Origin of the sequence: Citrobacter sp. KTE30 (assembly GCF_000398825.1) — a bacterium.
In the GTDB taxonomy this organism is placed as follows: domain Bacteria; phylum Pseudomonadota; class Gammaproteobacteria; order Enterobacterales; family Enterobacteriaceae; genus Citrobacter; species Citrobacter freundii.
This window is the reverse complement of sequence record NZ_KB976055.1, coordinates 4,023,359-4,138,701: the sequence shown is the minus strand read 5'-3', so window position 1 is coordinate 4,138,701 and position 115,343 is coordinate 4,023,359. Positions and strand designations below refer to the sequence as shown.

The following is a 115,343-nucleotide window of genomic DNA, read 5'->3' as shown; positions in this document are numbered from 1 at the left end:
TGAGCTTTGATGCGTTGCTGCGTAAACTGCGTTTTGATTTTAGCGATACTTTCAGCGAAGGTTTCTATTTCGACTCGATTCGCAGCACGGCCTGGATCAAAGATGGCGTGATGCATACCGATGACACGCTGGTGGACGGTCTGGAGGCAGACATTGCGATGAAAGGCTCGGTGAACCTGGTGCGCCGGGAGCTGGATATGGAAGCCATTGTCGCGCCGGAAATTTCTGCCACCGTAGGCGTTGCCGCTGCGTTTGCTGTCAATCCAATTGTCGGCGCGGCGGTGTTTGCTGCCAGTAAGGTTCTGGGACCATTGTGGAGCAAAGTGTCGATTCTGCGCTATCGCATCACCGGTCCGGTCGATAAGCCGCAGATTAACGAAGTTCTGCGTCAGCCGCGCAAAGAAAGCCAGCAATAATTTGACGGGGGCGAGTAATTGCCCCAATCTCAACATAGATCCTCTACCGCAGTCCGTAGGCCGGATAAGGCGTTCACGCCGCCATCCGGCATTGAAGTGCCTGATGGCGACGCTGGCGCGTTTTATCAGGCCTACAACAGTAACTAATGAGTAGCAAAACGATGAGTCTGAACCTGGTAAGTGAACAATTGCTAGCGGCAAATGGCCTGAAACATCAGGATCTGTTTGCCATCCTGGGCCAACTGGCCGAACGCCGTCTTGATTACGGCGATCTCTATTTTCAGTCGAGCTATCACGAATCCTGGGTTTTAGAAGACCGCATCATTAAAGATGGTTCTTACAATATCGATCAGGGCGTTGGCGTGCGCGCCATCAGCGGCGAAAAAACAGGGTTTGCCTATGCAGACCAGATTAGCCTGCTGGCGCTGGAGCAGAGTGCTCATGCTGCCCGTACTATCGTGCGTGACAGCGGTGACGGCAAAGTAAAAACGCTGGGAGCTGTGGAGCATCAGGCGCTTTACACCTCGGTTGATCCCCTGCAGAGCATGAGCCGCGAAGAGAAACTGGATATTCTGCGCCGCGTAGACAGCGTGGCGCGTGCCGCCGACAAGCGCGTCCAGGAAGTAACCGCCAGCCTGACCGGTGTTTATGAACTGATCCTGGTAGCAGCGACCGACGGTACGCTGGCCGCTGACGTTCGCCCGCTGGTACGCCTGTCCGTAAGCGTACAGGTGGAAGAGGACGGTAAGCGCGAGCGCGGCGCCAGCGGTGGCGGCGGTCGTTTTGGCTATGACTATTTCCTGGGCGACCTTGATGGTGAAGTTCGTGCTGACGCATGGGCGAAAGAAGCCGTACGCATGGCGTTGGTTAATCTCTCTGCGGTAGCTGCGCCTGCTGGTACGCTGCCAGTAGTACTCGGCGCTGGCTGGCCTGGCGTTCTGCTGCATGAAGCGGTCGGTCATGGTCTGGAAGGCGACTTTAACCGCCGTGGTACCTCGGTATTCAGCGGTCACATGGGGGAGCTGGTAGCGTCAGAACTGTGCACCGTGGTGGATGACGGCACAATGGCGGACCGTCGTGGCTCTGTGGCTATTGATGATGAAGGCACGCCGGGTCAGTACAACGTGCTGATCGAAAACGGTATTCTGAAAGGCTACATGCAGGACAAACTGAATGCGCGCCTGATGGGCGTTGCGCCAACGGGTAACGGTCGCCGCGAATCTTACGCGCACCTGCCGATGCCACGTATGACCAACACCTATATGCTGCCGGGGAAATCTACGCCGCAGGAAATCATCGAATCCGTTGAATACGGTATTTATGCGCCTAACTTCGGCGGCGGCCAGGTGGATATCACCTCCGGAAAATTTGTGTTCTCTACGTCTGAAGCATATCTGATTGAAAACGGTAAAGTCACCAAACCGGTGAAAGGCGCGACGTTGATTGGCTCTGGTATCGAAGCGATGCAGCAGATTTCGATGGTGGGTAACGACCTGAAACTGGATAACGGGGTGGGCGTGTGCGGTAAAGAAGGGCAGAGCCTGCCGGTGGGCGTGGGCCAGCCGACGCTGAAGGTGGATAACCTGACCGTGGGTGGCACCGCATAACATCATGATGTATGCCCGATAAGCACCAGTGCCGTCGGGCATCTTTCCGGATGCGGCGTCAATGCCTTATCCGGCCTACACTTTTTTTATTTCTCTTTTCCCCGACCGTACATTCCCTGAAACAGCTGCGCTACATCGACAAAATAGTCTGTCAGATAGTTAATCACCACCTGCACCTTGAGCGGCAATTTGTCTTTTTCGGTATACAGCGCATAGACCGGACGCGGATCCGACTGGTAGCGGGGAAGCAGAATCTCCACTTCGCCACGATTGATCTCATTGATCACCCACATCAGCGGTACATAGGCAATGCCTGCGCCTGCGGCCAGCCAGCGCACCAATGTCATCGGATCGTTAGTCACAAAACGACCCTCTGGGATCAGGCGGGTGGAAATTCCTTCCGGAGCGATGAGCTCGAATTCATTATCCGGGCGTACGCTGTATTCCAGCCACGAGTGGTTGCTGAGATCGGCAGGTTTCTCCGGGGTGCCAAACTGTGCGAGATAGCTTTTCGCCGCGCAGACCACCATCGGCATAGCCCCCAAACGGCGTGAAAACAGGCTGGAGTCCTGCAACGCGCCGACGCGGATAACCACGTCCAGACCATCAGCGATTAAATCCGGGGCCGGGATGCCGGTCACCAGATTTACCGTCAATCCCGGATACTCTTTCAGCATCGTGGCGGTTAATCCGGCGAGGACATTTTGTGCCATAGTTGAAGAACAGCCAATGCGCAGAGTGCCGATGGGCGTGTTGTTAAAGGCATAGAGTTGCTCGTGAACATCCTGCGCTTCGTGCAGCATTCTCCGGCAGCCCTGATAATATATTTTACCGGCTTCAGTTAGCCCAATGCTACGCGTGCTGCGGTTTAGCAGCTTGACTTGTAGCTCATCTTCCAGTTTTGAGACCGTCTGGCTTATCGATGAAACGCTCATTTGTAGCTGTCTTGCGGCGGCAGTGAAGGAGCCCATTTCGACAACTTTGGCGAACACCGACATACGTTTTAATCGTTCCATTGTTCACTCTGGCTTAAAAGTGATTTAGATCACATAATATAGATAACAGCATAACAGTTACGTTAATATATTATTATTCAAATAACGGCTATGTCGCTCTCGCCTGGCTCATCCTTGCCCTTCTCTGCGGTGACATACGCTAGAAAATCTATCATCTGCACTCTCTTACGTTACCAAGGTCAACATGAGTCTGTTTCCCGTTATCGTGGTGTTTGGTCTGTCCTTCCCACCGATTTTTTTCGAATTACTTTTGTCACTGGCGATTTTCTGGCTGGTGCGTCGGGTGCTTGTTCCGACTGGCATCTATGATTTTGTCTGGCATCCGGCTCTGTTTAACACCGCGCTGTATTGCTGTCTGTTCTATTTAATAACGCGCCTGTTCGTTTGAGGTTGAAGTGAAAACACTAACAAGAAAACTCTCCCGCACGGCCATTACCGTGATACTGGTCATTCTGGCCTTCATCGCTATTTTTCGCGCATGGGTGTTCTACACCGAGTCGCCGTGGACGCGTGATGCGCGTTTCAGCGCCGATGTCGTCGCGATTGCGCCGGATGTTGCGGGCCTTATTACCAACGTTAACATCCATGATAACCAACTGGTGAAAAAGGATCAGATCCTGTTCACTATCGACCAGCCACGCTATAAGAAAGCCCTCGAGCAGGCCGAAGCTGACGTGGCCTATTATCAGGTACTGGCGCAGGAAAAACGCCAGGAGGCCGGTCGTCGTAACCGACTGGGCGTGCAGGCTATGTCTCGTGAAGAGATTGACCAATCAAACAACGTCCTGCAAACCGTATTACACCAGCTTGCGAAGGCGCAAGCGACCCGCGATCTGGCGAAATTAGATCTGGAACGTACCGTTATTCGCGCGCCAGCAGACGGCTGGGTGACTAACCTGAACGTTTATAGCGGCGAATTTATCACGCGCGGTTCCACGGCGGTGGCATTGGTCAAACAGCATTCTTTCTATGTGCTGGCGTATATGGAAGAAACCAAACTGGAAGGCGTCCGCCCTGGGTATCGCGCTGAAATCACCCCGCTTGGCAGTAATAATGTGCTGAAGGGCACGGTTGATAGTGTGGCGGCTGGCGTAACGAATGCCAGCAGCACGCGGGACGCCAAGGGTATGGCGACCATTGATTCCAATCTTGAATGGGTGCGCCTGGCGCAGCGTGTGCCGGTGCGAATTCGTCTTGATGAGCAGCAGGGAACCTTGTGGCCTGCCGGGACGACTGCGACCGTCGTCATTACCGGCAAGCAGGATCGCGATGCCAGCCAGGAATCTTTCTTCCGTAAAATGGCGCACCGCCTGCGCGAGTTTGGTTAATCGCGATGGGTATTTTCTCCATTGCCAACCAGCATATCCGCTTTGCGGTAAAACTGGCCTGCGCGATTGTACTGGCGCTGTTCGTTGGCTTTCACTTCCAGCTTGAGACCCCGCGCTGGGCGGTGCTGACCGCGGCCATTGTGGCTGCAGGTCCGGCCTTTGCCGCTGGCGGAGAACCTTATTCAGGTGCTATCCGCTATCGAGGCATGTTGCGTATTGTCGGGACATTTATCGGCTGTATTGCCGCCCTGATCATTATCATCAGCATGATCCGCGCCCCGCTATTGATGATCCTGGTGTGTTGTATCTGGGCCGGTTTTTGTACCTGGATCTCGTCGTTAGTGAAGATTGAAAACTCTTATGCCTGGGGGCTTTCGGGCTATACGGCGCTGATCATCGTCATTACTATCCAGGCTGAACCGCTGCTGACGCCGCAATTTGCGCTCGAACGCTGTAGTGAAATTGTGATGGGTATTGTCTGTGCCATTGTTGCCGACCTGCTCTTTTCGCCCCGTTCGGTGAAACAGGAGATTGATGTCGAACTGGATAGCCTGCTGGTGGCGCAATATCAGCTTATGCAGCTGTGCATTAAGCATGGCGACAGTGAGGAAGTGGACAAAGCCTGGGGAGATTTAGTCCGGCGTACGGCGGCGCTGGAAGGCATGCGTAGTAACCTGAATATGGAGTCCTCGCGCTGGGTGCGGGCTAACCGCAGACTCAAGGCATTGAATACGCTGTCGCTTACGCTTATCACACAATCCTGCGAAACCTATCTTATTCAGAATACCCGACCAGAACTGATCACCGATACCTTCCGCGAGTTATTCGATACGCCGGTTGAAACGGTACAGGATGTCCATAAACAGCTGAAGCGGATGCGTCGGGTGATTGCATGGACCGGTGAACGTGACACACCTGTCACAATTTACACCTGGGCCGGGGCGGCAACGCGCTATCTGTTACTTAAACGTGGAGTTGTCAGCAACACCAAAATTAGCGCTATCGAAGAAGAGATCCTGCAAGGTGAACCGGTGGTGAAAGTGGAATCTGCCGAGCGTCACCATGCGATGGTTAACTTTTGGCGCACCACGCTTTCTTGTGTGCTGGGAACCTTATTCTGGCTGTGGACCGGCTGGACATCCGGCAGCGGCGCAATGGTGATGATTGCGGTCGTCACCTCGCTGGCAATGCGTTTGCCCAACCCGCGCATGGTGGCGATAGACTTTATCTACGGTACGTTGGCGGCGTTACCGCTCGGGGCACTCTATTTCCTGGTGATTATCCCTAATACGCAGCAAAGCATGTTGTTGCTGTGCCTGAGCCTGGCAGTGCTGGGATTCTTTCTGGGGATTGAAGTACAGAAACGACGGCTGGGTTCGATGGGGGCGCTGGCCAGCACCATTAATATCATCGTGCTGGATAACCCGATGACCTTCCACTTTAGCCAGTTCCTGGACAGTGCGCTGGGGCAGATTGTTGGCTGCATGTTGGCGTTTATCGTCATTCTGCTGGTGCGTGATAACTCTCGTGACAGAACGGGTCGTGTGTTGCTCAACCAGTTTGTCTCGGCGGCGGTTTCAGCGATGACCACCAACGTGGTACGTCGTAAAGAAAACCACCTCCCGGCGCTTTATCAGCAGCTGTTTTTGCTGATGAACAAATTTCCGGGCGACCTGGCGAAGTTTCGCCTGGCGCTGACCATGATCATCGCACACCAGCGCCTGCGCGATGCGCCGGTACCGGTGAACGAGGATTTATCCGCATTCCACCGCCAGCTTCGCCGCACTGCCGATCGCGTGATTTCCGCAGGAAATGACGACAAGCGCCGACGCTACTTTAGCCAGTTGCTGGAAGAGCTTGAGATCTATCAGGAGAAATTAATCATCTGGCAAGCACCACCACAGGTGACCGAGCCGGTAAAACGACTCAGTGGGATGTTGCACAAATACCAGCATGCGCTGGTCAGTAATTAAGAGTTGAAAACCGACGCTAAAAGCGTCGGTTTTTTTATGGCTATACTTACCTGAAAATGCGAGAGACCCCTACATATTGGCGGTCTGTAGAGTGGCTGGCGTCGGGATGGTGGCTATAGATGAATATCTATACATTTGATTTTGACGAGATAGAAGACCAGGGTGATTTCTATCGTGAGTTTACGCGCACGTTCGGTCTCGCCAGGGAGAAGGTGGTTGATTTAGATTCTCTGTGGGAGGTGGTTATCGGGGAAGTTTTACCGTTGCCGCTGGAGATTGAATTTGTCCATTTACCGGACAAGCTGCGCAGGCGATACGGCGCGCTGATTTTACTGTTCGATGAAGCGGAAGAAGAGCTGGAAGGGCAGTTGCGTTTTAACGTTCGTCACTCAATGTAAGACATAAAAAAGCCCCCGGCAGGCGGGGGCAAGTCGTCGGACTTAGACGACGAGGGTTTATTTGTAGAGTTCTGCAGTAGCGTGCCAGTGAGCACCTTCACGGAGTTCGGTGACGCGATAGCTGCTGGCGCCTGCTTTTTCAGCCTTAGCGGCGATGGCCTGACGCATGTCCATTGGTGAACTACCGATCTGAGATACGGAGATGCTACCCATAGATTGCAGATTCTGTGCTTCTTGTGAGTTCACCTGAGTAACCGCGGCGCTTGCACCGAAGGAGAGAACAGAAAGAAGGCTTAAGGTTGCAATAGTAGTTTTGATTTTCATGATATTTACCTCGTCGAATTCTTTTATAGGGGTCTGCGTTTCGTGACCCTCATCACAAAATCAAGTATACACTAATAACCTTATAAATTAATACCACGCTAATTGTTTCCGTGGGTATTAAGTGTTAAGAAAAATATTTTTTATAACCAAATGGAATTAAAAAGAGCGTTTCGAACATTTTAAAAGAAATAAATTAAATAAAATCAATTGGATATGGTTTTTTGCAAAATGTGCGTTTTTAAGCCATCACATTCACTATGTGAATGGTTTTTGACGGTTAAACGCACCATTTGTTAAATGCATAGCAGTTAAAAATAGACGGAAGGGGGTGGAAAGAGAGTGTTTTCCCCCGCCGCGAGACGACGGGGAGGCGGTATTACAGTTCTTGTTCGAACAGTTCCAGAATGGCTTCGTACAGATCTTTTACCGTAAAACCCTTAGCTGGGGTGGTGAAGATGGTATCGTCACCGGCAATCGTACCCAGGATACCTTCCGCTTTCCCCAATGAGTCCAGCAGACGTGCAATCAACTGAGCAGCGCCAGGACTGGTATGAATAACCACGACCGCATCGTTATAGTCGATATCCAGCACCAGATTTTTCAGCGGACTGGAGGTTGTAGGCACGCCCAGTTCCGCCGGAAGGCAGTACACCATTTCCATTTTCGCATTGCGGGTACGCACGGCGCCAAATTTGGTCAGCATGCGTGAAACCTTGGACTGATTGATATTATCAAAGCCCTGATCCTGCAATGCGAGGACGATTTCGCCTTGAGAGCTGAACTTTTCTTCTTTAAGCAGCGCTTTAAACGCCTTTACTAATTCTTCTTGTTTTGCCGAGCTTCGCATAAGTCACCCGTAATATGGCGGTAGAAACAACATTATTGTGCATACAGATGAATTTTTATGCAAACAGTCTGCCTTGTTCAAGGCTGAAATAATGTTATGAAAGAGCGGAATTTTATCAAATTTCGTTATCAAGAAACATGCCTGTGTCACGGCTCGCAAATAAGGTTAAAAGTAAATTAAATGTTATCAAATTGATGTTGTTTTGAGAGGTGGGTAGGGTATATTGTCAGCACCTGTTGGAAAGTTGCTCTACTGTGCGGGTGGTTTTGAATTACGTAACTTAGGTTTTATTTTACGTAAGTTAAATGCATAAAAGCCAAATTTGCGTGACTACGCATTCTTGACGCGTGGTTGTTGTATTCGTTGGATTTGTGAATTAAGGTCGCCGCCGCGGAGCAATAGACACTTTGCTTATCAATATAATAAGGAGTTTAGGATGAAAGTTGCAGTCCTCGGCGCTGCTGGTGGTATCGGTCAGGCGCTAGCATTACTGTTAAAAACCCAACTGCCTTCAGGTTCAGAACTCTCCCTGTACGACATCGCTCCAGTAACGCCTGGTGTGGCCGTTGATTTGAGCCATATCCCTACTGCTGTGAAAATCAAAGGCTTCAGTGGCGAAGACGCTACCCCTGCACTGGAAGGTGCTGATGTAGTACTGATCTCCGCGGGCGTCGCACGTAAACCGGGTATGGATCGTTCCGACCTGTTCAACGTTAACGCCGGTATCGTGAAGAATCTGGTGCAGCAGGTTGCTAAAACCTGTCCGAAAGCATGTATCGGTATCATCACCAACCCGGTGAACACGACCGTTGCTATCGCTGCAGAAGTCCTGAAAAAAGCAGGCGTATACGATAAGAACAAACTGTTTGGCGTGACCACGCTGGACATCATCCGCTCCAACACCTTTGTTGCGGAACTGAAAGGCAAGCAGCCTGGCGACGTTGAAGTCCCGGTTATTGGCGGCCACTCTGGCGTGACCATTCTGCCGCTGCTGTCACAAATTCCTGGCGTAAGCTTCACCGAGCAAGAAGCAGCTGACCTGACCAAACGGATCCAGAATGCGGGTACTGAAGTTGTGGAAGCTAAAGCCGGTGGCGGATCTGCAACCCTGTCTATGGGTCAGGCCGCAGCGCGTTTCGGACTGTCACTGGTTCGCGCACTGAGCGGCGAAAAAGGTGTGGTTGAATGTGCTTACGTTGAAGGCGATGGCCAGTATGCTCGCTTCTTCTCTCAGCCGCTGCTGCTGGGTAAAAACGGCGTAGAAGAGCGTCAGTCTATCGGCAAGCTGAGCGCGTTTGAACAAGCTGCGCTGGAAGGTATGCTGGATACGCTGAAGAAAGATATCACTCTGGGCGAAGAGTTCGTTAAGTAACGAACTGCCCAAAAGTAAAAAACCGGAGCACTTGCTCCGGTTTTTTTATATCCGTATTAGTTGGTCGCCGGATATTCCTGAATCGTGACCTGTAGCGTCAACTGCTTGTCATCTCGCATCACGACCACGGAGATAACTGAACCTGGTCGAATCTCTGCCACCTGGTCCATCGTTTCCAGTGCAGATACCGCCGGTTTGTTATTGACCGAGATAATCAGATCGTTAACCTGAATACCTGCCTGCGCTGCCGGACCGTCCGGGGCTACTTCGTTAACCACAATCCCCTGAATTTGATCCATCCCGCCGCCCTGGGCGTGCAGTGGCGCAATTTCTCGGCCGCTGATGCCGATATAGCCGCGAATCACGCGCCCGTCACGAATCAGCTTATCCATGATTTTGGTTGCCAGTTGAAAAGGAATAGCAAAGCCGATCCCTTCCGGGGTTTCGCCATCGTTGCTCTTATCAAATGACAGGGTGTTAATACCCATCAACTCACCCAGCGAGTTAACCAGCGCGCCGCCGGAGTTACCGTGGTTGATGGAGGCATCGGTTTGCAGGAAGTTTTGCCGCCCCGTCGGGTTCAGGCCAATACGACCGGTGGCACTGATAATCCCCTGGGTGATGGTTTGCCCGAGGTTGTACGGGTTACCGATGGCGAGTACCACGTCACCAATGTGCGGCACGCGTTTGTTATTAATTGGAATTGTCGGCAGTCCACCAGTGGCGTTGATTTTCAGCACCGCAAGGTCGGTTAACGTATCAGACCCCACAAGCAGCGCTTCAAATACGCGACCGTCCTGCAATGCGACGATGATTTGGTCGGCATCGTTAATGACGTGCTTATTGGTAATGATATAGCCGCGCTGATCCATGATAACGCCTGAGCCGAGCGTACGGATCTCAAGCTGGTTATGCGCTGTACTGTTCATACTGCGGTTATAAACGTTAACGACGGCAGGAGCTGCACGGCGAACCGCCGGGTTATAGCTGGCGGGCGTTTCATCTGCACTGTCGAACTGCGGTGCGGTAAGCGTATTAATTTTGCGCAGCGAGGGCATCGCGGCCAGCAGAATAGCGCCGACGATTAAACCAATCGCGACCGAACGTAAAAGCTTCACAAACATGATGGCGGCGTCATTAATAAAGGGAACGGCTGCAGCATATCACGAGTTTACCGGACATCACACGAGGGGCTGATGTCCGGTTGCATGCGTTAACGCAGGAGCAGGTAAATACTCTCGTTACCGCGCACCACCTGCAGGGCAATGATCGACGGTTTCGCTTCCAGCACTTTACGCATTTCAGCGATCGAGTTTACGCGATCGCGGTTAACGCCAATAATAACGTCATCTTTATGCAGTCCGGCCTGTGCGGCAGGGCTACTTTTTTCAACGTTATCAATTCTGATGCCTTTGGTACCGTCTTTTAACTGACCGTCGCTGAGCGTGGCCCCTTGCAACGCAGGCGCAATCATCTCTGCGCTGGCGGACGATGATGTGCTGGTATCGAGGGTGACTTCAACCTCCAGCGGTTTACCGTTACGTAGCAGGCCCAGTTTGACTTTGGTCCCTGGTTCGGTTGTCGCAATACGTGAACGAAGTTCGGCGAAGCTGTTAAGCGGTTTACCGTTGAGACTGGTAATGACGTCACCTGATTTCACCCCCGCTTTTGCGGAGCCGGAGTTAGGCAGAACCTCACTGACAAACGCGCCACGCTGTACGTCCAGTTTGAACGCTTTGGCGATATCGGAAGTCATCTCGGTGCCTTTGATGCCCAACAGACCGCGTTTGATTTCACCAAACTGCATCAACTGCTGTGCCAGCGTGCGCGCCATGTTGCTCGGGATTGCAAAACCAATACCGATGCTGCCGCCACCGGGGGCCAGAATCGCGGTGTTAATACCGATCAGCTCACCGTTGAGGTTAAGCAATGCGCCGCCGGAGTTACCGCGGTTGATAGAGGCGTCAGTCTGAATAAAGTTTTCCAGACCTTCCAGGTTCAACCCACTGCGACCCAAAGCCGATACAATCCCGGAGGTGGCTGTTTGACCCAAACCGAACGGGTTACCCACAGCCACCGCGAAATCACCCACGCGGAGTTTATCAGAGTCAGCAATGGCAATTTGCGTCAGGTTGCTGGGGTGTTGAATTTGTAGCAGTGCGATATCGCTCTGATCGTCGCTGCCAATAAGCTTTGCGTCGAACTCACGACCATCATTAAGCTGAACGCTGATTTTTTGCGCCTGATTAATAACGTGGTTATTGGTCAGGACGTAGCCTTTGGCGGCATCAATAATGACACCTGAACCCAGTCCTTCAAAAGGTTGGGAAGGTTGATCGGGAAGTTCATCACCAAAAAACTTTTTGAACTCTTCCGGGACTTTCTGCCCCTGAGTGGCGGTGCCTTCGACCCTTACACTCACCACGGCTGGCAACACTTTCTCCAGCATCGGGGCGAGGCTGGGGAGCGCAGCCTGACCGGGAACCTGGCCGGGAATCGACGCAACGGCCGGGAATGGCGCCGAGAGAGTTAACCCGACACTTAACGCTAATGCACTCAACAGCTGGGTTTGTTTTTTCATGGATCCTGCTCTCGTACCTTGAGTAAACGGAAGATGATTCAAAACAGTTTGATGTTATTGAATTTTCGGTTTGGTCACAATGAGGCTAACGACTAAATAATAGCTGGGACGGGAAGAGAAGCGGAGGGCGCAATTGCTGCGCCCAATAAATTTCTTAACGATGTGCGGTTAGTCGCGCTTTGCGCCACTACGCAGCAGGCCAGATGCCCCTTCAGAATAGTCACGTGGCATCTGAACCGGCGCCTGATCGTTGCCTGCTTCAGACTCTGCCAGACGATTACGGAACGGGTTGTTTTCCGGCGACATACCCGGCAGCAGGTTGCTGGAGCTTTTCGCCATGTGCTGGTAAATCTGACGATAATCGTCCGCCATGTTATCCAGCAATTCAGCGCTGCGGGCAAAGTGGCTCACCAGTTCTTCACGGTACTCTTCCAGCTCAGCTTTATTTTTTTCCAGTTCGTACTGCAATGCCTGCTGTTGGCGTAATTTCCGATTACCAAAACGCATGGCTACAGCACCAATAATGATACCGACGACTAACCCAATTAGCGCATATTCCCAGGTCATGAACATCTCCCGTTGTCTTGTGTTTCCGTAGGGTGTTGGCTTAAGGCTCCATGCCTGCGCCTGATTATGCCACTATAACCGCTAATCCCGTAGAAGTGGAATCCCGTGTTTATATCACGTAATGTAGAACGGCCTTTTTTTCGTCAACCGTGAGCGACGGCACATCGATTCTCAAGGAATAACAATAACATCATGCAAAGCCTTTCCCCGACATCGCGTTACCTGCAAGCCCTCAACGACGGCAGTCATCAGCCTGACAATGTACAACAAGAAGCCGTGAATCGACTGGAAACAATTTTCCAGGCACTTACGACGCCAGCGCGACCTGCGCCGCAGGAGAGCGGACTGATGGCGCGTTTTGGCAAATTGCTGGGCAAGCGTGAGTCGCCGATCAACACACCGGTGCGTGGTTTATATATGTGGGGCGGAGTTGGGCGCGGAAAAACCTGGCTGATGGATCTGTTCTACCATAGTCTGCCGGGCGAACGTAAACAGCGTTTGCACTTTCATCGTTTTATGCTGCGTGTGCATGAAGAGCTTACTGCCTTACAGGGGCAGAGCGATCCGCTGGAAATCATCGCCGATCGCTTTAAGGCCGAAACGGACGTGCTGTGCTTTGACGAATTTTTTGTTTCTGATATTACCGACGCCATGCTACTCGGCGGCCTGATGAAGGCTCTGTTTGCCCGTGGCATTACGCTGGTGGCGACCTCCAATATTCCGCCAGATGAGCTGTATCGCAACGGTTTACAACGCGCGCGTTTTCTTCCTGCCATTGATGCTATCAAACAGCATTGCGACATCATGAATGTTGATGCTGGCGTCGATTATCGTCTGCGCACCTTAACGCAGGCGCATTTGTGGCTGTCGCCACTGAATGAGGAAACCCGCCAACAGATGGATAAACTCTGGCTGGCATTAGCGGGAACCAAAGGTGAACATGCGCCGACGCTGGAGATCAATCATCGTCCGATGCAGACGCTGGCCGTCGAAAACCAAACGCTGGCGGTGTCATTTACCACGCTCTGTGTCGATGCGCGTAGCCAGCATGACTACATTGCGCTGTCGCGTTTGTTTCACACGGTACTGTTGTCTGATGTGCCGGTCATGACCCCGCTGATGGAGAGTGAAGCGCGGCGCTTTATCGCATTGGTGGATGAGTTTTACGAACGCCACGTCAAGCTGGTGGTCAGCGCGGCATCGCCACTCTATGAAATTTATCAGGGCGAGCGTCTGAAGTTTGAATTTCAGCGCTGTTTGTCGCGTTTGCAGGAGATGCAAAGCGAAGAGTATCTGAAGCGGGAACATTTAGCCGGTTAAACCTGCCGCAAATCACATAAAGGGGTCGATCTTTGACCCTGACTTCTCTATAATCTTGCGACCCCACGTTACGAGAGAGTTTTTTTCCCAAAACTTTCTATGCGCCGGCATAGGCTATTCGAAGGGGTAGGTTTGCTGGACAATGTCGTGTGAACCTCAACTGACAAAACGTTTGGGTGTTCACCAACGTGTAACTTATTTATTTGGGTAAGCTTTTAATGAAAACTTTTACAGCTAAACCAGAAACCGTAAAACGCGACTGGTATGTTGTTGACGCGACCGGTAAAACTCTGGGCCGTCTGGCTTCCGAACTGGCTCTGCGCCTGCGCGGTAAGCACAAAGCGGAATACACTCCGCACGTAGATACCGGTGATTACATCATCGTTCTGAACGCTGACAAAGTTGCTGTAACCGGCAACAAGCGTACTGACAAAGTGTACTATCACCACACCGGCCACATCGGTGGTATCAAACAAGCGACCTTTGAAGAGATGATTGCTCGCCGTCCTGAGCGTGTGCTTGAAATCGCGGTTAAAGGCATGCTGCCAAAAGGCCCGCTGGGTCGTGCTATGTTCCGTAAACTGAAAGTTTACGCTGGCAACGAGCACAACCACGCGGCACAGCAACCGCAAGTTCTTGACATCTAATCGGGATTATAGGCAATGGCTGAAAATCAATACTACGGCACTGGTCGCCGCAAAAGTTCCGCAGCTCGCGTTTTCATCAAACCGGGCAGTGGTAAAATCGTAATCAACCAACGTTCTCTGGAACAGTACTTCGGTCGTGAAACTGCCCGCATGGTAGTTCGTCAGCCGCTGGAACTGGTCGACATGGTTGAGAAACTGGATCTGTACATCACTGTTAAAGGTGGTGGTATCTCTGGTCAGGCTGGTGCGATCCGTCACGGTATCACCCGCGCTCTGATGGAGTACGACGAGTCCCTGCGTGGCGAACTGCGTAAAGCTGGCTTCGTTACCCGTGATGCTCGTCAGGTTGAACGTAAGAAAGTCGGTCTGCGTAAAGCACGTCGTCGTCCTCAGTTCTCCAAACGTTAATTGTACTCTGCTTCGGCAGACGACAATTTGCGAAAAAACCCGCTTTGGCGGGTTTTTTTATCGTTATTTTTCGCCTCAGATCCACGGTAATCCGCTGATTGCCACCTCTTTTTCCCCATTTCAAGAATCGACTCACCACAAAGGTCACAAAATCTGGTAAACTATCATCCAATTTTCTGCCCAAATGTCCGGTATCGTTCATTTTTTGTTTGTATTTTGAACAGCAATGACTTTCCCGAGTCTGGGTGACATCACTTCTGGCTGGCCACTGAGTGGCTGGTAGCAGTAAAAATTCTGAATATACCTGGAGGTTTTCATGGCTGTCGCTGCCAACAAACGTTCGGTAATGACGCTGTTTTCTGGTCCTACTGACATCTATAGCCATCAGGTCCGCATTGTGCTGGCTGAGAAAGGTGTTAGTTTCGAGATTGAGCACGTGGAAAAGGACAATCCACCTCAGGATCTGATCGACCTCAACCCGAATCAGAGCGTACCGACACTGGTGGATCGTGAGCTGACCCTGTGGGAATCTCGCATCATTATGGAATACCTGGATGAGCGCTTCCCGCATCCGCCGCTGATGCCGGTTTACCCGGTTGCGCGTGGTGAAAGCCGCCTGTACATGCAGCGTATTGAAAAAGACTGGTACACGCTGATGAATGTCATCGTGAACGGTTCTGCATCTGAAGCCGAAGTCGCGCGTAAGCGTCTGCGCGAAGAACTGCTGGCAATTGCGCCAGTATTTGGCCAGAAACCTTACTTCCTGAGCGATGAGTTCAGCCTGGTAGACTGCTACCTGGCGCCGCTGCTGTGGCGTTTACCGCAGCTGGGTATTGAATTCAACGGTGCAGGTTCGAAAGAACTGAAAGGGTACATGACTCGCGTCTTCGAACGTGACTCTTTCCTGGCTTCTCTGACTGAGCCTGAACGTGAAATGCGTCTGGGCCGGGGTTAACCTGTATGGATTTGCCACAGCTAACACCACGCCGTCCGTATCTGCTGCGCGCATTCTATGAGTGGTTGCTAGACAACCAGCTCACGCCGCATCTGGTGGTGGATGTGACGCTCCAGGACGTGCAGGTTCCAATGGAATATGCGCGTGACGGGCAAATTGTTCTGAATATTGCACCGCGTGCGGTGGGCAACCTGGAACTGGCTAACGATGAAGTGCGCTTTAACGCGCGCTTCGGTGGTGTGCCGCGTCAGGTGTCTGTGCCGTTGGCTGCTGTTCTGGCAATTTATGCACGTGAAAATGGCGCTGGTACGATGTTCGAACCGGAAGCCGCCTACGATGAAGATGTCGCCAGCTTAAATGATGACGACAACGACGCGTCTGGTTTTGAGAGTGAAACAGTCATGTCGGTCATTGATGGCGATAAGCCTGACAATGGCGACGACAACGATCCTGATGACACTCCGCCGCCACCTCGCGGTGGGCGTCCAGCGCTGCGCGTAGTGAAATAAATAGTGAAATAAAAAAACAGGCCCTTTCGGGCCTGTTCTGTTTTCTGGCTTCGGGATCAGTAAAACAGCGCGATGGTGGCTACCATATTCACCACAAATCCTACTGCCATCGGGATTGCTGTACGTTTTACCACTTCAAAGGGCGATACGCCGGCAATACCTGATGTCACGACAATTACAGCGGTTATGGGTGACACCGCGCGGGCAAGCGTAGTGGCAAAATGCATCGGCATAATCATCACTACTGCAGGAATATGCAGCCCGGCGGCAATATCCGGAATGAGGCTGGCAAAAGACATAAACGGTGCGTTGCCTGACCCCATGACAATCGCACAGGCGGCGATGACCATCGCCATGATGATCATCACGCCAATGCCGCCAAGACCGGAATGCTCTGCGCCTTTTATTACGGCGTCGACAGTCCCGATAGTCGTCAACCCTTTCGCAAAGATTTCACCGGCGACCACCAGCGTGACAACGTTGGCAAACTGCGTCCCCATGCCGTCAAAAAAAGCCTGCACATCATCCATCGTTTCGCGCAGATTATGTTTATGCAGGAATTCAACAAACATAGTCAGCGTCATGCTCATCAACATCACCACCACCAGATTCAACTCTGCTTTCATTAGCCCCATTTGCGCAAGGGCAAGCGAGCCCAGCATCAGGATCAGCGGCATGACGGGTAGAATGGCGTAATAGAGCGGAGGTACGTTTTCCAGCGTCTTTTGTTCAGCAAATCCGTTGCTTTCCGGTGCGGCTTTTTTATCAAACTGACGCTGAACGAAAAAATGCGCAATGGCGACGGCGACAATGACACACGACGCGACGGGCAACTGGTATTGAAAGAAATAAGTGGCGATTTTCATACCCGCGACCTGCGCGGCAAAAATAGAGTTGGTTTCCAGAATGCCCCATTCAATAGACATTGAGGTGGCAATGACCGCAACAGCGGATAAACGGCTCACGCCAAGACTGACCAGCGTTGGGAACAGCGTCACCATCAGCAACATACCTAACCCGGATGCGCTGGTAATGAACTGCGCCATGATCTGACCAATAACATAGGTGGCGGCAAGCACAACATAGGGTGAGCGGATTAGCTTGAGCGGGCGGCTTAACAGGCTAACCATCGCTCTGCTGGCTCCCATTCTGTCCATATAGCGGGCATAACCACCCACTGCCATGATTGATAACCCCAGCCCGGCCGCGCGGTTGGAGAGCATACGCAAAATTTCGTTGTAAATATCGACCAGTAGATAGCCACTGCTCTTATCGTCAGCGACCAACACGCCGTAGCCCAGCCAGACGCCGCAGATCATCAGGAAGATCCCGGCGGCGGCCAGCACGACCTGCGGTTTGTAGTTTTTGAGGATCAGGTAACCCATCGTTAATAAAACGATGCCAGAGATAATGATGCCGAACATTGTTTCACTCCATGCCAGAGAAGAAGATAAATCCGGTAATAACGCTGTTATCCCAACGGATGTTATATTTTTCTGGGCATTTTTTATGGAGTGAATATCTTATTTTTAATTCGAGGGTTTAATTATTTATCGTTATAAAATAGATGGTTATGATAAATTATCACGTTAATGTTCATAAATTTCATGAAGATGATATAACTCTATTAAATTAAAAATAGGCGGAAGATACTCGCTTAAAATAATATTGCTGTTACGTATGTTATCAATAAGCCAGCGGGGGCGGATCGACCATCATTTCACCCTGCTTTCGATCCTGTGTTAGGATAAACCCGCTGTTGTTTGTCACCACGACTTAGCTGAATGGACCCTATGAACGCATTTGATTCGCAAGCTGAAGACTCTCCATCCACCATTGGCCGTAGCTTACGCAATCGCCCGCTGGCGCGTAAAAAACTGTCTGAAATGGTTGAGGAAGAACTGGAGCAGATGATTCGTCGTCGGGAATTTGGCGAGGGCGAACAGTTGCCGTCTGAGCGGGAGCTGATGGCCTTCTTTAACGTGGGCCGTCCTTCTGTACGAGAAGCGCTGGCCGCGTTAAAACGCAAAGGTCTGGTACAAATCAACAACGGCGAGCGCGCCCGCGTTTCGCGTCCTTCAGCTGATACCATCATCAGTGAGCTGTCTGGTATGGCGAAAGATTTCCTCGCACATCCCGGCGGCATTGCCCACTTCGAGCAGTTGCGACTGTTCTTTGAATCAAGCCTGGTTCGATACGCCGCCGAACATGCGACAGATGAGCAAATCGACAGGCTGGCGAAAGCGCTGGAGATCAACAGCCAGTCGCTTGATGACAATACGTTGTTCATCCGTTCGGACGTTGATTTTCACCGCGTACTGGCGGAGATCCCGGGCAATCCCATCTTTATGGCGATCCATGTTGCGCTGTTAGACTGGTTAATTGCTGCCCGTCCGGCCGTTGCCGATCAAGAATTGTATGAGCACAATAACGTGAGTTATCAGCAGCATATCGCTATTGTCGATGCGATTCGTCAGCGCGATCCTGAAGAAGCAGACCGTGCACTGCAAGAACATCTCAATAGCGTTTCCGCAACCTGGCACGCCTTCAGCAAAAGTAAAAAATTGCGTAAGTAATCGCGATCCTGACGATCTTTTAAACCCAAAATCATTCAAGTTGCATCAAGGCGGCAAGAGAGCGAGTCCCCTGGAGCATAGATAACTATGTGACAGGGGTGAGCGAACGCAGCCAACGCAGAGGCGGCTCGAAGGATGAAGTGTTTAGTGAGGTAGATCGCACTATAAGCGTTCTCTATTGTATTGCTGCTTATTTGATCTGGTATAACAGGTATAAAGGTATGCAGTCAGATAACACTAATCATCGTCAGAGGTCGTTATGGCAAGAAATTTAAAAGGCGTAATGCCAGCGTTGTTAACTCCATTCGATAACCAACAGAAACTGGACATCGAGAGCCTGCGCCGTCTGGTGCGTTTCAACATTGGTCAGGGGATCGATGGGCTGTATGTCGGTGGCTCAACGGGTGAGGCCTTTGTCCAAAACCGCGCTGAAAGAGAGCAGGTGCTGGAAATCGTTGCTGAAGAAGCGAAAGGCAAAGTGACGTTAATTGCCCATGTTGGCACGGTCAGTACGGAAGAAAGCCAGCAACTGGCGAGCGCCGCGCATCGTTACGGCTTTGATGCTGTCTCCGCTGTCACGCCGTTTTACTATCCGTTCAGCTTTGAAGAGCACTGCGATCACTACCGCGCAATTATTGATTCAGCGAATGGATTGCCGATGGTGGTCTATAACATCCCGGCGCTGAGCGGCGTAAAACTGACGCTGGATCAGATCAACACGCTGGTGACGTTGCCGGGCGTTGGCGCACTGAAGCAAACTTCGGGCGATCTCTATCAGATGGAACAGATCCGCCGCGCTCATCCCGATCTGGTGCTTTATAACGGTTATGACGAGATCTTCGCTTCTGGACTGCTAGCAGGCGCAGATGGAGGTATCGGTAGCACTTACAACATCATGGGATGGCGTTATCAGGGAATTGTGAAAGCGCTCAAAGAAGGTGACATTCGCACGGCGCAAAAGCTGCAAACCGAGTGCAATAAGGTTATCGATCTGCTTATTAAGGTTGGCGTGTTCCGCGGCCTGAAAACAGTACTGCACTATATGGATGTGGTTTCTGTTCCACTGTGCCGTAAACCCTTTGCTCCGGTAGATGAACGCTATCTGCCGGAACTGAAAGCGCTGGCAAACCAACTGCTGGCGGAAAAGGCGTAATCGCGGGTCGCCGGGGGCGCTTCGCTTGCCCGGCCTGGATTTTTCGACCGTAAGCCGGGTAAGGCAAAGCCACCACCCGGCACAACAACAAAGATCGTCGGGAGAGTAAAATGAGTACTTCTACCCAGAGCATCCCGTGGTATCGCCATCTCAATCGGGCACAATGGCGGGCATTTTCCGCCGCCTGGCTGGGATATTTGCTTGATGGTTTCGATTTTGTGTTAATCGCCCTGGTGCTGACAGAAGTGCAGGGCGAATTCGGACTGACGACGGTGCAGGCCGCCAGCCTGATCTCGGCCGCCTTTATCTCCCGTTGGTTTGGCGGGTTAATGCTGGGGGCAATGGGCGATCGTTACGGACGCCGTCTGGCAATGGTCACCAGCATCATTCTGTTCTCCGTGGGGACGCTGGCCTGCGGCTTCGCGCCGGGCTACACCACCATGTTTATCGCCCGTCTGGTTATCGGTATGGGAATGGCGGGTGAGTACGGCTCCAGTGCAACCTATGTTATTGAAAGTTGGCCTAAACACCTGCGAAATAAAGCCAGTGGCTTCCTGATTTCCGGCTTTTCCGTTGGTGCCGTGATCGCCGCGCAGGTCTACAGCCTGGTGGTTCCGGTCTGGGGGTGGCGTGCGCTGTTCTTCATCGGCATCCTGCCAATTATCTTCGCCCTGTGGCTGCGTAAAAATATTCCGGAAGCGGAAGACTGGAAAGAGAAACACGAAGGCAAAGCGCCAGTGCGCACGATGGTGGATATTCTCTACCGGGGCGAGCATCGGGTAATTAATATTCTGATGACGATCGCCGCTGCAACCGCGCTGTGGTTCTGCTTTGCTGGTGACCTGCAAAATGCGGCTATCGTGGCGGTCCTCGGCCTGATATGTGCGTTTATTTTCATTAGCTTTATGGTGCAAAGCAGCGGGAAGCGCTGGCCGACGGGCGTCATGCTGATGGTGGTCGTACTATTCGCCTTCCTGTACTCGTGGCCGATTCAGGCACTGTTGCCAACCTATCTGAAAACCGAACTGCTGTACGATCCTTCCACGGTGGCCAGAGTGCTCTTCTTTAGCGGTTTTGGTGCGGCGGTCGGTTGTTGCGTCGGCGGTTTTCTTGGCGACTGGCTGGGCACGCGCAAGGCCTATGTCTGCAGTCTGCTGGCCTCGCAGTTGCTGATTATTCCGGTATTTGCGATTGGCGGCTCAAACGTCTGGGTGCTGGGTTTGCTGCTGTTTTTCCAGCAAATGCTCGGCCAGGGGATCTCCGGGATCTTACCAAAACTGATTGGCGGCTATTTCGATACCGACCAGCGTGCGGCGGGCCTGGGCTTCACCTATAACGTGGGCGCACTGGGTGGGGCTCTGGCACCGATCATCGGCGCGCTGATTGCCCAACGTCTGGATCTGGGCACCGCGCTGGGATCGCTCTCTTTCGGCCTGACATTTGTGGTGATCCTGCTGATTGGTCTCGATATGCCGTCCCGCGTACAGCGCTGGCTGCGTCCTGAAGCGTTACGTACGCATGATGCCATTGATGGTCGACCGTTTAGCGGGGCTGTACCGTTCGGCGGTGACAAAAGCACCATGGTGAAATCCAAAAGTTAATCCCATTGCCCGGTGTTGAACCGGGCAATTAGCGTAAGGGAAGAAGTATGTCGTTACTTGAGCAACGGGATAAAAAGCGTATCACCGCGATGCAGAAGGCGGTGTCATGACCACATTGGCAATTGATATCGGCGGTACCAAACTGGCTGCCGCGCTGTTAGACAGTAATCTGCAAATTCGCGAGCGGCGTGAATTGCTGACGCCCGCCAGCAAAACGCCGGAGGCGCTGCGCGCTGCGCTGCAAGCACTGGTTGCACCGCTACAGGGGCGTGCTAATCGGGTGGCGATCGCCTCGACGGGGATTATCCGTGAGGGGGCTTTACTGGCGCTGAATCCGCATAACCTTGGCGGGTTGATGCATTTTCCGCTAACACAAACGCTGGAACAAATCACCGGCCTGCCGACGCTGGCAGTCAATGACGCACAGGCAGCGGCCTGGGCGGAATACCACGCTATGGCGGATGAGATAAGCGACATGGTGTTTATCACCGTGTCGACAGGCGTCGGTGGCGGCGTGATCAGCAACGGCAAATTACTCACCGGGTCTGGTGGTCTGGCTGGACACTTAGGACATACGCTGGCGGATCTCAATGGACCGGCCTGCGGCTGCGGGCGTGTGGGCTGCGTCGAGGCGATTGCTTCCGGTCGAGGGATCGCGGCTGCAGCCGAAGGTACACTTGCTGGATGCGATGCCAAAACCATTTTTAGCCGCGCCGGGCAAGGAGATGAGCAGGCAAGCAGGTTGATCCATCGCTCGGCGCGTACTTTGGCAAGGCTTATCGGCGATGTGAAGGCCACGACCGATTGCCAGATTGTGGTGATTGGCGGCAGCGTTGGGCTGGCTGAAGGATATCTGGCGCTGGTGGAACATTATCTGGCACAAGAGCCCTTGGCCTATCACGTGGAATTACTGGCGGCGCATTACCGCCATGACGCTGGATTACTGGGGGCCGCGCTGTTGGCCCAGGGAGAATGATGATGATATCAGATGAGTTGCGTTCACTGCCTTCTGCCGGATTACATCCGGTCTTACAGCAGGCATTAACGCTTGCCATTGCGGCGAATCCGCAGGAGAAAACGCCAGGGCGCTACGCGTTGCAGGGCGATACTATTTTTATGAATGTCATGCAGTTTGCGACGCAGAGCCCAGAGCAAAAGAAAGCGGAACTGCATCAGCAGTACATTGATATTCAGGTGCTGTTGTCTGGCGAAGAACGCATTCTGTTCGGGATGACCGATTCTGCTCGCCAGTGCGATGAGATGCATGTTGAGGATGACTATCAGTTGTGCAGCGAGATTGCCGATGAGCAGGCGATCGTACTGAAGCCGGGAAGATTTGCGATTTTTATGCCGGGCGAGCCGCATAAACCGGGCTGTATGGTGGGGGGGCCGGGGGAAATCAAAAAGGTCGTGATCAAGGTGCGCGCCAGCTTATTACAAGCCTGACGATGAGAGACCGTGTCGGATGGCAAGGCTTGCGCCATCCGACACTGGATAGAACAACTTAGCGCTTAAACGTCACCGCTTCCGGCTGCGTCAGATGCAGCGTGGTCTGGCTTGGCACTGTCTCAGCAATGACTCGCCCGTGACGAATGGAATAACGGGCAGGCGTCTGGCGACGAACCGCGTCAAACCCATTTTCTGCCGCTAAAATCACCAGATTTCCGGAGTTTCCCACGTTCAGACCGTAATCCTGCAGGTGCAGGGTTTTCGCACTGTGGGTGGTAACCAGGTTCAGCCCATCGTTGATCTGTCCGTATCCCATCAGCTGACACACATGTAATCCCATATGCAGTACCTGCAGCATATTGGCGGTGCCCAGCGGATACCACGGGTCGAAGACGTCATCATGGCCGAAGCAGACGTTGATCTCCGCTTCCAGCATCTCTTTGACGCGCGTTACGCCGCGACGTTTAGGATACGTATCAAAGCGCCCTTGCAGGTGAATATTTACCAGTGGGTTCGCGACAAAGTTAATGCCGGACATTTTCAACAGGCGAAAGAGGCGGGAAGCATACGCGCCGTTATAGGAATGCATTGCCGTGGTATGGCTGGCGGTCACGCGTTCGCCCATATTGTCACGATGCGCCAGCGCCGCGACGGTTTCAACAAAGCGTGACTGCTCATCGTCAATTTCGTCGCAGTGCACATCGATAAGCCGATCGTATTTCTGCGCCAGAGCGAAAATTTTGTGCAGAGACTCAACGCCATATTCACGCGTAAATTCAAAGTGGGGGATCGCGCCAATGACGTCTGCGCCCAAACGCACGGCTTCCTCTAATAGCGCTTCACCGTTGGGGTAAGAAAGAATGCCCTCTTGCGGGAAGGCGACAATTTGCAGCTCTACCCACGGCGCGACTTCTTGCTTCACCTCCAGCATGGCTTTCAGTGCAGTCAGCGTTGGATCGGAAACGTCAACGTGCGTGCGGACATACTGGATGCCGTTGGCCATCTGCCACTTCAGCGTCTGCATGGCGCGCGCTTTGACGTCTTCGTGCGTGAGCATTGCCTTACGTTCGGCCCAACGCTCAATGCCTTCAAATAACGTTCCAGACTGGTTCCAGCTCGGCTCGCCTGCAGTTTGCGTGGTGTCCAGATGGATATGTGGCTCAACGAACGGTGGAATGGCCAGGCCGCCTTCGGCATCAAGCACTTCGCCCTGCGGTAACGTGGCGGTGTCCTGTGGCTCAATTCGGCTGAAGCGCCCGTTTTCAATCGTGAGCTGCCACAATCCTTCGCGTCCCTGTAAACGTGCCTGACGAAGGGTGATGTTATTATTCTGCATGGCTGACCTCTGGTGATTTAGCAAGGCTGCGATTGAAAAGTGGATTCAGCAGGATATAGCTGAATACGCCGCCAAGTACGGCGTTGACGGGCACAATACCGGGAATATAGTGACCTGCGGCAATGCCCAATGCAACGGACAGGATCGCTATCCAGTTTACTGAAATAAATTGCGCTTTGCTGAAGTCGGCATAGCGACGATGGTTCAGCAGATAGTCGGCGATGATCACCCCGCCAATCGGGGGAATTGCTGCCGACAGAAAAGTCAGCCAACCGACAAAGTTATTGTAAAGCCATAGCGCGCACAATGTGCCGATAATACCGTTAGCCACCGACAGTGTACGGCTGGAAAGGCCGGTAATATTGGCAAATCCCAGACCTGAGGCATACAGCGCATTGTCGTTAGTCGTCCAGATGTTCAGACCGAGCACTACAATCGCGGGCAGCAGCAGTCCCTGGGCAATCATCACATCAGAGATATCCGCCTGTCCAACCGCAGCCGCGCCCGCAGCGCCGAAGATGAACATCAAGGAGTTGCCAAGGAAAAACGCCACCATGGCAATCAGCACCGCGCCTTTGGCGTTGCGACCAAAGCGCACGAAGTCGGCGGTTAATGTTCCTGCGCTGACAAACGAACCGACCACCAGCGCCAGGGCGGTGGAGAAATTCAGCGGCGTCTGCGGCACTATCGCTTTTAAATGGTCTAAACCGCCGACATCACTCACCGCCAGCCAGACGGAGTAGCTGCCAAGAACGACGATGGCAGGCACGGCGATGATAGATAAAACGGTCAGCGCCGAGATGCCAAAAAAGATGGTCAGGGTCATCAACAGACCGGAAACCGCAATCAGGATATTGACGTCAATTCCCGTCGCTTTGCCCACCGGGATAGCAAACATAGCCACACCCACGCCAAACCAGCCTACCTGCGTACCGCCTAACAACAGTGAGGGAAGCCATGAGCCTTTCAAACCAAATGAGTAACGCGCCAGAAGGTGGGTTGAGAGCCCTGTTTTTGCGCCGATAAAACCGAGAAATGCAGTGTAAATACCGAGGAGAAGATTACCGAAGAGAACTGCCAGGAAGAAATCATTATAGGAAAGACCGGTACCGAGTGTGCCACCGGTCCACATACTGGCGGAAAAAAATGTAAGCCCCAACATGACAAATGTTAGTGGAACCACGCCTTTCCGCGCCGCCAGAGGGACGGGGCCCTGGCTATAATTGTTGTCCTGCGACACAACGCCTCCATGAATTTTGCCCAAAAAATCCGCCGCATAATATACAGTTCTCAGAATAAAGCAAACGATTACGTATAATCTTTACATGGTTATTATTTATGGTGTTGATGATTGCGTTGATTTTCGGGCATCGGCATTTTTAACCGACAAGAGGCGGACATACACCGACCAGGGTAGTGTGAAAGATTTAGCCAGTTGCGCCAAATGGTAAGATTCTGCAGACACTGTCTGCGGAATTTCAATGTACTGAATATACAGCTGTATTTGTGAGCGGTTTTCGAAAAATGATACCGCATGTATTTAGTGGAGGAATATTGGCTCCCCATCTATCAGCGTCAAGGGAGCCAGATGTATTACACTTCCAGGTAATTCAGAATCCCGTCTGCCGCTTTACGACCTTCGGCAATCGCGGTGACCACCAGATCCGAACCGCGCACGATGTCGCCACCGGCGAAGATTTTCGGGTTGCTGGTCTGGAAAGCGTTGTCGCTACGTTCCGGGGCAATAATGCGCCCCTGTGAATCCAGTTCGACGCTGTGCTCTTTCAACCATTCCATGCTATGTGGGCGGAAACCAAACGCCAGGACCACGGCATCAGCCGGAACAACGTGCTCGGAGCCAGCGACGATCTCCGCACGGCGACGTCCCTTCGCATCCGGTTCGCCCATTTCAGTGCGCGCCATTTTCACGCCGCACACTTTCCCGTTGGCATTCACTTCCACACCTAAAGGCTGGACGTTGAACTGGAACTCGACGCCTTCTTCGCGCGCGTTTTTCACTTCGCGTTTCGAACCCGGCATGTTCTCTTCATCGCGACGATAGGCGCAAATGACGTGTGCAGCATTCTGGCGAACCGAAGTGCGCACGCAGTCCATCGCGGTATCGCCACCGCCGAGCACGACGACGCGTTTGCCTTCCATGCTGATGTATGGCTCGTCGCTGCTTTCGCCAAAGCCCATCAATTGCTTGGTATTAGCAATCAGGAACGGCAGAGCATCAAACACGCCCTCAGCGTCTTCATTTTCCAGCCCGCCGCGCATCGACTGATAGGTTCCTACGCCAAGGAACACGGCGTCGTAATCCTTCAGCAAATCGTTGAGCTGTACGTCACGGCCCACTTCCACGTTGAGTTTGAACTCAATGCCCATGCCGGTGAAGATTTCACGGCGACGGGTCATGACCTCTTTTTCCAGCTTGAAGGCTGGGATACCGAAGGTCAGCAAGCCGCCGATTTCCGGGTGACGGTCAAATACCACCGCCTTTACGCCGTTGCGGGTCAGCACATCAGCACAGGCCAGGCCCGCTGGCCCCGCACCGATAATCGCCACGCGCTTGTCCGTCTGGCGAACGCCGGTCATATCCGGACGCCAGCCCATCTCGAACGCTTTATCGTTGATATAGCGCTCGATGTTGCCAATGGTTACCGCGCCAAACTCATCGTTCAGCGTACAGGATCCTTCACACAGTCGATCCTGCGGGCATACACGGCCACAGACTTCCGGCAAGGTGTTGGTCTGGTGCGAAAGCTCTGCCGCTTCAAAAATACGTCCCTCATTCGCCAACTTCAGCCAGTTCGGGATGTAGTTATGTACCGGGCACTTCCACTCGCAGTACGGGTTACCGCAGGACAGGCAGCGATCTGCCTGTGCTTTGGCCTGACCTTCAGAAAACGGCTCGTAAATCTCGATAAACTCGATCTTGCGGATCTTCAGCGGCTTCTTCGGCGGATCAACACGCTGCAGGTCGATAAATTGGTATACGTTCTGACTCATTGCTGCTACCCCTTACTGCGCCTGCACACGCAGCTCTGCTGCGCTACGACTACGGTGACCCAACAGTGCTTTCACATCACTGGATTTTGGTTTTACCAGCGCGAATTTCGCCGAGAATGCTGGCCAGTTCGCCAGGATCTCTTCGCCGTGAGAAGAACCGGTATGCTGTACGTGCTCGGTAATCAGGCCACGCAGGTGCTCTTCGTGGATCGCCAGCGAGTCCACGCTCAGCACTTCGACCAGTTCCGGGTTTACGCGTTTGCGGAATTCACCGTCTTCGTCGAGCACGTAGGCGAATCCGCCGGTCATGCCCGCGCCAAAGTTAACGCCGGTTTTGCCGAGAATACAGACGATGCCGCCGGTCATGTATTCACAGCCGTTGTCGCCAATACCTTCAACCACGGTGATTGCGCCAGAGTTACGCACTGCAAAGCGCTCACCCGCACGACCCGCAGCAAACAGGCGACCACCGGTGGCGCCATACAGGCAGGTGTTACCGATGATGCTCGCTTCATGGCTACGGAAAGCAGAGCCAACCGGAGGACGCACTGCCAGCAGACCACCCGCCATGCCTTTACCGACATAGTCGTTGGCATCGCCGGTCAGATACAGCTCCACGCCGCCCGCGTTCCACACGCCAAAGCTCTGGCCTGCAGTACCGCTGAAGTGCGCTTTGATCGGGTCAGACGCCAGCCCCTGATCGCCATGCGTCTGAGCGATATAGCCCGACAGCGATGCGCCGACGGAACGGTCGGTGTTGCGGATATCGAACCAGAAGGTTTTGCTCTGGCGCTCGTCGACGAACGGCTTCGCCTGCTGTAACAGCTGGGCGTTCAGCACGCCATTATCAAACGGCGGGTTGTTCTCGGTGCAATGCAGCGCTTTACCCGGATGCGGTTCGGCGGTTTCCAGCAGACGAGACAGCTCCAGCTTCTGCTGCTTGGCGGTGAAGCCATCCAGCTCTTTGAGCAGGTCGGTGCGACCAATCAGATCCACCAGGCGGGTAACGCCCAGCGAGGCCATCAGCTCGCGCACTTCACGGGCGATAAATTCAAAGTAGTTGGTCACTTTGAACGGCAGGCCGTGATAGTGGTTCTTACGCAGTTTCTCATCCTGAGTTGCAACACCGGTTGCGCAGTTGTTCAGGTGGCAAATACGCAGATATTTACAGCCCAGCGCCACCATCGGGCCGGTACCGAAGCCAAAGCTTTCTGCACCCAGAATTGCCGCTTTAATGATATCGACGCCGGTTTTCAGACCGCCATCGACCTGCAGACGAATCTTGTGACGCAGACCGTTAGCCACCAGCGCCTGCTGGGTTTCCACCAGGCCGAGTTCCCATGGGCAGCCCGCATATTTCACTGATGAGAGCGGGCTTGCGCCAGTGCCGCCATCGTAGCCAGCAATGGTGATCAGATCCGCATAGGCTTTCGCTACGCCAGTGGCGATGGTACCAACGCCTGGTTCGGAAACAAGCTTCACCGAGATCATCGCCTTCGGGTTGACCTGTTTCAGGTCGAAAATCAGCTGCGCTAAATCCTCGATAGAGTAGATATCGTGGTGCGGCGGCGGGGAGATCAGCGTCACGCCCGGTACGGAATAACGTAGTTTGGCGATGTACGGGGTGACTTTATCACCCGGTAACTGACCACCTTCGCCAGGTTTCGCGCCCTGAGCGACTTTAATCTGAATGACATCGGCATTGACCAGGTATGCCGGGGTTACGCCAAAGCGACCAGAAGCAACCTGCTTAATGCGTGACACTTTATTGGTGCCATAGCGCGCCGGGTCTTCGCCGCCTTCACCGGAGTTCGAGTTGCCGCCGATGCTGTTCATGGCTTCGGCCAGCGCTTCGTGTGCTTCCGGGCTTAATGCGCCGATAGACATGGCGGCGGTATCAAAGCGTTTAAACAGTTCGGTCGCGGGTTCTACTTCGCTAATGCTTACGGCTTCATCGCCAGGCGTAATCGCCAGCAGATCGCGCAGCGTGGCCGCCGGACGCTCATTAACCAGCTTGGCGTATTCCTGATAGTCGCTGTACTCGCCGCTTTGTACCGCCTGCTGCAGAGTGCGTACCACGTCCGGGTTGTAGGCGTGGTATTCGCCGCCATGGACGTACTTCAGCAAACCGCCCTGGCTGATAGGTTTACGCGCCAGCCATGCATGTTTGGAGAGGTTCAGCAGATCCTGCTGGAAGTCGGTAAACCCTGCACCGCTAATACGGCTGACCACGCCCTGGAAGCACAACGCAACCACATCATCGTGCAGACCAACGGCTTCAAACAGCTTCGAGCAGCGGTAGGAGGCAATGGTCGAGATGCCCATCTTGGACATGATTTTGTACAGACCTTTGTTGATGCCGTTACGGTAGTTCAGCATCACGGTTCGGTAATCTTTGGCAATCGCCTGAGTGTCGATCAGACGTCCCAATGTTTCATACGCGAGATACGGATAGATTGCCGTCGCGCCAAAACCGAGCAGGACGGCAAAATGGTGCGGATCGCGGGCACTGGCGGTTTCAACGATGATGTTGGCGTCGCAGCGCAGGCTTTGTTCTACCAGACGCGTTTGCACTGCGCCCACGGCCATCGGCGCCGGAACCGGCAGACGATTTTTAGCGATGTTGCGGTCAGAGAGTACCAGCAGTACCGTGCCGTTGCGCACCATCTGTTCCGCCTTATCGCACAATGCTTTGACGGTCTCTTCGAGCGTAGTTTCGGTCGCGTCGAAGGTGATATCCAGACGGTCAGCGCGATAATGCTCCTCTTTCATGGTGGTAAGCTGGGTGAAATCGGAGTACAGCAGGATCGGCGATTTAAAGCTCAGGCGGTGTGCCTGACCTTCGGCTTCGCAGAAGACGTTCATCTCACGACCGATGCTGGTGGCCAGCGACATAACGTGCGCTTCACGCAGCGGATCGATCGGCGGGTTAGTCACCTGCGCGAACTGCTGGCGGAAGTAGTCATAAATGATGCGCGGCTGGCTGGAGAGTACGGCAAACGGGGTATCGTCACCCATTGAACCGACCGCTTCCTGGCCATTTTCGCCGAGCACGCGGATCACGGAATCCAGCTCTTCAGCGCTGTAGTTAAACTGTTTCTGATAGCTGGCGAGGGTGTCATCGTCGAGTTCACGGCTGCCTACCTGATCGTCAGCCAGGTCTTCGAACGGCACCAGACGGCGGACGTTTTTCTCCATCCATTCTTTGTATGGGTGACGGCTTTTCAGGTCATCATCGGTTTCGGCGGAGTGGAGAATGCGCCCGCTGCGAGTATCGATAACCATCAGCTCGCCAGGGCCGACGCGGCCTTTCTCTACCACTTCATCCGGCTGATAATCCCAGATCCCGACTTCAGAGGCGCAGGTAATAAGCTTGTCTTTGGTGATGACGTAGCGTGCCGGACGCAAGCCGTTACGGTCAAGGTTACAGGCGGCAAAGCGGCCGTCGGACATGACGATGCCCGCCGGACCGTCCCACGGTTCCATGTGCATGGAGTTGAAGTCAAAGAACGCGCGCAGCTCCGGATCCATATCCGGGTTGTTCTGCCATGCCGGTGGAACCAGTAAGCGCATGGCGCGGATGATGTCCATCCCGCCTGCCAGCAGCAGTTCCAGCATGTTGTCCATCGAGCTGGAGTCAGAGCCGGTTTCGTTAACAAACGGCGCGGCGTCGTGCAGGTCAGGGATCAGTGGCGTCTGGAACTTATAAGTACGGGCGCGAGCCCACTGGCGGTTGCCGGTGATGGTGTTGATTTCACCGTTGTGCGCCAGATAGCGGAACGGCTGCGCCAGCGGCCAGCGCGGTACGGTGTTGGTGGAGAAGCGCTGATGGAACAGGCAGATGGCCGATTCCAGACGCAGGTCTGCCAGGTCCAGGTAGAAGCGCGGCAGATCCGCCGGCATACACAGACCTTTATAGATATTGACCAGATTCGACAAGCTACAGACGTAGAAATCTTTGTCTTGCAGGAGGCGTTTTTCGATACGACGACGCGCGATGAACAGGCGACGCTCCATATCACGCGGACGCCAGCCCGCAGGGGCGTTAACAAAAATTTGCTCGATACGAGGCAGGGAGGAGAGCGCAATTTCACCGAGAACACCTTCGTTGGTCGGCACGTCGCGCCAGCCGACAATCGACAGGGTTTCCTGCTGTAATTCTTCTTCAACAATGCGACGAGAAGCCGCAGCCAGCTCAGGGTCTTTATTTAAAAAGATCATGCCGACGGCGTAGTTTTTGGCTAAACGCCAACCGCGCTCTTGCGCCACGATGCGGAAAAAGCGGTCAGGTTTTTGTAACAGCAGGCCGCAACCATCGCCGGTTTTTCCATCGGCAAGAATTGCGCCACGGTGCTGCATACGGGCCAGTGCGTGTATGGCGGTACGCACTACCTTGTGGCTAGGTTCGCCTTCTATGTGGGCGATCAGGCCGAAACCACAGTTATCCCTCTCAAGGGATTTATCGTACAACATATCAGTGAACCTCCCCAGGCTCTGAGGGATTCCCATCTGGACCGTTGCGCACGGGCACACCAAGAGCATGGCGACGGGGTTTGCGTGTCATACGCTTACCTCGCATTCGCCCTCTTTATCCTTTTCGCACAGGTCAAACAAGTTTGAGGACTTGCTTCAGAGGGAATCTCAATTACTGCATAAATATGATGAGCAGACTGCTCATCCAGAAAGCTTCCAGCGGATTTCCAAGTTATCGGGAATCCACACACAGGTCAAATGGCAATCTTATTTATGCAAAAATGTGCTATAGGGCAATTAACTTTATGAAAATATTGAAATAAAAGGATTTTTTACATTGATTTAACCTAAGGGGAATCCCCCAGGAAGTGTGATCTGTCTCACTGTCAGAAAGGCTGGATATCCCTCGTCCTCCCTTTATTTATCGAGATAACTGGCATTTTATGCTGGTTTTTAGAGTTCAGGCGTCTTAAAGATACTGTTTTTACGCTGAGAGTATAAGAAGATAAAAAAAACCGCTGAATATAAGGAAAAGTAATTAGATTTTGAGTGAATGAAATTTCAATTATTTTGATTTGTTATGCAATAAATAAAGGCTCGCCAGGGCGATTGATCCAGGTCATCGCCGACTGGGACAAAAAATGGCAGGCTTTGGCCTCTTTTCAAGGCGCGGTCTACCAGATTATGCAGTTACAGAAATTAGTCAATATGTTTGGTGGGGATCTTTCTCGCCGTTATGGGCAAAAGGTTCATAAACTCACGCTGCACGGCGGCTTTAGCTGTCCAAATCGTGATGGCACCATCGGACGTGGCGGATGTACTTTCTGTAATGTCGCCTCGTTTGCCGATGAAACTCAGCAGCATCATTCCATTGCCGAGCAGCTTGAGCATCAGGCGCAGTTGGTCAATCGCGCCAGACGCTATCTGGCCTATTTTCAGGCCTATACCAGCACCTTTGCTGAAGTACAGGTGCTGCGGTCGATGTATCAGCAGGCGGTCAGCCAGGCCAGTATCGTCGGGTTATGCGTTGGGACGCGCCCCGACTGCGTGCCGGATGCGGTACTCGATCTGCTTTGCGAGTATAAAGACCTGGGTTATGAGGTATGGCTGGAACTTGGTCTGCAAACCGCACATGACAAAACCCTGCACCGTATTAATCGCGGTCATGATTTTGCCTGCTACCAGAACACCACGCGACTGGCGCGTGAACGCGGGCTGAAAGTCTGTTCGCACCTGATTGTCGGTCTGCCGGGAGAAGGGCAGGCAGAATGTCTACAAACCATGGAGCGTGTGGTGGAGACGGGTGTTGACGGTATTAAGCTGCATCCGCTGCATATTGTGAAAGGCAGTACGATGGCGAAAGCCTGGGAAGCCGGGCGGCTGAACGGAATTGAACTGGACGATTATACGGTTACCGCCGGGGAGATGATCCGCCATACGCCGCCAGAGGTGATTTATCATCGCATTTCCGCCAGCGCGCGTCGCCCAACGCTGTTAGCACCGCTATGGTGTGAAAATCGCTGGACTGGGATGGTTGAACTGGATAAGTACCTTAACGAGCACGGCGTGCAAGGCTCGGCGCTAGGTACGCCATGGGTGCAGCCGGGGATCTAACCCTCCGTAGGCCGTAGTCATGTAGGCCTGATAAGCGAAGCGCCATCAGGCGGCCCAGCGCACATTGCCGGATGGCGGCTATGCCTTATCCGGCCTACCGCCTACCCAGTCATTTCACTGATAACCTCCGCATTTCTTGCACATTCTCAAACGTCACGCCAAGAATTGAGTATTATTGTGCCAAGTTGTCGTGAAGGAACCCTCTATGAAGCAAATCCGTATGCTGGCGCAATATTACGTCGACCTAATGATGAAGTTGGGTCTGGTGCGCTTTTCGCTGCTGTTGGCGCTGGCTCTGGTCGTGTTGGCAATTGTGGTGCAGATGGCTGTCACCATGGTTCTGCATGGCCAGGTAGAAAGCATTGATGTTATCCGTTCTATCTTTTTTGGTCTGTTAATTACCCCTTGGGCTGTCTATTTCCTGTCAGTGGTGGTGGAACAACTGGAAGAGTCCCGGCAACGCCTGTCACGACTGGTACAAAAGCTGGAAGAGATGCGCGAGCGCGATCTCAAGCTCAATGTGCAATTGAAAGATAATATAGCCCAGCTCAATCAGGAAATTGTTGAGCGCGAAAAAGCCGAAGCGGAGCGCCAGGAAACGTTCGAGCAACTGAAGGTTGAAATCAAAGAGCGCGAAGAAGCGCAGATCCAGCTCGAGCAACAGTCTTCCTTTTTACGCTCTTTCCTTGATGCCTCGCCGGATCTGGTTTTTTATCGCAATGAAGATAAAGAATTTTCCGGCTGTAACCGTGCCATGGAGCTGCTGACTGGCAAAAGCGAAAAGCAGCTGGTGAACTTAAAACCGGCTGACGTTTACTCTCCTGAAGCGGCTGAAAAGGTAATTGAAACCGACGAGAAGGTATTCCGTCATAACGTCTCACTCACCTACGAACAGTGGCTGGACTACCCGGACGGGCGCAAAGCCTGCTTTGAAATTCGTAAAGTGCCGTACTATGACCGCGTAGGTAAGCGACATGGCCTGATGGGTTTTGGGCGCGATATTACCGAGCGTAAGCGCTATCAGGACGCGCTTGAACGTGCCAGCCGTGATAAGACCACCTTCATTTCCACCATCAGCCACGAGCTGCGCACTCCGCTTAACGGCATTGTCGGCTTAAGCCGGATCCTGTTGGATACAGACCTGACCGCTGAGCAGGAAAAGTACCTGAAAACCATCCATGTCTCTGCCGTGACGCTGGGGAATATTTTCAACGATATCATAGATATGGATAAGATGGAGCGACGTAAAGTCCAGCTCGATAACCAGCCTGTTGATTTCACCAGCTTTATGGCGGATCTGGAAAACCTTTCTGGCCTGCAGGCGCAGCAAAAAGGGCTGCGTTTTGTACTTGAGCCAACGTTACCGCTACCGCATAAGGTCATTACCGACGGCACGCGTTTGCGCCAGATTCTGTGGAATCTGATCAGCAACGCCGTGAAGTTCACTCAGCAGGGACAGGTGACCGTGCGGGCGCGCTATGACCAGGGCGATATGCTGCATTTCGAGGTTGAAGATTCTGGGATCGGCATTCCGCAGGATGAGCAGGATAAAATCTTCGCCATGTATTATCAGGTGAAGGACAGCAACGGCGGTAAACCGGCCACAGGAACCGGGATTGGTTTGGCCGTGTCGAAGCGTCTGGCGAAAAATATGGGCGGCGATATTACGGTTTCCAGCCAGGCAGGTAAAGGCTCCATCTTTACGCTGACCGTACATGCGCCTGCGGTAGCGGAAGAGATTGAAGACGCCTTTGAAGACGATGACATGCCGCTGCCAGCCCTGAATGTGCTGCTGGTGGAAGACATTGAACTGAACGTTATTGTTGCGCGTTCCGTGCTGGAAAAATTAGGCAACAGCGTGGATGTCGCGATGACCGGGAAAGCCGCGCTGGAAATGTTTACGCCGGGTGAATATGACCTGGTGCTGCTGGATATTCAGCTACCGGATATGACCGGTCTGGATATCTCGCGGGAGCTCACGCAAAAATACGCTCGTGAGGACCTTCCGCCGCTAGTTGCACTCACCGCCAACGTACTGAAAGATAAAAAAGAGTATTTGGACGCGGGGATGGATGACGTGCTGAGTAAGCCGCTGTCGGTTCCGGCGCTAACCGCCATGATCAAAAAATACTGGGATACCAGAAACGAAGAGGAGAGCACTGTGACATCTGAAGAAAGCAGTAAATCGCAAGCGCTGTTAGATATTCCTATGTTGGAACAATACCTCGAGCTGGTGGGACCGAAGTTAATTACCGACGGGCTGGCGGTGTTTGAGAAGATGATGCCGGGATATTTGAGCGTGCTGGAGTCAAACTTGACCGCACGGGATAAAAAAGGCGTGGTTGAGGAAGGTCATAAAATTAAAGGCGCAGCAGGTTCTGTGGGGCTGCGTCACCTGCAACAGTTAGGTCAGCAAATCCAGTCTCCGGACCTTCCCGCCTGGGAAGATAACGTTGCTGAATGGATTGAAGAGATGAAGCAGGAGTGGCAGCACGACGTGGCGGTATTAAAAGCCTGGGTGGCGAGCGTGGAAAAAAAATGACCCCGGCTTGACCGGGGTGCGCGAATACTGCGCCAACACCAGGGAAATCGTGGCTGCGCCGTAAATTATTATCATTGTTTACAAGGGCGCAGCCCTAATTTTCAGGCCGCACGCAGTTAAGATAGCAAATCTTAAATAATTTGTTACATGAATCAGTTAAATGTGTGAAGCGTAGCATTTAAATCATAATAACTAATATGTTTCAGCCAGTTGAGAAAGGAGTATCACGATGAAAAAAGTGGGTGTAGTGCTCAGTGGATGCGGCGTGTATGACGGTGCAGAGATCCATGAAACTGTTCTCACGCTTCTGGCCATTGCCCGCAACGGCGCTCAGGCCGTCTGCTTTGCTCCGGATAAACAGCAAGCGGATGTGATTAATCATCTGACCGGCGAGCCGATGCTGGAAACGCGTAATGTACTGATTGAAGCCGCACGTCTAACACGCGGTGAAATTCGCCCGCTCGCTCAGGCAGTCTCAGCGGAACTGGATGCGTTGATCGTGCCGGGTGGGTTTGGTGCGGCCAAAAATCTGAGCAATTTTGCCAGTCAGGGCAGCGAATGCCGGGTTGATAGCGACTTAGCCGCGCTGGCGGTGGCCATGCATCAGGCGGGTAAGCCGCTGGGATTTATGTGCATTGCGCCCGCTATGTTACCTAAAATTTTTGATTTCCCGCTGCGTCTGACCATCGGTACTGATATCGATACGGCAGAGGTGCTGGAAGAGATGGGCGCTGAACATGTGCCTTGTCCGGTTGATGACATTGTCGTCGATGAAGACAATAAAATCGTCACCACGCCCGCCTATATGCTGGCGCAGGACATTGCTCAGGCTGCGAGTGGCATCGATAAACTGGTATCGCGTGTGCTGGTGCTGGCTGAATGAGAACAGGAGTTACCGCCTTTCTGCGACGTATCTTTCTGCGGGCGGTCATTGTCCTCGGCGTATTCTGGGGCGGGGGCATCACACTTTTCAGCGTGATGCCTGTGCCTTTCTCTGCGGTGATGGTTGAACGGCAACTGGGCGCATGGCTGTCCGGTGATTTTGGTTATGTGGCGCACTCAGACTGGGTGAGCATGGACGAGATCTCACCTTGGATGGGACTGGCCGTCATTGCCGCGGAGGACCAGAAGTTTCCCGAGCACTGGGGATTCGATGTCTCCGCCATAGAGAAAGCGCTGGCGCACAATGAACGCAATGAAAACCGTATTCGCGGGGCGTCGACGTTATCGCAACAGACGGCGAAAAACCTCTTTCTGTGGGATGGACGTAGCTGGGTACGTAAAGGTCTTGAAGCCGGGCTAACGCTGGGTATGGAAACCGTCTGGAGCAAGAAACGTATTCTGACCGTTTACCTGAATATCGCTGAGTTTGGCGATGGGATTTTTGGCGTGGAGGCGGCGGCGCAGCGCTATTTCCATAAGCCTGCCAGTCGGTTGAGTCTGTCTGAAGCGGCCTTGCTGGCGGCGGTATTACCTAATCCTTTGCGTTTTAAAGCGAATGCGCCTTCTGGTTATGTGCGTAGCCGCCAGGCGTGGATCATGCGTCAAATGCGCCAGTTAGGCGGTGAGTCGTTTATGCGGGAAAATAAGTTGTATTAGTCGATGCTGCCGCTGTTTTTTGTAAGCACTGATAAGTGCAGGATATCAGGCTTCTATGTTTAAAATTTAATAAAATGAATAGGTAATATAATTCAGCTTTTCTGCGAAGCTATGTAGTTAATTTTTAAAAATCCTCTGTTTACTAAATGTTTTCCGAATTTAAGTCATATCACCTGGATCTCACTTCTTCACTGTACCGTCCGCGTTATTGTGCCCTACAAGCGAAATAGCTAATGCTAGCAATAAAGGAACCGGTATCAGTATGGTGACCATCAACATCAATGGATTAACGCTGTGCCACAAAGGCAGCGGCGGCGTCAGCCACAACACGCTGCCCGATGTCTGTAAAACACCTCCCGTTGGCGTACCGATTTCGTATGAAAATGAAGCATATTCGGCAGACCTGGTGAAAGGTACGGTCAGCGTATTTGCAGATGGCGGCAACATGATAGCCAACATGGGGTCGCAGTTTGCCCGCAGCGTATTCGACGAAGCGGGCAGCATGGGCGGCGTGAATTCCGGGACCAATAAAGCGGAGACGGAGTGGATATCGCATTCATTCGATGTGTTCTTTGAGGGAAAGCCTGCATGCCGCCTGACGGATAAGCTGTTCATGAACCACGGCAATACGGCCAATATGGCGGGCCTGATGCAGGAATATCTTCCACCGTTGCCGGAGCTGGAAGATGAGTCATATATACCACCGTGGAACAATGAAAACGAAGATGAAAAATCGGCCATGCCCTGTATCGTGATTCTGGTACATGGTGTGAATGATGTGGGTGAAGCCTACCAGAACCAGGATACGGGAATATGCGCCGGGCTGAATGAGCGGCTGGGACGCACCGATCTGCATCCGCACCTGTGGGATCCTGATGAGTTCATGATTACGGATGTGGAGGGTAAAGTTGCCCATTCACCGGTTATCCCTTTCTACTGGGGATATAAACCGGTGGACAAAGCCACCTGGGAAGCCGATCAGCAGCGTTATCGTGCTGAATTGCGCGAAAAACGGGATAAGACGGATCTGCCCTACGATACGTATCAGCAGGACAATGAAAAAATCCGCCATGCCCATAACGGCGAAAACATCGATAATCTGAACAACTGGCTGGATAAAAAAGCCTGTGCCAAAGGTGGCGGTACTTTCGCCAACGCGACTACCAGTATTCCCGATATGTTCGGGCCGGGGGCTAACGGCGCGGCGCTGGATGTAGTCGGGGCGATATCCCGCTCGAAGATGAATTACGGCGACTGGAGCCACCCAATTTATGCCAACCCACACCGTATCTACCAGGCGTATGCCGCACGACGGCTGGCGGATTTGATTCTGGCAATCCGGCGAAATAAGCCAACAGAAAAAGATACGATCAATATTGTTGCCCACAGTCAGGGCACCATTGTCACCATGCTGGCAAACCTGTGGGTGAAAGTGGAAGGCGAAGCCCCTGTGGACTGCGTAATCCTCAATAATTCCCCTTATTCACTGGAAAGCCGCACTCTGGAAAACGCCCAGCCAGGCAACCAGCAGACGGATAAGGCACGCCAGCAGACGCTGGCGCACTTCTGCCAGGTTATGGGCGATAACGCCCGGTATAACGGCGGTCAGTCCCACAGTGCAGACGAGACCGAACAGTTGTTCAGCTTGGGGTGCCTGTCAGACAGCGGGAAGGCAAAATGGGTTGCGGCAACCTACAACCGTAATAACTTCGGACTGGTCCACAACTATTTCTGCCCCAACGACCAGGTGGTGTCGATGCTGCCGGTTCAGGGGATGGGCTGGCGCGGCATCCCGGATAACATCAGTATGCAGACAGGGGAGAATTTACGCCAGCGGGCCTTCTGCAAGGATGTCAGTGTCGGTGATAAGACCGGTTATCACTTTGTGATGCCGCAAGCTAAACAGGATGACCCCGAAATTCCTGCCCAGGATGTGAAATATACGTACCAGGATGTCACCATAAGCGGCGCAGTGCTGCCGGAACCCTTCGTATTTGAGCTTCAGGGGCAAAAAGAGGGCTACAAAGCGAAGCTGACAGGTAACGACCCGGACATCGCCAGGGCGGCAAGGAAAGCGGAAGACTTCCCGGAAGAGATGCTGGAAGTACCGGATACGGCGGCGTTCCGCTACCTGCACAACGATAAGCCACTGAATGCAGCGCAGCTTGCCGAACTGAGCGCACGTCACCGGATGGATGTTGTCAGCGGTCGGGTGGAAGGCGATTACGGCCCGTCGCAGCAACTGAGAGTAAAGCGTTATGCGAATGACGACGAACTGGATGTGGTGGCAAATTATAAGGCGACTTACAGCCAGCACTCGTCAGTGGTGTGCAGCCCGGATGTACAGGTGCAGGCGGTGCCGTATGACCTGGCGATCGGGAGTAACGAGGCGTTTTCAGATGAGGCTTTCTGGAAGGGGTTGTTATTACAAGCGGACTGGCGCAGGCCGGGAAATCCTGATGGAGATACAAAGGAATATTACGCCAAAGGAATCTTGCCCAGAGCCATCAAGCCAATGATGAACAAGCCTGAAACAGGTGAAAAGCCAATGCCAACAGGGAAAAATGGTGTGGTGAATGATTATGGCCCTCGCCAGAAAGTAAAACCTGGCGACAAACGGAATACAGGAAACCAGGTGGTGGATAACCTTCAGTGGGATATGCCGGAGCCACAGGTCTGAACAGGAAAATCAGAAATGAAAATAACTCACTTTACCGCAGTCATGCTGGGTATCAGCCTGCTGACGGCATGCCACGCGGATAACCGCAAATCACGTAAACCACCCACTCAGGTGGTTTACCGGTTTGACGATCACCGTTATCTGGAACTGGAAGGTTTTTATTGCGAAGGCGCGCTCTGGTACAACGATACACATAGGGGGATCCGTGCGGAAGTAGTGGCGCGCGATACACCCATTTTCAGGGTTTCAACGTTCAAATATATCCATCCGTCGGAAAGATATATTGCCATTCCCTGGGATGATATATCAGGCATTTTAATTTCCCGCAATTACGGTCAGACCTGGGGAACGGCACGATTCTCTCCCGGAGGGGGAGCTAAACGTTATGGTAGTTGGCATCCCATCCGTGAAAATGTTGACTCCTTCACGGTAGTCAACGACCAGGGTTTTCTGCTGACCAGACAGGGCGATCTGTATATAAGCTCAAAACCTTTTGACGATCCCCGCCTTCAGCCGGGTGGCGAAGGTATCAATTATGTTTATGACGGAGTAAAGCACCACCTCCGCCCGAGGGATAATGGTACAAACGATAACAGCTACTGGGGAAAAAATTATACTTCATGGGCATCAGTAAGTAGACCGAATGGCTGGTTAACTTTTTCAGAGGAAACAAACTGGCAGGGCATCCCCAATAAAGTCCCGGAAGTCAAAAACTACACCGGCTGGGATCATATGCGCTGCGACCCTGATTTGGGATTGCCCGCATCAGAGCGTGGGAAATAAGTGCACTGCATTCGAGCTTTTACCCATAGCGGGGCCTCTTTATCCTCAATTTTTCAGGTCACAGCCTACAGCTATTTGATGCTCAGGTTGCATTGTCTGAGTATCCTTGCAGGATGAAAAGAAAAAGGACTAATCTTCATCGAACCCTGAATTAAACAGGGCAACCACTGCGGCAAGGGCTTCAACTTCCTGCGGACCTGTGGCTTCAACTTCTATCTGACGCCCTTTGGCTGAATCCAGCATCAGCAGAGCGATAACGCTGTTGGCCTCGGCTTCCGTTCCTTCATCATTACGCAGCAAAACTTCTGCTTCGAAACCCTGCATCAATTCAAACAGTTTCATAGCTGGACGGGCATGCATGCCCAGCTTATTAGTGATTTCAACGGTTTGCTTCACGGTCATGATTTACGTTTTTCCAGCGTACGATGGCGTGACTGCACGTTTTTACCGCGTGAGCGGAAGTAGTCTGCCAGCTGCTCTGCAATATACACCGAACGGTGCTTCCCGCCGGTACAACCGATGGCTACGGTGAGATAGCTACGGTTGTTGGTCTCCAGCATGGGTAACCATAGCTCAAGATAGCTGCGCGTCTGGTAGATAAAATTGTGTACTTCTGTGTGCCTGTCGAGGAACGCGGCGACGGGGCGGTCAAGACCGGTCATTGGGCGCAGCTTCGGATCCCAGTGCGGGTTAGGCAGGAAGCGCACGTCAAAGACGTAATCCGCATCAATCGGGATACCGTGTTTGAAACCAAAGGATTCGAAAACCATCGTCAATTCACGTTCACGTTTGCCCAACAGTCGGGTACGCAACATTTCCGCCAGTTCGTGTACGGACATTTCGGAGGTATCAACGATCAGGTCAGCGCGAGAGCGCAAAGGCTCAAGCAAATCGCTTTCCTTATCGATAGCGCTTTCCAGAGACAAGTTCTTGCTGGAGAGTGGGTGCAGGCGACGCGTGTCACTGTAGCGACGAATCAGCGTGTTACGGTCAGCATCAAGGAACAGCAGCTGTGGTGAGAAGCCTTCAGGCAGATTGTTCATTGCCTGCTCGAAAATCTCCGGGGACTCAGGCATGTTGCGCACATCAATGCTGACGGCCGCAGAAATCTGGCGATCGGCCAGAGTACGAGCCAGATCGGGCAACAGCACTACGGGAAGGTTATCCACGCAGTAAAAACCCATATCTTCCAGCGCACGCAGAGCGACAGATTTACCTGACCCTGAACGGCCGCTGACGATCATCAGTACCATGTACTGTTTCTCCTCACAACGACAAAAAAGGATGCCATTGGGTTGTTATGCTTCATCCTGTCCACCTTCGGTGTCCGTGATGATTTGATACAACTCCTGGTCACTCTGTGCGGCGCGCAGACGACGACAGATGGTTTTATCCGCCAGACGTTTTGCGACCAGTGACAACGTATGCAAATGCGTCTTGGTTTGGTCCGCCGGAACCAGCAGGGCGAACAGCAGATCGACTGGCTGATTATCAATAGCGTCGAAGGCGATAGGCGTTTCAAGTTGCACAAACACACCAACCGCGCGCATCGTGTCTTCTTCCAGCTTTCCATGCGGGATAGCAATACCATTACCGATGCCGGTACTGCCCATTTTTTCACGCGTCAGAATGGCCTCAAATACCACCTGAGAAGGCAAGCTGAGCTGTTTTGCCGCCAGTTCACTGATGATTTCCAGTGCGCGTTTCTTGCTTTGGCAGTGAACACCTGCGCGTGTACATTCCTGGTTAAGAACAGTGCTCAGTTGTAGAGTCGTATCGTTATTTGTCATAATTTCACCTAAGCGCTAACTGTACAAATGGCCCGTTGTGCTACACAACAGGCCGTCCTGCACCCGCTAACTGCCCGGACAAGTTAGTGCTGTTTCAGTTTATCTTTATGTTTTGTTAACTGCCGAGCCAGTTTATCAATTAAACCGTCAATGGCGGCGTACATATCCTGACCTTCCGCGCTGGCATGAATTTCGCCACCGTTCACATGCAGCGTTGCATCCGAGATATGTGTAACCTTCTCCACTTTCAACACAATATAGACCTGATTAATCCGGTCGAAATATTGTTCAAGCTTGGCAAATTTTGTATTAACAAAATCGCGCAGGGCTTCAGTGATTTCGACGTTGTTTCCAGTGATGTTGAGCTGCATAGTGTCTTCCTTATCGGTTGGGTCAGACCAGCTGTTTGCGCTGGTTAGACGGCGGAATGGATAAAGACTCTCGGTACTTCGCAACGGTGCGGCGTGCCACCATGATACCCTGTTCTGACAGCATAGAGGTTAACTTGCTGTCACTCAGTGGTTTCGCGGGGTTTTCCGCAGCAATTAATTTCTTCACCAGCGCACGGATCGCCGTGGATGAGGCTTCGCCTCCACCTTCAGTATTAACGTGACTGGAAAAGAAATACTTCAATTCAAAAATGCCGCGCGGACTGTGCAGATACTTTTGCGTGGTCACACGGGAAATGGTCGATTCGTGCATCTCGACGGCCTGGGCGATATCCGCCAGCACCATCGGTTTCATAAACTCTTCACCTTGCTCAAAGAAGGCTTGCTGTTGCTCCACGATGCAGCGACTTACGCGCAGCAGTGTATCATTGCGGCTTTCCAGGCTTTTAATCAGCCACTTCGCATCCTGTAGATTGCTACGTATAAACTGACTGTCGGCATCGTTGCGCGCGCTATTGCACATAGCGGCGTAGTGCTGGTTAATCTGCAGTCGTGGGATGCTGTCGCTGTTGAGTTCGACCACCCAGCGATCGTTATGCTTACGCACCAGCACATCCGGAATAACGTATTCTGGTTCGCCAGTCTGGATCGACTGCCCAGGCCTTGGATCCAGTGACTGAATAAGATTGACGGCTTCTTTTAGCACGTCTTCTTTCAGTCGGGTCACGCGCATCAGCGTGCGGAAGTCATGGTTGGCTAACAGATCGAGATGATCGCTGATGATCAGACGCGCTTCTTCCAGCCACGGTGTGGCTTTATCAAACTGCGAAAGTTGGATTAGTAAGCAGTCGCGGAGATCTTTGGCGGCCACGCCTACGGGATCAAAGCGCTGAACGCGTTTAAGCACGGCTTCGATTTCGTCCATACCGACGTCGTCATCGCCCATGCTTTCGAGAATATCGTCCAGGGTCACGGTGAGATAACCGGTTTCGTCTACCGCATCCACAATGGATGTCGCAATGGCGCGATCGGTATCCGAGAACGGGGTCAGTTCCACTTGCCACATCAGGTAATCCTGTAGTGATTGCGTGGTCTCACCCTGATACACAGGCAGCTCGTCGTCGATGTAATCTCCGCTGGTGCCCGAAGGCGTCCCGGCGGTGTAAATCTCATCCCAACTGGCGTCAAGCGGCAGCTCCTCAGGCATCTCTTTTTGTTCGAGAGCATCGGCGGTGTCGAGGGTTTCGCTGTCCTGTTTTTCCTGGGTATCAATTTCGTCGTGAAGATCGGTTTGCTCGAGCAGTGGGTTACTTTCCAGCGCTTGCTGAAGTTCTTGCTGAAGTTCCAGCGTGGACAGCTGCAACAGACGGATAGCCTGTTGTAGCTGAGGCGTCATCGCCAGTTGTTGGCTAAGCCTGAGTTGCAAACCTTGCTTCATGTTCAGAGTTGTTTTCTCCTGCGGTGACGTGAAGTCTTCTACCCTATCAGAGTCTGAAGTCTTCCCCAAGGTATACGCGCTTAACGTGCTCATCCTGCAGTATTTCTGTTGGCGTGCCGTGCGCGATCAGGTGCCCCTGACTCACGATATAGGCGCGCTCACACACTGCCAGCGTTTCGCGGACGTTATGGTCGGTAATCAGCACGCCAAGGCCGCTGTCGCGCAGGTGTTCGATGATCCGTTTGATATCAATAACGGAAATCGGGTCAACACCGGCAAACGGTTCATCCAGCAGGATAAATTTCGGATTAGCGGCCAGTGCGCGGGCGATCTCCACGCGGCGTCGTTCACCACCGGAGAGCGACTGCCCCATACTGTCACGCAGGTGTTCGATGTGGAATTCTTCCATCAGCTCGTTGGCGCGATCTTCCCGCTGCTCGCTGGTCAGATCGTCACGAATTTGCAGTACCGCCATCAGGTTATCAAACACGCTCAGACGACGGAAAATCGATGCTTCCTGCGGTAAGTAGCCGATGCCGCGACGCGCGCGTGCATGCAGAGGCAGCAGGCTGATGTCTTCGTCATCAATGATAATGTTACCCGCATCGCGCGGGACAATGCCGACCACCATGTAAAAGGTTGTTGTCTTGCCTGCACCGTTAGGACCGAGCAGACCGACGATCTCCCCGGAGTTGACGGTCAGACTGACATCTTCCACCACACGACGGCCTTTATAGGCTTTTGCAAGGTTCTTTGCAGTTAATGTTGCCATAACGAATCAGTTACCTTTTTTCTCTGCCGGAGCCTTGTTTTTGTCCTGCAACTGCGACGGAACCAGAACGGTGGTGACGCGTTTGCCTTTATCGCTGAAGGCCTGCATTTTCTGCTCTTTTACCAGATAGGTGATCTTATCGCCCGTGATGTTGCTATCGAGCTGTTCCAGATACGCCTTGCCGGTTAGCACGACAAAGTCTTTCGCCAGTTCATAGTGCATCTGCGAGGCGCGGCCTTTAACCGGTTTACCGTTGTCCTGCATCTGGTAAAACGTCGCTGGATTGCCATAGCCGTCAATCACTTCTTTGCCGTCTTCGCCGCCAGGACGGGTCACGACGACTTTATCGGCGTTAATTTTGATGGTGCCCTGAGTCACAATCACGTTGCCAGTAAACGTTACCACGTTGCCCTGCATATCCAGGGACTGCTGGTCCGACTCAATGTGAATCGGCTGCTCGGTATCGCCGGTGACGGCAAATGCCGGAATGCTGGCGGCCAGAAGTGAGCTGGCAAGTACAAGATTAAGGCTGAGTTTGTTTGTTTTGGATTTCATATGAGGTTCTAACCTTTTCAATCAGCTCAGCGTTCTTGCTGCGTAAGTTGCCGCGCATCTTCAGTCCGCTGGAGTTAAATGTTGTGCCATACAACGTCACCAGATCATCGGAAGTGACATCTTGTGTCACCAGGTTAATCTGCGCGTTATCGGTCGTAATTCTGCGTAGTTGAGAGTCAGGCACCAGGGCGTTAACCTCAACATGGCCGTACAGATACAGCATCCGATCGTTGGTCAATTTGGCTTTATCGGCCTTGATCGTCCAGGTCGGTACTTTATCCTTATCAAATGTGGTTAATACTGGTTGAGTAAACCATGAAACCGCTTGTTCCGAATAATATTCAACGTGTTGTGCGATCAAGTGATAGCTCAGCGCGCCTTCCGGACTATACACGACGGTATCAGTATGTTCGCTCTTATAGGTTGGCTCGTTGTTATTGACGACGACCTGAGCGGTGTCCTCTTTGTCTGCCAGATTAATACCAATCATCACAAGGACAGCCAGCGACAGTAGAATGATAACCCAACGTCTGGTTTTGCTCATATCGATTGCCCTTTGGCCTCGTCCAGTTTGCCCTGCGCCAGGAGTAATAAATCGCAGACTTCACGCACAGCGCCACGTCCCCCATTAATACGGGTGACATAATCGGCCCGCGGGATCAGCAAAGGGTGGGCATCTGCCACCGCAACGCTCAATCCCACTTGTGCCATCACCGGCCAGTCGATCAGGTCATCGCCAACGTAGGCGACATTCTCCGGCGCGATCGCCAGTTTGCTAAGGAGATCGCCAAAGGCAACCAGTTTGTCTGACTGCCCCTGATACAGGTGGGTGATCCCCAAAGTGGCACAGCGATCTTCTACAAGTTTAGCCTTTCGTCCGGTAATAATGGCAACCTCAATACCGGAAGTGAGCGCACAGCGAATTCCGTAACCATCGCGGACGTTAAAAGCCTTCAGCTCTTCACCGTTGTTGCCCATATAAATCAGACCATCAGACAGTACGCCATCCACATCCAGGATCAGCAAACGGATGTTTTCTGCCCGGGTGATAACGTCTGCGTTGACGGGTCCATAACAGGTCGCAAGCGACGCACCTGCTTTACTCATTTTCGTTATCCTTGAGTTTCTTACACTACACCTGCACGTAGCAGATCATGCATATGTAACACACCGAGTAACTGGTCGCCATCAGCAACCATTACCGAGGTGATATGGCGGGACTGCATTAAGTTCAGGGCATCGACGGCAAGAATACCCGGACGCACGCGAATGCCTCCAGGGGTCATCACATCGGCAATGCCTAACTGGCGTACATCAACGCCCATATCGAAGACACGACGTAAATCACCATCGGTGAAAATACCGTCAATCTTCATGGCATCATCGCAAATGACGGTCATGCCGAGATTTTTACGCGTGATCTCAATTAAGGCGTCACGCAGGCTGGCGTTTTTGGTTACATGCGGGATCTCGTCGCCCGTATGCATAATATCGTTAACGCGCAGTAAAAGCTTACGGCCCAGTGCGCCACCGGGATGAGACAATGCAAAATCTTCCGCGGTAAAGCCGCGCGCTTTTAATAATGCCACCGCAAGGGCATCGCCCATCACCAGTGTTGCTGTCGTGCTGCTGGTCGGCGCCAGGCCTAACGGACAAGCTTCCTTGGGCACTTTAACACACAGATGCACATCTGCTGCACGCGCCATACTGCTTTCCGGACGACCGGTCATGCAGATAAGCGGTACATGAAGACGTTTTAATACCGGGATCAGCGCCGCTATCTCATTGGATTCACCGGAGTTAGAGATGGCGATGACCACATCCTGCGGCGAGACCATACCCAGATCGCCATGTGCAGCTTCGCCTGGGTGTACAAAAAATGAGGGGGTGCCGGTGCTGGCAAATGTGGCTGCCATTTTCCGCCCGATATGGCCGGATTTCCCCATTCCCATCACCACGACTTTGCCCGGGCAACTGAATATTTTCTCGCATGCCAAGGTAAAATTTTGGTTGATGTACTGATCAAGCTCCGCCAGGCCTTCACGTTCAATTGCCAGGACTTCCTTGCCTGCTTGCTGAAAGTCAAAACCCGGTTGCAACTCTAAGTGCGACATAATGCGTTTCCAGTTATCCAACGAGAAGTGGCGATAACCAATACAGCATCGCCAGCCATATGATAAAACCGCCGGTCAGCAGCGCGCCCGCGCCGCGACCAATCTGGCGCGGACGTCGCCAGCAGAGTAATGCAAAAATAACGCTCACCAGCAGCATGACGCTGTAGTCCCGGACGAAGGCCATCGGATTGACTTCGCCCGGCGTAATCAGCGCCGGTAGCCCGAGGACGATAACAATATTAAAAATGTTCGCGCCGATAATGTTACCGACGGCAATATCGTTTTCACCTTTACGCAGACCCGCAATCGCCGTTGCCAGTTCCGGCAGGCTGGTACCAATGGCGACCACCGTCAACCCGATGGTGAGTTCGCTCATGGCGAAATAGTTCGCCAGTACGGTAGCGTTATCTACCACCATACGCGTAGCCATAGGCATAATAATCAGCGCAATACCCAACCACAAAAATGCGACGGGTAACCCGCCTTCGCGCGGCAGCTCAGCTATCTGCTCGCGTGTCAGGCTGTCATTGCCTTGTCGCTCGGCCAGACGAGCGATTTTAACAATGAATAGCAGCCATAGCACGGCCAGGAGCAGAAGAAAGAAACCGTCGCTGCGGCTCAACTGCCCGTCATACAGGACGGATGCAGCTAAAATACTTACCAGCAACATTAGCGGTAATTCACGACGCAGAACATCAGAATGCACGGTAAAAGGATGAATCAGCGCCGACAGGCCTAAAATAAGCAGAATGTTGGTGATGTTAGAACCTATGGCGGTCCCGACAGCCAGATCGAGTTGCCCATTCATCGATGCGGCAACGGAGACAATGATCTCGGGTAACGACGTACCAATGCTGACCACGGTCATTCCGATGATAATGGGGGGAATACCGACGTTTCGACATAAAATGGATGCGGCAAATACCAGACGGTCGGCACCGTAGACCACCAGAAGTAAACCAATTATTAACAGCGCCGTCGCTAAAAGCATCTAAAGTCCTTTCTTCAGGTATACTCGCCGGTCCTCTTGAAGGATCTTCTGGAAGCCGTAACGAAGTCTTAATTTTGACTTTATGCGGCTAAAAAGTAAAACAAATGCCAGCTTTCGCTAACCAGGACAGGCAATAATCTGTAAATATGTTGAGTTCAGGGCTAAATTGAGCGCCAAACTCTTCGATCAACAAGGCAATAGTAAAGGATGAATCAATGGGGCAGTCTGTGGCGAATCTAGTCGATATGCGCGATGTCAGCTTTTCCCGGGGTGACCGCTGCATCTTTGATAATATTTCCCTGACGGTACCGCGCGGTAAAGTGACGGCAATCATGGGGCCATCAGGCATCGGCAAAACGACGCTGTTGCGTCTGATTGGCGGACAGATCTCACCGGATAAGGGCGAGATTCTGTTTGACGGTGAGAACGTCCCGGCCATGTCCCGTTCGCGTTTATTTACCGTGCGTAAGCGCATGAGTATGCTGTTTCAGTCAGGTGCGCTATTTACCGACATGAATGTGTTTGACAACGTTGCGTACCCTCTGCGCGAGCATACGACGTTGCCAGCGCCGTTGCTGAAGAGCACGGTGATGATGAAGCTCGAAGCCGTCGGTCTGCGGGGTGCGGCCAAATTAATGCCTTCTGAATTATCCGGCGGGATGGCGCGCCGCGCTGCGTTAGCGCGTGCTATCGCGCTGGAGCCTGACCTCATTATGTTTGATGAGCCGTTCGTCGGTCAGGATCCCATCACCATGGGCGTGCTGGTGAAGTTGATTTCAGAACTGAACAGTGCGCTGGGTGTCACCTGTGTGGTGGTATCCCATGATGTGCCTGAAGTACTGAGTATTGCGGATTACGCCTATATAATGGCGGACAAAAAAATAGTGGCCTACGGTAGTGCTCAGGCACTACAAGAAAATGCCGATCCGCGCGTACGCCAGTTCCTTGACGGCATTGCCGATGGACCGGTTCCGTTCCGTTACCCGGCGGGTGACTACCATATCGATTTACTCTAAACAGGGAGTTAAGCCACCCATGTTGTTAAATGCGCTGGCATCACTCGGACATCGAGGAATAAAAACCCTCAGGACGTTCGGGCGAGCCGGATTAATGTTGTTCAATGCGGTTGTCGGCAAACCGGAGTTTCGCAAACATGCGCCGCTGCTGATACGCCAGCTCTATAATGTCGGTGTCTTATCGATGCTGATCATTATTGTGTCAGGCGTATTCATCGGTATGGTGTTGGGATTGCAGGGATACCTGGTGCTGACGACCTACAGTGCGGAAACCAGCCTCGGTATGCTGGTGGCGCTGTCATTGTTACGTGAGCTGGGGCCGGTTGTTGCGGCGCTGCTGTTTGCCGGGCGAGCCGGATCGGCCTTAACCGCAGAGATTGGTCTGATGAGAGCGACCGAGCAGCTTTCCAGCCTGGAAATGATGGCCGTCGATCCACTGCGCCGGGTGATCTCTCCGCGTTTTTGGGCCGGTGTCATTTCATTGCCGCTGCTAACGATTATATTTGTCGCCGTGGGGATCTGGGGTGGTTCACTGGTTGGCGTAAGCTGGAAGGGTATTGATGCGGGCTTTTTCTGGTCGGCTATGCAAAATGCCGTCGACTGGCGTCTGGACCTGGTCAACTGTCTGATTAAGAGCGTGGTGTTCGCCATTACGGTCACCTGGATTGCATTGTTCAATGGTTATGATGCGATCCCGACCTCTGCCGGGATTAGCCGGGCAACGACACGCACCGTTGTGCACGCCTCTCTTGCCGTTCTGGGGCTGGATTTTGTGCTGACCGCACTGATGTTTGGGAATTGAGTTCATGCAAACGAAAAAAAATGAAATTTGGGTCGGGTTATTCCTGCTGGTTGCGCTGCTGGCTGCGCTGTTTGTCTGCCTGAAGGCGGCGAACGTTACCTCAATGCGTACTGAGCCGACTTACACGATTTATGCGACCTTTGATAATATCGGCGGCCTGAGAGAGCGTTCTCCGGTGCGGATTGGCGGGGTGGTAGTTGGACGCGTATCGGACATCTCGTTAGATCCGAAAACGTACCTGCCGCGCGTGACGCTGGAAATCGAATTGCGTTTTAACCATATTCCTGACACCAGTTCTCTGAGCATCCGTACTTCCGGTCTGCTGGGCGAACAGTATCTGGCATTGAACGTGGGTTTTGAAGATCCTGAGCTGGGAACGTCTATCCTCAAAGATGGCGGTACGATTCAGGACACGAAATCCGCGATGGTGCTGGAAGATATGATTGGTCAGTTCCTTTACAACAGCAACAGCAAAGGTGATGACAATAAGAATTCTGGCGATGCGCCAGCCGCAACTGAAGGCAATAATGAAGCCACTACGCCTGCGGGCGCAACGAAATAATATCAGGAGAATCGACGTATGTTTAAACGATTGATGATGGTGGCTATGCTGGTGATTGCTCCACTTAGCGCGGCAACCGCAGCAGACCAGACTAACCCGTACAAACTGATGGATGAGGCGGCGCAAAAGACCTTTGACCGTCTGAAAAACGAGCAACCAAAAATCCGTTCCAACCCCGATTACCTGCGTCAGGTCGTCGATCAGGAACTGCTGCCTTATGTGCAGGTTAAGTATGCCGGTGCGCTGGTGCTGGGCCGTTACTACAAAGATGCGACTCCTGCCCAACGTGAAGCCTATTTTGCTGCATTCCGTGAATATCTGAAGCAGGCTTACGGCCAGGCACTGGCGATGTACCACGGCCAGACTTATCAGATTGCCCCTGAGCAGCCGTTGGGTGATGCGACCATCGTACCTATCCGCGTAACCATCATCGATCCAAACGGTCGTCCTCCGGTACGTCTGGATTTCCAGTGGCGTAAAAACTCCCAGACCGGTAACTGGCAGGCGTATGACATGATCGCCGAAGGCGTAAGTATGATCACCACCAAACAAAATGAGTGGAGCGACCTGCTGCGTACCAAAGGTATTGATGGCCTGACGGCACAGTTGAAATCTATTTCTCAGCAGAAAATCACTCTGGAAGAGAAAAAATAATGACGCAGTCACTCACCTGGACGCGCGAAGGCGACAAGCTGGTGCTGGTGGGAGAACTGGATCAGGACGTGTTAAATCCCTTATGGGATGCGCGAATTGAGGCGATGAAAGGGGTATCCTGCATCGATCTGAACCAGGTATCCCGGGTAGATACCGGCGGTCTGGCGTTACTGTTGCATCTGATTAATCAAGGCAAGCAGCAGGGAAACAGCGTTTCGCTCACTGGTGTTAACGATAAAGTGTACACGCTGGCGCAGCTTTACAATTTGCCTGACGACGTCCTTCCGCGTTAATTTTTCCAGGCCGGATAAGGTCTTGTGCCGCTATCCGGCAAAACCCCTGAGGGGGATCTGCCACTAAAGCCTTGTCTGATTTATCAGCGAGGCTTTTTGCTTATTTATGACAGCGCCACTTTGCTCTAAGATGTTGGGCTGTTTTCACTATCTGACGAATGAAGAGCCCATGGAAAATAATGAAATTCAGAGCGTGCTGATGAATGCACTCTCCCTCCAGGAAGTCCACGTTTCTGGCGACGGCAGTCACTTTCAGGTTATTGCCGTGGGTGAGATGTTTGAAGGCATGAGCCGGGTCAAGAAGCAGCAATCGGTCTATGGCCCGTTGATGGAGTACATTGCGGACAACCGCATTCATGCCGTGTCGATTAAGGCGTTTACCCCAGCGGAATGGGCGCGCGATCGCAAACTTAACGGTTTTTGAGCTACGGGTGATGTGCCGGTAGCGAAGATAAATTCTTAACAGAGAACAGAATAATGGATAAATTTCGTGTTCAGGGGCCAACCAAGCTCCAGGGCGAAGTCACAATTTCAGGCGCTAAAAACGCCGCACTGCCGATCCTGTTTGCGGCGCTGCTGGCTGAAGAACCTGTAGAGATCCAAAACGTCCCGAAACTGAAGGACGTTGACACATCAATGAAGCTGTTGAGCCAGTTGGGTGCGAAAGTTGAGCGTAATGGTTCCGTGCACATTGATGCGCGTGATGTGAACGTCTTCTGTGCGCCGTACGATCTGGTGAAAACCATGCGTGCATCCATTTGGGCGCTCGGGCCGCTGGTTGCTCGCTTTGGTCAGGGCCAGGTTTCACTGCCGGGCGGCTGCACCATCGGCGCGCGTCCGGTTGACCTGCACATTACCGGTCTGGAGCAGTTAGGCGCGACTATCAAGCTGGAAGAAGGCTATGTGAAAGCGTCCGTTGATGGCCGTCTGAAAGGCGCGCATATTGTCATGGACAAAGTGAGCGTCGGTGCGACTGTCACCATCATGTGTGCAGCAACGCTTGCCGAAGGCACCACCATCATCGAAAACGCCGCGCGCGAGCCGGAGATTGTGGATACCGCGAACTTCCTGATTGCGCTGGGCGCGAAGATCACTGGCCAGGGCACAGATCGTATTACGATCGAAGGCGTTGAGCGTCTCGGCGGCGGTGTGTATCGCGTTCTGCCAGACCGCATCGAAACCGGTACCTTCCTGGTGGCGGCGGCAATTTCTCGTGGCAAAATTATCTGCCGTAATGCACAACCGGACACACTGGATGCCGTTCTGGCGAAGCTGCGTGATGCGGGTGCGGATATTGAAGTGGGTGATGACTGGATCAGCCTTGATATGCACGGCAAACGTCCGAAAGCGGTCAATGTGCGTACTGCGCCGCATCCGGCGTTCCCTACCGATATGCAGGCCCAGTTCACGCTGCTGAACCTGGTGGCAGAAGGGACCGGCTTCATCACGGAAACCGTGTTTGAGAACCGCTTTATGCACGTGCCTGAGCTGAGCCGTATGGGCGCTCACGCAGAAATCGAAAGCAATACCGTGATTTGCCACGGCGTGGAAACACTCTCAGGCGCACAGGTTATGGCGACCGATCTGCGTGCATCTGCAAGTTTAGTGCTGGCAGGTTGTATTGCTGAAGGTACAACAGTGGTCGATCGTATTTATCACATCGATCGCGGCTATGAGCGCATCGAAGATAAACTGCGTGCGCTGGGCGCAAACATTGAGCGCGTGAAAGGCGAGTAATCGTCAACGTCTCTTGTAACCCCCAGTTCAGTTGGCCGGGGGTTACAGCTCAATGTTCATTCCGGATTCTTTTTCTCTCTGCGACTCCTCATCATCCGCGTTCTGTCGATGAACTCATGCGTTTTGGCATCGTGATAGCGTGACGGCCAAATCACCCAGGGATCAGTTCCCAGTGCCCGGGCGATAATCAACTCACCTTTTGGCCATGGTCTCGTTAACGCATTTGCCAGCGTTGATGAACTCAATCCATTTTTACGTGATTCAGCGGCCATTGAGGTCCCTTTCTTGCGCAGTCCGGCGATGATGTCGGCCGGATGCCAGTCAATCAGCTTGTTTTCCATAAATTCATCTCTCCTTTGGTTAACGACTTACGGTTCCACGATCGGTTGTGGCGACACTATAACGCCCGAAGAACGAATGTTCTAAAATGTTCATGTAAAGTGTCTGTATATTCAGAATATGCCAAGGTTCTGCGTGATTATCCGGAGGAGAGTGGGGGGGGTACTAGAACTTATAAAAAAATCCCGTGCAGAGCACGGGATGAGGGAGGATGCTGTAGGGAATTAACGGTCGCGCTGTACGGCGATATGTGCCAGACCAATCAGCGCTTCTCTCCACGGCGTATCAGGCAGCACCTGCAACGCAGCGATGGCCTTATCTGCCTCTTCTTCTGCACGTTGGCGCGTCCACTCCAGGGAACCACAGGCGTTCATCGCTTCAAGAACCGGCTCCAGAAGGTGACGACCATTACCTTGCTCAATGGCCTGGCGGATCATTTGCGCTTGTTCTGGAGTACCGTGGCGCATGGCATGCAGCAGCGGCAGCGTAGGTTTACCCTCGTTGAGGTCATCACCGACGTTTTTACCCAACTGCTCGCCATCTGCGCTGTAATCCAGCAAATCGTCAATTAACTGGAAAGCTGTGCCGAGATAACGGCCATAATCCTGCAACCCTTTTTCTTGTTCTTCGCTACAGCCAGCCAGAATGCCTGAACATTGGGCTGCCGCTTCAAACAACCGCGCCGTCTTACTGTAGATGACGCGCATATAGTTTTCTTCGGTGATGTCTGGGTCGTTGACGTTCATCAGCTGCAAGACTTCACCTTCGGCGATGACGTTGACTGCTTTCGACATGACTTCCAGCACTTTCAACGAGCCAAGGCTGGTCATCATCTGAAATGCGCGGGTATAGATAAAATCGCCAACCAGCACGCTGGCCGCATTACCAAACGCCGCATTTGCCGTAGCTTTCCCACGGCGCATGTCTGACTCATCCACAACATCATCGTGCAGCAGGGTCGCTGTGTGGATAAACTCGATGAGGGCCGCGATCGTAACGTGCGCATTTTCCTGGTAACCAACGGCCCGCGCTGCGAGGACGGCGATCATTGGGCGAATGCGTTTTCCGCCGCCGCTAACGATGTAGTACCCCAGTTGATTGATCAACTGAACGTCAGAATTGAGCTGTTCAAGGATTGTCGCATTGACCCCCGCCATATCTTGCGCGGTTAACTCATTGATTTTTTCTAAATTCATCGCAAAAGCCGGGCTTCTCGCCCCGATTACCTTACTGTGTGAGAAGGTAACGTCGGGTTTAGGGTTATAAATATATGCTGATTGTACTGAAAAAACGCCGTAGATAAACGTTACCGTACGTGTTGTGTTTTTTTTCTTCATGTATTGACGGTAGCACTTGTCAAAGGCTCGCGTTTTGCGTAATATTCGCGCCCTATTGTGAATATTTATAGCGCACTCTGAATCATCAAAAAGGTGTGCGCGGAAGCGGAGTTTTTTATGTACGCGGTTTTCCAAAGTGGTGGTAAACAACACCGAGTAAGCGAAGGTCAGACCGTTCGCCTGGAAAAGCTGGACATCGCAACTGGCGAATCTGTTGAATTCGCAGAAGTTCTGATGATCGCAAACGGTGAAGAAGTCAAAATCGGCGTTCCTTTCGTTGATGGCGGCGTTATCAAAGCTGAAGTTGTTGCTCACGGTCGTGGCGAGAAAGTTAAAATTGTTAAGTTTCGTCGTCGTAAACACTACCGTAAGCAGCAGGGCCATCGTCAGTGGTTCACTGATGTGAAAATCACTGGCATCAGCGCTTAAGTTAAGGGGAGCAGATTAAATGGCACATAAAAAGGCTGGCGGCTCGACTCGTAACGGTCGCGATTCAGAAGCTAAACGTCTGGGCGTAAAACGCTTCGGCGGTGAAACAGTTCTGGCTGGTAGCATCATCGTTCGTCAACGTGGTACTAAATTCCACGCTGGCTCCAACGTTGGTTGCGGCAAAGACCACACTCTGTTTGCTAAAGCAGACGGTAAAGTGAAATTTGAAGTGAAAGGCCCGAAAAACCGTAAATTCATCAGCATCGTTGCTGAATAAGTTTTTCGCGTCCCGGTAACGGATAAAAGCCCCGCAACACGTTGCGGGGCTTTTTACATTCGACGGCCGGTAAATACGCTCGTCACGCCGTGACAACCCGGAAACGAGCCCTTGCAGGGAATACGGCATGAAGCAACAGGCAGGCATTGGTATTCTGTTAGCACTCACAACGGCAGTATGTTGGGGGGCTTTGCCAATAGCAATGAAGCAAGTGCTGGAGGTGATGGAGCCTCCTACCGTGGTGTTCTACCGTTTTTTAATGGCAAGCATTGGCCTTGGCGCTATTCTTGCGGTTAAAAAAAAGCTCCCTCCGTTGCGTATTTTTCGCAAAGCGCGTTGGCTGGTGTTGCTGGCTATCGCAACCGGTGGGCTGTTCGGTAACTTCATTCTGTTTAGTTCATCCTTGCAGTATTTGAGCCCAACGGCTTCGCAGGTTATCGGTCAGCTGTCACCGGTTGGTATGATGATCGCCAGCGTCTTTATCCTGAAAGAAAAGATGCGCGGCACGCAAGTAATTGGCGCCATTATGCTTCTGAGCGGCCTGGTCCTGTTTTTTAATACCAGTCTGATCGAAATTTTTACCCGACTCACCGATTACACCTGGGGCGTTATCTTTGGTGTCGGTGCGGCGATGGTTTGGGTGAGCTATGGGGTCGCGCAAAAGGTGTTATTGCGCCGCCTGGCATCACCGCAGATCCTGTTTTTACTGTACACTTTATGTACGATTGCGTTGTTGCCGCTGGCTAAACCCGGTGTCATCACGCAGCTCAGCGACTGGCAGCTGGCATGCCTGGTATTCTGCGGCCTGAATACGCTGGTAGGATACGGCGCTCTTGCGGAAGCGATGGCGCGTTGGCAGGCGGCGCAGGTGAGCGCTATTATCACGCTCACACCGCTGTTTACGTTGTTATTTTCAGATTTATTATCACTGGCCTGGCCCGATTTCTTCGCCAGACCGATGCTAAACCTATTAGGTTATCTCGGTGCGTTTATCGTGGTTGCGGGCGCGATGTATTCCGCCATTGGTCATCGAATTTGGGGCGGTTTACGTAAGCATGAAACGGTGGTTTCGCAACCCCGCTCAGGCGAATGATTTACGGAGAGTAAAATGAAGTTTGTTGATGAAGCATCGATTCTGGTCGTTGCAGGTGATGGCGGTAATGGTTGCGTCAGCTTCCGCCGCGAAAAGTACATCCCAAAAGGCGGTCCGGACGGTGGTGATGGTGGTGACGGTGGTGACGTTTGGCTGGAAGCCGACGAAAACCTGAACACGCTGATCGATTACCGTTTTGAAAAATCATTCCGTGCGGAACGTGGTCAGAATGGCGCGAGCCGTGATTGCACCGGTAAGCGTGGCAAAGACGTCACGATTAAAGTGCCTGTTGGTACGCGTGTTATCGATCAGGGCACGGGCGAAACCATGGGCGACATGACCAAACACGGTCAGCGTCTGATGGTCGCTAAAGGCGGCTGGCATGGTCTGGGCAACACCCGTTTCAAATCATCGGTTAACCGTACTCCGCGTCAGAAAACAATGGGTACGCCGGGTGATAAGCGCGATCTGATGCTGGAGCTGATGCTGCTGGCAGACGTGGGTATGCTGGGTATGCCAAATGCCGGGAAATCGACGTTTATCCGTGCAGTATCTGCGGCGAAGCCGAAAGTCGCTGATTATCCCTTCACCACCCTGGTGCCGAGCCTGGGCGTGGTGCGTATGGACAACGAAAAGAGCTTCGTGGTTGCCGACATTCCGGGGCTGATTGAAGGTGCGGCTGAAGGCGCAGGCCTGGGTATCCGCTTCCTGAAACATCTGGAACGTTGCCGCGTGTTGCTGCACCTCATCGATATCGATCCGATTGACGGTTCCGATCCGGTAGAAAACGCACGTATCATTATTGGCGAACTGGAAAAATACAGTCAGGATCTGGCATCTAAACCGCGCTGGTTAGTGTTCAACAAAATTGATTTGATGGACAAGGCTGAAGCGGAAGAGAAAGCGAAAGCGATCGCCGAAGCGCTGGGCTGGGAAGGTAAATATTACCTGATCTCTGCCGCCAGCCAGCTGGGCGTGAAGGATCTTTGCTGGGATGTGATGACCTTTATTATCGAGAACCCGATTGTTCAGGCTGAAGAAGCGAAACAGCCAGAGAAAGTTGAGTTCATGTGGGATGATTATCACCGCCAGCAGCTCGCTGAAGTCGAAGACGAAGCGGAAGATGACTGGGATGACGATTGGGACGAAGAAGACGACGAAGGCGTCGAGTTCATCTACAAGCGTTAATCGCATGAAAAACCCCGGACAAGTTGCCGGGGTTTTTGTTTCCAGTTTGCGTAGGCCGGATAAGCGTAAGCGCCATCCGGCATCTTCAAAATCTAATTGTTCTGATAAATATCCTTGTACAACCGGCTCTCGAAGCGCACCAACGGAATACGGCGATTACGCTGGTCAGCCGGCTCTACCGCATAACCAGACAAATATTGCACGAATGCCATGCGTTGGCCGCTTGCCGTGGTAATGAAGCCAGCAAGGTTATAGACTCCTTGCAGCGAGCCTGTCTTCGCCGATACTTTGCCATCCACACCAGCCTGATGCAGACCCGCACGGTATTGCAGGGAGCCGTCGTGCCCCGCCAACGGCAGCATAGTGATAAAGTTCAGCTCGTTATCGTGTTGAGCGATATATTGCAGCACCTGCATCATGGTTGCCGGAGCAATCAGGTTATGCCGGGAGAGGCCTGAACCGTCGGCAATAATGGTGTTGCCGATATCAACGCCCGCCTGCTGACGCAAAATCTGGCGTACGGCATCAGAACCCGCCCGCCAGGTGCCTGGCACGTTAAATCGGACATGACCAATCATACGGAAAACGGTATCGGCAATCATGTTGTCCGATTTTTTCAGCATAATCTTAAGCAGGTCATGCAGTGGCGCTGACTGCTTACTGGCGACCACCGTTCCCGGCTCGTTGACCATCGTCTGGCGCAGCAGCGTACCGCTGTAGGTGATACCTGCTTGTTTTAGCTCATCTTTGATAATCGCCCCGGCATAGCTGGCTCCGTCCTGAATGGCGAACGCCAGCGGCAGCGGATCGGCTCGTTGGGGCAGGCATCCGGTCAGCGTATAGCGGTTGAGATCGCCGGGAACCACATCCAGTTCACAATATTGCACTTCCGCAGAACCTCGGGCGAGAGTACGCACCTGACTGAACATGGTGACTGGGTAATAAGATGCCACGCGAATAAAGGCGAGATCGTTGGGTTTTTGCGCGCTGTAGAGTGAAACCGAGAAACAGTTTCTATCGACAATAGCCGCTGCGGGCGGTGCGCTAAAACACTGCGTCATGTCGTTCCAGGGCCAACCGGGCGCTTTATCATGACTGGCGAAAATAGAGGTGTCGATCAGGACATTTCCGGCAATTTGCGTCACGCCTGATTTTTTCAGGGTTGCCACCATATTGCGAATATCCTGGCGTTTTAGCGTCGGATCAGCACCAAATCGTGCCACTAAGTCACCTTTCAATACGCCGCCTTCCACGTTGCCTTTAGTCTCAAGCGTAGTGGTAAAACGAAAGTCAGGCCCGAGCTGAATCAATGCCGCCAGCGCGGTGATCACTTTCTGGGTACTGGCCGGCAGCGCCATCTGCTGGCTATGAAAATCAATAGCGGGTGCAGGTGCGCCAACCTTCTGTACCATAAGGGCGAGGTTGGCCCCGGCAGGGAGCTGATTGATATACTCGTCGACGTTCGCAGCCTGAACACTGAACGCTATACTGGCAGTCAATCCGATGGTAAATCTGGAAAATCGCATAATCTCGCGCTAACAACCTGGAAACAGGCCGTCATACTACGGCGCAACGCCCCAAAAAGTAAACGATGACCCATAAGGAACTCCAGGGTAAAATGATCATCAAATAGAGAATTGTAGCTGACCTGGGACCTTGAGCCCCGGGTCGGTATTTTTTTGCTTCTGACTCTGGCATGACATTCGCCAGGGTGGGCTTAGCAGCCGGGGTGAGAGCAACTGCCCCCTACAGGAATGTTCAAGAGGTATAACAAATGCAAGCTATCCCGATGACCTTACGTGGTGCTGAAAAACTGCGCGAAGAGCTGGATTTTCTGAAATCTGTGCGCCGTCCTGAAATTATTGCCGCTATCGCTGAAGCGCGTGAGCACGGTGACCTGAAAGAGAACGCGGAGTATCACGCGGCGCGCGAACAGCAGGGTTTCTGCGAAGGACGCATTAAAGATATCGAGGCTAAACTGTCCAACGCGCAGGTAATCGATGTTACTAAAATGCCGAACAATGGCCGCGTTGTTTTCGGCGCGACGGTTACCGTGTTGAATCTCGATAACGATGAAGAGCAGACCTGGCGTATTGTCGGCGATGATGAAGCCGATTTTAAACAGAACCTGATTTCAGTGAACTCGCCTATCGCTCGTGGCCTTATCGGTAAAGAGCAGGATGACGTCGTGGTTATCAAAACGCCGGGCGGCGAAGTGGAATATGAAGTGACGAAGGTAGAATACCTGTAATTCGCATCTTGGTTAAGATGTTGATACATTGTAAAGAAAGGAAAAAGGCCGCATAGCGGCCTTTTATCAACGAAGAGAGCGTGGCATTTTGCTCTCCTGCTAGCGGAAAACCCCGCGTTTTACACAAACTTCGTGTTCAACTTTGGGATATTCTTAGCGTGGCAGCGAGATTTTACGTTCTTTAGTCGGGCGATACAGTACCAGCGTTTTGCCGATGACCTGCACATTACAGGCGCCGGTTTCGCGTACGATAGCTTCCACGATCAAGGTTTTAGTATCGCGATCTTCCGAGGCGATTTTCACCTTGATAAGTTCATGGTGCTCTAACGCTTGTTCAATCTCGGCCAGTACCCCTTCGGTCAAACCATTGTTGCCAAGCATAACTACAGGCTTGAGCGGATGTGCCAGACCTTTCAGGTGCTGTTTTTGTTTAGTACTCAGATTCATCGTATATTTTTGCTTACGTTGGGATTGAAAACGGGTCATTCTACCGCCATCTCCCATATATCACCAAATAGCTGTGTAGAAATTTACACCATTGGTTACGATGAACTGCCCTTTGGGAATGTGAAATGACAGGTAAAAAGCGTTCTGCCAGCTCGAGTCGCTGGCTTCAGGAACACTTTAGCGATAAATATGTTCAACAGGCGCAGAAAAAGGGGTTACGTTCCCGTGCCTGGTTTAAACTTGATGAAATACAGCAAAGTGACAAAATTTTTAAACCGGGGATGACGATAGTTGATCTCGGTGCTGCACCCGGTGGCTGGTCGCAATATGCAGTTACGCAGATCGGCAACACCGGCCGCATTATCGCTTGCGATCTTTTACCTATGGATCCAATCGTTGGTGTGGACTTCCTTCAGGGCGACTTTCGTGATGAATTAGTCCTGAAAGCGTTACTTGAACGCGTAGGTGACAGTAAAGTACAAGTTGTCATGTCTGATATGGCGCCAAATATGTGTGGAACACCGGCGGTGGATATTCCCCGGGCCATGTATCTGGTAGAGCTGGCGCTTGGAATGGCTCGTGATGTATTAGCGCCAGGTGGTAGTTTTGTAGTGAAGGTGTTCCAGGGCGAAGGCTTCGATGAGTATCTAAGAGAGATTCGCTCCCTGTTTACGAAGGTCAAAGTTCGTAAGCCGGACTCTTCTCGCGCCCGTTCGCGTGAAGTGTATATTGTAGCGACCGGGCGTAAACCATAACCGGCAGATTTCAAACGAAAGTTTGAAAGAAACTGGATATAGAGTATCCTGACGCTGTTTTTAACACAGTTGTAATATGAGGTTAATCCCTTGAGTGACATGGCGAAAAACCTAATTCTCTGGCTGGTCATTGCCGTTGTGCTGATGTCAGTATTCCAGAGCTTTGGGCCCAGCGAGTCTAATGGCCGTAAGGTTGATTACTCTACCTTCCTGCAAGAGGTCAATCAGGACCAGGTTCGTGAAGCGAAGATCAACGGACGTGAGATTAACGTTACCAAGAAAGATAGTAACCGTTACACGACCTACATCCCGGTTAACGATCCGAAGCTGCTTGATAACCTGCTGACCAAAAACGTCAAGGTTGTTGGCGAACCACCTGAAGAGCCGAGCCTGCTGGCTTCTATCTTCATTTCCTGGTTCCCAATGCTGCTGCTGATTGGTGTCTGGATCTTCTTCATGCGTCAGATGCAGGGCGGTGGTGGCAAAGGTGCCATGTCGTTCGGCAAGAGCAAAGCGCGCATGCTGACGGAAGATCAGATCAAAACGACTTTTGCTGACGTTGCGGGTTGTGACGAAGCAAAAGAAGAAGTCGCTGAGCTGGTTGAGTATCTGCGCGAACCGAGCCGTTTCCAGAAACTGGGCGGTAAAATCCCGAAAGGCGTCCTGATGGTCGGTCCTCCGGGTACGGGTAAAACCCTGCTGGCGAAAGCTATCGCAGGTGAAGCGAAGGTTCCATTCTTCACAATTTCCGGTTCTGATTTCGTGGAAATGTTCGTGGGTGTCGGTGCATCTCGTGTGCGTGACATGTTCGAACAAGCCAAAAAAGCGGCACCGTGCATCATCTTCATCGATGAAATCGACGCCGTAGGCCGCCAGCGTGGCGCAGGTCTGGGCGGTGGTCACGATGAACGTGAACAGACGCTGAACCAGATGCTGGTTGAGATGGACGGCTTCGAAGGTAACGAAGGTATTATCGTTATCGCAGCGACTAACCGTCCGGACGTTCTTGACCCTGCGCTGCTTCGTCCAGGCCGTTTCGACCGTCAGGTTGTGGTTGGTCTGCCGGACGTTCGCGGTCGTGAACAGATCCTGAAAGTGCATATGCGTCGCGTGCCGCTGTCTCCGGATATCGATGCGGCAATCATTGCACGTGGTACGCCTGGCTTCTCCGGTGCGGACCTCGCGAACCTGGTCAACGAAGCGGCACTGTTTGCTGCTCGTGGCAACAAGCGCGTAGTGTCGATGGTTGAGTTCGAAAAAGCGAAAGACAAAATCATGATGGGTGCGGAACGTCGCTCCATGGTGATGACGGAAGCGCAGAAAGAATCTACCGCGTATCACGAAGCTGGCCACGCGATTATCGGTCGCCTGGTGCCGGAACACGATCCGGTGCACAAAGTGACGATTATCCCGCGCGGTCGTGCGCTGGGTGTGACCTTCTTCCTGCCTGAAGGCGATGCAATCAGCGCCAGCCGTCAGAAACTGGAAAGTCAGATCTCCACATTGTACGGTGGCCGTCTGGCGGAAGAGATCATCTACGGTGCTGAACATGTTTCTACCGGTGCGTCGAACGACATTAAAGTCGCGACTAACCTGGCGCGTAACATGGTTACTCAGTGGGGCTTCTCCGATAAACTCGGTCCGTTGCTGTACGCTGAAGAAGAAGGCGAAGTGTTCCTGGGACGTTCTGTGGCGAAAGCGAAACACATGTCCGATGAAACCGCTCGCATTATCGATCAGGAAGTTAAACTGCTGATTGAGCGTAACTATGACCGTGCACGTCGTTTGCTGAACGAAAACATGGACATTCTGCACTCAATGAAAGATGCGCTCATGAAATATGAGACTATCGATGCGCCGCAGATTGACGATCTGATGGCTCGCCGCGATGTGCGTCCGCCTGCGGGTTGGGAAGAACCGGGTTCTTCTAACAACAACTCTGGCAGCACCGGCAAGCCGAGTGCACCGCGTCCGGTTGATGAACCGCGTGCGCCGGACTCTGGCACTATGTCAGAGCAGCTGGGCGACAAATAAGTTATCGTTGATGATGACCGTGTTTTAATTGAAAACCCTGGGGCTTGCTCCGGGGTTTTTCTTATCTGCATATTCAAGATTTTACCAGGGATAAAACTATGAAACTCTTTGCTCAGGGTTCTTCACTGGATCTCAGCCATCCGCACGTCATGGGGATTTTGAACGTCACGCCAGACTCATTTTCCGATGGTGGAGCGCACAACTCTTTGGTTGAGGCGGTAAAACACGCAAACCTGATGATTAACGCCGGGGCGACTATCATTGATGTGGGTGGTGAGTCCACGCGTCCGGGCGCGGCTGATGTGAGTGTTGAAGAAGAGTTGCAGCGAGTGATCCCTGTGGTAGAGGCGATTGCTCAGCGTTTTGAAGTGTGGATTTCGGTTGATACCTCAAAGCCCGAAGTGATCCGCGAATGCGCCAGGGTTGGCGCGCATATCATCAATGACATTCGCTCACTCTCGGAGCCTGGAGCGTTGGAAGCCGCAGCGGAGGCCGGATTGCCGGTTTGCCTGATGCATATGCAGGGGCAGCCGAAAACCATGCAGGAAGCGCCAAAGTATGAGGATGTTTTTGCTGAGGTAGATCGTTACTTTGTTGAGCAAATAGCACGTTGCGAGCGGGCTGGAATCACAAAAGATAAATTGTTGCTCGACCCCGGATTCGGATTCGGTAAAAATCTCACTCACAACTACACATTACTGGCACGTCTGGCGGAGTTTCATTATTTTAATCTGCCGCTGCTGGTTGGGATGTCACGAAAATCAATGGTCGGTCAGTTACTGAATGTGGGGCCATCTGAACGCCTGAGCGGTAGTCTTGCGTGCGCGGTGATTGCCGCAATGCAGGGGGCGCAGATCGTTCGTGTCCATGACGTCAAAGAAACCGTAGAAGCGATGCGTGTGGTGGAAGCCACATTGTCTGCAAAGGAAAAAAAACGCTATGAGTAATCGTAAATATTTTGGCACTGATGGGATCCGCGGTCGCGTAGGTGATGCCCCAATTACTCCTGACTTTGTGCTCAAGCTGGGCTGGGCTGCAGGGAAAGTGCTGGCTCGTCATGGTTCACGTAAAATTATTATCGGTAAAGATACGCGTATTTCCGGCTATATGCTGGAGTCCGCGCTGGAAGCGGGCCTGGCAGCCGCCGGACTCTCAGCCTCATTCACAGGGCCAATGCCAACACCTGCCGTTGCTTATCTGACGCGTGCTTTCCGTGCTGAGGCCGGGATTGTTATCTCCGCTTCGCACAACCCATTCTATGACAATGGGATTAAATTCTTCTCCATCGATGGGACCAAACTGCCGGATGCGGTTGAAGAAGCTATCGAAGCCGAAATGGAAAAAGCGATCACCTGCGTGGACTCGGCTGAACTGGGTAAAGCTACCCGTATCGTTGATGCTGCCGGTCGCTATATCGAGTTTTGCAAAGGCACCTTCCCGAACGAACTGAGTCTGAGTGAGCTTAAAATTGTGGTGGATTGCGCTAACGGTGCAACGTACCACATTGCACCAAATGTACTGCGTGAGCTGGGTGCAAACGTGATTGCCATTGGCTGTGAGCCAAACGGTGTGAACATCAATGAAGAAGTCGGCGCCACTGACGTCCGTGCCCTGCAGGCGCGCGTGATTGCGGAAAAAGCCGATCTGGGTATTGCGCTGGACGGCGATGGCGACCGCGTTATTATGGTTGACCACGAAGGCAATAAGGTCGATGGCGATCAGATCATGTACATCATCGCCCGTGAAGCCCTGCGTCAGGGACAGCTGCGTGGTGGTGCGGTAGGTACGTTGATGAGCAACATGGGCCTCGAGCTGGCGCTGAAACAGCTGGGTATTCCTTTTGCTCGGGCGAAAGTTGGCGACCGCTATGTGCTGGAAAAAATGCAGGAAAAAGGCTGGCGTATCGGTGCCGAAAACTCTGGTCATGTGATCCTGCTGGACAAAACCACCACTGGTGACGGCATCGTGGCGGGGCTGCAGGTGCTGGCGGCGATGGTGCGCAACCATATGAGTTTGCACGACCTGTGCAGCGGCATGAAAATGTTCCCACAGCTGCTGGTTAACGTACGTTACACCGCAGGTAGCGGCGATCCGCTGGAACATGAAAATGTGAAAGCGGTGATGGCGGAAGTGGAAGCGGCGCTGGGTAACCGTGGACGCGTCCTGCTGCGTAAGTCTGGTACCGAACCGTTAATTCGTGTGATGGTTGAAGGTGAAGACGAAGCGCAGGTGACTGAATTCGCCCACCGTATTGCCGATGCTGTGAAAGCGGCGTAATCCCGAAGAAAGTGAGAGCCGGAGTCTGAGACTCCGGCTTTTTTTTACTATACGGCAAGCGGCTGTTTACGTCGGCGCTGCCAGAAATAACCACCGACCATCAGTAGTACAAGGACTGCCAGCCACGGCAGAACCGCCAGCAAATGCCCAGACCGGGCAAAGGTTAGCGCAATCATCAGTAGCCAACCGCCCAGCATCGGAATCGCGGTGCGCTTAACAATATCCACAGGCGAGACGCCTGCAATCCCTGCGATAGCAATGATGACGCCGGCAATCGGCGATAACGTACGACCAATACCCGCCGATATCTGGATAGGCAACATCATGACTGCGATATCGCTACCGATATGACGGCTGATGTCCGGCACCATGGGGGCGAAGGAGAAAAATGCCGCATTCCCGGAGCCCATCAGCGCTGAAATTGCGAAGGTGATTAGGGTCATCAGCAGGATAATAGAGGCTGCGCTGAGGCCAAATTCGCCAGAAAGCGACAGCAGCGCGTCGACGGCACCAATGGCTTTCAGCCCGGCGGAAAAAACTTCACCGGCGATAATCAGCGTCACGACGGTGGCAAAAACGCTGCCCATGCTGTCGAAAACCTTTTGTACGCCAGCCATCACCTCGCGCGCTTTGCGATGACGGCAGTACTCACAAACCAGCGTAATAGCGAGGCTTATCAGTACGGCGGTATCCAGCGTAATCTTAAGCGAGCTAAATATTAAATCGCTACACACCAACATCAATACCAGCGGCAGCATAGGCAGAAACAGCCAGGCGATAGGTGCGTCGGCTTCATCAGTTGCCGTTAATGTCTGCATCTGCTGAGCTGCATTGTCGCCACTTTCCCGACGGTCAAAAAAGCGTTGCACAACAATATGCAACAGGGCGATGAAAAGAATGACGGGCACAACGATCGGCAACTGATCCTGCACAAAATAGTTCACCACCTCAATACCTGCGGTTTTGGCGGCGAGAACCGAGTTGCCGGATCCTGGGCCAAACTCAACCGCACAGGTACTGGCGATAACTGCGGCAACTGCGGCGCGGCTACAGCCAAGACGGGTAAGCAATGGGTAAAGCGTCGCCATCAACAGCAGACCCAATCCGGTGGCGCTGCTGATAAACAGCGACAGGAATTGGCCTAATAGCAGTGCCAGTCCCAGCAGCAGATAAGGCGAGTTCAGCCGTTGTAAAGGACGAGATGTTACCCGAACCAGTACCTGGCTTGCGCCAATGGCTGACATGTACGTGGCGAAACCACCAATCAGCATAATTTGCAGCCCGAGGCCGCCGAGACGCACGCTCAGGGTATCGCGAATAAACTCAAAGGCGTCAAAGGGGCCGAATCCGGTGCTCTTTTTCACCAGGCCACTGAGTGAGGTCATTCCGCTAAAATGCGCGATAAGCAACAGCACAATCCCGGTCAATAACAGTACCGACTGGGGGTGATATTTTTTGAGGATCAGACGTCCGGCAAAAATGATGGCGATTAGCGCCAGTAGTAATGACATTCTTGCCCCCTTACTCGAAGTTGCCGGTAACCAGGCACTCTCCATCCCGCAGCAACGGTTTACCCGCGGCAAACAGATGGGCCAGCGAGAGGTCATCATTGAGTACACAGATATCGGCACGTTCTCCGGCGCAGAGCACGCCCCCGGAAATACCCAGCGAGCGCGCAACGTTTGCCGTCAACATTGCGATGGCCTGCGGCACCGGAATACCGACATCAATCAGGCGAGGAAGTAGGTTAAGATTGCCTGCGACCGGTGCCGCGCTTAAACCTTCAACGATACCCTGAGCGTTAAAGCGCGGAACGCTGCCATTGCCGTCAGAACTGATCGTGATGCGCTCCGCCGGAACCTGTGCTTCGAGTGCGTGGAGAATCGCTTGCTCCTGAGGCATAAAACGACTGCCACCGGACGTAACATCGATATGGCCGCCGCGATGGGCGAAAGCAATAGCCTGTTCGAACAAGGGCTCTGTTCTTGCAACATGGGTCGGTGAAATATGGTGAATCGGAATACCCGCATCACACAACTCAATAAGTTGCGACATCCCTTCCGGCAGATTCCCCAGGTGCACATGCAGCAAGCCTTTTTTCCCTGCCAGCAGGGAAGCGACGCGAATATCGCTCACTATCCTCAGCAACTCCTGGAAAGAGGGGTAAGAACCGCGGTGATCGGCGAGGGCGATTTTTACACCAAGAATTGCCGGAATAAAGGCCATATCATCGCGTATGGATCGCGTAATGGTTGGGCTGGGAACGGCGTAGGCTCCCGTATGCATAAACGCGCGTAATCCCTCAAGGTTGAGAGACTGCATTTTAGCGTAGAGGTCTTTGGGCGAACGAGAAATAGCATCGGTGCCTAACACGCCAACCACCGTGGTAATACCCGCTTGAATCAGATCGCGCAGCTTGACGGCGGGTGTCCGACTGGCAAATCCGGCTTCGCCACCGCCACCGGTAAGATGAACATGCTGATCGATGATGCCAGGGATAACCCATTTACCCCGACAATCGATGACCTCGTTGACGCCATCAAACAATGAAATATCTTTTTCTACCGCCACAATTCGGTCGGCATGAATGAGCAGGGAGCAGAGGCCTAAATCCTCAGGAGAAAAAACACGGGCATTGGTCAATAAAGTAAACATAGCGGTCCTGTCAAACGTCGAAGGTGAGAGTCGGCAGGTGAAACGGAATATTGTTGTTATGATGCCCACCATAAAGCCATTACTATAACTATGACTATTACCGATTTGTTATTGGAGGATGCGGTTATGGCATGGCGGAGAGCACAACGTGGATTGTAAGTGGCTGGAAGATTTTCTGGCCTTGAGCCAGCATGGGAACTACTCTCAGGCCGCGGCGCAGCGGCATATTACTCAACCTGCGCTGAGTCGGCGTATAAAAGCGCTGGAAGAGGTGCTGGGCGTGCCTTTGTTTGATCGGACAACGACCCCCGTCACGCTGACGCGCTATGGTGAACGCTTTGAACCTTATGCCCGGCACGTCCTCAGTACGTTAACAGAGGTACGCCATGAGCTGTCGGCGATGACGCCAGCAACGGATAACACGCTGGTGATGGTCAGCCTGCATACGCTGTCGGTGAATATCCTGCCGGATATGATCAACTACCTGCGACAGAGTGAGCCGCAGTTAAACTTTACGGTAAACGCCAGTATCCAGGGGATAGACAACCACTTCAATGCCCTGATAAACCGGCAAATTGATATGCTGGTGACTTACGATTTACCCTCTTCACAACCAGGGCTGGAGATTGCCGGAGGGTTAAAACGTTCACTATGGCGGTATGAGCGATTTATTCCTGTGATTTCTGCACAGTTGGTGGATACGCTGGACGATCCGCATACCCCGATCCCCTGGCTATGTTACAGCGACTATACCTTTGTCAGACGTATTATTGAGCTGGCAGAACAACGAGTGCGACCACGGTTGAAAAAAGTGTTTGAGAGTGGTTTAAGCGAAACGATACGAGAAATGGTGTTGCGCCATATGGGAATGGCCTGGTTACCTGAATCGATGGTGGCGGAAGAGTTGGTGAATCAGCAAATTATTCACTGCTGGCCAGAAAATGCAGATCTGATTTGTGAAATCCCTGTTGTGGTATGGGCGAATCTTGACGATCAACGCGCCGTCATGCAGAGATGCTGGGAGAAGTTGCTGCGTTTTTGATTGATATGGCGATTTTTTCCGCAGTTGATACAATGCTAACAAATTGCCCTTGCGAAGGTTATTCGCTTTGGTTAGTATTCACACCCGCTTCAGTGGGAAACAGTAAATATTCCCGCTTTAATGGTCGAAGCATTGTACGCGGCAACTCCGCAAGGAACAGGTTGATTATGCACGAAGCTCTTTTAGTAGTTTTCCTTATTGTGGCAATTGGCCTGGTAGGCTTGATCATGCTGCAGCAAGGCAAAGGCGCTGATATGGGAGCCTCTTTTGGCGCAGGCGCTTCTGGTACTCTGTTTGGTTCAAGTGGTTCTGGTAACTTCATGACCCGTATGACAGCTGTATTGGGAACCTTGTTCTTCATCATCAGTCTGGTGCTGGGTAACATGAACAGCAACAAGACCAATAAAGGAAGTGAGTGGGAAAATCTGAGTGCACCGGCGAAAACCGAGCAAACTCAGCCAGCTGCTCCGGCTCAGCCGACCAGCGATATCCCACGCTAAGTATTCTGTACCGAGGTGGTGGAATTGGTAGACACGCTACCTTGAGGTGGTAGTGCCCTAACGGGCTTGTGGGTTCGAGTCCCATCCTCGGTACCAAATTCCAAAAAAAAGACGCTGCAAAGCGTCTTTTTTTTCGTCTGTTATTTGTGGCTGTCCTGTAGGCCTGATAAGCGTAGCGCCATCAGGCGTTGTAATAATGTCGGATGGCGGCGTAAACGCCTTATCCGACCTACATTCCGCACATAAAAAAGGCCGCTTTCGCGGCCTTAAGATGGTGTATCTTTACTTCGCCTTATTTTCCAGATTCTCAACCTGCGGCAGGCCGGTTGCGGAAGAAGCGGTCAGCAGACCAGACTGCGCATAGCCGAACAGCTTCTCGCGGGTATCGGTGATATCCAGATTACGCATGGTCAACTGACCGATACGGTCGTCCGGAGAGAATACGGAATCGCCTTTTTCCATCGTCAGACGTTCTGGTTTATAAGTCAGATTGTCAGATACGGTGTTGAGGATCGAGTAGTCATTACCACGGCGCAGTTCCAGCGTCACTTCACCGGTAATCTGGCTGGCAACCCAACGCTGCAGACCGTCACGCAGCATCAGCGCCTGAGAGTCGAACCAGCGGCCCTGATACAGCAGACGACCAAGCTGGCGACCATGTGCGTGATACTGCTCGATGGTATCCTCGTTGTGAATACCGGTCAGCAGACGCTCGTATGCGATATGTAACAATGCCATCCCCGGGGCTTCGTAGATGCCACGGCTCTTCGCTTCAATAATACGGTTTTCAATCTGATCGCTCATACCCAGACCGTGACGACCGCCGATACGGTTGGCTTCCAGCATCATCTCAACGTCGTCGCTGAAGGTTTTACCGTTCAGTGCAACCGGATGACCCTGTTCAAAACGCACAGTCACTTCTTCTGCCGGGATCTTCACGCTCTCATCCCAGAACTTCACGCCCATAATTGGGTTGACGATTTTGACGCTTGAGTTCAGGAATTCCAGATCTTTTGCTTCGTGGGTCGCCCCGAGCATATTGGAGTCTGTTGAGTACGCTTTCTCAACGGACATCTTGTAGTCGAAACCACAGGCAATCATAAATTCGGACATCTCATGGCGACCGCCGAGTTCATCGATAAAATCGGTATCCAGCCATGGTTTATAAATCTGCAGTTCGGCGTTGGTCAGCAGACCGTAACGATAGAAACGTTCAATATCGTTACCTTTATAGGTGCTACCGTCACCCCAGATATTTACGCCATCTTCTTTCATGGCGGCAACCAGCATGGTGCCGGTTACGGCACGGCCCAGTGGGGTGGTATTGAAGTAGGTCAGTCCGCCAGTGGTGTTGTGGAATGCACCGCACTGAATGGCAGCGATCCCTTCGGCAACGAGCTGCTTACGGCAATCTACCAGGCGAGCATTCTCAGCACCATATTCCATTGCACGGCGAGGAATGGCGTCATAGTCATCCTCATCCGGCTGGCCCAAATTCGCAGTATATGCATATGGGACAGCCCCTTTTTGTCGCATCCACAGCAGTGCTGCACTGGTGTCCAGGCCGCCGGAAAAAGCGATACCAATACGTTGACCTACCGGGAGATGCTTGAGAATCGTCGTCATAAAATAAAACCCTGCTTGATAGACTGGTGAAGAGGTCGCTTATTATGCTAATTGCATTTTTATGCAAAATAAATGAGTTTTCATTTAATCATCTTTTCTGGATGACAGGAAGAGTTTAGTGATAATTTCGTTAAATAACGGCGTGGGTGGAATATTTATCTTGCTGGGCTAGCGCTGGGCAGCATTCATTGATTTGCATAGTCGTAACAAGGTTGACATAACGCATAGTGAATCAATATACTGTGCGCAGATTTTACGTCCCGTCCTCGGTACCAAATCCCAGCAGTATTTGCATTTTTTACTCAAAACGAGTAAAATTTGCCACGTTTCAGGCGCGGGGTGGAGCAGCCTGGTAGCTCGTCGGGCTCATAACCCGAAGGTCGTCGGTTCAAATCCGGCCCCCGCAACCACTTTCCCTTAGAGTTCTTTTTCAAATATACTGTGAAGACTTAGGCCTTCGTAGCTGGATTTGAAAAAAATTCTTTCGGAAGGTTCTCCGAACCGCAGGTGCGGTTATAGGGTTCAGTTATCTAAAGCCCCGATTTATCGGGGTTTTTTGTTATCTGACTACAGAATAACTGGGCTTTAGGCCCTTTTTTTATGTCTTGGGGGTGGGCTTGTCCACATTAGAGCAAAAATTAACAGAGATGATTACAGCGCCAGTTGAAGCCCTGGGCTACGAACTGGTCGGCATCGAATTTATTCGTGGTCGCACATCCACACTGCGCATCTATATTGATAGTGAAGATGGCATCAATGTTGATGATTGTGCTGATGTGAGCCATCAGGTAAGCGCCGTGATGGATGTCGAAGACCCAATCACCGTTGCCTATAACCTGGAAGTCTCCTCTCCGGGTCTCGACCGTCCTCTGTTCACAGCTGAACACTACGTGCGTTTCCTGGGTGAAGAAGTCACGCTGGTTCTTCGTATGGCGGTACAAAACCGTCGTAAATGGCAGGGCGTTATCAAAGCGGTGGACGGTGAGATGATCACGGTCACAGTCGAAGGCAAAGATGAAGTGTTCGCGCTGAGTAATATCCAGAAGGCGAACCTGGTTCCCCACTTTTAACAGTCTGGATTGAGGTGAAAAGCCCGCGATGAACAAAGAAATTTTGGCTGTTGTTGAAGCCGTATCCAACGAAAAAGCGCTGCCACGCGAGAAAATTTTTGAAGCGCTGGAAAGTGCGCTGGCTACAGCAACAAAGAAAAAATATGAGCAAGAGATCGACGTTCGCGTAGAAATCGATCGTAAAAGCGGTGATTTCGATACCTTCCGTCGTTGGGTAATCGTAGAAGAAGTTACTCAGCCGACCAAAGAAATTACGCTGGAAGCGGCACGCTTCGAAGACGAAAGTCTGAACGTGGGCGAATATGTTGAAGATCAGATTGAATCTGTCACCTTTGACCGTATCACTACCCAGACCGCGAAACAGGTTATTGTACAGAAAGTACGTGAAGCTGAACGTGCAATGGTTGTCGATCAGTTCCGCGAACACGAAGGCGAAATCGTCACCGGTGTGGTAAAGAAAGTAAACCGCGACAACATTTCTCTGGATCTGGGCAGCAATGCTGAAGCTGTTATCCTGCGTGAAGACATGCTCCCGCGTGAAAACTTCCGCCCAGGTGACCGTATTCGTGGTGTTCTGTACTCTGTACGCCCGGAAGCGCGCGGTGCGCAGCTGTTTGTAACCCGTTCCAAACCGGAAATGCTGATTGAGCTGTTCCGCATTGAAGTACCGGAAATTGGCGAAGAAGTTATCGAAATTAAAGCGGCTGCCCGTGATCCGGGATCGCGTGCGAAAATCGCCGTTAAGACCAACGACAAGCGTATTGATCCGGTCGGCGCCTGTGTTGGTATGCGCGGTGCGCGCGTTCAGGCGGTTTCTACCGAACTGGGCGGCGAGCGTATCGATATCGTCCTGTGGGATGATAACCCGGCACAGTTCGTGATTAACGCAATGGCGCCAGCAGACGTTGCTTCTATCGTGGTGGATGAAGACAAGCACACCATGGATATCGCGGTTGAAGCCGGTAACCTGGCTCAGGCGATTGGACGTAATGGTCAGAACGTCCGCCTGGCTTCACAACTGAGCGGTTGGGAACTCAACGTGATGACCGTTGATGACCTGCAGGCGAAGCATCAGGCTGAAGCACATGCAGCCATCGATACCTTCACCAAATATCTCGATATCGATGAAGATTTCGCGACTGTTCTGGTGGAAGAAGGTTTTGCGACGCTGGAAGAACTGGCCTACGTGCCAATGAAAGAGCTGCTGGAAATTGACGGCCTGGATGAACAGACCGTTGAAGCGCTGCGCGAGCGTGCTAAAAACGCACTGACCACTCTGGCACTGGCCCAGGAAGAAAGCCTCGGTGATAACAAACCGGCTGACGATCTGCTGAATCTGGAAGGATTGGATCGTGAGATGGCCTTCAAACTGGCGGCCCGTGGTGTTTGTACGCTGGAAGATCTCGCTGAACAGGGCATTGATGATCTGGCTGATATCGAAGGGTTGACCGACGAAAAAGCCGGTGAGCTGATTATGGCTGCCCGTAATATTTGCTGGTTCGGCGACGAAGCGTAATAAACTGTAGCAGGAAGGAACAGTATGACAGATGTAACCGTAAAAACGCTGGCTGCAGAGATACAGACTTCCGTGGATCGCCTGGTACAGCAATTTGCTGATGCCGGTATCCCGAAGTCTGCTGACGACTCTGTGTCCGCACAAGAGAAACAAACCTTACTGGCGCATTTGAACCGTGAAAACGGCTCAGCGCCGGATAAGTTGACATTGCAGCGTAAAACGCGCAGTACTCTCAATATTCCAGGTACCGGTGGAAAAAGCAAATCGGTACAAATCGAAGTCCGCAAGACACGCACCTTTGTGAAACGCGATCCGCAAGAGGCTGAACGCCTTGCCGCGGAAGAGCAGGCGCAGCGTGAAGCGGAAGAGCAAGCCCGTCGTGAGGCAGAAGAAGCTGCCAAACGCGAGGCGCAACAAAAAGCCGAACGTGAGGCCGCAGAACAAGCTAAGCGTGAAGCCGCTGATAAAGCGAAACGTGAAGCTGCGGAAAAAGACAAAGTGAGCAATCAACAGACCGACGATATGACTAAAACCGCCCAGGCCGAAAAAGCCCGCCGTGAAAATGAAGCCGCAGAACTGAAGCGTAAAGCGGAAGAAGAAGCACGTCGCAAGCTTGAAGAAGAAGCGCGCCGCGTAGCGGAAGAAGCTCGCCGTATGGCGGAAGAAAACGAGAAAAATGGTGTGAATAACGTTGAACCTGTCGAAGACACCAGCGATTATCACGTCACCACTTCTCAGCATGCTCGCCAGGCTGAAGACGAGAACGATCGTGAAGTCGAAGGCGGTCGTGGTCGTACTCGCAGCACTAAAGCAGCGCGTCCGGCGAAGAAAGGCAACAAACACGCTGAATCTAAAGCTGACCGTGAGGAAGCACGTGCAGCGGTTCGCGGCGGTAAAGGCGGTAAGCAGCGTAAAGGTTCCGCTCTGCAGCAGGGCTTCCAGAAGCCAGCTCAGGCCGTTAACCGTGACGTTGTGATCGGCGAAACCATCACCGTTGGCGATCTGGCGAACAAAATGGCAGTTAAAGGCTCTCAGGTCATCAAAGCGATGATGAAACTGGGCGCAATGGCTACCATTAACCAGGTTATCGACCAGGAAACCGCACAGCTGGTTGCCGAAGAGATGGGCCACAAAGTTATCCTGCGTCGTGAAAACGAGCTGGAAGAAGCGGTAATGAGCGACCGTGACACCGGTGCTGCGGCTGAACCGCGCGCACCAGTTGTGACCATCATGGGTCACGTTGACCACGGTAAAACCTCTCTGCTGGACTACATTCGTTCTACGAAAGTGGCCTCTGGCGAAGCAGGCGGCATTACTCAGCACATCGGTGCGTACCACGTTGAAACTGACAACGGTATGATCACCTTCCTGGATACCCCGGGTCACGCCGCGTTTACCTCCATGCGTGCTCGTGGTGCTCAGGCAACGGATATCGTTGTTCTGGTTGTTGCAGCAGACGACGGCGTGATGCCGCAGACCATCGAAGCTATCCAGCACGCGAAAGCGGCGGGTGTACCGGTGGTGGTTGCAGTCAACAAAATCGATAAGCCGGAAGCGGATCCGGATCGCGTTAAAAACGAACTGTCCCAGTACGGCATCATGCCGGAAGAGTGGGGCGGCGAGAGCCAATTCGTTCACGTTTCTGCGAAAGCGGGTACCGGTATCGACGAGCTGCTGGACGCTATCCTGCTGCAGGCCGAAGTACTGGAACTGAAAGCTGTGCGTAAAGGTATGGCGAGCGGTGCGGTTATCGAATCCTTCCTGGATAAAGGTCGTGGTCCGGTTGCTACCGTACTGGTGCGTGAAGGTACGCTGCACAAAGGCGACATCGTACTGTGTGGCTTCGAATACGGTCGCGTTCGTGCTATGCGTAACGAACTGGGTCAGGAAGTACTGGAAGCAGGTCCGTCCATTCCGGTGGAAATCCTCGGTCTGTCCGGTGTTCCGGCTGCAGGTGACGAAGTTACTGTCGTTCGTGACGAGAAGAAAGCCCGTGAAGTTGCACTGTATCGTCAGGGCAAATTCCGTGAAGTTAAACTGGCTCGTCAGCAGAAATCTAAACTCGAGAACATGTTCGCTAACATGACCGAAGGCGAAGTTCACGAAGTGAACGTCGTCCTGAAGGCTGACGTTCAGGGTTCTGTAGAAGCGATTTCCGACTCTTTACTGAAACTGTCTACCGACGAAGTCAAAGTGAAGATCATCGGTTCTGGCGTAGGTGGTATCACCGAAACCGACGCGACCCTGGCTGCGGCATCCAACGCGATTCTGGTTGGCTTCAACGTCCGTGCTGATGCCTCTGCACGTAAAGTTATCGAATCTGAAAGCCTGGATCTGCGTTACTACTCCGTCATCTATCATCTGATCGACGAAGTGAAAGCAGCGATGAGCGGCATGCTGTCTCCGGAGCTGAAACAGCAGATCATTGGTCTGGCTGAAGTTCGTGATGTGTTCAAATCACCGAAATTCGGCGCTATCGCAGGCTGTATGGTTACCGAAGGCACGATTAAACGTCACAACCCAATCCGCGTTCTGCGCGACAACGTGGTTATCTATGAAGGCGAGCTGGAATCCCTGCGTCGCTTCAAAGATGACGTTAACGAAGTCCGTAACGGCATGGAATGTGGTATCGGCGTTAAGAACTACAACGACGTTCGCGTTGGCGATATGATCGAAGTGTTCGAGATTATCGAGATCCAACGTACTATCGCTTAATCTTCGTCGTCTTTTGGGCCGCAATTTGCAGCCCAAAATCCTTAGAAGATGATTAGGTGTAGGCCGGGTAAGCGAAGCGCCACCCGGCAAGAAATTTAAAAAGGGGCTGATAGCCCCTTTTTTGTCTTTATTCTGGAGAATTTATTATGGCGAAAGAATTTGGTCGCCCGCAGCGTGTCGCGCAAGAGATGCAGAAAGAGATCGCACTCATCCTGCAACGCGAAATCAAAGACCCGCGTGTTGGTATGATGACCACCGTATCGGGTGTTGAGATGTCTCGTGATCTGGCATATGCCAAAGTATTCGTGACTTTCCTCAACGATCAGGACGAAGCTGCTGTGAAAAACGGCATCAAGGCACTGCAGGAAGCCTCTGGTTTTATCCGTTCTCTGCTGGGTAAAGCCATGCGTCTGCGTATCGTGCCTGAGCTGACCTTCTTCTACGACAACTCGTTGGTTGAAGGGATGCGCATGTCCAACCTGGTGACCAGCGTGGTGAAACATGACGATGAGCGTCGTGTGAACCCAGCGGACGACAGCAAGGAGGACTGATGAGTCGTCCTCGTCGTCGTGGTCGCGACATTCACGGTGTCCTGCTGCTGGATAAGCCGCAGGGCATGTCCAGCAATGACGTACTGCAAAAAGTAAAGCGCATCTACAATGCCAATCGCGCAGGACATACCGGCGCACTGGATCCGCTGGCGACAGGCATGCTGCCAATCTGCCTCGGTGAAGCGACTAAGTTTTCACAGTATTTGCTGGATTCTGATAAACGCTATCGCGTGGTTGCCCGTCTGGGCCAGCGTACAGACACTTCCGATGCCGATGGGCAAATCGTGCAGGAGCGTCCGGTAACCTTCACCGCAGAACAACTGGTGAGTGCGCTGGAAACTTTCCGTGGCGATATCGAGCAGATCCCGTCAATGTATTCGGCGCTGAAGTATCAGGGTAAGAAGCTGTACGAATATGCGCGTCAGGGTATTGAAGTGCCGCGTGAAGCGCGACCGATTACCGTCTATGAGCTGCTGTTTATCCGTCACGAAGGTAACGAACTGGAGCTGGAAGTTCACTGTTCCAAAGGCACCTATATTCGCACCATTGTTGACGATCTCGGTGAGAAGTTGGGCTGCGGCGCGCACGTCACGTATCTGCGTCGTTTGACGGTCAGCAAGTATCCGGTGGATCGAATGGTGACGCTGGAACATCTGCGTGAGCTGGTTGAACAGGCCGAGCAGCAGAACATTCCGGCGGCACAGCTGCTTGATCCTTTGCTGATGCCAATGGACAGTCCAGCATCTGACTATCCTGTTGTTAATTTGCCTTTAACATCCTCGGTTTACTTTAAAAACGGTAACCCGGTACGGACATCAGGCGCGCCGCTGGAAGGGCTGGTCCGCGTGACGGAAGGCGATGACGGCAAGTTTATTGGCATGGGGGAGATGGACGATGAAGGTCGTGTCGCCCCCCGTCGCCTGGTGGTTGAGTATCCTGCATAGCGCTCTCTGTCTTGCGATAAAAGGGCGCTGCGAGTAGAATACTGCCGCTTAACGTCGCGTAAATTGTTTAACAATCTACGCGACGTATACACAAAATCATTCGAGCTGCATCAAGGCGGCAAGTCTGAGAATCCTCAGGAGCTTACTTAGATAAGTGACTGAGGTGAGCGGACGCAGCCAACGCAGAGTCAGTTTGAAGGATAAAGTGTATACACTGGGATAGCTGAATTAGAGATCGGCATCCTTTCATTCTTAACACTTTGGAGTTTTAAAATGTCTCTAAGTACTGAAGCTACCGCTAAAATCGTTTCTGAGTTTGGTCGTGATGCAAACGACACCGGTTCTACCGATGTTCAGGTTGCACTGTTGACTGCACAGATTAACCACCTGCAGGGCCACTTTGCAGAGCACAAAAAAGATCACCACAGCCGTCGTGGTCTGCTGCGCATGGTTTCTCAGCGTCGTAAACTGCTCGACTACCTGAAACGTAAAGATGTTGCACGTTACACCGCGCTGATCGAGCGTCTGGGTCTGCGTCGCTAATTCTTTCGAGTTTCAGAAAGAGGGGGCCTTCATGGCCCCTTTTTTCCAGCAGATGGCAGCAATTCGCTGGAAACTAATGTATTGTTGCTATGAATGATCTTCCGTTGCAGAGGTTCGCGCGGCTAATGAGAGGCTTTACTCATGCTTATGGGTTAGGGTTGTCATTAGTCGCGAGGATGCGCAGAAGATCGGGTATTAACGATGGCGCAAAATGTGCCGTCAAAAAAATAGAGAAAGGATATTATTTTGCTTAATCCGATCGTTCGTAAATTCCAGTACGGTCAGCATACCGTTACGCTGGAAACCGGCATGATGGCGCGTCAGGCGACTGCCGCTGTTATGGTTAGCATGGATGACACCGCGGTATTCGTTACCGTTGTTGGCCAGAAAAAAGCGAAACCAGGCCAGGACTTTTTCCCGCTGACCGTTAACTATCAGGAGCGTACCTACGCTGCTGGCCGTATCCCGGGTAGCTTCTTCCGTCGTGAAGGCCGTCCGAGCGAAGGCGAAACCCTGATCGCGCGTCTGATTGACCGCCCGGTTCGCCCGCTGTTCCCGGAAGGCTTCGTTAACGAAGTTCAGGTTATCGCGACCGTTGTTTCCGTTAACCCGCAGGTTAACCCGGACATTGTGGCAATGATTGGTGCATCTGCTGCGCTGACTCTGTCTGGTATTCCATTCAACGGCCCGATCGGTGCTGCACGTGTTGGTTACATCAATGACCAGTACGTACTGAACCCGACTCAGGACGAACTGAAAGAAAGCAAGCTGGACCTGGTTGTTGCGGGTACTGAAGCTGCCGTACTGATGGTTGAATCCGAAGCAGAACTGCTGAGCGAAGATCAGATGCTGGGTGCTGTTGTGTTCGGTCACGAACAGCAGCAGGTTGTGATTCAGGCTATCAACGAGCTGGCGAAAGAAGCTGGCAAACCGCGTTGGGACTGGCAGCCAGAAGCCGTCAACGAAGCGCTGAACGCACGCGTTGCCGCACTGGCAGAAGCTCGCCTGAGCGATGCTTACCGCATCACCGACAAACAAGAGCGTTATGCTCAGGTTGACGTAATCAAATCTGAAACCATCGCGACTCTGGTGGCTGAAGACGAAACCCTGGATGCTAACGAACTGGGTGAAATTCTGCATGCTATCGAGAAAAACGTTGTTCGTAGCCGCGTACTGGCAGGCGAGCCGCGCATCGATGGCCGTGAAAAAGACATGATCCGTGGTCTGGACGTGCGTACTGGCGTTCTGCCGCGTACCCACGGCTCCGCACTGTTCACCCGTGGCGAAACTCAGGCGCTGGTTACTGCGACCCTGGGCACCACTCGTGATGCGCAGAACCTTGACGAACTGATGGGCGAGCGCACTGACAACTTCCTGTTCCACTACAACTTCCCTCCGTACTGCGTAGGTGAAACCGGTATGGTCGGTTCTCCGAAGCGTCGTGAGATTGGTCACGGCCGTCTGGCGAAACGTGGCGTACTGGCAGTAATGCCGGAACTGGATAAATTCCCGTACACCGTGCGTGTGGTTTCTGAAATCACCGAATCTAACGGTTCTTCTTCCATGGCTTCCGTATGTGGTGCTTCCCTGGCGCTGATGGACGCAGGCGTGCCGATCAAAGCCGCCGTTGCGGGTATCGCGATGGGTCTGGTGAAAGAAGGCGACAACTTTGTTGTTCTGTCTGATATCCTGGGCGACGAAGACCACCTGGGCGATATGGACTTCAAAGTGGCGGGTTCCCGCGACGGTATCTCTGCACTGCAGATGGATATCAAAATTGAAGGTATCACCAAAGAGATCATGCAGGTTGCTCTGAACCAGGCTAAAGGTGCGCGTCTGCACATCCTGGGTGTGATGGAACAAGCGATCAACGCACCGCGTGGCGATATCTCTGAATTTGCTCCGCGTATCCACACCATCAAGATCAGCCCGGACAAGATCAAAGACGTTATCGGTAAAGGCGGTTCTGTTATCCGTGCTCTGACCGAAGAAACCGGCACCACCATTGAAATCGAAGATGATGGTACCGTGAAGATTGCTGCGACTGACGGCGAAAAAGCGAAATATGCTATCCGTCGTATCGAAGAGATCACCGCAGAGATCGAAGTAGGCCGTATCTACAATGGTAAAGTGACCCGTATCGTTGACTTTGGCGCATTCGTTGCCATCGGTGGCGGTAAAGAAGGTCTGGTACACATCTCTCAGATCGCTGATAAGCGCGTTGAGAAAGTGACCGACTACCTGCAGATGGGCCAGGAAGTACCGGTCAAAGTTCTGGAAGTTGATCGCCAGGGCCGTGTACGTCTGAGCATTAAAGAAGCAACTGAGCAGTCTCAGCCTGCAGGCGAACCGGAAGCTCCGGCAAGCCAGGGCGAGTAAGGTTGCCATTGCCCTCCGTGAAAGCGGAGGGCCTTTAACCCGGCAGGATGCCTTGTTAGCAACCGGGGAACCTGGACGTTCATTCAATCGTTGTCTTCGGGAGTGGGAAATGAAGCCTTTTTTGCGCTGGTGTTTCGTTGCGACAGCACTCACGCTGGCTGGATGCAGTAATTCCGCCTGGCGAAAGAGTGAAGTCCTCGCAGTACCATTGCAACCGACTTTGCAGCAGGAAGTGATTCTGGCACGTATGGAACAAATTCTTGCCAGTCGGGCTTTAACCGATGACGAACGCGCACAGCTTTTATATGAGCGCGGAGTGTTGTATGATAGTCTCGGTCTGAGGGCACTGGCGCGAAATGATTTTTCACAAGCGCTGGCAATCCGACCAGATATGCCTGAAGTATTCAATTACTTAGGTATATATTTAACGCAGGCAGGCAATTTTGATGCTGCCTATGAAGCGTTTGATTCTGTACTTGAGCTTGATCCAACTTACAACTACGCGCACTTAAATCGCGGTATCGCATTGTATTACGGCGGTCGCGACAAGTTAGCGCAAGATGATCTGCTAGCGTTTTATCAAGACGATCCCAATGATCCTTTCCGTAGTCTGTGGCTTTATCTTGCCGAGCAGAAGCTCGATGAGAAGCAGGCGAAAGAAGCGTTGAAGCAACGCTTTGAGAAATCGGATAAAGAGCAATGGGGATGGAACATTGTCGAGTTCTACCTGGGCAACATTAGCGAAGCAACGCTGATGGAACGCCTGAAGGCGGACGCAACGGATAACACCTCGCTCGCTGAGCATCTCAGTGAAACCAACTTCTATTTAGGTAAGTACTACCTAAGTCTGGGGGATTTGGACAACGCTACGGCATTGTTCAAACTGGCGGTGGCTAACAACGTTCATAACTTTGTTGAGCACCGATACGCATTGTTGGAATTATCGCTCCTGGGCCAGGACCAAGATGACCTGGCAGAATCGGACCAGCAATAGCTGACGTACACATCAGCCCGTAATCTTTTTTGATTGCCATCACCTTCACGGGTGAGGGCGTTGTTGTTCGTTAATACACCTACTTTGAGCCGGTTCACACTTTTCAATGAAAATTGCAGATCAATTTCATGATGAGTTATGTAGACTGGCCGCCATTAATTTTGAGGCACACGTACTACATGGCTGAATTCGAAACCACTTTTGCAGATCTGGGCCTGAAGGCTCCTATCCTTGAAGCCCTTAACGATCTGGGTTACGAAAAACCATCTCCAATCCAGGCAGAGTGCATTCCGCATCTGCTGGGCGGCCGCGATGTTCTGGGTATGGCCCAGACAGGTAGCGGCAAAACTGCAGCGTTCTCTTTACCGCTGCTCAACAATCTTGATCCTGAGCTGAAGGCACCTCAGATTCTGGTGCTGGCACCGACCCGCGAACTGGCGGTTCAGGTAGCAGAAGCCATGACGGATTTCTCTAAACACATGCGCGGCGTGAATGTGGTTGCCCTGTACGGCGGCCAGCGTTATGACGTGCAATTACGTGCCCTGCGTCAGGGACCACAGATCGTCGTCGGTACGCCGGGCCGTCTGCTGGATCACCTGAAGCGCGGTACTCTGGACCTCTCCAAACTGAGCGGTCTGGTACTGGACGAAGCTGACGAAATGCTGCGTATGGGCTTCATCGAAGACGTTGAAACCATCATGGCGCAGATCCCGGAAGGTCATCAGACCGCTCTGTTCTCTGCAACCATGCCGGAAGCGATTCGTCGTATTACCCGTCGCTTTATGAAAGAGCCGCAGGAAGTACGCATTCAGTCCAGCGTTACCACGCGTCCTGACATCAGCCAGAGCTACTGGACTGTGTGGGGCATGCGTAAAAATGAAGCGCTGGTGCGTTTCCTGGAAGCAGAAGATTTTGATGCGGCGATTATCTTCGTTCGTACCAAAAATGCGACCCTGGAAGTGGCAGAAGCGCTGGAGCGTAGCGGCTATAGCAGCGCTGCACTGAACGGCGACATGAACCAGTCCCTGCGTGAGCAGACTCTGGAACGTCTGAAAGATGGCCGCCTGGATATCCTGATTGCTACCGACGTTGCGGCCCGTGGCCTGGACGTTGAGCGTATCAGCCTGGTTGTTAACTACGACATCCCGATGGATTCCGAGTCTTACGTTCACCGTATCGGCCGTACCGGTCGTGCGGGTCGTGCTGGCCGTGCGCTGCTGTTCGTTGAGAACCGTGAGCGTCGTCTGCTGCGTAACATCGAACGCACCATGAAGCTGACGATTCCGGAAGTAGAACTGCCGAACGCAGAACTGCTGGGCAAACGCCGTCTGGAAAAATTCGCCGCTAAAGTACAGCAGCAGTTGGAAAGCAGCGATCTGGATCAGTACCGTGCTCTGCTGGCGAAAATGCAGCCGGAAGAAGAGCTGGATATCGAAACGCTGGCAGCCGCACTGCTGAAAATGGCTCAGGGCGAACGTCCGCTGATCCTGCCGCCAGATGCACCAATGCGTCCGAAACGCGAATTCCGCGATCGTGATGACCGTGGTCCGCGCGATCGTAACGATCGTGGCCCTCGTGACCGTAATGACCGTGGTGGTGAAGATCGTCCGCGTCGTGAACGTCGTGACGTTGGTGACATGCAGCTGTACCGCATTGAAGTGGGCCGTGATGACGGTGTTGAAGTTCGTCATATCGTTGGCGCGATTGCTAACGAAGGCGATATCAGCAGCCGTTACATCGGTAACATCAAGCTGTTTGCTTCCCACTCCACCATCGAGCTGCCGAAAGGTATGCCGGGCGACGTGCTGCAGCACTTTACCCGTACTCGCATCCTGAACAAGCCGATGAACATGCAGCTGGTTGGCGATGCAGTTCCGCACACCGGTGGTGAGCGTCGTGGCGGTGGCCGTTTCAGCGGCGAGCGTCGTGAAGGCGGTCGTGGCGAAGGTCGTAATTTCAGCGGTGAGCGTCGTGAAGGCGGTCGTGGCGATGGTCGTCGTTTCAGCGGCGAACGTCGTGAAGGCAACCGTGGTCCGCGTCGCGACGATTCTTCTGCCCCGCGTCGTGATGACTCCGCTGGTCGTCGTCGTTTCGGCGGTGACGCATAAGTTTCGCTGCGTAAAGTAATATATACAGCCCCGATCTCAACAATCGGGGCTTTTTTTATTTCATTTGTACTCGTGTACTGGTACAGTGCAGCACATTGAGATGTAGTCACAATATAAATGACTGGAGAGATGGCTAAATGGCAACACTAACCACCACCCAAACGTCACCTTCGCTGCTCGGCGGCGTGGTGATTATCGGCGGCACCATTATTGGCGCGGGGATGTTTTCTCTGCCAGTGGTCATGTCCGGGGCGTGGTTTTTCTGGTCAATGGCGGCGCTGATCTTCACCTGGTTCTGCATGCTGCATTCCGGGCTGATGATCCTTGAAGCTAACCTCAATTACCGCATTGGTTCCAGCTTTGACACCATCACGAAAGATCTGCTGGGTAAAGGCTGGAACGTGGTGAACGGCATCTCGATTGCTTTCGTTCTCTATATCCTGACTTACGCCTATATCTCAGCGAGCGGGTCGATTCTACATCACACCTTCTCCGAGATGTCGCTGAATGTTCCGGCGCGCGCGGCAGGTCTTGGCTTTGCGCTGCTGGTGGCATTTGTGGTGTGGTTAAGCACCAAAGCGGTTAGCCGCATGACGGCGATTGTGCTGGGCGCAAAGGTGATTACCTTTTTCCTGACCTTCGGCAGTCTGCTGGGGCACGTGCAGCCCGCAACACTGTTTAATGTGGCGCAGAGCAACGCTTCGTATACGCCGTACCTGCTGATGACGCTGCCGTTTTGTCTGGCTTCATTCGGCTATCACGGCAACGTCCCGAGCCTGATGAAGTACTACGGCAAAGATCCGAAGACCATCGTTAAGTGTCTGGTGTACGGCACGCTGCTGGCGCTGGTGCTGTATACAGTATGGTTGCTGGGAACGATGGGCAACATTCCGCGTCCAGAGTTTATCGGTATCGCGCAACAGGGCGGTAACATTGATGTGCTGGTACAGGCACTGAGCGGCGTACTAAACAGCCGCAGTCTGGATCTGCTGCTGGTGGTGTTCTCCAACTTTGCGGTGGCGAGTTCATTCCTCGGCGTTACGCTCGGTCTGTTTGACTATCTGGCGGATCTGTTTGGCTTTGATGACTCAGCAGTGGGACGTTTCAAAACGGCATTGCTGACGTTTGTCCCGCCAATTATCGGTGGCCTGCTATGGCCGAACGGTTTCCTGTACGCCATCGGCTATGCAGGACTCGCAGCAACCATATGGGCTGCCATTGTTCCGGCGCTGCTGGCCCGTAAATCCCGCGAGCGTTTCGGTAGCCCGAAATTCCGTGTCTGGGGCGGTAAGCCGATGATTGCGCTGATCCTGGTGTTCGGTATCGGCAACGCGGTTATCCATATTCTGTCGAGCGTGGATCTGTTACCGGTCTATCAGTAAAACCGTTGCCCGGTAGCGCTACGCTTACCGGGCCTACAGTACCGTGTAGGCCGGATAAGGCGTAGCCGCCATCAGGCACAAACCGCGCTACCCCAACAATTCCTGCTTCACATCCATCGCCAAATCAAACGAATGTAGACGTGCCTGATGATCAAAAATCTGGCCGTTAACCATAATTTCATCGGCCTGGGTTTCACGCAAAATGGCATCAAGACCGTGACGCACTTTTGCCTTATCACCAACCAGCGACATGCTCAGCGCCTGTTGTACGCCGTACTGTTCAGAAGCGGACCACAGCTGATGCATATTCTCTACCGGCGGTGGTAGCTGGCCGGTTTCGCCACGACGCAGTTTCACAAACGCCTGCTGCATCGAGGTGAAAAGAAACTCGGCATCGCGATTGCTGTCAGCGGCAATGATGTTGATGCACACCATCGCATACGGCTTTGCCAGCCGCGCTGAGGGTTTGAACTGGGTGCGATATAGATGCAGCGCCTGATGCAGCATATCCGGAGCAAAATGCGAGGCGAAAGCAAACGGCAGGCCGAGCTGGGCCGCCAGCTGTGCGCTGTACAGGCTGGAGCCTAATAACCAGACCGGGATCTGCTCGCCGTAGCCGGGAACCGGGCGTACATGGGGGTTAGGATCGCGGGCGTCGAACCAGTCCACCAGTTCAGCGACGTCGCGAGGGAAGTTATCGATATCACCGCTCATATGGCGGCGCAGCGCACGCATCGTTGGCTGATCGCTCCCCGGCGCGCGGCCAAGCCCAAGATCGATGCGTCCCGGATACAGCGTATTCAGGGTACCGAACTGCTCGGCGATCACCAGCGGCGAATGGTTGGGCAGCATCACGCCGCCAGACCCGAGATGCAGCGTGGTGGTATTGGCAGCCAGATAGCCAATCAGCACAGAAGTTGCGGCGCTGGCGATGCCGGTCATGTTGTGATGTTCAGCCAGCCAGTAGCGGTGGTAGCCGCGCTTTTCGGCCAGTCGGGCGAGATCAAGCGAGTGCGTGAAGGCCTCTTTTGCCGAAGACCCTTCAGGGATTGGCGCCAGATCCAGCACCGAGAACGGAATAGTTTTGTCAGTCATAACGGCTCACTTTGTTACCGGTTAATCTTTTAATACTGCATTAAAATTTGATTACCGTTGTTAACAAAGTGAGCTTTTTTACGCCTGCAGCTCCAGACCAGCCAGTCGCTTCCAATAGCCGTTGCAGTCACTGTGGGCGGCAAGCGGTAATGGAGCACTGCCATTTTCATTGGCACGGAAGGCGTCAAGCATGGCGAATGTCTCTGTCCCCAGCGGGGAAAGGCGCACAATATCAACCAGCCCCTGCATGGATGTCAGCTCGTTACCGAGGTTGTAGACATAGCCGCTCATGGTCTGGATCCCGTTGAGCACAAAGACCTGCTGATTCTCCTGCGACAGCACATCACGCCCGTTGGGATATTTAATGCAGCAGGTTTCACATTCGTCTTTTGGACGATCTTCGGAACGCGCGGTAAAGCAGCGGGCAGAGTAGGCCAGCGGTAAATGCCCATAACTCAGCACTTCGGTTTCAAACTGGTCGCGAATACCCAGTTCGTCGCACTGGTTGAGCAGGTTCACCAGCCAGTCGCGCGACAGCTCAACCGGCATACACCAGCGCACCATGCCCTGCTTGAGCAGAATACGCAGCGTGACGGCGTTGTAGCAGTTGAGCGCGTGCCCGGCGACAAACGGCAGCTTACGCTCGGCGCACATATTCACCACGCCGAGATCGCTGGCTTCCAACAGGAAGTCGCCGTTTTCGACATAGCGCTTCAGCTCTCCCAGTTCAGAGGAAGCCTGCACCAGCGCCAGCGTCGACAGCACCACCTGCTTACCACTACCGGCGAGAGACTTCGCCATATCCAGCCAGTCGCCCACTTTGGTCGCACGGCGTTTGCTGCATACTGCTTCGCCAAGATAGATAACATCAGCATGACTGGCGGCGGCCTGCTGGTAAAAATCTTCCAGCGTTTCTTTCGACCAGTAGTAGAGCACGGGTCCTAATGAATATTTCATTGCTTTTCTCACTGCCATTTACGGTGATACGCGCCAAGCGTGGTCTGCGTGCCTTCGGACATTGAACCGAGCGTTTCCATCCACGCGGCCTGCGGGACGTAGTTTTGCGGGTCGGCCATACAGCGGTCGATTGCCTGACGCCACACTTTCGCCACCTGGCTAACGTAAGCCGGGCTGCGCTGGCGACCTTCGATTTTCACCGAGGCAATATTGGCAGCCAGCAGTTCCGGCAGCAGTTCGAGCGTGTTGAGGCTGGTGGGTTCTTCCAGCGCATGGTAGCGCTCGCCATCCACCAGGTAGCGCCCTTTACACAGCGTTGGATACCCGGCGTTTTCGCCATCCTGGTAGCGATCAATCAGCACTTCGTTCAGGCGAGATTCCAGACCCTGTGGGGTCTGCTGCCAGCGCACAAAACGGGCAGGGGAGCAGGCACCGACGGTATTAGGAGATTCGCCCGTCAGGTAAGACGAAAGATAGCAACGGCCTTCCGCCATAATGCACAAGCTGCCAAAGGCGAACACTTCCAGGGGAACTGGTGTGACGCGAGCAAGCTGCTTCACCTGATGAATAGACAGCACGCGCGGCAGAACCACGCGGGCGACGTCAAAGTTGCGATGGTAGAAATTAATCGCCTCTTCATTGGTTGCAGATGCCTGAACAGAGACATGGCGCTCAATATGCGGGTAGCGCTCTGCGGCATACTCAAGCATGGCGAGGTCGGCGAGGATCAGCGCGTCTGCACCCAGTTGCGCTGCCATATCAACGGCACGCTGCCAGCGTGCGTAACCATCCGGGTGCGCAAAGGTGTTAATCGCAATGTGCAGCTTACGGCGATGTTGATGAACGAAACTCACCGCTTCCTGCAATTTTTTCTCGGTAAAATTAAGGCCGGCGAAATGACGGGCGTTGGTATCATCTTTCAGCCCGATGTAGACAGCATCAGCGCCGTTCTCGATGGCCGCCTTAAGCGCCGGGAGGTTTCCGGCAGGGCAGAGCAGCTCCATAATTTATCCTGAACGTTGCGCCATGTAGGGCGCAGAAATGTTAACGAAGAGGGATTTTAGTTAACCTTGCTGAGACAATTTTTGATTTGAGGCAGTTAAAGTCGTATTGGTGACACCAATAAAGAGGTAACAATTTCGTAGCGAATTGTTGATTTATGCCGCTATGTCGTTTATTTGATATGGCAAAATAGCAGGACTATTGAAACAGGGAGTAAAGCTCGTGTTGGATAAACTGCGTTCACGCTTAGTACATTTAGGTCCTTCTCTGATGAGTGTACCGGTTAAACTGACGCCCTTTGCGCTGAAGCGCCAGGTTCTGGAGCAGGTCCTGAGCTGGCAGTTTAGTCAGGCGCTGGCCGATGGGGAGCTGGAGTTTCTCGAAGGTCGCTGGCTGAGCATTCATGTGCGTGACATTGACCTCAAATGGTATACCTCTGTTGAAAACGATAAACTTATCGTCAGCCAGAATGCAGATGCGGATGTGAGTTTTAGCGCCGATGCCAGCGATCTCCTGATGATCGTGGCCCGCAAGCAGGATCCGGATACGCTTTTCTTCCAGCGTCGCCTGGTGATTGAAGGTGATACAGAATTAGGGCTATACGTAAAAAATCTGATGGATGCCATCGAACTGGAGCAGATGCCTAAAGCGTTGCGCGTCATGCTGATGCAGTTGGCGGATTTTGTTGAGGCGGGGATGAAAACGTCGCCAGAAACCAAACAGACCTCGGTAGGTGAGCCATGCTGATTCGAGTTGAGATTCCCATTGATGCCCCTGGTATTGATGCGTTGCTGCGCCGTTCATTTGAGAGCGATGCGGAAGCAAAATTAGTGCACGACCTGCGTGAAGATGGTTTCTTAACGCTGGGTTTGGTTGCTACCGATGATGAAGGTCAGGTAGTGGGTTACGTCGCGTTCAGCCCTGTCGATGTTCAGGGTGAAGATCTGCAATGGGTCGGCATGGCGCCGCTCGCGGTGGATGAAAACTACCGGGGGCAAGGCCTGGCGCGTCAACTGGTCTATGAAGGACTCGATTCCCTGAACGAGTTTGGCTACGCCGCGGTGGTTACGCTGGGCGATCCGGCACTGTACAGCCGCTTTGGCTTTGAGCTGGCAGCGCATCATGACCTGCGTTGCCGCTGGCCGGGCACCGAAAGCGCGTTCCAGGTTCATCGCCTGGCGGACGATGCGCTGGAGGGCGTGACGGGCCTGGTGGAATACCACGACCACTTCAATCGTTTTTAACATCCGGGGCTTGCAGGCTGTTCAGTAGAGCCTCAAGCCCTTCGCCTTCTACAAGGCGCTCTTTCTGACGCTTTGTGAGCTGTTTGACGCGATACTCTATGCGCAGGGCCAGCGAACGGTCGCCAATCTGCGCCGCAAATGCCAACGTGAGTTCCCCCTTTCCACGTAGCGCCTTCGCGCCTTTCCCACTTTGATGCTGCTTATAGCGGCGCTGCACATCGGTGGTTATTCCGGTGTATAAGGCGTTGTCAGCGGTACGGATCAGGTACAGATACCAGGGTGTCATTGTCACCATCGACATGATAATTTTCAGGCCTACAGTATAAAAGAGAACAGAAATGGAAACACTGACTGCAGTGTCTCGCTGGCTGGCAAAACAGCACGTCGTGACCTGGTGCGTACACCACGAAGGTGAATTGTGGTGCGCCAATGCGTTTTACCTGTTTGATGCGCAGAAGATGGCATTCTATGTGCTGACCGAAGATAAAACGCGCCATGCGCAGATGTCGGGACCGTGTGCACCGATTGCCGGCACGGTAAATGGTCAGCCCAAAACGGTCGCCCTGATTCGTGGCGTGCAGTTTAAGGGGGAGATTCGCCGTCTTGAAGGGCAGGAGAGTGAAGCCGCGCGTAACGCCTACAACCGCCGTTTCCCCGTCGCCAGAATGTTGCCAGCGCCCGTGTGGGAGATTCGACTGGATGAAGTCAAATTCACGGACAACACGCTGGGCTTCGGTAAAAAGATGCACTGGCTACGTGATCTATAGTTAAAAGAGTGATTGAAGCGTCAGGGGAAAATAAACGATGAGTCAGGTGTTAATAACCGGTGCAACGGGTCTTGTGGGTGGACATTTATTGCGGATGCTACTGAATGAACCCCGGATCAATGCCATTACGGCGCCGACGCGTCGACCGCTGGCTGATACGGTTGGCATCTATAATCCCCACGATCCGCAGCTAACCGATGCTCTGGCGCAGGTTACCGATCCGGTCGATATTGTCTTTTGTTGTCTGGGAACGACCCGACGTGAAGCGGGCAGCAAAGAAGCATTTATCCACGCTGACTATACGCTGGTAGTGGATACAGCTCTGACGGGGCGTCGGCTGGGGGCACAGCATATGCTGGTGGTGAGTTCGATGGGCGCTAATGCCAATTCACCGTTTTTTTATAATCGGGTGAAAGGTGAAATGGAGCAGGCGCTGATCGCGCAGAATTGGCCTCGGCTGACCATTGCCCGGCCTTCAATGCTACTGGGTGATAGGGACAAACAGCGGGCGAATGAGATGTTTTTAGCGCCGTTGTTCAGGCTGCTGCCGGGTAACTGGAAGTCGATTGAAGCGCGCGATGTTGCACGGGCAATGTTGGCAGAAGCGCTGGCGCCTGGGCATGAAGGGGTTTCGATCCTGACCTCTTCCGAGTTACGCGAAAGGGCTAAATAAAATGCCGGATGGCGCTGACGCTTATCCGACCTACAAACGATAACGTCCTGTAGGCCGGATGAGACGCTCAGGCGTCGCTATCCGGCATCAGTATTACTTAATAAACGTAAAGGCCGTCGTGACGCGTTTCACGCCGCTTACCCGGCTGGCGATGTCTGCCGCCGCCTTCGCTTCGCGTTCGGTCACCAGACCTAACAGGAACACTTCTCCATTCTCGGTCGTGACTTTCACGTTAGAGGATTTCACCTGATCGCTGGTCAGTAACTGGGAACGTACTTTGGTGGTTATCCAGGTATCGTTGGACGCATCGCCCAGACCGATTGGCTGGCCCTGACGGATCTCATTAAAGACCTCAGTCGTACCTTCTACGCCCATCGCAATCTGTTTTGCTCGTGCAGACAGTTCGCTATTTGGCGACTGACCGACCAGCAGCACTTTACCCTGATATGCGCTCACGTTGATTCGCGCTTCTTTCTTGATCTGGGCATCTTTCGACAACGCCGTATTGACGCGTAATTCCAGGGTTCCATCATCTACCTGGGTGCCGACGCTGCGAGGATCCGTCGCGGCTTTGGTGCCGACAGCAGCAGTTCCGACAACGGCAGCAGCGACACAGCCTTGCAGCAGCAGTGCAGCGATAATCACAGCAAGCGGCGAAAATGCCTTCATGTGTACTCCTTAATCATCCTGGTGAGGGAAAAGCGTGTTATCGATGAGATCGCAAAGGCAGTTGACCGTCAGCATGTGCATTTCCTGAACGCGGGCGCTGTGGTGTGAGGGGATACGGATTTCAACATCCTGCGGCCCCAGTAATCCGGCCAGTTCCCCTCCGTCATACCCGGTCAGCGCGACGATTGTCATGTCGCGTGTCACGGCGGCTTCAACGGCTTTTACGATATCGCGGCTATTACCACGCGTAGAGATTGCCAGCAGAACATCTCCTGCATGTCCCAGCGCACGGACTTGTTTTGCATAAACTTCGTCGTGCAGGCGATCGTTGGCAATCGCAGTTAAGACCACATTATCAGTGTTTAGTGCAATCGCAGGTAAACTTGGGCGTTCTGTTTCAAAACGATTGATCATGCTGGCAGCAAAATGCTGTGCGTTGGCAGCGGACGTCCCATTACCACAACAGAGAATTTTGTTGCCATTGAGCAGGGACTGAACCAGCGTCATGGCGGCACGGGAGATCGCATCCGGAAGTGCTTCAGCCGCAGCTATCTGAGTTTGAATGCTTTCTGTAAAGCAGACTTTAATTCTATCTAACACGCTAATCCTTAAGAACCAGGCTCTGAATCTTCAACTATGAGCGGTCGTTGAACGCGTCCTTAAACCACTCAACATCATTTCCGGTGAAGGCTAACACATCGAACCGGCAATCCACAGTATCAAAACTCCCATTGTGGCGCGCAAGCCACAAGCGGGCGGTCTGTAATAATTTGTGTTGTTTGCTCCGGGTCACACTCGCCGCTGCGCCACCAAACTGGGCCGAGCGCCGATAGCGGACTTCAACAAAGACGGTAGTGCTGCCTTCACGCATTATCAGGTCGATTTCGCCGCCACGTTCACGCACGTTGGCGGCGATAAAATGCAGTCCCTTGTTTTGCAGCCAGTCACGCGCGGTGGATTCCCACGCGTCACCGGTCTGTTTACTCGTTAACTGGCGGGGACGACTTGTCCTTGCTGGTATTTGAGCCATGATAACTTCCTGTTAATCACACAATCCGGCGTTGCGGTTAAGGCCCCGGTGTTGCCGTTAATTTCGAAACCCTGTACCTGACGCATTTGCGAGAAGTGGTTGGCAAGTGACCAGGCATCGACGCCCATCGCATACATACGTGCCAGTGAGTAGTCGTTACGAACCGCGCCAAGCGCCTGCTGCATGAGAGGAGCGTTAGCACCTGCCAGCATCGGTATTTCGCTGTACTGCAAGCCTTCCATCTCCAGACGGAAATCCGGGCCAGCAGTTCCCTGCGCGCTACGGGAGCTGGCGTACAGCGTCGCTCCGCTCTGGCTGCCGTTGCGCATAGCGATCATCGGCTTAATAAAGGCAATTTCTTCCGGCGTCGCCAGAATATACACTGCATCAACACGGCCGCTGCCGCCGGTGATCTGCGCATCGGTGGGCGCAGCCGGAATCGTCAGGCCGCCAATCGTCACGCCAGGTTGCGCAGGTACAGAGGAGGCCACCGGGCTGCCCGTCAGGGAAATTCCCGAGCCGCCGTTGACGCCCATTTTCAGCTCGGCGGTGGAGCCAAACTTCTGCTGCAACACTACGCCGCCGCCCAGCTTTTGCCATTCCTGTGCAAAGGCGTTGGCAACGCGATCGCCTAATGAACTCCGAGGGATCAACAACAGCGGCGTCTGTTTTCCTTGATCGCGGATGTGACGCGCGGCGTCGCGCGCTTCATCTTCTGGCGACAAAGCGAAGTAGCAGACGTTCGGCAGGTTTTTCACCGACTCCGGCTGATTAAGTGCCAGCACGTTTAATGGCGTATTGCTTTTCATCAGCTCTTCAACATTGTTTTTCAACAGCGGACCAACCACGATGCTGGCACCATCCTGCTGAACCTGAGTCAGGATTTGGTTCAGAGGCTGTGATGAAGTGTCGTAGATTTTCAGCTCTGCTGATGGATTCGCCGGTGCGCTGGCGGTTGTTGGCTGAGCGGGTGCTGTGGGCTGCGCAGCAGGTGTTTCTGGCTGAGCTGGCGTCTCGTTGGTCAGATCGCTTACTGACGCCTGAGAAGGGCTGGCAACGCCGTCAGTCGTTTGCGGCTGTTCTGTGGTCGTCGCAGCTGTTGTATCCGCAGCAGGCGCAGCTACCGCAGGGGCCGCTACGGGTTGAGTACCCATATTTTTCGCCGCTTCAAAGCCTTGCTGAATAGTCCGGCCAAATACAGCGGCCTGACCGTTCAGCGGCAGCAGCAGCGCAATTTTGCTGGTGGAGGCGGGCTTAAAGCTCTGGACGTTAACCAACTGCGTTGGCAGTATTTTTGCGCCCGGGTTTTGCGGATAACGTTTCTGCCAGTCCGCAATACCGGCTTTCATCATGTCTGGATCGTTACGGTTATCGAACCAGACGCGCTGGAGATCCAACCAGCCTTGCAGCACGTTTTCATCCGCATTGATGACCAGTGCCTGTGCTTGCTCCTGGGTCATGGATGACAGCGCCTGCCAGGTGGCATCGATGTTTTTCTGCTTAGCATTCGCGGACAGCAGCGGTTCCTGAGCGATCAGGGCGCGCAGTAGTGTCAACGATGGGCGACCCTGGTTGACGTCGATTTGCGCCTGCCAGTATCTGGCCTGCTGGTTTTGATCGAAATCGGCAGGAGTGAGTTTATCCAGCAGGGCCTGAGCGCCAGCGATATCTTTCTGTGCGAGCTTGATCTCGACGGCCAGCAGAGACTGCTCACGACGCTGAGTGTCGTTTAGTTTCTGCGGCAGCTGGTTGAACAGCTCGCTAGCCTGCTGGCTCTTGCCTTCTTTCAGCAGTGCACGAATGGCGAGTAATTGCCAGTTGGTCTTGCTATCATCTGAGCTTTGCTGCATTTGTTGCAGATAAAAGCCGGAATCAGCCTGCGCAGTGCCCTGCATATGGGCTGCACTCTGGTCTGGCGCCTGGGTGCCACAGCCTGCGAAAATCAGTGCTGCCAGAATGACTGGTAGCGCGCGCGCGGCTTTCAAACGAGAAAATGTTGAGGGTACCATACTGTATCCAGTGATATTTTTTTACTCAATGCTCAATATTAAATCGGCAATACGGACGACACAATGAAACAACACGAATCGGCGGATAATTCTCAAGGCCAACTCTTTATTGTACCTACTCCTATAGGAAATTTGGCTGATATTACCCAACGAGCGCTCGAAGTTTTACAAGCCGTTGATTTGATTGCCGCTGAAGACACACGTCATACAGGATTATTGTTACAACACTTCGCGATTAACGCCCGTTTGTTCGCGTTACACGATCACAATGAGCAACAAAAAGCGGAAACGCTGGTGGCGAAACTCAAAGAAGGGCAAAACATTGCGCTGGTTTCCGATGCCGGAACGCCGCTGATTAACGATCCTGGCTACCATCTGGTGCGCACCTGTCGCGAAGCGGGGATCCGCGTTGTTCCTCTGCCGGGCCCTTGCGCGGCGATTGCTGCCCTAAGCGCTGCTGGTTTGCCTTCAGACCGCTTTTGCTATGAAGGTTTTCTGCCTGCCAAATCGAAAGGGCGTCGTGATGCGATGAAAGCCATTGAGGCAGAGCCGCGTACGCTTATTTTTTATGAATCTACCCACCGCTTGCTGGATAGCCTGGAAGACATGGTTGCCGTCTGGGGCGAATCCCGTTACGTGGTGCTGGCGCGCGAGCTGACCAAAACCTGGGAAACCATTCACGGCGCACCGGTCGGCGAACTGCTTGCGTGGGTCAAGGAAGATGAAAACCGTCGTAAAGGTGAAATGGTGCTGATTGTCGAAGGGCATAAAGCGCAGGAAGACGATCTCCCTGCCGATGCGCTGCGTACGTTGGCTTTATTACAGGCAGAACTGCCGCTGAAAAAGGCCGCCGCGCTGGCCGCTGAAATCCACGGCGTGAAAAAGAATGCACTGTATAAGCACGCACTGGAACAACAGGGAGAGTAAGCCCGATTGTTGATGGCCAAACCGACAAGGGTATGGCCATTAGCTAACACAGAGCTTAAGACTGAGCGGCAGTTTCACTGATTAATAAGCGGTTTGCTGACCCGCATACAGTGATTTTGCTACGCACCACTTCTTTCATCGCATCCATACCGACCCGCATGTAATAGCGAGGATCGTTGCCCTGCGGATTCTCCGCAAACCACGCCTTGACCGCATCGGCAAAAGCGATTTTCAGTTCAGTAGCGACGTTAACTTTGCAAACGCCAAGCTCGATCGTGCGGCGGACGTATTCGTCAGGAACATCGCTTGCGCCATGTAAAACCAGGGGAACGTCGACGACCTCACGAATTTCACCCAGCCGCTGGAAATCGATCTTGGGCGTTTTGGTATATAAACCGTGTGCTGTGCCGATGGCAACTGCAAGGCTATCTACGCCAGTACGCTCAACAAACCGTTTAGCTTCTTGTGGATCGGTGAGGAAGGCGCTTTCTGCATCCACGCTCATATCATCTTCTACGCCACCGAGGCGACCCAGCTCAGCTTCCACGCTGCAATCTTTGGCATGGCAAAAATCCACAACGGATTTCACCAGCTTCACGTTTTCTTCAAACGGAAAGTGGCTGCCGTCGATCATTGCGCTGCGCACTCCTGCATTCACTTTACGACGGATATCGTCCAGCGACTCATGGTGATCAAGGTGCAGCGCCAGCGGTATACCGTAGCTGGTGGAATAAGCGCTGCACAGCGCGTAGATCTCTTCCAGCGCGATATGCTTAAAGGTGCCCGGTGTTCCGGCAAGGATCACCGGCGATTGCATTTCATAGCACACCTCAAGGATCGCCTGGATCGTCTCGGCGTTATGAATGTTAAAGGCGGGTACGGCATAACCCTTTTTTTGGGCATCCAGCAGGAGGTATTTCGTGGAAATAATGCTCATAAAACGATCCTTTTAGGCGTTCCAGGGATGAATAACAACGCCCTGTACAACGCGGTTCACAGTGCCGCTGGCAGAAGGCGTATCCGGTGTATTGCCGATATTGATGGATTGCGTCAAAGCAAAGACCTGGGCGTAGATCAGGAAGCAGAATGCCAATTCCATATCGATGAAAGAGCGTGCTGGTGGCAGCAGAATATGTGGGCCAGCTTCAATCGCCTCATGGGTTTGTGCGGCAATCGCGACAACCCGCAATGCCTGCCGATCGCGGCGTAACTCTGCCAGCAGATCGAGATCGTATTGACGTGTATAGGGATGGCTGGAAACAAAGACCACTACCAGCGTTTCGTTATCAACCAGCGACTTTGGACCGTGACGAAAGCCTGTAGGGGAGTCATAGAATGCGGCCAGTTTGCCTGCTGTCAGTTCCAGGACTTTCAGTGCCGATTCCCGCGCTGCTCCCTGTAATCCACCGCTACCGAGGTAAACGATCCGTTTCCAGGGTTCATTGCCAAATACGCCGTCGCTGAAATCACCCAGTGAAGTCAGAATCGCCTGGCACCGATCGGCCACGTCGCGGAAGGTCTGACTGTTGATTTTTTCCGGGGCGAATACCGCCAGGCAGCTGGCCATCATGGTGGTAATGCTGCTGGTCATGGCGAAACCACGGTCATGTGTCTCTGCGGGCATCAACAGAGCAAAGGCATTGTCGCTTGCGACTGCGTTTTGATAGAGGCTACCTGCTTCGTTGCAGGTGATTGGCAGGTGATAGCACTCAGGTACAAACTGATTAGCCAGTTCCACTGCCGCAACGCTTTCAGGGCTGTTTCCTGAGCGAGCGAAAGAAATGAGCAGCAGCGGATGTGCGGGATTCAGGTAATCCATCGGATTAGTGACCAGATCGGTGGTTGGCACAGCGCTGATGTTTTTACCGGTATAGCTTGCCAGCCAGGGGGCGATGATGTCGCCAATGAATGCTGATGTTCCGGCCCCAGTCAGTATGATCCGCAGATCGTTTTTGCGCAGTAATGGTGCGAGAAAGCTGTCAATGGCAGAGCGAATGTTGTCGATATTCGTAAGGGAACGGATCCAACTGGCAGGTTGTTGACGGATCTCTTCTTCGGTCCAGGTGCCCGTTACCGCGGTAACAGGGGTATAGGTTTCTGGCATAACTTAAGTCCTTAGTCTTGTAAATTCCACATAAGACGCTGGCGAGAATGTCGCTATCTTTCGTTTCGTTTCACTTGTTCATCTTGTCGATTGATTAAAATCTATAGGAAAGAAATCGAAAGAGCAATGATCCAAAATGAAATAAAACGAAATTTGTGATCGTGAGAACGAAAGGGGCGATTATCTTATTGATCTATAAGAAGTACGCTTGTTGAATGATGGTTAGGTATTTACTCAAGCGAAAGGAAAAGAAAGGCCTTGCGATCGAAGATCGCAGGCCAACACGAGACAAAATGAAAGGTCAAAGGGGGAGAGCCTGACCCTGAATCCAGATCTGTTGTAAATGCAGCCCGCTATTAAGCGCGATCGCGTCGGCACGTTTTCCCACTGCTAACGATCCCAGGTGGCGATCGATACCCAACAGACGTGCGGGGTGGAGAGAGGCCATATGAATTGCCTCTTCTGCCGTTATCCCGGTGAGCTCGACCATATTACGTACGGCGGCATCAACCGAGAGCGTGCTACCAGCCAGACCACCGGAAGCGGTACGCACAATACCACTGTGCATTTCCACTTCCTCACCGCAGAGCGTATAGCGCCCGTCTGGCATTCCTGCAGCTTGCATGGCATCGGTGATCAGCACCAGCCTGTCTTTGGCGCAACAGCAGCAGAGCTTCATGGCCGCTGGGTGGACATGGTGTCCGTCAGCGATAAGTTCCAGCCAGGCGCGAGGGTCGGTTAACCCTGCGCCAACCATTCCTGGATCCCGATGATGTAAGCCGGTCATACCGTTATAGCAGTGCACCAGTCCGTCAGCACCGGCGTCAAAGGCCGCGCGGGTTTGTTCCCAGGTAGCAGCGCTGTGTCCCAGCATCACCCGTACGTTGCGCTGCTTCAGATGTTCGATGGCCTGTAATGCACCGGGTTTTTCTGGTGCCAGCGCAACGACGCGCAATGTTTGCTGGGAAATCGCAATCAGTTCATCCAGTTCACTGAGTTCCAGTTCCCTGAAAAGCTCAGGCGGGTGCGCCCCTTTGTTCTGCGGCGTAAAGTACGGGCCTTCAAGATAACTGCCCAGCACCTGTGCGCCGGGTCCTCCGGAATGGTAACGATGGGCGATACGCTCAAGCGCCTTGCGAATATCTGGTAGTGGAGCGGTGACGGTAGTGGGTAGCCAGTTGGCTACCCCTTCACGTGCTTTGTGCATCGCCAGTTTGTCGAGCGTATCTGGTGCTTCATCCATCACATCGACGCCCGCACCGCCGTGCACGTGGATATCAATGTAAGCCGGACAAAGCAGGTCTGCATCGTGGACCATAACGCCAGAGGGGATTGGCTCTATTTCTGCAATGATGCCGTCTTCAATGTGTATTTGATGATCGTCCAGCCAGCCCCGTTCGGTCAGTAGACGTCTGGCGCGAAGTAGCTGTCTCATATCCCTTCCTCAACGGGCTTTTCCTCACGACAGCGTCCCAGTTCGTCCACCAGGCTAGTTAAACCACGATGCCCGCACTCCAGCGCCTGCAAGCGAAATGCTTCGCTGGTCAGGCCATCGCGCTCCAGCACCATTTCCAGCAGTAGTTGCAGATTAGTGCCAGTGATCACCTCGGTGCCTTGCCTTTGCATGGCCAGGGTGGAAGCGACGCGAAATGGTGTCCCGCCTAACAGGTCTGTCAGAAACACGATGTCTTGCTGCGCATCCAGTTCACTCACCGCCTGTTCAAGCTGCGATGTGAGTAAGGCGGTGGTTGAGGTTTCCGGAAAGTCGATGGCGATGAACTGTGATTGTTCACCCAGAATCTGTTTCATCGCTTTTTCCATTCCGCTGGCAAACCCGCCATGACCCGTCAAAATAATACCTAACATCTACAACCCCTTATGTTTACAGGAAGTGACAGAACTTACCTACGACGCCGAGCACCACGGTAATGGCGATAAGACGCAGAGGACTCCAGCCACGGCGGACCAGCCAGAACATGGTTAATGTGTAGACCAGCGGTAAAAAAGCAGGCATCAGCTTGTCTATCACATCTGTTTGCAGTTTCACCACTGCATCGCCAGCAGTGATTTCCAGCGTAGTGCTCAGGCGAACATAGGTCGCTACCAGCGCGCCGATCACCGTCATCCCAACGATGGATGCTGCATGTCCAACCTTTTTGGTGTTAGCTTTAATCAGCGGGATGGCAGCAACGCCCATTCGATAAGCATAGTGTGCCAGCCCAAAGCGCAGACCAAGATGAACCACGTTGAACATAACAATAAAGACAACAGCGCCAAGAATAGAGCCTTGCAGCGCCAGACTGGCTCCGATACCGCCGCAAATAGGCAGTAACGTTAACCAGAACATGGCATCACCGATACCGCCAAGTGGCGCACCCACGGCAATCTTGGTGCTTTGAATACTGTTCACATCCTGCTTGGAGCGTTCCATCGCCAGGATAATCCCGATAACAAACGTGACCAGGAATGGGTGCGTGTTGAAGAAGCCCATATGGCCTTTCATCGAACGCGCCAAATCGCGCTTATTGGTGTGGATCTTTTTCAGAGCAGGTAACAGGCCGTACAGCCATCCTGATGCCTGCATACGTTCGTAGTTAAAAGAGGCCTGCAACAGCATTGAACGCCAGGCAACACGGTTGATATCTTTTTTCGTCAGCTCGGCACCGATATTCTGGTCTTCGTAGACGTTTTCATTGGTGCCGGACAGCAGCGTTTCTTCGGTTTCGGAAACGTTCGGCAGAGCCGTTTGATTAGATGCCATCTTCGAATTCCTCTTTTTGTGCTGCGGGAGCTGTAGGTTCAGGTGATTTACGCAGAAAATCGATCAGCGCCATGGCTAGTGCAGCTGCGGCAATCGCTAGCACCGGGAGTTTGAGCCAGGCTGCTGCGACAAAACCCAGGATGAAGTAGGGGATATAGACGTTTTTCATCATGATTTTCAGCAGTACAGCGAAGCCGATAGCTGGCATGATGCCGCCTGCCACGCCGAGGCCGTCAATCAGACGCGTCGGCAGAACATCTATCGCGGTTTTGGCATGTTCCGCGCCAAAGTAAATTGGCAGGAACGCGCATAAAAAGTAGAAGGTCCCCAGCGCGAGCAACGCCAGATAGTTGACCCGCTCAATCCCGGCTGTATCGGCATTTGCTGCCATGCGATCGCAGCGAGCCATCACCCCGGACATCACAGAGAACAGGAAAGTAATCCCCATTTGTACTGCTACGGCGAACGGTACCGCCACACCTACGGCAACTTCGGGTTTCACTCCGGTCGTTATGGCAAACGTGGTTCCCACGATAGTGCCGATAATCACGTTTGGCGGCTGAGCTCCAGCCAGCGGGGCCAGACCCATCCACACCAGTTCCAGCGTACCACCTGTTAAAATACCGGTATGCAGATCGCCCAGAATCAGGCCGACCAGCGGCCCGAGAACAACCGGGCGGTGCATGTGCGTTAACCCGTTGAACATATCCAGGCCTGCAATAAAGGCGAGAATACCCAACGCAAAAGCCTGCAACAGACTGATTTCCATTGTGAATCCCTCAGAGAAGTTTATAGAGGTCCTGGGCGGGTTCTGTTGGAACGCCCTGAACGAAGCATTCCACTCCAGCGGCTTTGAGCCCGTTGAACGCCGTAATATCGGCAGCGTCTACAGAAACCGTTTTGGCGATTTGTTGTTTGCCGTTGGCGTAGTGCATATTGCCAACGTTGATACGGTTAACAGGAACACCGCCTTCGACCAGACGGAAGAAATCCGCAGGCGATTTGCAGACCAGCAGAATTTTCTGGCGATCGGCGGCACGGTGAATATTGTCGATCACTTTTTGTAGTGACCAGAAGCGTACGGCGATCCCTTCTGCCAGTACCATTTCCATCAGGTTTTGCTGCACTGGATCTTCAGCCACCTCATCATTAGCGACCAGCACCAGGTTTGCCCCCGCAAACCCGACCCATTGCACACCAACCTGACCGTGAATCAGACGTTCATCAATGCGACTTAATACAATGTTTGGCATGGTATTTTTCTCTTTTTTGTTATGCGTTACGAGCTGGAGCACCCAGGCAGGCGCAGTGATATTGCTGCAGTATGTCCTGAATATGGTTAATGATGAGTTCTCGCGGCGTGGCGCTGAGATCTCCCTCGCGCACTTTTACGTACTGCAAGGGTAAATACTGGCTAATCAGCGGCAGTGGAATGGGGTCATCCGCCAGGTTACGTACCAGACGTTCGAATGCCTCATCAATCTGGCTGTCCGGCCAGTAGTAACGAACCCGATCGGAGTAGCTGTATCCACGAGCCAGACGGCGTGCGTTGCCATCACCGTGATAGTGGCTCTGCCAGTACTCTGGTCGATCAAGCATTACGCTTTCCAGCACATGTCGCAGGCCTGAACAAGCTTTTGCAGGCAGTAATTCTTCTTCAATGGCGGCTAATGAAAACAGCGCTTCGCGCAGAGCGAAGGTCAGCGCAGGTCCCACTTTCAGAATAGCGAAGTGGTCTATCACCAGTTGACGCAAGGACTGTGGCGTTTGGTAATCGGTAGAGTGTGCTTCAAACACGAGTGTGTCGTAGTCTTCCACCATTTTGCTGAGTGCCACAGCTTTCTGTGGTTGATAATCAATGATGTGTGTGTGGTCGAATTCAACGCCAGGTTGCACCACCAGGGCGATAATACGCGGCCAGATACCTTCCAGACCGTGCTTTTCAAAGGCGTGATAGTGAGCCTGAAGCGTTGCGCGTGCGGCATCGGGCGTTGTTACCGCCAGGTCGGTTAACGTTTCGTGAGCGCCACCTGGAACCGGCACTTCTGTGCCAATCACATAGACCAGATCCGACTCGCCAAAATGTGCCATACAGGTTTCTTCGGCGACTTTTGCCAGGCGTGCGGCGCGCTCAGCGACAATTTCATCCGTCAGTGGAACCGGGTCGTTAGCACAAGACATGCTGCAATCGAGGTGGATTTTTTTAAAGCCTGCGGCGACATAGCTCTTGATCAGATCGTCTGCATTTGCCATTGCCTGTTCCGCAGGCAGATTTTGCCAACGGTTTGGCCCGAGATGGTCTCCGCCGAGAATCAGCATATCCTGAGAAAAATCAAGCGAGTCGGCTAAACGGCAGACAAAACTGCGAAAATCGGCTGGTGTCATACCCGTATAGCCGCCAAACTGGTCAACCTGATTAGAGGTTGCTTCGATCAACAGCGGTGTATGGTTTGCATGGGCGTAGCGTATTGCGGCTTCCAATACGATTGGATGCGCGGAACAAACGGCATAAATCCCGTTTGCCTTCCCCCGTTTATGCTGCTCGACCATTTTAGTTAGATGTTTCACTTTCCTCTCCAGGTCAGATTACTGCGACATCAATCTTTCGTTTTGTTTCATTTAATACTGCATCATGGTGTTATAAAAATAAAACGAAAGATAATAGTTTTCCGATCTGTTTCACAAAAGAAACACAATGAAAGGTTTCAGCGTAAGTTCGTCCGGCTCTTCCCTGCTTGCGGGGCTTGCATTCGCGCAAAAGAAAGGCGTTAATAGACAAAACGAAATAAAACGAAAGGTTCAACTAAAGGATTTCTTATGAGTAACACCGAGTCCTCTGCAGACAAGCGCGTTATTGGCACCAGCGAAAGACGTGAGCAGATCATCCAGCGGTTACGGCAACAGGGAAGCGTTCAGGTTAACGATCTTTCCTTATTTTTTGGCGTCTCCACGGTCACTATTCGCAACGACCTCGCCTTTCTGGAAAAGCAGGGGATTGCGGTACGTGCCTATGGCGGAGCGCTAATATGCGAGAGCAATGCGCCTGTTGTGGAGCCTTCTGTTGAAGATAAGAGTTCACTTAATACGGCAGTAAAACGCAGTATTGCCAGAGCCGCCGCAGAGTTAATTCAACCGGGACATCGCGTGATCCTTGACTCCGGCACCACGACCTATGAAATTGCCCGCCTGATGCGCCAGCATACCAATGTCATTGCTATGACTAACGGTATGAATGTCGCCAATGCGCTACTGGAAGCCGAAGGGGTTGAGCTGCTGATGACCGGCGGTCATTTGCGTCGTCAGTCACAATCGTTTTATGGCGATCAGGCTGAGCAGTCGCTACAAAATTATCACTTCGACATGCTGTTTCTTGGCGTTGATGCTATCGATTTAGAGCGTGGTGTTAGCACGCACAACGAAGATGAGGCGCGTCTCAACCGCCGGATGTGTGAAGTGGCTGAACGTATCATTGTCGTTACCGACTCGACGAAGTTTAACCGCTCCAGCCTGCATAAGATTATTGATACCCAGAGGATCCACACCATCATTGTTGATGAAGGCATCCCAGAGGAGAGCTTGCAGGAACTACGCCGCAGCGGTGTTGAAGTGATCATTGTTGAGTAGTCCCGCTCTAAAATTCAAAAATGTGATCCCATTCAATTAAACAAAAACAAACCATAAGCGAGCTTTTTTAGTAGCTCGCTTTCGTTTTTTTGCATGCTTCCCGTCTCTTTCTCGCATCTTACTCGCTTTTGACCTTTTCATTTTTTCGGTTTTCTTCGTTTCGATTTGCTAAAACGAAAGAAAATAGTCAATTTTTGTTAAATTCAACGCTGGGCCAGTGCGCACAAATTCACCTTATTGCTTCTGATGTAATATATTCAAAAGAAAACGAAAGTGCTAAAGCGCTAAAACAAAACAACATGAATATTTGATGGAGCAATAGAAATGCTGGATAACTTAAGACGTCGCGAGCAAATAATTGATCTGCTATGCGATCAGGGTAGCGTTCGTGTCGAGCCACTGAGCGTCCATTTTGGTGTGTCATCGGTTACGATCCGCAACGACTTACGTTATCTGGAACAGAAGGGATGTGTCATGCGCTCCTACGGCGGGGCGGTTCTCAATCAGCACTTTGCCCTTGACCGGCCTTTGCAGGATAAGGACCGACTGAATCGCGATGTGAAAACGCGTATTGCCGAAAAAGCGGCCAGCTTTGTGAAAGATGGTGACACGTTAATCCTCGATTCCGGTTCGACCACCACGCTCATTCCTCCCATGTTAAAAAATCGCCGCGATCTGGTGGTGATGACCAATGCGCTCAACATTGCATGGGAACTGGCGAATTTTGAGCGCGTAGACGTCATGATTCTGGGAGGGAATGTCAGGCAAAGCGTCTATTCATTGTATGGCCCTTCAGCAGAACACCAGCTTAGGCAATACCGGTTTGATAAGCTTTTCTTAGGCGTTGACGGATTCTGCCTGGAAGCGGGAATTACCACGCCACATCCGGGAGAAGCACATCTGAATCAGGTAATGTGTGAAGTTGCGCAGGAGGTCACGGTAGTCGCGGACTCCAGCAAGTTTGGCCGCAAAAGTTTCTGTATGATTAGCGAAATCAGCGGGATTGACCGGGTGATTACCGACAGCGGGATCCCAGAAAATTACCACCGGACGTTAATCCAGCTTGGGGTGGATGTGGTGATTGCGGATGAATAACTGAAACTGCTGGCGAGTTTCCCCCGCCAGCAGTTTTTTAGTGGGTCTGCGTACCCTGTTCAACCAGCAGCAATGCGGCACCGCGAACCCCGCTGGATGCGCCATGGATGGCCGGGAATACGCGGGCAGGTTCTAATCCAGGGAACAAATAACGTGACATGGCCTGCGGCAGCAACGTATAAATTTCTTCGATGTTGGAAACCCCACCGCCGAGAACAAAAGCATCGACATCCAGAATCAACTGCAATTGCGCCAGCGTACAACCCAACATATCAATCCATGCTTCTATGGTAGTAACGGCGCTGGCATTGCCATGACGATAATGCTCCAGCAGGGTCTCCATTTTGAGTTGTTCTCCACTGAAGTGTTTGTGGAGCCACAGTAAACCGGGGCCGGATTGATAGCGTTCCAGACACCCTTGTAAGCCACAACCGCACTGCAGTTCCGGTAAATGATAACGACGCATAAACGTTGCCGGAAGCGGTAAATGGCCAAACTCACTGGCCATTCGGTTGCGACCCCGATACAACTGACCGTCAATGACTAACCCTCCACCCATGCCGGTGCCAATAATGGCACCAAAAATTCTGGAGAACTGGCGAGCCTGCTGGGTATGGGCTTCCGAGAGTGCAAAACAGCAGCAATCATTGTCCAGTTCAACCGAACGATTGAGGCGGTGGGCCAGATCGTTCATCACCTGGCGTCCAGTAAGGCAAGGCACGTTAGATGACAGTAATTTTCCGGTATGTCTGTCCATAAGACCGGGCATGCCGATGCCAATTTTTCCTTGCGTTCCAGTCGCCCAGTCGGCGGTATCAATAAGTGAAGTAAAGGTCGAAAGAAAGAGTTCATAATCCTGGACTGGCGTGGCGACGCGCTTGCGCCAGCAAACCTGCATTTCCTTATCAAAAGCGACAATTTCAGTTTTGGTTCCACCAATATCAACACCGTAAAACATGCCTCATCTCCTCCGGCTTCACAGCGTAACCAGACTGTTTTCCTTGCGAGCGCGTTCTGCGGCAAAGACCATTAAGTGACTTTCCAGTGACTCATCCGGGCCAGAAAGGATCATATTTTGATCGTTGGCCATCACTGCATGGATAAAGCGATCCATCAGGTAGTAATCGCCACCACCATGTCCCCCCATCTGGGTTTGTGTTCCAGCGGCGATCTCCTCGATCTGATGCACAGTTTCTTTGTCTGTCAGGAAATCAAACACCCGGATCTGCTCGCCATCACCTTCCAGATAACCTCTGGTGCCAAACAGGCGCGTTTTTCGATCTTCCATTTTGGTAAACGCGGTCATGGTAAAGGTCACTGTCTGCTGGTGGGCAAAACGTAAGTTAACAACCTGATGATCCACCACATCATTATCACAACGATAAACGCAGCGACCATAAGGCCCATCGCGCAGCGCCTGGCGGACATTTTCTTCGCTGGGATCTGCAGTCAGCACCCGACGGAAGTGGGGAGTGCATTTGTGGTTTTCACCCAGATAAATTTTGCAGGCAGACCAGGGGCAGGTTGCTTCAACCTGACAATCAAGGCAGCGGTCGGCGGCGCCAGCAGGCTGATTCTCTTTCACAAAGTGGCTCAGGCTGCCAAATGATCCTACGTCCTTGCAGTTGTCGCCCATGATGTAGCGGATCCAGTCCAAATCATGACAGGATTTCTGCAATAACATAAATGACGATTCTGCTTCATTGCGCCAGTTACCACGTACAAACGAGTGCGCCTGATGCCAGTAACCTACGGGTTCGAGATGCTGCATGCTGACAATATCGCCAATTACGCCATCATCAAGCAGTGATTTCAGCTTTTGCGTATAGCGCGTGTACCGCAGGACGTGCGCGACGGCCAGTAATACGTTGTTGCGTTTAACCGCATCAATAATGATCCGGCAATCTTCTGGCGTAGGGGCGAGCGGTTTTTCCAGCAGAATGTGATAGCCGAGATTGGCAAACGCCACGGCAGGATCTTTGTGCATATTATCCTGCGTGCAAATAAGTACTACGTCGGCCATTTTGGGTTGGGCCGCAGCCTCTTGCCAGTCGCAAAATACGTTATTTGGGGCAATCTTATGCTGTGCGACAAACTGCTGGCGATACGCCTCTCTGGGCTCAGCAACGCCTACTACCTGCATTCTGTCTGGATGTTCAAGCGCATAGCGAGCATATATTTCTCCGCGCGCACCAGCCCCTACCACTAATACGGTCACTTTATTCGCACACATATAAACCTCTCATTTTTCACTTAGCCTGAATAACGGTCAGGCCAAATTTTCTTCATGTTTTTTATCAAACAAAAAGGCGGCTTCCAGATTAAATTTCACTTTGATAGATTCGCCGGGAAGAGGGGCCCAGTCGGGTGAAGAGTTAATACGTAAGATCATATGTTGCTCACCAATATCAAAATGCAGAAGGTCTTCGTTGCCCATCCTTTCTACGTTGGTAATGTGCGCATCGAACGCAGAGACGTCATGCTGCGAGGCTAACTGAATGGCCTCTGACCGGATGCCGAACCAGACGCTGGAGTGCGGGTATTGCTCCAGTAGGTTACTCAAGCGTGTATTTAATGGCAGGATTAAATTTTCAGCCAGGCGCAGACCACGAGTGCCGGGTTCAATATCAAGCAGCATAATATTCATTGCCGGATTACCAATAAAACCAGCAACAAATTTATTCCTGGGGTGATGGTAGATATTTCCTGGGGTATCCACCTGCATAATACGACCGCCATTAAGGACGCAAATCCTGTCTCCCATCGTCATTGCTTCAATCTGATCGTGCGTGACGTACACCATGGTTGCGCTCACGCCTTCTTGACGCAGTTGTCGATGCAGTTCTGTCAGCCGCACGCGCATTGAAACACGCAGCTTTGCATCCAGGTTGGAAAGCGGCTCATCAAACAAAAAAACGTCTGGCTTACGCACGATGGCCCTGCCAACGGCAACGCGCTGACATTGACCGCCCGAAAGTTGGCCGGGCTTTTTATCGAGTAATGTCTCTATTTCCAGCTTGTGTGCAGCTTCCCGTACGCGGATATCAATCTCTTCTTTGCTCATTTTCCCTAACAGACTGAATGCCATATTTTTATAAATCGTCATGTGGGGATAGAGGGCATAATTCTGGAAGACCATGGCAACGCCTCGCTCCTTTGGTAGCAGGTCGTTGACGCACTTCTCTCCGATTGCGATATGACCATGAGTGATATCTTCCAGACCTGCAATCATGCGCAGCAGCGTTGATTTGGCGCAGCCTGATGGCCCGACAAACACCATGAATTCGCCATCGTGGATTTCAAGATCAACGCCATGGATCGCCTGGAAGCCATTGGGATAGACTTTGCTTACTGCCTGTAATTGAATACCTGACATAACACTGCCCCTTATCCTTTAATTCCGGCACCAGCGATGCCGCGAATAAAATAGCGCTGGAAGAAGATATAAAGTAACAACATCGGGATAATCGCCAGCAATGCGCCCGCCATTAACATCGGATATTCCACGCCTGAGCGTCCGGAAAGTGAGGCTAACCCCACCGGTAATGTCATTTTATCCATGGAGGTGTTGACGATCAGCGGCCACATTAAGTTATTCCAGCTCCACAATCCGTTAATAATGACGCAGGCAATCAGCCCTGGTTTAATTAATGGCAGCATAATTTTGAAGAAAATAGTCAGATGGTTATACCCATCCATAATGGCTGCCTCTTCCAGTTCTTTAGGTACTGACAGAAAAAACTGACGCAATAAAAAGGCGCTATATATGCTGAATAAACCCGGTAGCACCAGTCCAGGAATTGAGTTCAGCAAACCGATTTTTTCAACGGTTAAAAACTGTGGGATTAAAAAGATCTGACCGGGCACCATCAGAATTGAAATACACAGCATAAACAGGACATCTCGCCCTTTAAAACGCAGTCGGGAGAAACCGTACGCTGCCATTGCCGCAATCAGCGTCTGCAAAATGACGATGACCAACGTGGAGACGATCGAGTTAAAGTAAAAGCTGCCAAAAGGCATTTCATGCAAGATTTTACCGTAAGCCTGAAACCCTGGGTTGGCAGGTAGCAGGATCGGCGGAAAGGCGATGCTTTCTGCCTGGGTTTTAAAAGAGGTGATGATCATCCAGATGAAGGGAACCACAGTTACCAGCGTCGCGAGGATCATCAAGCCGTAAATTAGCCATTTTTCACGTTTAGTCATGAACATCGTGGTTGCCTCACTGTGCTTTAAGTCGTTTACCAATCCATATTTGCAGCAGCGTCAGGACCATCGTGATAACGAAAATCACCACGGCGATCGCTGAGGCATACCCTTTTTCATGGTAGATAAAGGCGTATTTATAGAAGAGATAGGCGATAGTCATTGTCTGATCGTCCACCATGGATGAACTGCCAAACAGCAGATAAACCACATCGAAAATTTGCAGCGTTTCGATAAAAGAGATCACCAGTACGAAAAACAGCGTGGGGATCATTAGCGGTAAGGTAATAGACCAGAATCCACGCAATTTGCTGATGCCATCCAGCGACATCGCTTCATAAATTTGTTTGGGGATCCCCTGCAATCCAGCGAGCAGAATGATCATCTTCAGCGCAATAGCCGACCAGATGATAACCAACGAGGCGCTCAGGCGGACGACATCGGGATCGGATAACCAACCGATGGCCGGAAGATCGAAAAAGGCCAGGATCTGATTAATTAAGCCGAAGTTTCGGTTCATCAACCACTGCCAGACCATAGCAATGGCCGCAGGCATAGTGACAGCGGGCAGAAATAACAGCGTGCGAAACAACCACTGACCGCGAATCGCCTGATTCAGGCCAATTGCGAGCAGTAATGACAAAACGGTGATTATCGGTACGCAAATAAAAACATAGGCCAAGGTGTTATAAATTGCTGAACGAAACTCATCATCGCTGAATAAATTAATATAGTTATCTAAGCTGATCGTCGTCCAGATCTGAAACTCACCCAGGTCAGTGAAACTATAAAAAACGTTCTGGAAGAATGGAGTAAAGTAAAAAACAATTAACCCCGCCAGTAACGGCATAATCATTATCCATCCCCAGAAGCGTTCTTCTTTTTCCAGCTTGGTCAGGGATTTTTTTTGCACCTCTCTGGCCGGTAATTGTGGGGATGCAGCTTCATCTGAATAGCTCATACAGACTCCGGGATGCTCACTGTGCAACCAAAATATATTGCGCGGGCGAAAGCGAGAGGGAGCATGGCTCCCTCAGGATTATTTCTGCATTTCTCGTTCAACGCGTTTAGCGACACCAGGCATGACTTTCTCTGGGTCAGTACCCGTCCACACTTTTTTCAAGCCATCATTCAGAATGCTATTCCACTTAGCGGTATTGGAGCCCGCGGTTGGATATTTATGTGAGAAAGCCAACGAATCGATATAGGCTGAAACATCAATATCCTTAAAGCCTTCAGCCCACTCTTTGGCCACTTTTTGGTTAGCGGGGATCACGACTTTTCCCGTCGCCAGAGTCTGCTGCGCATGCTCAGAACTCATGAACTCAATGAACTTCCACGCCGCATCTTTATGCTGACTTTTGGCTGACATAGCAAATGCCAGACTATGGGATACACCTGCCTGCTCTGCCATTTTTGGCATTGGCAATACGCCGATGTGATCCTTAATCAGCTCATTTTGAGAGAAGGGTAATGCCCACCATGAGCCTGCGTAGACCATGGCTACCCGGTTTGACTGGAAGACGTCTGAGGCTTCCATCTCGCCTGGCGGTTGGATTAGTCCCGCGTTCAGCATGCCTTGAACATCGCGATAGACGGCGATAGCTTTGTCATTGGCAACATCCGTTTTGCCCTCAGGTAGTACAATCTTATCCCCGGCCTGTAATAGCAGGTTAAAGTAACTATCCTGTCCGCTGCTGAATTCCATTGCCAGTGGATAAGACTGTTTATCCAGCCCTTTACGCAACTGCTCTGATTTTTGTTTTAAATCGTCCCATGTCCAGTTGTTATCGGGATAGCTCACACCAGCCTGATCGAACATTTTTTTATTGTACCAGACGGCAATTGCATCAATATCCCTTGGGATGGCATATTGTTGCGACTGGTATTGGTAGGCATCGACTGAGCTTTTAACAAAATCATCCAGTTTCGGCGCTGATTTATCTTTCAGATAATTACTCAGTGGTTCCAGCATGCCATTTTTCACATATTGCTGGAAATTAGGCATGTTCATCCAGAATACATCCGGTGCTACATTTCCACCGACTGCTGAACTGAGTTTGATAAAATACTGGTCATAAGGAGTTAGTTCAATTTCGACCTTAATTCCGGGGTTGTCTTTTTCAAATTCATTAACGAGCTGTTGTTCGCCAGGGAGTTGATTGCGGTCCCATAACGTGTAGCGTAATTTAACAGGCTTTGCGTCCGACTGGCCTTCAGCACTCGCGAAGACAGGAGTTGCCAGTAAACAGGAAATAAGACAAGCCAATGCGACATTATTTTTATTCAGGGTATACATAACTTCCCTCTTTATTCAGGTCAGAATGCTTATGAGGTAAATTACAGCAGCCTATGAATAATCTGTTTTACACCGGAGAAAGTCAAAGCAGTAAAAAAGAGGGGATTATCGCATTAAAACAAGGTCGTCTTTCGGTAGGTTTCTCTTTTATCAAAACGAAAATATAACGTAAAACAATGGTGGTATTATTTCTTTTAATTTCATATCGTTAGGTTCATTTGGCAGGTTTGAATCGAAAAAAACAGATGTTTAAAAAAACCTCTTAAAATGCGAACGTTATCACTTTATTTGTTAAAGCATCGACATTAAAAACGGGGACAAATCCCCGTTTTTTCGTTGGCTTTCGTTTCGATAATCAGGTCACTGGCGCCGGGTTAAACACCGCCAGTTGGTTATGCAGTCCCCACTGATCTGAGAAGGTTTTCTTACGTCCGCTGGCGACGTCGAGAATAAACTCGAACAGTTTCAGACCCACGTCTTCAATGGTTTCTTCTCCGGTAGCGATGGTACCGGCGTTGATGTCCATCAGGTCAAACCAACGATTGGCCAGCTCGGTGCGTGTCGCCATTTTAATCACCGGCACAGCCATCAGGCCATACGGCGTACCGCGACCGGTGGTAAAGACTTGTACTGTGATCCCGGAAGCAACCTGTTGCGTACCGCAGACAAAATCGCTGGCGGGGGTGGCAGCGTAAATCAGACCACGTTTGGTTGGACGCTGTCCCGGCGACAAGACTTCGACAATCGCGCTCTTGCCCGACTTCGCAATAGAACCCAGCGCTTTTTCTACCACGTTTGCCAGACCGCCTTTCTTGTTGCCAGGTGATGGGTTGGCGCTCCGGTCAGTCTTGCCCATATCCAGGTAGTTATCGTACCAGGCCATCTCTTCGAGCAGGCGTTTACCCACCTCTTCGTTAATCGCGCGCGGGGTCAGAAGGTGGATGGCATCGCGCACTTCGGTGACTTCGGAGAACATCACGGTGGCGCCGCAGCGCACTAACAGGTCGGAAGCATAACCTACCGCTGGATTGGCCGTCACGCCGGAAAACGCATCGCTGCCGCCGCACTGCATGCCGACCACCAGTTCTGATGCCGGGCAGGTTTCACGCTGGCGCTGATTGAGCTTTGCCAGATGGCGTTCGGCCACTTGCAAAATATCGGCAACCATTGATTGAAAGCCGACGTGTTTTTCATCCTGCAGGCTGACGATGCTGGCGCTGTCGACCGGAATGCTTTTTACATCGTGCGTACCTTCCAGCAGGCGCTCTGGCTGCAGTTTTTCACAGCCGAGGCCAATGACCATTACCTCACCGCCAAAGTTAGGGTTCAGCGCAATATTATGAATAGTTCGAATGGGCACGATGGCGGCTGGAGCGTTAATCGCCACGCCGCAACCGTACAGATGATTGAGCCCCACCACACCGTCAACATTCGGGTATTTGGGCAGCAGATCGCGTTCAATGATTTTCACCACATAGTCCACCACGCCCGCCACGCAGTGCACGCTGGTGGAGATGCCGAGCAGGTTCTTGGTGCCAACGCTACCGTCAGCATTGCGGTAACCTTCGAAGGTATAACCCTCGAGAGGCGGCAGCGGCTCAGGCACTTTAGTTGCCAGCGGCAGCGTCTCCAGCGGCGGAGCCTTGGGCAGCTCAACCATTGATTCATCAATCCAGCTGCCGCGTGGGATGTCGCGAATGGCATAGCCTATCACTTCGCCATAACGCACGATTTCGCCATGAACAGGAATATCCACGAGCGCCACTTTATGACCCTGGGGAATATGTTCAACAAGTTCCAGTCCGTCCGGAAAACGCGTTCCGGCTTTCAGACCATTGTCATTGACAATTATCGCCACATTATCTGTTTCGTGAACTTTAATATAAAACGCCGTTGGCGATTCTTGTCTAATTTCGATGTCGGCCATTGTCCAGTATTCTCCAACAAGTGGTGATAATAGTGTGGATATTTATATTTTGAATCTCATTTTCAGTAATAAAGATTCGGTATCGTGAAATAAGAATGTCAGGAGTTTATCGTGAAGAATGTGACAATGATCACTTAAACTCAGCAAGACCGCACCAGCAGGGGTAGCAATACGTAAATGTGTGGATTAGCGCCCATGCATGTGTGCATATGCCCAAAACATTATTTTCATAACGCATATTTAATGAGCGCTTGCACAATGATTAACGTTGCACTGCTGATTATACTAAATCACGGTTTCATA

The 115,343-nt window shown here is 52.4% G+C and carries 111 protein-coding genes, 2 tRNA genes and 1 pseudogene (1 of these 114 cut by a window edge); 61 read left to right on the top strand and 53 right to left on the bottom strand.

The genetic code is table 11. The features are described from left to right. Both yhdP and tldD read left to right on the top strand, forming a co-directional pair. Positions 1-416, top strand: partial view of an AsmA2 domain-containing protein YhdP gene (yhdP, locus tag WC1_RS03605; RefSeq protein ID WP_016151067.1) — the end only. The gene continues 3,400 nt to the left of window position 1, outside the view; only the last 416 of its 3,816 coding nucleotides appear in the window; its start codon lies off the left edge, out of view; the stop codon is at positions 414-416. A 161-nt stretch (positions 417-577) separates the two neighbouring features. Next, positions 578-2,023, top strand: a complete 1,446-nt coding sequence (gene tldD / locus WC1_RS03610) for a metalloprotease TldD (RefSeq protein WP_003025183.1) — start codon at positions 578-580, stop codon at positions 2,021-2,023. 86 nt (positions 2,024-2,109) lie between these two features. Here the strand turns inward: tldD and aaeR are convergent, their stop codons facing one another. Then, positions 2,110-3,039, bottom strand: a complete 930-nt coding sequence (aaeR, locus tag WC1_RS03615; protein ID WP_003839896.1) for an HTH-type transcriptional activator AaeR — start codon at positions 3,037-3,039, stop codon at positions 2,110-2,112. A 184-nt stretch (positions 3,040-3,223) separates the two neighbouring features. Here aaeR and aaeX point away from each other — a divergent pair, with 184 nt between their 5' ends. From aaeX to WC1_RS03635, 4 genes are all read left to right on the top strand, one after another. After that, on the top strand, positions 3,224-3,427 hold the full coding sequence (aaeX, locus tag WC1_RS03620) for a p-hydroxybenzoic acid efflux pump operon protein AaeX (protein WP_003025177.1): 204 nt from the start codon (positions 3,224-3,226) through the stop codon (positions 3,425-3,427). 7 nt (positions 3,428-3,434) lie between these two features. Further along, complete coding sequence (gene aaeA, locus WC1_RS03625; protein WP_003025174.1) at positions 3,435-4,367, top strand: p-hydroxybenzoic acid efflux pump subunit AaeA; 933 nt, start codon at positions 3,435-3,437, stop codon at positions 4,365-4,367. Between the two features lie 5 nt (positions 4,368-4,372). Beyond that, positions 4,373-6,340, top strand: a complete 1,968-nt coding sequence (aaeB, locus tag WC1_RS03630) for a p-hydroxybenzoic acid efflux pump subunit AaeB (protein WP_003025171.1) — start codon at positions 4,373-4,375, stop codon at positions 6,338-6,340. A 119-nt stretch (positions 6,341-6,459) separates the two neighbouring features. After that, the gene (locus tag WC1_RS03635) at positions 6,460-6,738 is read left to right on the top strand and encodes a barstar family protein (protein ID WP_003025168.1); all 279 of its coding nucleotides are present in this window, start codon (positions 6,460-6,462) and stop codon (positions 6,736-6,738) included. Between the two features lie 57 nt (positions 6,739-6,795). On the opposite strand, the gene yhcN is transcribed toward WC1_RS03635, so the two are convergent. Together yhcN and argR are read right to left on the bottom strand one after the other, a co-directional pair. Next, entirely contained in the window at positions 6,796-7,062 is a 267-nt protein-coding gene (gene yhcN / locus WC1_RS03640; protein WP_003025165.1) for a peroxide/acid stress response protein YhcN, read from the bottom strand. A gap of 376 nt (positions 7,063-7,438) precedes the next feature. After that, positions 7,439-7,909 (bottom strand): transcriptional regulator ArgR, encoded by a 471-nt coding sequence (gene argR, locus WC1_RS03645; protein WP_003025162.1) that lies wholly within the window; start codon positions 7,907-7,909, stop codon positions 7,439-7,441. Positions 7,910-8,345: 436 nt separating this feature from the next. Between argR and mdh the strand changes: the two genes are divergently transcribed. Next, the gene (gene mdh, locus WC1_RS03650) at positions 8,346-9,281 is read left to right on the top strand and encodes a malate dehydrogenase (protein ID WP_003025158.1); all 936 of its coding nucleotides are present in this window, start codon (positions 8,346-8,348) and stop codon (positions 9,279-9,281) included. 56 nt (positions 9,282-9,337) lie between these two features. On the opposite strand, the gene degS is transcribed toward mdh, so the two are convergent. The 3 genes from degS to zapG all read right to left on the bottom strand — a co-directional run bounded on the left by degS (position 9,338) and on the right by zapG (position 12,429). After that, positions 9,338-10,405, bottom strand: a complete 1,068-nt coding sequence (gene degS, locus WC1_RS03655) for an outer membrane-stress sensor serine endopeptidase DegS (protein ID WP_003025154.1) — start codon at positions 10,403-10,405, stop codon at positions 9,338-9,340. Positions 10,406-10,494: 89 nt separating this feature from the next. Then, positions 10,495-11,862 carry a serine endoprotease DegQ gene (gene degQ, locus WC1_RS03660; protein WP_003025151.1) on the bottom strand — a complete coding sequence of 456 codons (1,368 nt, stop codon included), beginning with the start codon at positions 11,860-11,862 and terminating at the stop codon, positions 10,495-10,497. A gap of 168 nt (positions 11,863-12,030) precedes the next feature. Next, positions 12,031-12,429, bottom strand: a complete 399-nt coding sequence (gene zapG, locus WC1_RS03665) for a Z-ring associated protein ZapG (protein WP_003025147.1) — start codon at positions 12,427-12,429, stop codon at positions 12,031-12,033. Between the two features lie 192 nt (positions 12,430-12,621). Here zapG and zapE point away from each other — a divergent pair, with 192 nt between their 5' ends. From zapE to sspB, 5 genes are all read left to right on the top strand, one after another. Further along, positions 12,622-13,749, top strand: coding sequence for a cell division protein ZapE (zapE, locus tag WC1_RS03670; protein WP_003025144.1), 1,128 nt, complete (start codon positions 12,622-12,624; stop codon positions 13,747-13,749). Positions 13,750-13,967: 218 nt separating this feature from the next. Next, positions 13,968-14,396, top strand: a complete 429-nt coding sequence (rplM, locus tag WC1_RS03675) for a 50S ribosomal protein L13 (RefSeq protein ID WP_003025141.1) — start codon at positions 13,968-13,970, stop codon at positions 14,394-14,396. A gap of 15 nt (positions 14,397-14,411) precedes the next feature. After that, a complete protein-coding gene (rpsI, locus tag WC1_RS03680) occupies positions 14,412-14,804 on the top strand; it encodes a 30S ribosomal protein S9 (RefSeq protein WP_003025138.1) in 393 nt (130 codons plus the stop codon). Positions 14,805-15,120: 316 nt separating this feature from the next. Beyond that, entirely contained in the window at positions 15,121-15,759 is a 639-nt protein-coding gene (gene sspA, locus WC1_RS03685; RefSeq protein ID WP_003025132.1) for a stringent starvation protein SspA, read from the top strand. A 5-nt stretch (positions 15,760-15,764) separates the two neighbouring features. Beyond that, positions 15,765-16,268: a ClpXP protease specificity-enhancing factor gene (gene sspB / locus WC1_RS03690; RefSeq protein WP_003025130.1), complete on the top strand. Its 504-nt coding sequence runs from the start codon at positions 15,765-15,767 to the stop codon at positions 16,266-16,268. A 56-nt stretch (positions 16,269-16,324) separates the two neighbouring features. Here the strand turns inward: sspB and dcuC (WC1_RS03695) are convergent, their stop codons facing one another. Beyond that, positions 16,325-17,692, bottom strand: coding sequence for an anaerobic C4-dicarboxylate transporter DcuC (dcuC, locus tag WC1_RS03695; protein WP_016151066.1), 1,368 nt, complete (start codon positions 17,690-17,692; stop codon positions 16,325-16,327). 360 nt (positions 17,693-18,052) lie between these two features. Here dcuC (WC1_RS03695) and nanR point away from each other — a divergent pair, with 360 nt between their 5' ends. The 5 genes from nanR to nanQ all read left to right on the top strand — a co-directional run bounded on the left by nanR (position 18,053) and on the right by nanQ (position 23,044). Next, on the top strand, positions 18,053-18,844 hold the full coding sequence (gene nanR / locus WC1_RS03700; RefSeq protein ID WP_003844825.1) for a transcriptional regulator NanR: 792 nt from the start codon (positions 18,053-18,055) through the stop codon (positions 18,842-18,844). A gap of 259 nt (positions 18,845-19,103) precedes the next feature. Then, the gene (gene nanA / locus WC1_RS03705; protein WP_016151064.1) at positions 19,104-19,997 is read left to right on the top strand and encodes an N-acetylneuraminate lyase; all 894 of its coding nucleotides are present in this window, start codon (positions 19,104-19,106) and stop codon (positions 19,995-19,997) included. A 110-nt stretch (positions 19,998-20,107) separates the two neighbouring features. Further along, positions 20,108-21,598: an MFS transporter gene (locus WC1_RS03710; RefSeq protein ID WP_003025119.1), complete on the top strand. Its 1,491-nt coding sequence runs from the start codon at positions 20,108-20,110 to the stop codon at positions 21,596-21,598. Positions 21,599-21,704: 106 nt separating this feature from the next. Continuing rightward, on the top strand, positions 21,705-22,574 hold the full coding sequence (gene nanK / locus WC1_RS03715; protein WP_016151063.1) for an N-acetylmannosamine kinase: 870 nt from the start codon (positions 21,705-21,707) through the stop codon (positions 22,572-22,574). 2 nt (positions 22,575-22,576) lie between these two features. After that, positions 22,577-23,044, top strand: coding sequence for an N-acetylneuraminate anomerase (gene nanQ / locus WC1_RS03720; protein ID WP_003025108.1), 468 nt, complete (start codon positions 22,577-22,579; stop codon positions 23,042-23,044). A gap of 58 nt (positions 23,045-23,102) precedes the next feature. Here the strand turns inward: nanQ and WC1_RS03725 are convergent, their stop codons facing one another. The 5 genes and pseudogenes from WC1_RS03725 to gltB all read right to left on the bottom strand — a co-directional run bounded on the left by WC1_RS03725 (position 23,103) and on the right by gltB (position 31,868). Then, entirely contained in the window at positions 23,103-24,383 is a 1,281-nt protein-coding gene (locus WC1_RS03725; RefSeq protein WP_003839918.1) for a cytosine deaminase, read from the bottom strand. Further along, the gene (gene codB, locus WC1_RS03730; protein ID WP_003844832.1) at positions 24,373-25,623 is read right to left on the bottom strand and encodes a cytosine permease; all 1,251 of its coding nucleotides are present in this window, start codon (positions 25,621-25,623) and stop codon (positions 24,373-24,375) included. Before codB ends, WC1_RS03725 begins: the two co-directional genes overlap by 11 nt. Positions 25,624-25,725: 102 nt before the next feature. Continuing rightward, a pseudogene (locus WC1_RS25025) lies at positions 25,726-25,881 on the bottom strand (DUF1016 domain-containing protein); the annotation flags it as partial. 95 nt (positions 25,882-25,976) lie between these two features. Beyond that, entirely contained in the window at positions 25,977-27,395 is a 1,419-nt protein-coding gene (locus tag WC1_RS03735; protein ID WP_016151062.1) for a glutamate synthase small subunit, read from the bottom strand. Positions 27,396-27,407: 12 nt separating this feature from the next. Next, positions 27,408-31,868 (bottom strand): glutamate synthase large subunit, encoded by a 4,461-nt coding sequence (gene gltB, locus WC1_RS03740; protein WP_016151061.1) that lies wholly within the window; start codon positions 31,866-31,868, stop codon positions 27,408-27,410. Positions 31,869-32,552: 684 nt separating this feature from the next. Between gltB and WC1_RS03745 the strand changes: the two genes are divergently transcribed. The 6 genes from WC1_RS03745 to WC1_RS03770 all read left to right on the top strand — a co-directional run bounded on the left by WC1_RS03745 (position 32,553) and on the right by WC1_RS03770 (position 41,086). Then, entirely contained in the window at positions 32,553-33,482 is a 930-nt protein-coding gene (locus WC1_RS03745) for a tRNA modification radical SAM protein MnmL/YtqA (protein WP_003839924.1), read from the top strand. A 205-nt stretch (positions 33,483-33,687) separates the two neighbouring features. Further along, positions 33,688-36,024: an aerobic respiration two-component sensor histidine kinase ArcB gene (arcB, locus tag WC1_RS03750; RefSeq protein ID WP_003025089.1), complete on the top strand. Its 2,337-nt coding sequence runs from the start codon at positions 33,688-33,690 to the stop codon at positions 36,022-36,024. Between the two features lie 229 nt (positions 36,025-36,253). After that, entirely contained in the window at positions 36,254-36,907 is a 654-nt protein-coding gene (elbB, locus tag WC1_RS03755) for an isoprenoid biosynthesis glyoxalase ElbB (RefSeq protein WP_016151059.1), read from the top strand. Continuing rightward, positions 36,904-37,623: a monofunctional biosynthetic peptidoglycan transglycosylase gene (gene mtgA, locus WC1_RS03760; protein ID WP_016151058.1), complete on the top strand. Its 720-nt coding sequence runs from the start codon at positions 36,904-36,906 to the stop codon at positions 37,621-37,623. The genes elbB and mtgA overlap by 4 nt, the downstream gene beginning before the upstream one ends. Positions 37,624-37,885: 262 nt before the next feature. Further along, positions 37,886-40,303, top strand: a complete 2,418-nt coding sequence (locus tag WC1_RS03765; RefSeq protein WP_016151057.1) for a DUF4150 domain-containing protein — start codon at positions 37,886-37,888, stop codon at positions 40,301-40,303. Between the two features lie 15 nt (positions 40,304-40,318). After that, a complete protein-coding gene (locus WC1_RS03770) occupies positions 40,319-41,086 on the top strand; it encodes a T6SS immunity protein Tli3 family protein (protein WP_016151056.1) in 768 nt (255 codons plus the stop codon). 129 nt (positions 41,087-41,215) lie between these two features. On the opposite strand, the gene npr is transcribed toward WC1_RS03770, so the two are convergent. From npr to WC1_RS03825, 11 genes are all read right to left on the bottom strand, one after another. Then, entirely contained in the window at positions 41,216-41,488 is a 273-nt protein-coding gene (gene npr / locus WC1_RS03775; RefSeq protein WP_003025086.1) for a PTS phosphocarrier protein NPr, read from the bottom strand. Then, positions 41,485-42,339: an RNase adapter RapZ gene (gene rapZ, locus WC1_RS03780; RefSeq protein WP_003025085.1), complete on the bottom strand. Its 855-nt coding sequence runs from the start codon at positions 42,337-42,339 to the stop codon at positions 41,485-41,487. Before rapZ ends, npr begins: the two co-directional genes overlap by 4 nt. Before the next feature lie 45 nt (positions 42,340-42,384). Next, positions 42,385-42,876, bottom strand: a complete 492-nt coding sequence (gene ptsN, locus WC1_RS03785; RefSeq protein ID WP_003025083.1) for a PTS IIA-like nitrogen regulatory protein PtsN — start codon at positions 42,874-42,876, stop codon at positions 42,385-42,387. An 83-nt stretch (positions 42,877-42,959) separates the two neighbouring features. Further along, entirely contained in the window at positions 42,960-43,247 is a 288-nt protein-coding gene (gene hpf / locus WC1_RS03790; protein WP_003025078.1) for a ribosome hibernation promoting factor, read from the bottom strand. A gap of 22 nt (positions 43,248-43,269) precedes the next feature. Beyond that, positions 43,270-44,703: an RNA polymerase factor sigma-54 gene (rpoN, locus tag WC1_RS03795; protein ID WP_003025074.1), complete on the bottom strand. Its 1,434-nt coding sequence runs from the start codon at positions 44,701-44,703 to the stop codon at positions 43,270-43,272. Between the two features lie 46 nt (positions 44,704-44,749). Next, entirely contained in the window at positions 44,750-45,475 is a 726-nt protein-coding gene (gene lptB / locus WC1_RS03800; protein WP_003025073.1) for an LPS export ABC transporter ATP-binding protein, read from the bottom strand. Between the two features lie 6 nt (positions 45,476-45,481). Next, a complete protein-coding gene (lptA, locus tag WC1_RS03805) occupies positions 45,482-46,030 on the bottom strand; it encodes a lipopolysaccharide ABC transporter substrate-binding protein LptA (protein WP_003025070.1) in 549 nt (182 codons plus the stop codon). Beyond that, positions 45,999-46,574, bottom strand: coding sequence for an LPS export ABC transporter periplasmic protein LptC (gene lptC / locus WC1_RS03810; protein ID WP_003025068.1), 576 nt, complete (start codon positions 46,572-46,574; stop codon positions 45,999-46,001). The genes lptA and lptC overlap by 32 nt, the downstream gene beginning before the upstream one ends. Beyond that, positions 46,571-47,137: a 3-deoxy-manno-octulosonate-8-phosphatase KdsC gene (gene kdsC / locus WC1_RS03815; RefSeq protein WP_016151055.1), complete on the bottom strand. Its 567-nt coding sequence runs from the start codon at positions 47,135-47,137 to the stop codon at positions 46,571-46,573. Before kdsC ends, lptC begins: the two co-directional genes overlap by 4 nt. 20 nt (positions 47,138-47,157) lie before the next feature. Further along, positions 47,158-48,144 (bottom strand): arabinose-5-phosphate isomerase KdsD, encoded by a 987-nt coding sequence (kdsD, locus tag WC1_RS03820; RefSeq protein ID WP_003025063.1) that lies wholly within the window; start codon positions 48,142-48,144, stop codon positions 47,158-47,160. Positions 48,145-48,157: 13 nt separating this feature from the next. Next, on the bottom strand, positions 48,158-49,135 hold the full coding sequence (locus WC1_RS03825) for a calcium/sodium antiporter (protein ID WP_003839941.1): 978 nt from the start codon (positions 49,133-49,135) through the stop codon (positions 48,158-48,160). 215 nt (positions 49,136-49,350) lie between these two features. Here WC1_RS03825 and mlaF point away from each other — a divergent pair, with 215 nt between their 5' ends. From mlaF to murA, 7 genes are all read left to right on the top strand, one after another. Then, positions 49,351-50,151, top strand: coding sequence for a phospholipid ABC transporter ATP-binding protein MlaF (gene mlaF / locus WC1_RS03830; RefSeq protein ID WP_003025057.1), 801 nt, complete (start codon positions 49,351-49,353; stop codon positions 50,149-50,151). A gap of 19 nt (positions 50,152-50,170) precedes the next feature. Next, positions 50,171-50,953 (top strand): lipid asymmetry maintenance ABC transporter permease subunit MlaE, encoded by a 783-nt coding sequence (gene mlaE, locus WC1_RS03835; RefSeq protein WP_003025053.1) that lies wholly within the window; start codon positions 50,171-50,173, stop codon positions 50,951-50,953. A gap of 4 nt (positions 50,954-50,957) precedes the next feature. Continuing rightward, complete coding sequence (gene mlaD / locus WC1_RS03840; protein WP_016151054.1) at positions 50,958-51,515, top strand: outer membrane lipid asymmetry maintenance protein MlaD; 558 nt, start codon at positions 50,958-50,960, stop codon at positions 51,513-51,515. 18 nt (positions 51,516-51,533) lie between these two features. Continuing rightward, a complete protein-coding gene (gene mlaC, locus WC1_RS03845) occupies positions 51,534-52,169 on the top strand; it encodes a phospholipid-binding protein MlaC (protein WP_003025047.1) in 636 nt (211 codons plus the stop codon). After that, a complete protein-coding gene (mlaB, locus tag WC1_RS03850) occupies positions 52,169-52,462 on the top strand; it encodes a lipid asymmetry maintenance protein MlaB (RefSeq protein ID WP_003025045.1) in 294 nt (97 codons plus the stop codon). The genes mlaC and mlaB overlap by 1 nt, the downstream gene beginning before the upstream one ends. 169 nt (positions 52,463-52,631) lie before the next feature. Next, positions 52,632-52,886 (top strand): BolA family iron metabolism protein IbaG, encoded by a 255-nt coding sequence (gene ibaG, locus WC1_RS0122965; protein WP_003025040.1) that lies wholly within the window; start codon positions 52,632-52,634, stop codon positions 52,884-52,886. Between the two features lie 53 nt (positions 52,887-52,939). After that, positions 52,940-54,199, top strand: coding sequence for a UDP-N-acetylglucosamine 1-carboxyvinyltransferase (murA, locus tag WC1_RS03855; protein WP_003839949.1), 1,260 nt, complete (start codon positions 52,940-52,942; stop codon positions 54,197-54,199). A gap of 56 nt (positions 54,200-54,255) precedes the next feature. Here murA and sfsB read toward each other — a convergent pair whose 3' ends face one another. Both sfsB and ispB read right to left on the bottom strand, forming a co-directional pair. Continuing rightward, a complete protein-coding gene (sfsB, locus tag WC1_RS03860) occupies positions 54,256-54,540 on the bottom strand; it encodes a DNA-binding transcriptional regulator SfsB (RefSeq protein ID WP_003839952.1) in 285 nt (94 codons plus the stop codon). Positions 54,541-54,762: 222 nt separating this feature from the next. Next, a complete protein-coding gene (gene ispB / locus WC1_RS0122960) occupies positions 54,763-55,734 on the bottom strand; it encodes an octaprenyl diphosphate synthase (RefSeq protein ID WP_003025033.1) in 972 nt (323 codons plus the stop codon). Positions 55,735-55,992: 258 nt separating this feature from the next. Here ispB and rplU point away from each other — a divergent pair, with 258 nt between their 5' ends. From rplU to cgtA, 4 genes are all read left to right on the top strand, one after another. Then, a complete protein-coding gene (gene rplU / locus WC1_RS0122955) occupies positions 55,993-56,304 on the top strand; it encodes a 50S ribosomal protein L21 (RefSeq protein WP_003025032.1) in 312 nt (103 codons plus the stop codon). Positions 56,305-56,323: 19 nt separating this feature from the next. Next, positions 56,324-56,581, top strand: coding sequence for a 50S ribosomal protein L27 (gene rpmA / locus WC1_RS03865; protein ID WP_003025030.1), 258 nt, complete (start codon positions 56,324-56,326; stop codon positions 56,579-56,581). A 127-nt stretch (positions 56,582-56,708) separates the two neighbouring features. After that, entirely contained in the window at positions 56,709-57,674 is a 966-nt protein-coding gene (locus WC1_RS03870; protein WP_003025028.1) for a DMT family transporter, read from the top strand. A gap of 15 nt (positions 57,675-57,689) precedes the next feature. Then, a complete protein-coding gene (gene cgtA, locus WC1_RS03875) occupies positions 57,690-58,862 on the top strand; it encodes an Obg family GTPase CgtA (protein ID WP_003025024.1) in 1,173 nt (390 codons plus the stop codon). A gap of 92 nt (positions 58,863-58,954) precedes the next feature. Here the strand turns inward: cgtA and dacB are convergent, their stop codons facing one another. Next, the gene (gene dacB / locus WC1_RS03880; protein ID WP_016151053.1) at positions 58,955-60,388 is read right to left on the bottom strand and encodes a serine-type D-Ala-D-Ala carboxypeptidase; all 1,434 of its coding nucleotides are present in this window, start codon (positions 60,386-60,388) and stop codon (positions 58,955-58,957) included. 248 nt (positions 60,389-60,636) lie between these two features. Here dacB and greA point away from each other — a divergent pair, with 248 nt between their 5' ends. Then, positions 60,637-61,113, top strand: a complete 477-nt coding sequence (greA, locus tag WC1_RS03885) for a transcription elongation factor GreA (RefSeq protein ID WP_003025019.1) — start codon at positions 60,637-60,639, stop codon at positions 61,111-61,113. Positions 61,114-61,266: 153 nt separating this feature from the next. On the opposite strand, the gene yhbY is transcribed toward greA, so the two are convergent. After that, positions 61,267-61,560 carry a ribosome assembly RNA-binding protein YhbY gene (gene yhbY / locus WC1_RS03890; protein WP_003025016.1) on the bottom strand — a complete coding sequence of 98 codons (294 nt, stop codon included), beginning with the start codon at positions 61,558-61,560 and terminating at the stop codon, positions 61,267-61,269. 125 nt (positions 61,561-61,685) lie between these two features. Here yhbY and rlmE point away from each other — a divergent pair, with 125 nt between their 5' ends. From rlmE to glmM, 4 genes are all read left to right on the top strand, one after another. Beyond that, a complete protein-coding gene (gene rlmE, locus WC1_RS03895) occupies positions 61,686-62,315 on the top strand; it encodes a 23S rRNA (uridine(2552)-2'-O)-methyltransferase RlmE (RefSeq protein WP_003025015.1) in 630 nt (209 codons plus the stop codon). A 99-nt stretch (positions 62,316-62,414) separates the two neighbouring features. Beyond that, positions 62,415-64,349: an ATP-dependent zinc metalloprotease FtsH gene (gene ftsH, locus WC1_RS03900; protein WP_003025013.1), complete on the top strand. Its 1,935-nt coding sequence runs from the start codon at positions 62,415-62,417 to the stop codon at positions 64,347-64,349. Between the two features lie 98 nt (positions 64,350-64,447). Beyond that, a complete protein-coding gene (gene folP / locus WC1_RS03905; RefSeq protein ID WP_016151052.1) occupies positions 64,448-65,296 on the top strand; it encodes a dihydropteroate synthase in 849 nt (282 codons plus the stop codon). Beyond that, on the top strand, positions 65,289-66,626 hold the full coding sequence (glmM, locus tag WC1_RS03910; protein WP_003025008.1) for a phosphoglucosamine mutase: 1,338 nt from the start codon (positions 65,289-65,291) through the stop codon (positions 66,624-66,626). Before folP ends, glmM begins: the two co-directional genes overlap by 8 nt. Positions 66,627-66,673: 47 nt before the next feature. Here the strand turns inward: glmM and dcuC (WC1_RS03915) are convergent, their stop codons facing one another. Together dcuC (WC1_RS03915) and iadA are read right to left on the bottom strand one after the other, a co-directional pair. Continuing rightward, on the bottom strand, positions 66,674-68,137 hold the full coding sequence (gene dcuC, locus WC1_RS03915) for a C4-dicarboxylate transporter DcuC (RefSeq protein ID WP_016151051.1): 1,464 nt from the start codon (positions 68,135-68,137) through the stop codon (positions 66,674-66,676). Between the two features lie 10 nt (positions 68,138-68,147). Beyond that, the gene (gene iadA / locus WC1_RS03920) at positions 68,148-69,281 is read right to left on the bottom strand and encodes a beta-aspartyl-peptidase (RefSeq protein ID WP_003025004.1); all 1,134 of its coding nucleotides are present in this window, start codon (positions 69,279-69,281) and stop codon (positions 68,148-68,150) included. Positions 69,282-69,429: 148 nt separating this feature from the next. Here iadA and WC1_RS03925 point away from each other — a divergent pair, with 148 nt between their 5' ends. The 3 genes from WC1_RS03925 (at position 69,430) to WC1_RS03935 (ending at position 70,919) form a co-directional block, all read left to right on the top strand. Further along, positions 69,430-70,323, top strand: a complete 894-nt coding sequence (locus WC1_RS03925) for a LysR family transcriptional regulator (RefSeq protein ID WP_016151050.1) — start codon at positions 69,430-69,432, stop codon at positions 70,321-70,323. A gap of 167 nt (positions 70,324-70,490) precedes the next feature. Continuing rightward, positions 70,491-70,823 (top strand): preprotein translocase subunit SecG, encoded by a 333-nt coding sequence (secG, locus tag WC1_RS03930; protein ID WP_003025000.1) that lies wholly within the window; start codon positions 70,491-70,493, stop codon positions 70,821-70,823. Between the two features lie 9 nt (positions 70,824-70,832). Next, a tRNA-Leu gene (locus WC1_RS03935) sits at positions 70,833-70,919 on the top strand. Positions 70,920-71,105: 186 nt separating this feature from the next. Here the strand turns inward: WC1_RS03935 and argG are convergent. Further along, positions 71,106-72,449 (bottom strand): argininosuccinate synthase, encoded by a 1,344-nt coding sequence (gene argG, locus WC1_RS03940; protein ID WP_005131837.1) that lies wholly within the window; start codon positions 72,447-72,449, stop codon positions 71,106-71,108. Between the two features lie 333 nt (positions 72,450-72,782). On the opposite strand from argG, the gene WC1_RS03945 reads away from it, so the two are divergent. The 12 genes from WC1_RS03945 (at position 72,783) to mtr (ending at position 86,651) form a co-directional block, all read left to right on the top strand. Further along, positions 72,783-72,859: transfer RNA gene (locus WC1_RS03945), tRNA-Met, on the top strand. 207 nt (positions 72,860-73,066) lie between these two features. Beyond that, positions 73,067-73,519, top strand: coding sequence for a ribosome maturation factor RimP (rimP, locus tag WC1_RS03950; protein WP_003024996.1), 453 nt, complete (start codon positions 73,067-73,069; stop codon positions 73,517-73,519). 28 nt (positions 73,520-73,547) lie between these two features. After that, a complete protein-coding gene (gene nusA / locus WC1_RS03955; RefSeq protein ID WP_003024992.1) occupies positions 73,548-75,035 on the top strand; it encodes a transcription termination factor NusA in 1,488 nt (495 codons plus the stop codon). Positions 75,036-75,059: 24 nt separating this feature from the next. Beyond that, positions 75,060-77,750 (top strand): translation initiation factor IF-2, encoded by a 2,691-nt coding sequence (gene infB / locus WC1_RS03960; protein WP_003844847.1) that lies wholly within the window; start codon positions 75,060-75,062, stop codon positions 77,748-77,750. Positions 77,751-77,896: 146 nt separating this feature from the next. Further along, positions 77,897-78,301 carry a 30S ribosome-binding factor RbfA gene (gene rbfA / locus WC1_RS03965; protein WP_003024988.1) on the top strand — a complete coding sequence of 135 codons (405 nt, stop codon included), beginning with the start codon at positions 77,897-77,899 and terminating at the stop codon, positions 78,299-78,301. Further along, positions 78,301-79,245: a tRNA pseudouridine(55) synthase TruB gene (gene truB / locus WC1_RS03970; RefSeq protein ID WP_016151049.1), complete on the top strand. Its 945-nt coding sequence runs from the start codon at positions 78,301-78,303 to the stop codon at positions 79,243-79,245. Before rbfA ends, truB begins: the two co-directional genes overlap by 1 nt. Before the next feature lie 273 nt (positions 79,246-79,518). Continuing rightward, positions 79,519-79,788: a 30S ribosomal protein S15 gene (gene rpsO / locus WC1_RS03975; protein WP_000059465.1), complete on the top strand. Its 270-nt coding sequence runs from the start codon at positions 79,519-79,521 to the stop codon at positions 79,786-79,788. Positions 79,789-80,034: 246 nt separating this feature from the next. Next, a complete protein-coding gene (gene pnp / locus WC1_RS03980; protein ID WP_003024984.1) occupies positions 80,035-82,167 on the top strand; it encodes a polyribonucleotide nucleotidyltransferase in 2,133 nt (710 codons plus the stop codon). Between the two features lie 109 nt (positions 82,168-82,276). After that, entirely contained in the window at positions 82,277-83,161 is an 885-nt protein-coding gene (gene nlpI, locus WC1_RS03985) for a lipoprotein NlpI (RefSeq protein WP_003024982.1), read from the top strand. Between the two features lie 106 nt (positions 83,162-83,267). Then, entirely contained in the window at positions 83,268-83,348 is an 81-nt protein-coding gene (gene yrbN, locus WC1_RS24785; protein WP_010723222.1) for a protein YrbN, read from the top strand. Further along, positions 83,341-85,269 (top strand): DEAD/DEAH family ATP-dependent RNA helicase, encoded by a 1,929-nt coding sequence (locus tag WC1_RS03990; RefSeq protein ID WP_016151048.1) that lies wholly within the window; start codon positions 83,341-83,343, stop codon positions 85,267-85,269. Before yrbN ends, WC1_RS03990 begins: the two co-directional genes overlap by 8 nt. Positions 85,270-85,406: 137 nt before the next feature. Continuing rightward, entirely contained in the window at positions 85,407-86,651 is a 1,245-nt protein-coding gene (gene mtr, locus WC1_RS03995) for a tryptophan permease (RefSeq protein ID WP_016151047.1), read from the top strand. A gap of 87 nt (positions 86,652-86,738) precedes the next feature. Here the strand turns inward: mtr and WC1_RS04000 are convergent, their stop codons facing one another. The 3 genes from WC1_RS04000 to WC1_RS04010 form a co-directional block, all read right to left on the bottom strand. Beyond that, positions 86,739-87,746 carry a luciferase-like monooxygenase gene (locus WC1_RS04000; RefSeq protein WP_016151046.1) on the bottom strand — a complete coding sequence of 336 codons (1,008 nt, stop codon included), beginning with the start codon at positions 87,744-87,746 and terminating at the stop codon, positions 86,739-86,741. A 78-nt stretch (positions 87,747-87,824) separates the two neighbouring features. Further along, positions 87,825-88,721, bottom strand: a complete 897-nt coding sequence (locus WC1_RS04005) for a U32 family peptidase (RefSeq protein ID WP_032938297.1) — start codon at positions 88,719-88,721, stop codon at positions 87,825-87,827. After that, complete coding sequence (locus tag WC1_RS04010; RefSeq protein WP_003839981.1) at positions 88,712-89,707, bottom strand: ubiquinone anaerobic biosynthesis protein UbiU; 996 nt, start codon at positions 89,705-89,707, stop codon at positions 88,712-88,714. Before WC1_RS04010 ends, WC1_RS04005 begins: the two co-directional genes overlap by 10 nt. Before the next feature lie 220 nt (positions 89,708-89,927). Between WC1_RS04010 and WC1_RS04015 the strand changes: the two genes are divergently transcribed. Beyond that, positions 89,928-90,452 carry a ubiquinone anaerobic biosynthesis accessory factor UbiT gene (locus WC1_RS04015; protein ID WP_003024968.1) on the top strand — a complete coding sequence of 175 codons (525 nt, stop codon included), beginning with the start codon at positions 89,928-89,930 and terminating at the stop codon, positions 90,450-90,452. Then, positions 90,446-90,949 (top strand): GNAT family N-acetyltransferase, encoded by a 504-nt coding sequence (locus tag WC1_RS04020; RefSeq protein WP_003024966.1) that lies wholly within the window; start codon positions 90,446-90,448, stop codon positions 90,947-90,949. Before WC1_RS04015 ends, WC1_RS04020 begins: the two co-directional genes overlap by 7 nt. Here WC1_RS04020 and WC1_RS04025 read toward each other — a convergent pair. After that, entirely contained in the window at positions 90,936-91,250 is a 315-nt protein-coding gene (locus WC1_RS04025; RefSeq protein ID WP_016151045.1) for a GIY-YIG nuclease family protein, read from the bottom strand. The two genes, WC1_RS04020 and WC1_RS04025, sit on opposite strands and share 14 nt — an antisense overlap. Before the next feature lie 37 nt (positions 91,251-91,287). Here WC1_RS04025 and WC1_RS04030 point away from each other — a divergent pair, with 37 nt between their 5' ends. After that, the gene (locus WC1_RS04030) at positions 91,288-91,716 is read left to right on the top strand and encodes a YhbP family protein (RefSeq protein WP_003839984.1); all 429 of its coding nucleotides are present in this window, start codon (positions 91,288-91,290) and stop codon (positions 91,714-91,716) included. Positions 91,717-91,753: 37 nt separating this feature from the next. Next, positions 91,754-92,389 carry an NAD(P)H-binding protein gene (locus WC1_RS04035; protein ID WP_003024957.1) on the top strand — a complete coding sequence of 212 codons (636 nt, stop codon included), beginning with the start codon at positions 91,754-91,756 and terminating at the stop codon, positions 92,387-92,389. Between the two features lie 93 nt (positions 92,390-92,482). Here the strand turns inward: WC1_RS04035 and dolP are convergent, their stop codons facing one another. Genes dolP through WC1_RS04055 form a run of 4 tightly spaced genes read right to left on the bottom strand, consistent with a single transcriptional unit; the run spans position 92,483 to position 96,097 of the window. After that, positions 92,483-93,058, bottom strand: coding sequence for a division/outer membrane stress-associated lipid-binding lipoprotein (gene dolP, locus WC1_RS04040; protein ID WP_003024954.1), 576 nt, complete (start codon positions 93,056-93,058; stop codon positions 92,483-92,485). 9 nt (positions 93,059-93,067) lie between these two features. Then, entirely contained in the window at positions 93,068-93,658 is a 591-nt protein-coding gene (gene diaA / locus WC1_RS04045) for a DnaA initiator-associating protein DiaA (RefSeq protein ID WP_003024948.1), read from the bottom strand. A 34-nt stretch (positions 93,659-93,692) separates the two neighbouring features. Further along, complete coding sequence (locus WC1_RS04050; RefSeq protein ID WP_016151044.1) at positions 93,693-94,088, bottom strand: YraN family protein; 396 nt, start codon at positions 94,086-94,088, stop codon at positions 93,693-93,695. After that, positions 94,046-96,097 carry a penicillin-binding protein activator gene (locus WC1_RS04055; protein ID WP_016151043.1) on the bottom strand — a complete coding sequence of 684 codons (2,052 nt, stop codon included), beginning with the start codon at positions 96,095-96,097 and terminating at the stop codon, positions 94,046-94,048. The genes WC1_RS04050 and WC1_RS04055 overlap by 43 nt, the downstream gene beginning before the upstream one ends. A gap of 63 nt (positions 96,098-96,160) precedes the next feature. Here WC1_RS04055 and rsmI point away from each other — a divergent pair, with 63 nt between their 5' ends. After that, on the top strand, positions 96,161-97,024 hold the full coding sequence (gene rsmI, locus WC1_RS04060) for a 16S rRNA (cytidine(1402)-2'-O)-methyltransferase (protein WP_003024942.1): 864 nt from the start codon (positions 96,161-96,163) through the stop codon (positions 97,022-97,024). A gap of 55 nt (positions 97,025-97,079) precedes the next feature. Here the strand turns inward: rsmI and kbaY are convergent, their stop codons facing one another. The 8 genes from kbaY to kbaZ form a co-directional block, all read right to left on the bottom strand. After that, positions 97,080-97,961, bottom strand: a complete 882-nt coding sequence (kbaY, locus tag WC1_RS04065) for a tagatose-bisphosphate aldolase subunit KbaY (RefSeq protein WP_016151042.1) — start codon at positions 97,959-97,961, stop codon at positions 97,080-97,082. A 12-nt stretch (positions 97,962-97,973) separates the two neighbouring features. Beyond that, positions 97,974-99,128 (bottom strand): AgaS family sugar isomerase, encoded by a 1,155-nt coding sequence (locus tag WC1_RS04070; protein WP_003839993.1) that lies wholly within the window; start codon positions 99,126-99,128, stop codon positions 97,974-97,976. Positions 99,129-99,429: 301 nt separating this feature from the next. Continuing rightward, on the bottom strand, positions 99,430-100,563 hold the full coding sequence (nagA, locus tag WC1_RS04075; RefSeq protein ID WP_016151041.1) for an N-acetylglucosamine-6-phosphate deacetylase: 1,134 nt from the start codon (positions 100,561-100,563) through the stop codon (positions 99,430-99,432). Continuing rightward, on the bottom strand, positions 100,560-100,994 hold the full coding sequence (gene agaF / locus WC1_RS04080) for a PTS galactosamine/N-acetylgalactosamine transporter subunit IIA (RefSeq protein WP_003024930.1): 435 nt from the start codon (positions 100,992-100,994) through the stop codon (positions 100,560-100,562). Before agaF ends, nagA begins: the two co-directional genes overlap by 4 nt. Positions 100,995-101,010: 16 nt before the next feature. Continuing rightward, positions 101,011-101,889 carry a PTS N-acetylgalactosamine transporter subunit IID gene (gene agaE / locus WC1_RS04085; RefSeq protein ID WP_003024929.1) on the bottom strand — a complete coding sequence of 293 codons (879 nt, stop codon included), beginning with the start codon at positions 101,887-101,889 and terminating at the stop codon, positions 101,011-101,013. Continuing rightward, positions 101,879-102,658, bottom strand: coding sequence for a PTS N-acetylgalactosamine transporter subunit IIC (gene agaW / locus WC1_RS04090; RefSeq protein ID WP_003839998.1), 780 nt, complete (start codon positions 102,656-102,658; stop codon positions 101,879-101,881). Before agaW ends, agaE begins: the two co-directional genes overlap by 11 nt. A 10-nt stretch (positions 102,659-102,668) precedes the next feature. After that, on the bottom strand, positions 102,669-103,142 hold the full coding sequence (gene agaV / locus WC1_RS04095) for a PTS N-acetylgalactosamine transporter subunit IIB (protein ID WP_003024925.1): 474 nt from the start codon (positions 103,140-103,142) through the stop codon (positions 102,669-102,671). A gap of 19 nt (positions 103,143-103,161) precedes the next feature. Continuing rightward, a complete protein-coding gene (gene kbaZ / locus WC1_RS04100; RefSeq protein ID WP_008320556.1) occupies positions 103,162-104,457 on the bottom strand; it encodes a tagatose-bisphosphate aldolase subunit KbaZ in 1,296 nt (431 codons plus the stop codon). Positions 104,458-104,706: 249 nt separating this feature from the next. Here kbaZ and WC1_RS04105 point away from each other — a divergent pair, with 249 nt between their 5' ends. Further along, positions 104,707-105,513, top strand: coding sequence for a DeoR family transcriptional regulator (locus WC1_RS04105; RefSeq protein ID WP_003024922.1), 807 nt, complete (start codon positions 104,707-104,709; stop codon positions 105,511-105,513). A gap of 324 nt (positions 105,514-105,837) precedes the next feature. Then, the gene (gene agaR, locus WC1_RS04110) at positions 105,838-106,608 is read left to right on the top strand and encodes a transcriptional repressor AgaR (protein ID WP_003024920.1); all 771 of its coding nucleotides are present in this window, start codon (positions 105,838-105,840) and stop codon (positions 106,606-106,608) included. 37 nt (positions 106,609-106,645) lie between these two features. Here the strand turns inward: agaR and WC1_RS04115 are convergent, their stop codons facing one another. The 7 genes from WC1_RS04115 to garD all read right to left on the bottom strand — a co-directional run bounded on the left by WC1_RS04115 (position 106,646) and on the right by garD (position 115,040). Beyond that, positions 106,646-107,566, bottom strand: a complete 921-nt coding sequence (locus WC1_RS04115) for an ROK family protein (protein ID WP_016151040.1) — start codon at positions 107,564-107,566, stop codon at positions 106,646-106,648. A gap of 18 nt (positions 107,567-107,584) precedes the next feature. Continuing rightward, positions 107,585-108,841: a Gfo/Idh/MocA family protein gene (locus tag WC1_RS04120; protein ID WP_003840006.1), complete on the bottom strand. Its 1,257-nt coding sequence runs from the start codon at positions 108,839-108,841 to the stop codon at positions 107,585-107,587. Positions 108,842-108,877: 36 nt separating this feature from the next. Further along, positions 108,878-109,984 (bottom strand): ABC transporter ATP-binding protein, encoded by a 1,107-nt coding sequence (locus tag WC1_RS04125; RefSeq protein WP_003840008.1) that lies wholly within the window; start codon positions 109,982-109,984, stop codon positions 108,878-108,880. A gap of 11 nt (positions 109,985-109,995) precedes the next feature. Beyond that, positions 109,996-110,820 (bottom strand): carbohydrate ABC transporter permease, encoded by an 825-nt coding sequence (locus WC1_RS04130; RefSeq protein ID WP_003024907.1) that lies wholly within the window; start codon positions 110,818-110,820, stop codon positions 109,996-109,998. 10 nt (positions 110,821-110,830) lie between these two features. Beyond that, positions 110,831-111,775 carry a carbohydrate ABC transporter permease gene (locus WC1_RS04135; RefSeq protein WP_003024905.1) on the bottom strand — a complete coding sequence of 315 codons (945 nt, stop codon included), beginning with the start codon at positions 111,773-111,775 and terminating at the stop codon, positions 110,831-110,833. A 78-nt stretch (positions 111,776-111,853) separates the two neighbouring features. Further along, a complete protein-coding gene (locus tag WC1_RS04140; protein WP_016151039.1) occupies positions 111,854-113,113 on the bottom strand; it encodes an ABC transporter substrate-binding protein in 1,260 nt (419 codons plus the stop codon). Between the two features lie 355 nt (positions 113,114-113,468). Further along, a complete protein-coding gene (garD, locus tag WC1_RS04145) occupies positions 113,469-115,040 on the bottom strand; it encodes a galactarate dehydratase (RefSeq protein WP_016151038.1) in 1,572 nt (523 codons plus the stop codon). Positions 115,041-115,343: the final 303 nt, after the last annotated feature.

Excerpts from the sequence above, each read along its gene's own strand:
- tldD (WP_003025183.1), top strand. The coding sequence starts at position 578 with ATGAGTCTGAACCTGGTAAGTGAACAATTGCTAGCGGCAAATGGCCTG.
- aaeR (WP_003839896.1), bottom strand. The coding sequence starts at position 3,039 with ATGGAACGATTAAAACGTATGTCGGTGTTCGCCAAAGTTGTCGAAATG.
- aaeX (WP_003025177.1), top strand. The coding sequence starts at position 3,224 with ATGAGTCTGTTTCCCGTTATCGTGGTGTTTGGTCTGTCCTTCCCACCG.
- aaeB (WP_003025171.1), top strand. The coding sequence starts at position 4,373 with ATGGGTATTTTCTCCATTGCCAACCAGCATATCCGCTTTGCGGTAAAA.
- WC1_RS03635 (WP_003025168.1), top strand. The coding sequence starts at position 6,460 with ATGAATATCTATACATTTGATTTTGACGAGATAGAAGACCAGGGTGAT.
- yhcN (WP_003025165.1), bottom strand. The coding sequence starts at position 7,062 with ATGAAAATCAAAACTACTATTGCAACCTTAAGCCTTCTTTCTGTTCTC.
- argR (WP_003025162.1), bottom strand. The coding sequence starts at position 7,909 with ATGCGAAGCTCGGCAAAACAAGAAGAATTAGTAAAGGCGTTTAAAGCG.
- mdh (WP_003025158.1), top strand. The coding sequence starts at position 8,346 with ATGAAAGTTGCAGTCCTCGGCGCTGCTGGTGGTATCGGTCAGGCGCTA.
- degS (WP_003025154.1), bottom strand. The coding sequence starts at position 10,405 with ATGTTTGTGAAGCTTTTACGTTCGGTCGCGATTGGTTTAATCGTCGGC.
- degQ (WP_003025151.1), bottom strand. The coding sequence starts at position 11,862 with ATGAAAAAACAAACCCAGCTGTTGAGTGCATTAGCGTTAAGTGTCGGG.
- zapG (WP_003025147.1), bottom strand. The coding sequence starts at position 12,429 with ATGACCTGGGAATATGCGCTAATTGGGTTAGTCGTCGGTATCATTATT.
- zapE (WP_003025144.1), top strand. The coding sequence starts at position 12,622 with ATGCAAAGCCTTTCCCCGACATCGCGTTACCTGCAAGCCCTCAACGAC.
- rplM (WP_003025141.1), top strand. The coding sequence starts at position 13,968 with ATGAAAACTTTTACAGCTAAACCAGAAACCGTAAAACGCGACTGGTAT.
- rpsI (WP_003025138.1), top strand. The coding sequence starts at position 14,412 with ATGGCTGAAAATCAATACTACGGCACTGGTCGCCGCAAAAGTTCCGCA.
- sspA (WP_003025132.1), top strand. The coding sequence starts at position 15,121 with ATGGCTGTCGCTGCCAACAAACGTTCGGTAATGACGCTGTTTTCTGGT.
- sspB (WP_003025130.1), top strand. The coding sequence starts at position 15,765 with ATGGATTTGCCACAGCTAACACCACGCCGTCCGTATCTGCTGCGCGCA.
- dcuC (WP_016151066.1), bottom strand. The coding sequence starts at position 17,692 with ATGTTCGGCATCATTATCTCTGGCATCGTTTTATTAACGATGGGTTAC.
- nanR (WP_003844825.1), top strand. The coding sequence starts at position 18,053 with ATGGACCCTATGAACGCATTTGATTCGCAAGCTGAAGACTCTCCATCC.
- nanA (WP_016151064.1), top strand. The coding sequence starts at position 19,104 with ATGGCAAGAAATTTAAAAGGCGTAATGCCAGCGTTGTTAACTCCATTC.
- WC1_RS03710 (WP_003025119.1), top strand. The coding sequence starts at position 20,108 with ATGAGTACTTCTACCCAGAGCATCCCGTGGTATCGCCATCTCAATCGG.
- nanK (WP_016151063.1), top strand. The coding sequence starts at position 21,705 with ATGACCACATTGGCAATTGATATCGGCGGTACCAAACTGGCTGCCGCG.
- nanQ (WP_003025108.1), top strand. The coding sequence starts at position 22,577 with ATGATATCAGATGAGTTGCGTTCACTGCCTTCTGCCGGATTACATCCG.
- WC1_RS03725 (WP_003839918.1), bottom strand. The coding sequence starts at position 24,383 with ATGCAGAATAATAACATCACCCTTCGTCAGGCACGTTTACAGGGACGC.
- WC1_RS03735 (WP_016151062.1), bottom strand. The coding sequence starts at position 27,395 with ATGAGTCAGAACGTATACCAATTTATCGACCTGCAGCGTGTTGATCCG.
- gltB (WP_016151061.1), bottom strand. The coding sequence starts at position 31,868 with ATGTTGTACGATAAATCCCTTGAGAGGGATAACTGTGGTTTCGGCCTG.
- WC1_RS03745 (WP_003839924.1), top strand. The coding sequence starts at position 32,553 with ATGCAGTTACAGAAATTAGTCAATATGTTTGGTGGGGATCTTTCTCGC.
- arcB (WP_003025089.1), top strand. The coding sequence starts at position 33,688 with ATGAAGCAAATCCGTATGCTGGCGCAATATTACGTCGACCTAATGATG.
- elbB (WP_016151059.1), top strand. The coding sequence starts at position 36,254 with ATGAAAAAAGTGGGTGTAGTGCTCAGTGGATGCGGCGTGTATGACGGT.
- mtgA (WP_016151058.1), top strand. The coding sequence starts at position 36,904 with ATGAGAACAGGAGTTACCGCCTTTCTGCGACGTATCTTTCTGCGGGCG.
- WC1_RS03765 (WP_016151057.1), top strand. The coding sequence starts at position 37,886 with ATGGTGACCATCAACATCAATGGATTAACGCTGTGCCACAAAGGCAGC.
- WC1_RS03770 (WP_016151056.1), top strand. The coding sequence starts at position 40,319 with ATGAAAATAACTCACTTTACCGCAGTCATGCTGGGTATCAGCCTGCTG.
- npr (WP_003025086.1), bottom strand. The coding sequence starts at position 41,488 with ATGACCGTGAAGCAAACCGTTGAAATCACTAATAAGCTGGGCATGCAT.
- rapZ (WP_003025085.1), bottom strand. The coding sequence starts at position 42,339 with ATGGTACTGATGATCGTCAGCGGCCGTTCAGGGTCAGGTAAATCTGTC.
- ptsN (WP_003025083.1), bottom strand. The coding sequence starts at position 42,876 with ATGACAAATAACGATACGACTCTACAACTGAGCACTGTTCTTAACCAG.
- hpf (WP_003025078.1), bottom strand. The coding sequence starts at position 43,247 with ATGCAGCTCAACATCACTGGAAACAACGTCGAAATCACTGAAGCCCTG.
- rpoN (WP_003025074.1), bottom strand. The coding sequence starts at position 44,703 with ATGAAGCAAGGTTTGCAACTCAGGCTTAGCCAACAACTGGCGATGACG.
- lptB (WP_003025073.1), bottom strand. The coding sequence starts at position 45,475 with ATGGCAACATTAACTGCAAAGAACCTTGCAAAAGCCTATAAAGGCCGT.
- lptA (WP_003025070.1), bottom strand. The coding sequence starts at position 46,030 with ATGAAATCCAAAACAAACAAACTCAGCCTTAATCTTGTACTTGCCAGC.
- lptC (WP_003025068.1), bottom strand. The coding sequence starts at position 46,574 with ATGAGCAAAACCAGACGTTGGGTTATCATTCTACTGTCGCTGGCTGTC.
- kdsC (WP_016151055.1), bottom strand. The coding sequence starts at position 47,137 with ATGAGTAAAGCAGGTGCGTCGCTTGCGACCTGTTATGGACCCGTCAAC.
- kdsD (WP_003025063.1), bottom strand. The coding sequence starts at position 48,144 with ATGTCGCACTTAGAGTTGCAACCGGGTTTTGACTTTCAGCAAGCAGGC.
- WC1_RS03825 (WP_003839941.1), bottom strand. The coding sequence starts at position 49,135 with ATGCTTTTAGCGACGGCGCTGTTAATAATTGGTTTACTTCTGGTGGTC.
- mlaF (WP_003025057.1), top strand. The coding sequence starts at position 49,351 with ATGGGGCAGTCTGTGGCGAATCTAGTCGATATGCGCGATGTCAGCTTT.
- mlaE (WP_003025053.1), top strand. The coding sequence starts at position 50,171 with ATGTTGTTAAATGCGCTGGCATCACTCGGACATCGAGGAATAAAAACC.
- mlaD (WP_016151054.1), top strand. The coding sequence starts at position 50,958 with ATGCAAACGAAAAAAAATGAAATTTGGGTCGGGTTATTCCTGCTGGTT.
- mlaC (WP_003025047.1), top strand. The coding sequence starts at position 51,534 with ATGTTTAAACGATTGATGATGGTGGCTATGCTGGTGATTGCTCCACTT.
- mlaB (WP_003025045.1), top strand. The coding sequence starts at position 52,169 with ATGACGCAGTCACTCACCTGGACGCGCGAAGGCGACAAGCTGGTGCTG.
- ibaG (WP_003025040.1), top strand. The coding sequence starts at position 52,632 with ATGGAAAATAATGAAATTCAGAGCGTGCTGATGAATGCACTCTCCCTC.
- murA (WP_003839949.1), top strand. The coding sequence starts at position 52,940 with ATGGATAAATTTCGTGTTCAGGGGCCAACCAAGCTCCAGGGCGAAGTC.
- sfsB (WP_003839952.1), bottom strand. The coding sequence starts at position 54,540 with ATGGAAAACAAGCTGATTGACTGGCATCCGGCCGACATCATCGCCGGA.
- ispB (WP_003025033.1), bottom strand. The coding sequence starts at position 55,734 with ATGAATTTAGAAAAAATCAATGAGTTAACCGCGCAAGATATGGCGGGG.
- rplU (WP_003025032.1), top strand. The coding sequence starts at position 55,993 with ATGTACGCGGTTTTCCAAAGTGGTGGTAAACAACACCGAGTAAGCGAA.
- rpmA (WP_003025030.1), top strand. The coding sequence starts at position 56,324 with ATGGCACATAAAAAGGCTGGCGGCTCGACTCGTAACGGTCGCGATTCA.
- WC1_RS03870 (WP_003025028.1), top strand. The coding sequence starts at position 56,709 with ATGAAGCAACAGGCAGGCATTGGTATTCTGTTAGCACTCACAACGGCA.
- cgtA (WP_003025024.1), top strand. The coding sequence starts at position 57,690 with ATGAAGTTTGTTGATGAAGCATCGATTCTGGTCGTTGCAGGTGATGGC.
- dacB (WP_016151053.1), bottom strand. The coding sequence starts at position 60,388 with ATGCGATTTTCCAGATTTACCATCGGATTGACTGCCAGTATAGCGTTC.
- greA (WP_003025019.1), top strand. The coding sequence starts at position 60,637 with ATGCAAGCTATCCCGATGACCTTACGTGGTGCTGAAAAACTGCGCGAA.
- yhbY (WP_003025016.1), bottom strand. The coding sequence starts at position 61,560 with ATGAATCTGAGTACTAAACAAAAACAGCACCTGAAAGGTCTGGCACAT.
- rlmE (WP_003025015.1), top strand. The coding sequence starts at position 61,686 with ATGACAGGTAAAAAGCGTTCTGCCAGCTCGAGTCGCTGGCTTCAGGAA.
- ftsH (WP_003025013.1), top strand. The coding sequence starts at position 62,415 with ATGGCGAAAAACCTAATTCTCTGGCTGGTCATTGCCGTTGTGCTGATG.
- folP (WP_016151052.1), top strand. The coding sequence starts at position 64,448 with ATGAAACTCTTTGCTCAGGGTTCTTCACTGGATCTCAGCCATCCGCAC.
- glmM (WP_003025008.1), top strand. The coding sequence starts at position 65,289 with ATGAGTAATCGTAAATATTTTGGCACTGATGGGATCCGCGGTCGCGTA.
- dcuC (WP_016151051.1), bottom strand. The coding sequence starts at position 68,137 with ATGTCATTACTACTGGCGCTAATCGCCATCATTTTTGCCGGACGTCTG.
- iadA (WP_003025004.1), bottom strand. The coding sequence starts at position 69,281 with ATGTTTACTTTATTGACCAATGCCCGTGTTTTTTCTCCTGAGGATTTA.
- secG (WP_003025000.1), top strand. The coding sequence starts at position 70,491 with ATGCACGAAGCTCTTTTAGTAGTTTTCCTTATTGTGGCAATTGGCCTG.
- argG (WP_005131837.1), bottom strand. The coding sequence starts at position 72,449 with ATGACGACGATTCTCAAGCATCTCCCGGTAGGTCAACGTATTGGTATC.
- nusA (WP_003024992.1), top strand. The coding sequence starts at position 73,548 with ATGAACAAAGAAATTTTGGCTGTTGTTGAAGCCGTATCCAACGAAAAA.
- infB (WP_003844847.1), top strand. The coding sequence starts at position 75,060 with ATGACAGATGTAACCGTAAAAACGCTGGCTGCAGAGATACAGACTTCC.
- rbfA (WP_003024988.1), top strand. The coding sequence starts at position 77,897 with ATGGCGAAAGAATTTGGTCGCCCGCAGCGTGTCGCGCAAGAGATGCAG.
- truB (WP_016151049.1), top strand. The coding sequence starts at position 78,301 with ATGAGTCGTCCTCGTCGTCGTGGTCGCGACATTCACGGTGTCCTGCTG.
- rpsO (WP_000059465.1), top strand. The coding sequence starts at position 79,519 with ATGTCTCTAAGTACTGAAGCTACCGCTAAAATCGTTTCTGAGTTTGGT.
- nlpI (WP_003024982.1), top strand. The coding sequence starts at position 82,277 with ATGAAGCCTTTTTTGCGCTGGTGTTTCGTTGCGACAGCACTCACGCTG.
- yrbN (WP_010723222.1), top strand. The coding sequence starts at position 83,268 with ATGAAAATTGCAGATCAATTTCATGATGAGTTATGTAGACTGGCCGCC.
- WC1_RS03990 (WP_016151048.1), top strand. The coding sequence starts at position 83,341 with ATGGCTGAATTCGAAACCACTTTTGCAGATCTGGGCCTGAAGGCTCCT.
- mtr (WP_016151047.1), top strand. The coding sequence starts at position 85,407 with ATGGCAACACTAACCACCACCCAAACGTCACCTTCGCTGCTCGGCGGC.
- WC1_RS04000 (WP_016151046.1), bottom strand. The coding sequence starts at position 87,746 with ATGACTGACAAAACTATTCCGTTCTCGGTGCTGGATCTGGCGCCAATC.
- WC1_RS04005 (WP_032938297.1), bottom strand. The coding sequence starts at position 88,721 with ATGGCAGTGAGAAAAGCAATGAAATATTCATTAGGACCCGTGCTCTAC.
- WC1_RS04010 (WP_003839981.1), bottom strand. The coding sequence starts at position 89,707 with ATGGAGCTGCTCTGCCCTGCCGGAAACCTCCCGGCGCTTAAGGCGGCC.
- WC1_RS04020 (WP_003024966.1), top strand. The coding sequence starts at position 90,446 with ATGCTGATTCGAGTTGAGATTCCCATTGATGCCCCTGGTATTGATGCG.
- WC1_RS04025 (WP_016151045.1), bottom strand. The coding sequence starts at position 91,250 with ATGTCGATGGTGACAATGACACCCTGGTATCTGTACCTGATCCGTACC.
- WC1_RS04030 (WP_003839984.1), top strand. The coding sequence starts at position 91,288 with ATGGAAACACTGACTGCAGTGTCTCGCTGGCTGGCAAAACAGCACGTC.
- WC1_RS04035 (WP_003024957.1), top strand. The coding sequence starts at position 91,754 with ATGAGTCAGGTGTTAATAACCGGTGCAACGGGTCTTGTGGGTGGACAT.
- dolP (WP_003024954.1), bottom strand. The coding sequence starts at position 93,058 with ATGAAGGCATTTTCGCCGCTTGCTGTGATTATCGCTGCACTGCTGCTG.
- WC1_RS04050 (WP_016151044.1), bottom strand. The coding sequence starts at position 94,088 with ATGGCTCAAATACCAGCAAGGACAAGTCGTCCCCGCCAGTTAACGAGT.
- WC1_RS04055 (WP_016151043.1), bottom strand. The coding sequence starts at position 96,097 with ATGGTACCCTCAACATTTTCTCGTTTGAAAGCCGCGCGCGCGCTACCA.
- rsmI (WP_003024942.1), top strand. The coding sequence starts at position 96,161 with ATGAAACAACACGAATCGGCGGATAATTCTCAAGGCCAACTCTTTATT.
- kbaY (WP_016151042.1), bottom strand. The coding sequence starts at position 97,961 with ATGAGCATTATTTCCACGAAATACCTCCTGCTGGATGCCCAAAAAAAG.
- WC1_RS04070 (WP_003839993.1), bottom strand. The coding sequence starts at position 99,128 with ATGCCAGAAACCTATACCCCTGTTACCGCGGTAACGGGCACCTGGACC.
- nagA (WP_016151041.1), bottom strand. The coding sequence starts at position 100,563 with ATGAGACAGCTACTTCGCGCCAGACGTCTACTGACCGAACGGGGCTGG.
- agaF (WP_003024930.1), bottom strand. The coding sequence starts at position 100,994 with ATGTTAGGTATTATTTTGACGGGTCATGGCGGGTTTGCCAGCGGAATG.
- agaE (WP_003024929.1), bottom strand. The coding sequence starts at position 101,889 with ATGGCATCTAATCAAACGGCTCTGCCGAACGTTTCCGAAACCGAAGAA.
- agaW (WP_003839998.1), bottom strand. The coding sequence starts at position 102,658 with ATGGAAATCAGTCTGTTGCAGGCTTTTGCGTTGGGTATTCTCGCCTTT.
- agaV (WP_003024925.1), bottom strand. The coding sequence starts at position 103,142 with ATGCCAAACATTGTATTAAGTCGCATTGATGAACGTCTGATTCACGGT.
- WC1_RS04105 (WP_003024922.1), top strand. The coding sequence starts at position 104,707 with ATGAGTAACACCGAGTCCTCTGCAGACAAGCGCGTTATTGGCACCAGC.
- agaR (WP_003024920.1), top strand. The coding sequence starts at position 105,838 with ATGCTGGATAACTTAAGACGTCGCGAGCAAATAATTGATCTGCTATGC.
- WC1_RS04115 (WP_016151040.1), bottom strand. The coding sequence starts at position 107,566 with ATGTTTTACGGTGTTGATATTGGTGGAACCAAAACTGAAATTGTCGCT.
- WC1_RS04120 (WP_003840006.1), bottom strand. The coding sequence starts at position 108,841 with ATGTGTGCGAATAAAGTGACCGTATTAGTGGTAGGGGCTGGTGCGCGC.
- WC1_RS04125 (WP_003840008.1), bottom strand. The coding sequence starts at position 109,984 with ATGTCAGGTATTCAATTACAGGCAGTAAGCAAAGTCTATCCCAATGGC.
- WC1_RS04130 (WP_003024907.1), bottom strand. The coding sequence starts at position 110,820 with ATGTTCATGACTAAACGTGAAAAATGGCTAATTTACGGCTTGATGATC.
- WC1_RS04135 (WP_003024905.1), bottom strand. The coding sequence starts at position 111,775 with ATGAGCTATTCAGATGAAGCTGCATCCCCACAATTACCGGCCAGAGAG.
- WC1_RS04140 (WP_016151039.1), bottom strand. The coding sequence starts at position 113,113 with ATGTATACCCTGAATAAAAATAATGTCGCATTGGCTTGTCTTATTTCC.
- garD (WP_016151038.1), bottom strand. The coding sequence starts at position 115,040 with ATGGCCGACATCGAAATTAGACAAGAATCGCCAACGGCGTTTTATATT.